Consider the following 112,959-nt stretch of genomic DNA (forward strand, 5'->3'; position numbering starts at 1 on the left):
TTCCGAACCCGGAAGCTAAGCCTCACAGCGCCGATGGTACTGCAGGGGGGACCCTGTGGGAGAGTAGGACGCCGCCGAACAATTCTTCAGAAAAGCCCCTGATCCTTACGGATCAGGGGCTTTTCGCATTTCCAGATCATCCGGATCATCCCGGGGGTCGGGTGTTGTTCCGACCACCGTCAGGTGGTCCTAGGTCTACCTCGGAATTGGGGTGCCACGGCCAGTGTCCCGCGCGGGTCGTTCGTGAACACTGATGAGGACGATCGGTACCGGCATCAGGAGCTCGCGTGACCACACAGACCCGTACGAGCGGCACGTCCGTGAGTGCGCAGACCCAGGAGGCCTTCCGGGCCGGTGGCCAGGGCCTGGGCCGACTGGCCCAGGTGGTGCTGGCGGCTGTGCCGGGGTTCGTGCTCCCGGTGGCGGCGGCCATCATCGCGGGGGTGGTGACGGCCAAGTTCCTGGAGTACTACTTCCCGGCCTCCCTGGTGGCCCTCGCGGCCGCCGCGGTCGTGGGCTCCGCGGTGGCGGCCACCTGCGTCCGTCGGACGGCGGACCGTACGCGCCGGTTCCTGGAGCGCTGGTACGACATCCGGCTGCCGGCGGTCTACCAGTCGCTGCCGGAGCTGGAGCTGGACGACCGCGGGCATTGGTGGACGGGCTACTCGTACCACCGCTCGCGGACGGTCGCGAAGTACGCGCAGCTGGTCCACTGGGGCCTGCGGGACCGGACGACCCGCGCCGAGATCCTCTGGCTGATCGTGAACCCGGTCCTCGTCACGGCCCTGGCCGGCGCGGTCGGTCTGTTGCTGGTGCTGGGCACCACGTTCGCCGTCGGTGGTGCGGTGCCGACCGTCGGATTCGGCCCGTTGAGCGAGCGGATGACGCGCGTCACGCTGAGCCTGGTGGTCGGGGTCGGCATGGTCCTCGCCGGGATACTCCTCGCCCCGTACGCGGTGCGCGGGTACGCGGAGGTCGCCCGCCGGGTGCTGGACCAGGACGGTTGGGCGACGCACGCCCAGCTGACCAAGCGGGTGGCCGTGCTGACCGAGACCCGGGCGGACGCGGCGGGCAGCCAGGCGGCCGAGCTGCGGCGGATCGAGCGTGACCTGCACGACGGAGCCCAGGCGCGGTTGGTCGCGATCGGGATGACGCTGGGCACCATCGAGCACCTGATGGAGACCGACCAGGCGGCCGCGCGGGAGCTGCTCGCCGAGGCGCGGCAGTCCTCGGCCCGGGCGCTGCAGGAACTGCGCGACCTGGTCCGCGGCATCCACCCGCCGGTGCTCGCCGAACGCGGACTCGGCGACGCGGTCCGGGCGTTGGCGCTGGACGGCGCGCTGCCGACCGAGGTGTTCGTGAGCCTGCCGGACCGCCTGCCGGCCCCGGTCGAGGCGGCGGTCTACTTCAGCATCAGTGAGCTGCTGGCCAACGCGGCCAAGCACTCGGAAGCCGACCAGGTGTGGGTGGACATCCTGTACCGGGCCGGGACCCTCCGGGTGACGGTGACGGACGACGGAGTGGGCGTGGCAGACCCTTCGCGGGGCACGGGCCTGCGCGGGATCGAACGCCGATTGGGTACCTTCGACGGTGTCCTCGCCATCGACAGCACGTCGGGCGGTCCCACCACCATCACCCTGGAGTTGCCGTGCGAGTTGTCCTCGCCGAGGACCTCTACCTCCTTCGCGAAGGCCTGATCCGGCTGCTGGAAGCGCACGGCTTCACCATCGCGGCCGCGGTGGAGACCGGCCCCGAGCTGCTGGAGGCGTTGCTGACCCACCGCCCGGACGTGGCGGTGGTGGACGTCCGGTTGCCCCCGACGCTCACCGACGAGGGGCTCCAGGCCGCTCTCCAGGCACGCCGGGAGATCCGCGGCCTGCCGGTGCTGGTGCTCTCCCAGCACGTCCAGCAGCTGTACGCGCGGGAGTTGCTGGCCGACGGGACGGGTGGGGTCGGCTACCTGCTGAAGGACCGGGTGTTCAACGCCGGACAGTTCATCGACGCGGTCCGCCGGGTGGCGGCCGGCGGGACGGCGATGGACCCGGACGTGATCGCCAAGCTGATGCAGACCACCTCGCGCCGGCCCGGTCCGCTGCTCGGGCTGTCCCCGCGCGAGCGCGAGGTGCTGGAGCTGATGGCCGAGGGCTGTTCCAACTCGGCGATCGCCGCCCGCCTCGCGGTCAGCGACGGCGCCGTGGCCAAGCACATCGCCAACATCTTCAGCAAGCTCGGACTGGCCCCCGACGAGGACGCCAACCGCCGGGTGATGGCGGTGCTGGCCTATCTCAACGGCACGGCGGGGCAGAGCCGCTGACGGTCCGACCGGCCCCGGCACGGGGGATGAGGGCCCGTACGGTGACACTCCAGGCTGCGGAAACGCTGAAACAGGCGTACGAGTAAACTCCGGTGGGCCGAGTCCGGAGGCTGCTCAGCCGTCCGGCGGCCCGATCGGCGGGAACCGGCAGCCGAGGCGCGTACGGCAGCGCCGACATCCAGGGGTTGATAGACGTAATGGCACGCCCAACGCTCACCAAGGCCCATCGCGGCCTGCTCGGCCTGGTCGCGGCCGGCGCCTGCATCATCTCGGGCATCGGGTTCGCGGGCTCGTACAACGCGGTGCGCGAGCTGGCCCTGGAGAAAGGTTTCGGTGCCTTCTCCTACGCCTTCCCGATCGGCGTCGACGCGGGCATCGTGGTGCTCCTCGCCCTCGACCTGGTGCTGACCTGGCTGCGGATCCCTTTCCCGATGCTCCGCCAGACCGCCTGGCTGCTGACCGTCGCCACCATCGCCTTCAACGCGGCCGCCTCCTGGGGCGACCCGCTCGGCATGGGGATGCACGCCGTCATCCCGGTGCTGTTCGTCGTGGTGGTCGAGGCCTCCCGGCACGCGGTCGGCCGGATCGCGGCGATCACGGCGGACCGTCACATGGAGTCGGTCCGGGTGATGCGCTGGCTGCTCTCCCCGGTGCCGACCTTCCGGCTCTGGCGGCGGATGAAGCTCTGGGAGCTCCGCTCCTACGAGGAGGTCATCCGGCTGGAGCAGAACCGGCTGGTCTACCGGGCGCAGCTGCGCTTCCGCTACGGCCGCGGCTGGCGCCGCTCGGCCCCGATCCAGGCGCTGCTGCCGCTCAAGCTGGCCAAGTTCGGCGTCCCGCTGGACCCGTCGCTGCTGGACCGGTTGGACGAGGAGGCTCGCGAGCGCGAGGCCAAGGAGACCCGGGCGGAGCAGCCGGCCCAGGAGCTCGGGACCCAGTCTCAGCCCCAGTCCCAGCCCCAGCCGGTCCGTGCCGCCGCGGCCATCGCCCCGGCGGGTCCCGAGGCCGGCCACCCGGCCGCCGCCCCCGCCGTAGCCCGGCCGCAGCAGCCGCAGGTTCACCAGCCGCCGGTCCAGCAGCCCCAGCCCGAGCCGGCCCAGGCCGAACACCCCGACCAGCCCCAGCTCCAGCCCGAGGCCCAGCCCGAGGTCCAGCCCGAGGTCCAGCCCGAGGCCCCCGCCCCCGCGCCGCTGTCGCCCGAGGTCGCGGCGCCGATGCTGGCGAAGCTGCACGCCGTCCGGCTGCGCGCCGCCCAGGAGCCGGAGGCGGAGGTGGTCGCCGCCCCGCAGCCGCGCGGCGAGGAGCTGAACGTCTGGACGGAGCGCCCGGTCCGCACCACCGGCCACTCGGTCGACCCCGCTCCGGGCGGGCGGGTGCCCGGTCAGGCCTCGCCGTGGTTCAAGCCCCCGCGCCCGGTCGACGAGGCGCCCGCTCCCGTTTCCGCCGCCCCCGTTCCGGCCCCCGTTCCGGCCCCCGTTTCCGCTGCCCCCGTCCCGGCCGCCGCCCCCGCCGGAGCCCGGCCGCAGGCCCAGCACCCGACCGCCCAGCCGCCGCACGCCGAGCCGACCGTCGAGCCGCAGCACCGTCAGCCGGCTGCCCAGAGCGAGCACCACGCCCAGGCCGAGCAGCCCGCTCCGGCCGAGGAGCCCGCCCAAGCCACCCAGCCCGGACCCCACCCGACTCCCGTGCCGCTCGACCAGGACATCGCCTACGACGCGCTGGTCTCCTACATGGACAGCCACGGCCACCAGCCCGACCCCCCGCGCCTCGCGGCCTGGCTGACCACCGAGTACGGCGTCACCGGCAAGGGCCAGGACGGCTCGGTCCACCCCAAGGAGGTCGCCGAGCTCTACCCGCTGCTGCGCGACCGCTACCTGGCCGCCGGGAGGGACTGAGCCCGCGCCGCCACGCCGCGTCCACCGCTCGGTCGGCCATTGACGCCCGACCCCGCCGGAGCTACCGTCGCCTCAACAATTTGTTGAAGTGCTGGTTCGGCATGGAGGAGCGCGGATGTCGCAGGTCGAGGTCGACGGAACCGGGCCGACGGGCGGGGCCTCCTTCTCCGCCGCCGCCCGCACCGCCGTGGAGGCGCTGCTCGCCCCGGTGGACGCCGACCTGGCGCGCCGCTACCCCGGCGACTCCGGTACCCGGCAGCCGGTGCACACCGTCTACGTCCCGGCCGACGCCTACCGCGCCGACACCGTACGGGAGTGGGGCTGCCAGGCCCTGGAGGCCTTCGACACCCACGCCGGCACCCCCGCCGAGCTGGCCCGCGCCCTCGGTGTGGCCGACGACGAACTGCTCGCCGACGTGCACGCCCGGGTGCGCGCCAAGCTGGAGCACGAGCCGGTCGAGGACCTGCGGATCGACTTCGAGGACGGCTACGGCCCCCGCCCGGACGCCGAGGAGGACGCCGCGGCCGTCCGGGCCGCCGAACTGGTCGCCGCCGCCGTGTCCGAGGGCGCCGCACCGCCGTACGTCGGCATCCGGATCAAGTGCATGGAGGCGCCTGTCCGCGCCCGCGGCATCCGCACCCTGGAGCTGTTCCTCGCCACCCTCCTGGCGAACGGCGGCCTGCCGGCGGGCCTGGTCCTCACCCTGCCCAAGGTCACCTACGCGGAGCAGGTCACCGCACTGGTCCGGCTGCTGGAGGACTTCGAGCGCCGGGCCGGGCTGCCCGCCGGCCGGATCGGCTTCGAGATCCAGATCGAGACCACCCAGGCGATCCTCGGCCCGGACGGCCGGGCCACCGTCTCCCGGATGATCGAGGCCGCCGAGGGCCGCGCCACCGGCCTGCACTACGGCACCTTCGACTACAGCGCCTCCTGCGGCGTCAGCGCGGCCTACCAGAGCATGGACCACCCGGTCGCCGACCACGCCAAGGCGGTCATGCAGGTGGCCGCCGCCGGCACCGGGGTCCGGCTCTCCGACGGCTCGACCAATGTGATCCCCACCGGCTCCACCGGGCAGGTGCACGCCGCCTGGAAGCTCCACCACGGCCTGGTCCGCCGCTCGCTGGCGCGCGCCTACTACCAGGGCTGGGACATGCACCCGGCACACCTGCCGACCCGCTACGTCGCCGTGTACTCCTTCTACCGGGAGGGCCTGGCGGCCGCCGCCGCCCGGCTGGCCGCCTACGTCGCCAAGGCGGGCGGCGACGTGATGGACGAGCCGGCCACCGCCCGGGCGCTCAGCGGCTACCTGCTGCGCGGCCTGGACTGCGGCGCCGTCGACCCGGCCGAGGTCACCGCCCTGACCGGCCTGGACCGTGCCCAGCTGGACGCCCTGGCCGGCCGCTGAACCCCCGGCCGCGCGCCAACTAGGCTGGCGGTGCCGCACCCGACAGCGGGCGCGCGCCGCCAGCCGTCGCCGTCCCCGGGAGAACCACCGCGCATGTCCGCCACGCCGGAACCGACCGCCAGGCCGTACCTCACCATCCGGCGGGCCGGCAGCCACGAGACCGAGATCAAGAAGTCCCGCTTCATCTGCCACCTCGCCCGGGTCCGCGACGAGGACGAGGCGCAGGCCTTCATCGCCGGCATCCGCAAGCAGTACTGGGACGCCCGGCACAACTGCACCGCCTTCGTAGTCGGCGACGACCAGCGCCGCGAGCGCTCCAGCGACGACGGCGAGCCCGGCGGCACGGCCGGGGTGCCGATGCTGGAGGTGCTGCGCCGGCGCGGCCTCACCGACACCGTCGCGGTGGTGACCAGGTACTTCGGCGGGATCAAGCTCGGCGCGGGCGGCCTGGTGCGGGCGTACGGGAACGCGGTGTCGGCGGCGGTCGACGAGGTCGGCCTGCTGGAGCGGCGGCCGGTCGCGCTGCTCGCGGTGTCGGCGGACCACGTGCGCGCCGGGCGGGTGGAGAATGACCTGCGGGCCGCCGGGTACGCGGTGAGCGACCTCGCCTACGAGGCGGCGGGGGTGCGGATCGAGGTGGGCGTGCCGGAGCCGGAGGTGGCCGGGTTCCACACCTGGCTGGCCGAGGCGACCGGCGGTACCGCGGTGGCGGTGCCGGCCGGCCGGACCTACGTCGAGGTGCCGGTCTGAGCCACGGGCCGCACGGGCCGCACGGGCTCCGCGCTCCCCGCCGGGGCGCGGTTTTCGGCCACACATCCGGCCAGAACGCGACCGGTCCGTTTCGGTCTCCGACGGGCCCGCCTAGCCTGATCCGACCGTCGAGCAGGAAGCCGCCCCCGATGCCCGTCGTCCGGACCATCACCCTGGCCCCAGGGGCCACCACCGGCTGGCACTACCACCCGGGCCGGGTCGAGGTGGTGGTGCTCGCCGGGACGCTCACCCGCACCCTGCACGACGGCCGGGTCGAGGTCAGCCGGGCCGGGGACTCGCTGGTCGAGGAGGCCGGACCGGTCCACGTCCACGTGGGCCGCAACCTCGGGACCGAGCCCGTGGTGCTGATCGCCCACTACGCCGCCCCGGAGGGCCGCCCGCTGGCCGTAGCCGTCCCGGAACCCGCCTGGAGCCGCAGCGGCGGCGGGACCGCCGGGGCCTGACCGGACCCGCGCGGCCCCGCCCGCTGGGTCGCGCCCCGTAGCCGAGCGGCGCCGCCACGCGGAAGACGGCTTGAACAGATTCACTCGAACGTAGTGTCGTGGCCCGGAGTTGGAACTTCCGCTCCCGGCTGTGGCGTTTCCTGGGCAAGGATCCGGCGGAACCGGACGAAAACCATCGATGGAGGACAACGGACCCCACCCCGCACCACGGAGGTATGCGCATGACCTCAGACCACTCGCCGTCGCTCGCCGGTGCCGATCTACCCGGCCCCCGAGCCCTCGCGACGCCCTACCGGATGACCGTCACCACCGCCCTCCCGCATGCCGAGGCCGTCGCCCTGGCCGACGAGCAGCTCGCCTCCTGGCTGAAGCAGGAGGGCTGCGAGGAACCCCCGCCCACCCCCGGCGCCGCCGCGGGGACGCCCCCCGCCGCCGAGCGCCTGCGCCTGGGCGAGCGCGTCCTGCTGGACCGGGACCACGGACCGCTGCGCGGCGGCCCGGGCGCCGGTCGCTACAACCGCCGCCGCCTGCGCACCCCGGCCCCGCACGGCACCCGACAGCTGACCCTCACCGTCGCCACCGGCGCCGGCGGCCCCACCTGGGTCCGGCTGGAGGCCGAGACCCACAACACCGGCAGCGGCGTGCGCACCCCCTGCCGGGTGCCGGTGCCGGAACTCGCCCGCACCCTGCTCCCGCTGCTCGACGCCGCCGACGGCCCGGCCGCCGTCCACCCCGCCCCCCGGGTGATCACGGCCGACGAGGTCGACGACCTGATCGACGAGCTGTGCGACCCGGAGCGCCGGCTGCCCACGGTGGTCGCCAGCGTGCCGGTGAACCTCCCGGTCGACCACTGGGTCGAGGAGGTCGTCCGCCCGCTCTGCCGTCAGCTGCCCGGCCTCGCCACCGCCTACGTGCTGGATCCGGGCGCCCGCACCGGGTTCAACGTCGCGCTGGAGTACCACACCGTGTACGGCGGCGCGGTGCGCACCTACCTGCCCGAGGTCGACCCGGCCTCCCGGCAGGACGGCGCCCGACATCCGGTGCTCGCCCGGGGCCGAATAGAACAGGACCTCCGCCGCGCCGCCGGGCTGCTCGCCCGCGAACCGCGCCGCCTCGCCGCCGACCAGCCGCTCCCGGCCCCGCTGGCCGCCGTCCCGGTGCTGCGCATCCCGCCGCCGCAGCTGCGCCCGGCCGCGGACCGGGCCGGGGAGACGGAGACCCGCGCCGAAGCGACCGCGAGCGCAGGCCCGGCCCCCGCTCGGCTGACCGCCGGTCCGGCCGCCGGCCCCGCCACTGACCCTGCCGCAGACCCGGCCGCCGAACTGGCCGCGCTCGCCCGCGAGGAGCAGCAGGACCGCGCCGAGCAGCAGGCCAGGGCCGACGAACTGGAGCGGGTCCGGCGCACCCTCCGCCTCGACCGCCGGGACCGCGGCCAGCCCAGGGACGGCCACGAGGGCCGCCTCCGCACCAGCACCCGTAGCGCCCTGACCGGCCGTCACTGCAGCGGACCGGGCGGCACCCCGGCCGCTGCCGGCCGCCTCGCCGCCGCTCCGCCCTCCGGGTGCCCCGGCAGACCCGAGACCTTCACCGAACTCCTCACCAGGCTCGGCGAGTTCCCCCTGCTCACCTTCACCGGCGACCAGAAGAACGCGCTCGCCCTGGACGGACTCCAGTGCGCCGGCGCCGGCTGGGCCCGGCTCGCCTGGGACGGCCTGACGGCCCTGCAGGAGTACGCGGAGGCGGCCGTGCGCGGCGCGGCCGGCGGGGACTTCAAACAGTGGTGCGAGCACACCCCGGACGGCTGTCACCGCTTCCCGCCGCGCAAGGCGGTGCGCGGGGAGTCCCGGACGGTGTTCAGCCACACCAAGTGGAAGCGCGAACGGATGCTGCCGGTGCCGGAATGCGTCGACGCCTCCCGGCGCGCGTTCATGGGCGCGCACCTGCGGATCGGCGGCGGCCGCACCGCCCCCCGGCTGCACTACCTCGACGACTGCTCCGGCAGTGGCCGGATCTACGTCGGCTACATCGGTCTGCACCTCACCAACACCCGGACCAACTGACGGGCTTGGCTGACCGCTGCGCCCGTTCGGTGGACAATGTCCGGCAGGGGCGGGGCCGCGGTCCGGTCTGCCGCCCCGGGCAGGTGCCGGACGAGCATGGGGGAACGACGACCGATGCAGTACTCAGCAGACGGCCAGTCCGACGGCACCGCCACCGTCCAGTTCCCCCGGCCGGGCTTCCTCGCCTCGGTCTTCCGCGACCTCGGCGCCGACCAGGGCCCGGAGCCGGACGGCGCCTCGGGCGGGGGCGCGCCCGACGGCACCGGCCCGGAGACGACCGGGGCCGGCCCCGCCGCGCCCGTCGGCCCGTCGGCCCCGGGCAGTGCCGACCCGGGCAGCGCCGGCCCGGGCCCCGGCTTCGCCGACCCCGACGAGGCCGTCGCGGCCCACGCCCGAGCCGCCGCCCTCACCCACCACCGAACGCTCACCGTCCAGGCCGAACACGACCGGCTGGCCGACCTGCTGCGGCGGGCCGCCCTGCCCGTCTCGGCGATGGACTTCGAGAGCCAGCTGCGCCACTACGAGCCCCGCCCCTACCCGGCCGACGGCCCGGACGGCGCCGAGGGGACCGAGCCCCGCTGGGAGGACTTCGCCCCCGCCGGGCCGGCCGCCGCCGACCCGGAGAGCGGCCCGTCCCGCCGCCTGCTGGACTCCGGCTACCAGCGCGAACTCGCCCAGGCCCGGCTCACCCACCAGCGCGCCCTGCGCGAGTGGCGCACCCGCCGGGCCGAGGCCGGCAGCCCGGCCGCCGGGGAGTCCCGGCGCGCCCACGAGGCGGCCGAGGAGGCCCGGGCCCGCGCCGTGCGCGAGTACAACGAGAGCCTGGAGGAGTGCCGGCGCGCCTACCAGCTGGCCGAGCCGGCCGCCGTGGAGTCGCTGCTGGAACGGGCGCTGGCCGCCGCCGAGACGGCGACCCAGGACCTGCCGGCCCCCTGCCGGGCGATCTTCCGCCCGCTCACCCGCACCGCCGTGCTGGACCTCGACCTGCCCCCGCTCGACCTGGTGCCCTCGCTCACCGGCTACCGGCTGGCCCCCGAGGGCGACATCCACCCGGTGCCGCGCCCGCCCGCGGACCGGGCCACCGACTACCTGCGGCTGGTCGCCCGGCTCGCCCTGCGCTCCCTGCAGGCCGCCGACGCCGTGGACACCGACGAGATACTTGCCGGTGTCGTCCTCAACGGCTGGCTGCGCGATCCCGGGGCGGCTGAGCCGCTCTGCCTGCTCAGCGTGGACGCCGACCGCGACGCGCTGGCCCGCACCCGACTGCTGCCGCCGGAGACCCCGTACGAGGAACGCGACGACGAGGGCGTCTACGCCGACGCCGAGCGGGACGAGGCCCTGGTCCGCCTGCGCCAGCTCGGTGCCGCCGTCACCCCGGACCCGTACGCCCGGGCCGCCGTCCAGCCGTTCGCCCGGTCGGGCGCCACCGTCCCGGCCGCGCCCGACCTGTCCGCCAACGAGTTCGCCCAGCTGGTGCGCGACCTGCTCACCCGGGGCGGGCTCGCCGAGTGGAGCGTACGGCTGCGCGGTCCGGCCGGGCTGGTCGCCACCGGGGAGGGCGGACCGGGTAGCGCGCTGCCGGGCCGCTGGGTGGTCTGGGCCTCCCGGGACACTGCGGAGGTCACCGTGGAGCAGATCGAGACCCTGGCCGAGGCGGTCCGCGAGGAGTCCGCCGAGCGCGGCCTGCGGCTGACCACCGGCTGCTTCGCCGAGGAGGCGCTGGACCTCACCGCCGAGGAGAGCCACCGGCACATCCACCTGATCGACGGCGACGGCGTCCGCGAACTCGCCCGCACCCACCTCGGCCTGCCGCTCGCCGCCGGCCGCTGACCGGCCCCGACCCGCTGAGGCCTGCTCCGATCCACGCCGATCGACTCCGATCGACTCCGATCGACTCCCATCCACTCCGACCACGGAGTTCACCCCGACGGCCCACCCGGCGGGCGTCCCTCCGTACCCGGACCAAGGCTGAGGGGACCGGGTCGGCGGGACGGCGGCCGAGGAACGGTCCGGTCAGCGGCACCCCCGGGCGATCAGCATCGAACGGGCGTCCGGTACGGTCGGCGGTCGGCCCGGCCACGGGCGGACCCCAGGGGGAGAGGAATGGGCAGAGCGCTCGGCAGACCACACGGCGGCCCCGGCCGTCCGGCCGGACCGGCAGACCCGACCGGACCGGCCGGCCCGACGGCGGAGGCGGCCCGATGACTGCCGTCCTGGTCGCCGCCGGGGCGTTCCTGATGACGCTGATCGGCGGCTTCGTCGCCCAGCGCACCGGCGACCGCCGCCACCTGGTACTCGGCTTCGCCGCCGGACTGATGCTCGGAGTGGTCGCCTTCGACCTGCTGCCCGAGGCCATCCACCAGGCGCCCGGCGAGGTGCACGGCGTGCCCCAGGCGCTGCTGATGTTCGCGGGCGGCTTCCTCGCCATCCACGTGATCGAGCGCGCCGTCGCCATCCACCGCGGCCACGAGGGCGAGTACGCCGAGCACACCCACGGCCACCAGCACGGCCACGCCCACGGCTCCGGACGCCAGGGCGTCGGCCTGACCGCCGCGCTGGCCCTGGTCGGGCACAGCGTGATGGACGGCTTCGCGATCGGCGCCGCCTTCCAGGCCGGCAGCACCGTCGGCACCGTGGTGGCCATCGCGGTGGTCGCACACGACTTCGCCGACGGCTTCAACACGTACACGATCACCCGGCTGTACGGGAACAACCGGCGCCGGGCGCTGACCCTGCTCGCGGCCGACGCGCTGGCCCCGATCTCCGGCGCCGCGATCACCCTGGCCTTCACCATCCCGGAGCACCTGCTCGGCCTCTACCTGGGCTTCTTCTCCGGGTTCCTGCTCTACCTGGCGACCTCGGACATCCTCCCCGAGGCGCACAGCCCGCACCCTTCGCGCAGCACCCTGCTGTGCACCCTCGCCGGGGTCGGCTTCATGTGGCTGGTCATCGGCCTGGCCAACTAGGCCCTGTCCGGCAGATCGGCCGACCAGGGCCTAGACCGGCAGGGAGCTCCAGCAGCCCCGCATCGCCGCCAGTGCCTCGGTGATCGCCGGCCGCCGGGAGGCCTGGGAGCGCCAGAGTGCGAACACCCGCCGGCTCGGCTGCGAGGCGACCGGGCGGGCCGCCACCCCGGCCGGCAGCGGGCCCCGGCCGAGCCGGGGCACCACGGCCATCCCCAGTCCGGCCGCGACCAGGGCGATCTGGGTCTCGAAGTCGCCGACCTGGTAGAGCACGTCCGGCTCCTCACCGGCCTCGCGCAGGGTGCGGACCAGCCAGTCGTGGCAGATGTTGCCCGGCGGGACGCTGATCCAGCGCTGTCCGCACAGCCGCTCCACCGGCACCGCGTCCAGCGCCGCCAGCTCGTCCCCGGCGGGCAGCACCAGGTCCACCGGGTCCGTCCCGAGGTCCAGCCGGGAGACCCCCTCCTGTACCGGCAGCGGTACGGTCGGCCAGTCCTGGACCAGCGCCAGGTCCACTGCACCGCGCGCGACCAGCTCCGCCGCCGGGTACGGGTCGCTCTCCAGCAGCCGTACGTCCAGCTCCGGGCAGCGCTGCCGCAGTTCGGCCAGTACCCCGGGCATCAGCCCGCGCGCCCCGGTCGCGAAGGAGGCCACCAGCAGCCGCCCGACCGCCCGGCCGCGCTGTTCCTCCAGCCGCACCTCGGCCTGCTCCACCAGCCCCAGGACGGTCCGCGCGGTGGCGGCCAGCTCCCGCGCCGCGTCGGTCAGCACCACACCCCGGCCCTGGCGCTCCAGCAGCACCGTGCGGGTCTCCCGCTCCAGCTTGGCGATCTGCTGGGAGACCGCCGAAGGCGTGAACCCGAGCGCGATCGCCGCCCCGCCGACCGAGCCGTGCACCGCCACCGCGTGCAGCGCCCGCAGGCGCCCGAGATCCATCATGCAGTGATACTAAAGTGTCCGCTTCAGTAATCATCGCTGGTGCTACACGTTCCCGCGCCGCCATGCTCGACCCATGACCGCGACACCCGCCGCTCCGGCCGGCTCGACCATGCGCCCCCGTCACATCGCCCTGGCCGTCCTGGTGGCCGCCGTCTGGGGCCTCAACTTCGTCCTCATCCACGTCGGCCTGGACAGCTTCCCGCCACTGCTCTTCTGCGCCCTGCGGTTCGCTGTGGTCGCCGTGCCGGCGGTCTTCTTCGTCGGCCCGCCCAAGGTGGCCTGGCGCTGGGTGCTGGCGGTCGGCCTGGTCCTCGGGGTGGTCAAGTTCGGGCTGCTCTTCCTCGGCATGCACGCCGGGATGCCGGCCGGCCTCTCCTCCCTGGTGCTCCAGGGCCAGGCCGGCTTCACCGCGGTGTTCGCCGCCGTCCTGCTGCGCGAGCGCCCCGGCCGGCGGCGACTGCTCGGCCTGGCGCTGGCCTTCGCGGGCATCGCCCTGAGCGCCGCCGACCAGGGCCTGGGCGGCCCGGTCGAGGCCTTCGTGCTGGTGGTGCTGGCGGCCGTCGCCTGGGGCCTGTCCAACGTGCTCACCCGCAAGGCCGCACCGCCGGACGCGCTGCGCTGGATGGTCTGGGTCAGCGCCGTCCCGCCGCTGCCGCTGCTGGGCCTGTCCCTGCTGGTCGAGGGCCCGGACGCGGACCTGCGCGCGCTGCGCGGGATGACCCTCGGCGGGCTCGGCGTGATCGGCTACGTCGGGCTGCTCTCCACCCTGTTCGGCTTCGTCGCCTGGAGCTACCTGCTGCGCCGCTACGACGCCACCGCCGTCGCCCCCTACTCGCTGCTGGTGCCGGTGTTCGGGATGTCCTCGGCCTGGCTGCTGCTCGGCGAGCGGGTCACCCCGGCGGCCGCCGCGGCGGCCCTGCTGGTGATCGCCGGGATCGGGATCACCGCGCTGCGCCCGGGGGCGCCGTCCGCGCCGGCGGCCCGGCCGCGAGGAAGCGGGCCTCGGCCGCGCGGAGCACTCGCAGCAGCACCTCCTCGTCCCCGGGGCTGACCTCGCCGAAGTACTCCTGCGCCACCTCGTCCCGGACCTGCCCGATCCGCTCCACCGCCGCGCGCCCGGCCTCGGTCAGCAGGATCCGTACGGCCCGCCGGTCCGCCGGGTCGGGGCGGCGCTCGACCAGCCCGGCCTCCTCCAGCGCGTCGACCACCGTGGTGGCCGAGCGCGGGGCGATGTGCAGCTGGTCGGCGAGGTCGCTCAGCCGCATCGCGTGGTCCGGCGTCTCGCAGCCGGGCACATGGGCGAGCGTGCGCAGGGCCCGGGCCTGGCCGGGGGTGATGCCGTACGGCTCCAGCCGCCAGCCGGTCTGCCGGCGGATCCGCTTGATCGCCCTGGTCATCGCGTCCGCGAGTTCGGCGGCGGTGCCGGGGGCGTCGGGCCGGGGACCGGGGGAGGAGTCAGCCGGATCGTCGGTCGGCGTGGTGGTCATCGGAGGTCTCCTCGGCTGGCGTCGGCCCAAGCGTATCGGCCGTTCCGGGCGGGCGGCCGACCGTGGGAAGTGCTCGGAGAAATATGTTGAGCTTAGCTCAGCATCTACGTTACGGTGCTCCCAGGTGAGGGCACCCTAAGTCCCCTCCGCGTCCTTGGAGCACCCATGCCCGTTTCCACCGCCCGCGTCGCCACCGACCGCCCCGCCCGCTACGCCAAGCAGCTCGCCGCCCACATGAGCCGACGGATCGAGACCTCCTTCTCCCCGGAGACCGGCCGCGGCACCCTGGTCTTCCGCGCCGGCACCGCCACCCTGGAGGCCCAGCCGGACGCGCTGCTGCTCACCGTCGAGGGCGAGCGCGAGGACCTGCCCACCCTGGAGGACGTCGTCGGCCGCCACCTCGTCCGCTTCGGCGCCCGCGACGAACTCGTCGTCGCGTGGCACCGCGACAACGGCGAGGCCGGCCTCGTCCACCGCAACGAGGAGGACGCCCCCGAGGGGGACGCCACCGGGGAGGGCACCAACGGGGAAACCGCCACCGAGGCCTGAAGCCCTCAGGCGCCCGGCCGGGGCAGCCACCGGTCGAGCGCCCACAGCACCAGGGCGGCCAGGCACCAGCTGGCCACCACGTCCAGCACCCAGTGGTAGTCGCTCCACACCAGCCCCGCGCCCACCCCGAGCGCCAGCACCACCGCGCCCGCGGCCAGCCCCCGGGCCGTCCACCGCCCCGCCGCCCGCGTCAGCAGCAGCGCCGCCACACCGTAGGAGAACGTCGCCGTCGCGGTGTGCCCGGACGGGTACCAACCCCACTGCCCCGGTGCCAGCGGGTCCCCGAGCGGGCCCGGCCGGGCGAACGCCGCCTTCGCCGGGACCACCAGCAGCGGGATCAGCACCGCGGTCGCCGCGGCCACCGGCAACGGCAGCCACCAGCGCGCCGCCCCCGCCCGGCGCCACCACCAGGCGGCCAGGCCCCCGGCCGCCAGCAGCACCGGCACGGCCGGCACCCCGCCGCCCAGGTCCGACAACAGCCGGCCCAGCTGGTCGAGCAGGGCGCTCGGATGCTCGTGGTGGAAGGACCGGACGGCCGCGCGGACCGAACGGTCCAAGCCGAGCAGCGGCCCGTCCACCGCCACCTGCCAGGACACCACCAGCAGCAGCACCGCCGCCACCACCGGCACCACCACCGACCGGGCCACCCGGCCCGGGACAGCGGACAGCCGCCCCGGAGCAGGGGGGAGAGCTCCGGGGCGGCTCTGATGATCGCCGTTCCGTGCGCCCCGGGGGGTGTGGGTCGGACGGTCGGTCGATCGGCCTTCGGTGTGTGCCAGCCCTTGCGGGACGGCCTGGTTGTCCTCGCGACGCCCGCGCGGACCCACCCCTCGGGGAGGCTCCGCGGACGGCTCCGCCAATGGCTGGGGCTCGCTGTCCATCTGTGATGACACTACGTCAACCACCCTTCCGCGCCGAGCGCCTTCAGCGATTCCGCACATCATCTTCACCCCGCCCGGGACCGCCTCCGGACGCCCCGGACGGCCGTGCGAACGGGCCCCGGAGGGCCCCGGCGAAACCGAACGGCCCGCGAGGACCAGAGGTCCCCACGGGCCGTTCAGCGCTGTCCGGACATCCCTCCGGAGGGGGTTTCACGACCTGGTGGACGACACCGCTCAGACGGCGGCGAACGCGGCCTCCAGGATGTCCAGGCCCTCGGTCAGCAGGTGCTCCGGCATGACCAGCGGCGGCAGGAAGCGCAGCACGTTGCCGTAGGTGCCGGCGGTCAGCACGACCAGGCCCTCGGCGTGGCACGCCTTGGCGATCGCCGCGGTGGCCTCCGCGTTCGCCTCCTTGCCACCCGCCTTCACCAGCTCGACGGCGACCATCGCGCCGCGGCCGCGGACCTCACCGATGATGTCGAACTTCTCCTGCATCGAGCGCAGCCGGCCCAGCATGATCTCGCCGATCCGCTGCGCCTTGCCGACGAGGTCCTGCTCCTTCATGGTCTCGATGGCGCCCAGCGCGGCGGCGCACGCCACCGGGTTGCCGCCGTAGGTGCCGCCCAGGCCGCCCGCGTGCGCGGCGTCCATGATCTCGGCGCGACCGGTCACCGCGGCCAGCGGCAGGCCGCCGGCGATGCCCTTGGCGGTGGTGATCAGGTCCGGGACGATGCCCTCGTCCTCACACGCGAACCACTGGCCGGTCCGGCAGAAACCGGTCTGGATCTCGTCGGCGACGAACACGATCCCGTTCGCCTTCGCGTACTCCACGATGGCCGGCAGGAAGCCCTTGGCCGGCTCGATGAAGCCGCCCTCGCCCTGGATCGGCTCGATGATGATCGCGGCGACGTTCTCCGCGCCGATCTGCTTGTTGATCATGTCGATCGCCTGCGCGGCGGCCTCGGCGGCGCAGTTCTCCGCGCCGGTCAGCCAGCGGTACGGGTAGGCGACCGGCACCCGGTGGATCTCCGGGGCGAACGGACCGAAGCCCTGCTTGTACGGCATGTTCTTCGCCGTCAGGCCCATGGTCAGGTTGGTGCGGCCGTGGTAGCCGTGGTCGAACACCACGACGGCGGTGCGCTTGGTGTAGGCACGGGCGATCTTCACCGCGTTCTCGACCGCCTCGGCGCCCGAGTTGAACAGCGCCGTGCGCTTCTCGTGGTCACCCGGGGTCAGCTCGTTCAGCTGCTCGGCGACGGCCACGTAACCCTCGTACGGGGTCACCATGAAGCAGGTGTGGGTGAAGGCGGCCAGCTGCTCGCTGGCCTTGGCCACCACGGCCTCGGCGCTGTTGCCGACGTTGGTCACGGCGATGCCGGAACCGAAGTCGATCAGCGAGTTGCCGTCCACGTCCTCCAGGACGCCGCCGTTGGCACGGGTGATGTACACCGGCAGGGTGGTGCCGACGCCGGCCGCCACCGCACCCAGCTTGCGGGCCTGCAGCTCCTGCGACTTCGGACCCGGGATCGCGGTGACCAGACGGCGCTCCTGCGGGAGCGGCGTTACGGCGCTCATGGGGTATCTCCAGACTTCTCGGCTCGGTGCTTCGCAGGCTACGGCCGCCCTCCCCGACCGGGCATGCGCCACTCGGTAGCACTGCGCCGTCCGACTTGTCCGGCACGGCCAGCACGGGCGCCACGACTACCCGCAGACCCCGCTCCACTACCCTGAGCGCGGGCGTGTCGCCGGTACGGCGGCATGGGTATGGCGGCACCGACGGCGGTCGGGCCGGGCGGGCGAGGGAGCGGGGCCGTACATGGCACAGGACGGGTCACACCACCACGTCGAACACACCACCACCAGACCCCCGACCCCCCCGACCCCCCTGCCCCACCAACGGCCCGCCACAGCACCCGGCGGGGCCTTCGACCTCGCCGCCTGGGCCACCGCCCCGCGCCCCGAGGCCGAACCTGGCGTCTACCGGCTCGGCTACCGCCGCATCGACCCGGAACGTGCGGAGGCGGCCCGGGTCCCGACCTGGCCGCTGCTGCTGCGGGCGGCGCTCAACGCGGTGGTGGGGTGGTTCGCGTACCTCTACGGCACGCAGCTCCTGATGTACGTGCTCGTCTGGTTCGGCGGACAGACGGGCATCGGACCGCTCGCCTCGCCCTCCGAGTCCGAGGCCATGTTCACTCTGCTGGTGGCCAACGCCCTGGTGATCGGCGTGGTCATCAAGATCTTCGGCCGGATGGGCCGCTGGCCCGAGGTCTGGCGCCGCTACGTCGCCCCGCTGCTGTCGCGGACGGTGACTCAGGAGGACCCCGTCGAGGAGGCCGGGCCGGTGGCGGAGGCGGCCCGCGGGGTGGACCCGTGGGACGGGCTGCGCCGGGGCGGGGCGGTCGAGGCGGCGGCGCGGCTGGACGCGGAGGCGGTCGGCGACGTCGACTACGTGCGGATCCAGCGGGCCTGGGAGTCCGCGCAGGCGGACCCGGCGTTCGTGCCCGCCTTCACCGAGCAGGTGGCCGCCCGTGGCGCGGCGGCCTTCGCCCATCCGTCCGAGGTGCGTGAGCTGCCCGGGCGGGTGCGGCGGCACGATCTGCTGCTCGGCCAGGTCTGCCTCGGTGTGGCGCAGGACGTGCCGAAGAACCCGTTGAGCCACCGGGCGGCGGACTTCGCGCTGGACCCGGCGGTGCTGGGCACCTCGCTGCTGGCGGTGGGCCCGGCCGGGACGGGGAAGACGGCGCGGCTGGCCCGGCCGGTGGCGGAGGCGCTGTGCCTGCAGGCGCTGGCCGGTACCGCGTGCGCGGTGGTGGTCGGCGCCTCGGACGCCGACCTCGGCCCGGACGCCTGGTACGACGTGGTGATCGCGCCCGGCGACCCGGCCTCGGTGTACGGGCTGGACCTCTACGGTGCGGCGCGGGACCCGGACGAGGCCGCGGCCCGGCTGGCCGACGCGCTGCTGCCGGACGAGCTGACCGCGCGGGCGGAGAACGCGCGGACGGCGCTGCAGCAGGTGGTGGGCCCGTTCCACGCCGCGTTCGGCCGCTACCCGGGGGTGCGCGAGCTGCGGGCGCTGCTGGGTGGTGACCCGGACGCGCTGGCGGCGTTGGTGAAGGCGCTGGGGGTGGCGGGCCGGCTGGCCGCGTACGAGCGGGACCTGGAGTACCGGGAGCGGCAGCGCGGCCGGGCGGACGATCCGGGGTCGCTGTTGGCGGACCGGCTGGGGCTGTTGGAGCGGCCCGCCTTCGAGGGGGCCTTCGCGACGGACGGGACGGGCCGTCCGCCGTTCGCGATGCGGGTGCTGGACCACCCGTTGCGGGTGCGGGTGAAGCTGCCGGAGCGCAGTCACCCGGAGGTGGCCCGGATGCTGTCGCGGCTGGTGGTGGGGCAGTTCGTGCAGGCGGCCGGGGCGCGTGCGGACCGCTCGCTGTTCGCGGGACTGGTGGTGGATGACGCCTCGGCCGCACTGGACGCCGGTTCCGTCCGGGGCCTGCAGCGGATGCGCGGGGCGAACGCGGGTGCGGTGCTGCTGCTGCGCACCCTGGTGGACCTGCCGGAGGCGTTGCGGGCACCGCTGTTCGGCGCGGTCGGCTGCCGGGTGGCCTTCCCCGGGATCGCGCCGTGGGACGGACGGCTGTTCTCGGAGGCCTGGGGGACGCACCTGGTGCAGGAGACCGCGGTGACCCACACCCCCGACACCTCCGGCGGGGTGATGCGGCGGGCCGGGCGGTTGGGGCGGAAGGCGTTGTCGGGGACGACGGCGCAGACGGAGTCGGTGACGACGCGGGATGTGGAGCGGCTGCGGTGGTCGCCGTCGGATCTGGCGCACGCGTTGCCGGCCGGGCACGCGGTGGTGTCGTTGACGGCGGTGTCGGGGGAGCAGGTGCCGCCGTTGCTGGTGGACCTGCGGGGGTGAGCCGGCGGGGCGGGAGGGAAGTCGCCTCCGAGGTGGATTCGGCAGTGCCGGTTGTCCGGGGCGTCCATAATGAAGGGGAGTGACCCTCACCAGTCCCACTGCCCTCTCCTCGCCCGGCCGCAACGGCGCGGTCAGGTCGACCCCCCGAAGGTGCCATGCCCCCCACACTCGCCTCCGTCGTCCGCAACAGTTCGCTCCACTTGACGGTGCTCGCCGGTGCGGACCACCTGGAGCGGCCGGTCCGCTGGGTGCACACCAGTGAGCTGGACGACCCGACGCCGTTCCTGGAGGGTGGTGAGCTGTTGCTCACCACCGGTATCAAGCTGGGCCGTACGGCGGCGCAGCTGCAGGCGTACGTGCACCGGCTGGCCGATGCGGGGGTGGTCGGGCTGGGTCTGGGGGTGGGGTTGTCGCACACCGAGGTGCCGCAGCCGCTGGTGGACGCGGCGCAGCAGCGGGGGCTGCCGTTGCTGCGGGTGCCGGAGCCGACGCCGTTCATCGCGATCAGCAAGGTGGTGTCGGCGGCGCTGGCCGCGGAGCAGTACGAGGCGGTGACGACCAGTTTCGAGGCGCAGGAGGAGCTGACCCGGGCGGCGCTGGGCAAGGACGGCACGACGGCGGTGGTGCGTCGGCTGGCGGCCCGGCTGGGGGGCTGGGCGGCGCTGTACGACGGGTCGGGCGCGCTGTCGGTGGTGGCGCCGGACTGGGCGGCGCGCCGGGCGGGGCGGCTGGCGGCGGAGGTGGACCGGCTGCGGCGGCGGCCGGCGCCGTCGAGTGCGGCCTTGCAGGGGCGGTCGCCGGGGATAGACACGGCGGACGAGGACTACGTGGTGGTCCAGTCGCTGGGGGCGGACCGGCGGGCCCGGGGTTTCCTGGCGGTCGGGACCGAGGACCGGATCACGCCGACCGAGCGGTACGTGCTGAACGCGGCGGTGGCGTTGCTGACGCTCACCCTGGAGCGGTCGCGCGAGCTGCGGCAGGCCGAGGAGCGGATGGGCGCGGCGCTGCTGCGGATGGTGCTGGCGGGTGAGGTGGCGACGGCCCGGCAGGTGGCGCTGGGGCTGTTCGGCGGGATGCCGGAGGGGACGATACGGGTTCTGGTGGCCGGGGCGGGGCCGAACGCGGACGCCGCGGAGGCGCTGGTGGAGCTGGGGGACCGGGCCGAGCAGGCGGGTGCCCGGGTGGGCGAGAAGCTGCTGGTGGCGCGGGAGGAGGGGGCGCACGGGCCGCGGCTGATGGTGTTGGCGCTGGACAACGGCGCGGTGCACCGGGCCTGTCTGGGCGTGGTGGAGGAGCACGAGGGACTGTCGCTGGGTGTTTCGGCGCCGGCCGCGCTGGAGGAGGCCGGTACGGCGTACGCCCAGGCGGAGCGGGCGCTGGCGGTGGCGCTGCGGGGTGGCCGCCGTTCGGTGGACCACGAGGAGGTCGGCGCGGGTTCGCTGCTGCCGCTGCTCGGGGAGGAGGCGGTGACGGCGTTCGCGGAGGGGCTGCTGCGGCCGTTGCGTGAGCACGACCGGACGGCCCGCGGTGACCTGGTGGCCTCGTTGCGGGCGTGGTTGTCCCGGCACGGGCAGTGGGACGCGGCGGCGGCGGACCTGGGGGTGCACCGGCACACGCTGCGGTACCGGATGCGGCGGGTCGAGGAGCTGCTGGGCCGTTCGCTGGACGACACGGACGTGCGGATGGAGCTGTGGCTGGCGCTGCGCTCGGGCGAGGAGTAGGACGGCCGGCTGGACGCGGTGGAGTGGCCCCGGGGCGGAACACTCCTGGGCGGCCAATCCGGTCGGCCCGCCGTCGCCCCTACTCTCGGGTTTCGGGTCCCACGCCCGTGGGCCGTACGACGACGAGGAGAGGGCCGGTACCACCGTGACCACCACGTACGATTTCTGGCTTGCCGGCCGCCGGGCGAGCGGTGACGCCGACTTCGAGGTGCACAACAGCTGGGACGGCCGTCTGGTCGGCAAGGTCAGCGTTCCGACCGAGGCGCAGGTCGAGGAGGCGCTGGACGCCGCCGTGGCCGCGCTGCCGGTGTTCGCCGCCACTCCGGCGCACCAGCGGGCCGCCGCCCTGGACCACGTGGCCAAGCGGCTGACCGAGCGCACCGAGGAGCTCGCCCAGCTGATCACCGCCGAGAACGGCAAGCCGATCAAGTGGGCCCGCGGTGAGGTCGGCCGGGCGGTGTCGGTCTTCCGCTGGGCCGCCGAGGAGGCGCGCCGCACCAACGGCGAGACGATGCGGCTGGACACCGACCCGGGCGGCGTGGGCCGTTTCGCGGTGGTGCGCCGCTTCCCGCGCGGTGTGGTGCTGGGGATCGCCCCGTTCAACTTCCCGCTGAACCTGGTCGCCCACAAGGTCGCCCCGGCGATCGCGGTCGGTGCCCCGATCATCCTCAAGCCGGCGCCGGCGACCCCGCTGTCGGCGATGGTGCTGGGCGAGATCCTGGCCGAGACGGACCTGCCGGTCGGTTCCTGGTCGATCCTGACCGTGCCGAACGACCGGATGCCGGCCCTGGTGCAGGACGCCCGGGTGCCGGTGATCTCCTTCACCGGTTCGGACAAGGTCGGCTACCAGATCATGGACTCGGTGCCGCGCAAGCACACCACCCTGGAGCTGGGCGGCAACGCCGCGGCCGTGGTGCTCGCCGACTGGTCCTCGGAGGCCGACCTGGACTGGGCGGCGACCCGGATCGCGATGTTCGCCAACTACCAGGGCGGCCAGTCCTGCATCTCGGTGCAGCGGGTGATCGCCGACGCGTCGGTGTACGACGCGCTGGTGGAGAAGGTCGTGGCCAAGGTCGGGGCGCAGGTCACCGGTGACCCGAACGACGACGCGACGGACGTCGGCCCGCTGGTCGACGAGAACGCCGCGAAGCGGGTGGAGTCCTGGGTGGACGACGCGGTCGCCAAGGGCGCCAAGGTGCTCGCCGGTGGGACCCGCGAGGGCGCGACCTACGCGCCGACCGTGCTGGCGGAGCTGCCGGCCGACGCGATCCTGGCCAAGGCCGAGGTGTTCGGCCCGGTGCTGTCGCTGCACCGGGTGGAGGGCGTCGAGGAGGCCTTCGCGGCCGTCAACGACTCGCCGTTCGGCCTCCAGGCGGGCGTGTTCACCCACGACCTGCAGACCGCCTTCCGGGCCCACCGGGAGCTGGAGGTCGGCGGTGTGATCATCGGCGACGCGCCGTCCTACCGGGCCGACCAGATGCCGTACGGCGGCGTCAAGGACTCCGGTGTCGGCCGTGAGGGCGTCAAGTACGCGATGGGCGACTACACCGTCGAGAAGGTCATGGTCCTGACCGGCCTCGACCTCTGAGTGCCTGACCGACGGAGGGCCCGGTCCGTGCTGGACCGGGCCCTCCGGCGTGTGGTCAGCCGTCGTGCCCGGCCGCGACGGCGACGGCCTCCGTGATGGTGGCGTTCCCGGCGATCAGCTCCAGGGTCTGCCCGGCGGTGCCGGGCTCGTGCAGCAGCGCGGCCAGCACGGCGGCCACGTCGGCCCGGTCGACCGTGCCGCGGCCGACCGAGGGGGCGAGCCGGACCAGGCCGCCGCCGGGGCCGTCGGTGAGCTGCCCGGGGCGCAGCACCGTCCATTCGAGTGAGGTGCGGGCGCGGATGGCGTCGTCGGCGGCGCCCTTGGCTCGCAGGTAGGTCTCGAAGACCTGGTCGGCGGGGTAGTGGGCGGCCGCGTCGGCGCCCATCGAGGAGACCATCAGGTAGCGCCGGACCCCGGCGAGTTCGGCGGCGTCGGCGAGCAGGACGGCCGCGTCGCGGTCGACGGTGATCTTGCGGGCGGCGCCGCTGCCCGGGCCGGCGCCGGCCGCGAAGACCACGGCGTCGGTGTCGGCGAGCAGGGCGGCGAGCTGCGGGGCGGTGGCGGACTCCAGGTCGAGCAGCAGCGGCTCGGCGCCGGCGTCGACGAGGTCCTGGGCCTGTTCGGGGCGGCGGATGATCCCGGCCGGTCGGTCGCCGCGGTCGGCGAGCAGCCGTTCGAGCTTCAGCGCGATCTGTCCGTGGCCTCCGGCGATGACGGTACGCATGGCTTCGACGGTAGCCCGGGCGGTGCCCGGTCGTCCTGGGCGAGGTCTCGGACAGGACACAATGGGCGCATGACTTCGCTCGCCCACCCGCAGCTGCGCTTCACGCCCACCGTGGCGGACCCTTCCGGCCCCCGGGAGCTGGTGATCCTCGGTTCCACCGGTTCGATCGGCACCCAGGCCATCGACGTCGTGCTCCGCAACCCGGACCGGTTCCGGGTGGTCGCCCTGTCGGCGGCCGGCGGCCGGGTGGAGCTGCTGGCGGAGCAGGCGCTGCGGCTGGGCGTGCACACCGTGGCGGTGGCCGATCCGGCGGCCGGGCCGGCGCTGCGCGAGGCGCTGGCGGCGAAGGCGGCGGGGCGTGCGCTGCCGGCCGTGCTGGTGGGCCCGGACGCGGCGACCGAGCTGGCCGCGCTGGAGTGCCACTCGGTGCTGAACGGCATCACCGGTTCGATCGGCCTGCGGCCGACGCTGGCCGCGCTGCGGGCGGGCCGGGTGCTGGTGCTGGCCAACAAGGAGTCGCTGATCGTCGGCGGTCCGCTGGTGAAGGCGGTGGCGAAGCCGGGCCAGATCGTGCCGGTGGACTCCGAGCACGCGGCGCTGTTCCAGGCGCTGGCCGGCGGCACCCGGGCGGAGGTCCGCAAGCTGGTGGTGACGGCGAGCGGCGGCCCGTTCCGGACCCGGACCCGGGAGCAGCTGGCCGGGGTGACCCCGCAGGAGGCGCTGGCGCACCCGACCTGGGCGATGGGCCCGGTCGTCACGATCAACTCGGCGACGCTGGTCAACAAGGGCCTGGAGGTGATCGAGGCGCACCTGCTGTACGACGTGCCCTTCGACCGGATCGAGGTCGTGGTCCATCCGCAGTCGGTGGTGCACTCGATGGTGGAGTTCACCGACGGTTCGACGCTGGCGCAGGCCAGCCCGCCGGACATGCGGATGCCGATCGCGCTGGGTCTGGGCTGGCCGGACCGGGTGCCGGAGGCCGCTCCCGGCTGTGACTGGACCAAGGCGGCGACCTGGGAGTTCTTCCCGCTGGACGACGAGGCGTTCCCGGCCGTGGAGCTGGCCCGTGAGGTGGGCACTCTGGGCGGAACGGCTCCGGCGGTGTTCAATGCCGCGAACGAGGAGTGCGTGGAGGCCTTCCTGAAGGGCCGCCTCGCCTTCACCGGGATCGTGGACACTGTTGCCAAGGTCGTGGCGGAGCACGGGACTCCTGGTTCGGGAACTTCCCTGACCGTCGAGGACGTCCTGCACGCGGAGGACTGGGCGCGCGCCCGGGCCCGCGAGCTGGCGGCGGGCTGACGGCCCGCGATTGCGGCGGCGGTGCCCGGTACGACGGGGATCGCGGCACGACACGGCGTGCGGTACGACGAGACGATGAGCGGAGCGGCATGACGGAGGACCAGCGGTGGCAACGGTTTTGACGGTGGTCGGCATCCTGGTCTTCGTGGTCGGGCTGCTCGTCTCGATCGCCTGGCACGAGCTCGGCCACCTCTCCACGGCCAAACTGTTCGGCATCCGGGTGCCGCAGTACATGGTCGGCTTCGGCCCGACCATCTGGTCGCGCCGGAAGGGTGAGACCGAGTACGGCATCAAGGCGATCCCGTTCGGCGGGTACATCCGGATGATCGGGATGTTCCCGCCGGGCGAGGACGGCCGGATCACCAAGCGCAGCAGTTCGCCCTGGCGGACCATGATCGAGGATGCCCGTGAGGCCTCCTACGAAGAGCTCCAGGAGGGCGACGAGAACCGGCTGTTCTACACCCGCAAGCCCTGGAAGCGGGTCATCGTCATGTTCGCCGGGCCGTTCATGAACCTGGTCCTGGCATTCGGGCTGTTCCTGACGGTGATGATGGGCTTCGGCGTCTCCATGGCGGTGCCGACCATCGGCTCGGTCGCCCAGTGCGTGGTCAAGGCCGGGCAGCCCACCGACACCTGCCCCACGGACGCGCCCCCGACCCCGGCCAACGAGGTGGGCCTGCGCCAGGGCGACAAGGTGCTCTCCTTCGACGGCGACCGGATCCGCGACTACGACCAGCTCCAGGCGGACATCCGGAAGTCGGCCGGCAAGCAGGTGGCGATCGTCGTGGAGCGCGGCGGTCAGCGGCTCACCTTCACGCCCACCATCGCCGTCAACGACGTGCAGAAGTACGACGGAAACGGCGTGCCGGTGAAGGGCCAGACCGTCCAGGCCGGGTTCCTCGGCTTCACTCCGAAGAGCGACACCGTCCAGCTCGGCTTCGGGCAGTCGGTCGACCGGATGTACGACATGGCCGAGAACGGGGTGAAGTCGCTGGCCGCCCTGCCGGGCAAGATCCCCGGTCTGTGGGACGCCGTCGTGGGCAACGCCCCGCGCGACCCGGACTCGCCGATCGGCATGGTCGGCGCCGCCCGGGTCAGCGGCGAGGTGTTCTCGCTGCACGAGTCGGCCACCCAGCGGGTCGCGATCTTCGTGAACCTGCTGGCCGGCATCAACCTGTCGCTCTTCCTGTTCAACATGCTGCCGCTGCTGCCGCTGGACGGCGGCCACATCGCCGGCGCGGTCTGGGAGTCGGTCCGGCGCCGCTTCGCACAGCTGTTCCGGCGGCCCGATCCGGGCCCGTTCGACGTCGCCAAGCTGATGCCGGTCGCGTACGTCGTGGCCAGCATCTTCATCGGCTTCACCCTGCTGGTGATGGTGGCCGACCTGGTGAACCCGGTGAAGATCGGCTAGGGCGTTCGGGTACGGCGGGTGTGCTGGGCGCCCGGACCGTGCCGTACCGTGGAGGCCGGGTGCGCGATAGTCCGCGCGCCCGGCCTCGGCCGTCCCAACGGCCGGGCGGTCGACCCACACCTCAACCCCGGGGAACCCTGCGCACATGACCGCGATCTCGCTCGGTATTCCGTCCCTGCCGCTCAAGCCGCTCGCCAAGCGCCGCTACTCCCGGCAGATCATGGTCGGCAACGTGCCGGTCGGCGGCGACGCCCCCGTCTCGGTCCAGTCCATGACCACCACGGTCACCTCGGACATCAACGCCACGCTGCAGCAGATCGCCCAGCTCACCGCGTCCGGCTGCCAGATCGTCCGCGTCGCCGTCCCCTCCCAGGACGACGCCGACGCGCTGCCGATCATCGCCAAGAAGTCGCAGATCCCGGTCATCGCCGACATCCACTTCCAGCCGAAGTACGTCTTCGCCGCGATCGACGCCGGCTGTGCGGCGGTGCGCGTCAACCCCGGCAACATCAAGGCCTTCGACGACAAGGTCGGCGAGATCGCCAAGGCCGCCAAGGACGCCGGGGTGCCGATCCGGATCGGCGTCAACGCCGGCTCGCTCGACAAGCGGCTGCTGGAGAAGTACGGCAAGGCCACCCCGGAGGCGCTGGTCGAGTCCGCGCTGTGGGAGTGCTCGCTGTTCGAGGAGCACGACTTCCGCGACATCAAGATCTCGGTCAAGCACAACGACCCGGTCGTGATGATCCAGGCCTACCGTCAGCTCGCCGCCGCCTGCGACTACCCGCTGCACCTGGGCGTCACCGAGGCCGGACCGGCCTTCCAGGGCACCATCAAGTCCGCGGTCGCCTTCGGTGCGCTGCTCGCCGAGGGCATCGGCGACACCATCCGGGTCTCGCTGTCGGCCCCGCCGGCCGAGGAGATCAAGGTCGGCAACCAGATCCTGGAGTCGCTCGGGCTGCGCCAGCGCGGGCTGGAGATCGTCTCCTGCCCGTCCTGCGGCCGCGCCCAGGTCGACGTCTACAAGCTCGCGGAGGAGGTCACCGCCGGGCTGGAGGGCATGGAGGTGCCGCTGCGGGTCGCCGTCATGGGCTGCGTGGTGAACGGGCCGGGCGAGGCCCGCGAGGCCGACCTCGGGGTCGCCTCCGGCAACGGCAAGGGGCAGATCTTCGTCAAGGGGCAGGTGATCAAGACCGTCCCCGAGTCGAAGATCGTCGAGACCCTGATCGAGGAGGCGCTCAAGCTCGCCGAGCAGATGCAGGAAGAGGGCGTCGAGGCCGGTTCGCCGACCGTCGTCGCCGCGGACTGACCACGGGGCGGTCACGGCGCGGGGCGACCGCGGGTGACCGCCGGGCGGTCCGGACGCGACCGCAGTGAGTCTTCCGGAGGCGGGGCCGTCCGTTCGCGGGCGGCCCCGCGGCCGTAGCCGGGTGGGGCCGCGGAGTAGGGTGCGGCCAGAGTCGTCTCAGTGAGGTGCTGTCTCGATGATCGATCGAGGTGTGATGCTCCCCAGCTCCTTCCAGGCCGCCCGGGCGCTGGCCACCACCCGTGTGCTGGAGCCGCCGGACCTCGCGGACGCGCTGGAGATCCTCCACCGCGACCCGGTCGCCAACGCCTTCGTCGCCACCCGGGTCGAGGCCGTCGGGCTGGACCCGTGGCGGCTCGGCGGGGAGATGTGGGGCTGGTACGGCGGGGACGGCGTCCTCGACGCCCTCTGCTACGCCGGGGCGAACCTCGTCCTGGTCAACGCCGGGCCGCAGGCCGTCGCGGCCTTCGCGGAGCGGGCCCGGCGGCAGGGCCGGCGCTGCTCCTCGATCGTCGGACCGGCCGGGGCGACCGCCGCCTTCTGGGCACTGCTGGAGCGGAGTTGGGGACCGGCACGTGAAGTCCGGGGCCACCAGCCGCTGTTGGCGACCTCCTCGCCGTCGGCGGAGATCGCGCCCGACCCGCTGGTGCGGAGGGTGCGGCACAGCGAGGTGGAGGCGCTGATGCCCGCCTGCGTGGCGATGTTCACCGAGGAGGTCGGAGTCTCGCCGCTGGCGGGGGACGGCGGGCTGCTCTACCAGGCCCGGGTGGCCGAACTCGTCACCGGCGGGCGGTCGTTCGCGCGCTTCGCCGAGGACGGACAGGTGGTCTTCAAGGCCGAGGTCGGGGCGGTGACCGAGGGGGCCTGCCAGATCCAGGGGGTCTGGGTGGCGCCGGAGTACCGGGGCCAGGGACTGTCCGAGACCGGGATGGCGGCGGTGCTGGAGGTCGCGCTGCGGGAGGTGGCGCCGGTGGTCTCGCTGTACGTCAACGACTACAACCTGCGGGCGCGGGCGGCTTACCGGCGGGTGGGGTTCCGGGAGGTCGGGGCGTTCATGAGCGTGCTGTTCTGAGCGTGTTCGGGGGCAGGGCGGCGTTGTGGCGCGGTTCGCCGCTCTTCCGCCGGTTGTCGGGTTGGGATCTTCGGCCGCGCCGCGGGGCGGCTGGTAGTAACGTCCGGAGCATGGATCAGCTGACCGGGGTGACGATCGAGGCCATCGACCTTGAGGCCTGGGCGCCCCAGGCGCTGGAGGTCCAGGCGGTGGCGTTCGGGCTCACGCCCGAGGAGGTCGCGGTACGGCTGCACATCGTGGGGCGGCACGCCCGCCAGCCCGGGGTGATCGCGTTCGGGGCGATGAGCGAGGGGCGGCTGGTCGGGTTCGGGTACGGGATGCCGAACCAGCGGGAGCACTGGTGGAGCACCGTCATCGAGCCGTACCTGACCTCCCGGGGGTACGGGGACTGGCTGGACGGGGTGTTCGCGATCACCGAACTGCACGTGCTGCCGGAGTTCCAGGGGCAGGGCGTGGGCTCGCGGTTGATCCGGCTGCTGTGCGAGGGGTCGGGGCTGGAGCGCAGCATCCTGTCGGCGATCGACGCGGAGACGCCGGCCCGGCGGCTCTACCGGGCGCTGGGGTACCAGGACCTGGCCCGTGCGGTGCGCTTCCCGGCGACGGACCGGTTGTACGCGGTGATGGGGGCGGGGCTGCCGTTGCGGCGGCTCTAGCCGCGCTCGGGTTCCGGGTCTTTCTGTTCCGGGTTCCGGGCTCTGTTCAGAGGTGGCCGGCGAACTCCAGGTGGAGTTCGGCGTCTTCGCGGCGGCCCGTGGTCAGGGCGCGCAGAGCCAGGTCGACGGCGCGGAAGAGGGTCCAGCCGCGCAGGCGGTCCCGGTCGACGTCGACGGCCTCGGCGAGTTGGTGGAGCCGGCGGCGGACGGCGGCGGGGGCGCCGGGGGAGCCGATCAGGGTGTCCGCGCGGTCCAGGGCGAGCCGGGCCAGGTCGTAGGCGCGTTCGCCGGTCAGTGGGCGGGGGTCGATCGCCAGCCAGGGGGCGCGGTCGGCGGCGAGGACGTTGCCGTGGTGGAAGTCGCCGTGCAGCAGGAAGGTTTCGGCCGCGTCGCCGGCCAGGGCTTCGGCGGTGGCCAGCGCCTCGTCGGCGAGGGGCTGCGCGGCGGCCGCGACGGGGTGGGCGCGGTGGCCTTCGAGACGGGCGGCGGTGTCCGCGACCCGGTCGGCGAGCGTGGGCAGGACGGCCCCGGCGGGCGGCTCCACCCAGAGGCGGTGCAGCAGGCTGGTGGCCTCCAGCATGGCCTTGGGCTCGGCGAGGGAACGCAGCGGGATCGAGCCGTGCAGGCGCTCCAGCAGCAGGACGCCCTCGGCGGGGTCGGCGTCCAGGAGGAGCACGGCGCCGCGGCCGGCCCAGTGGGTGAGGGCGGTGTGCTCGTGGGCGGTCTCGGGGGTGACCAGGCCGGCCTTGAGGACGGCGGGGGAGAGGTCGTCGCGGTGGACGTAGACGATCAGGCTGAGGCTGCCGCCAGGGTCCAGGGTGCGTTCGAGGGTGAGGTTCCAGCGGGTCAGGTGGGAGGTGGCCGTGGCCGGCAGGGCGGCGAGCCACTGGCGGCCCTTTTCGCCGTGGGTGGCGGTGACGGTGGTGGTGAGCCAGGTGGGGGCGGTGAGGGTTGGTGCGGATCCCGACATGGGTCCATTGTCGGCGAGGTGGGGGGTTCTGGGGTGGTCGGGGGGCTCTCGGGAGGGTGGGTGGGTGCCGGGGGCGGCTCCGGGGGTGGCCGCTCCGGGGGCTGGGTGATTTTCCGACTGCCGACTCTGTGGGTGGGGTGTTGGGACCGTTGGCAGTCTGAAAATCACCCGTCACGCCCCTCTCCGCAGCCACCCCCTGCGCCGCCCCCTTCCGCAGCGCGTCCCTCTCGCCTGGTGGGGAGGGGGTGGGTGGGGGAGGTAGGTGGGGGTGCTGGGGGTGGGTGGGTGTGGGGGGTGAGGGGTGTTGTGGGCGCGCGGGCTTTCGCCCTGCGCGTCCGTGCTGGGGTAGAGGGGTGAGGGGGATATGCGGCTCGGGGGAGACGGGCGGTGGGGTGGGAGAGTGAGCGGCATGGACGACGAGCTGGTGCGGGCGTGGCGGGTGGCCGAGCGGGAGTCGGGGGTGGTGCTGTTGGACGGGTTCCATCCGTTGAAGCACGCGCTGCGGTTCGGGGGTGAGGTGCGGCGGGTGCTGACGGCGGACCGGGGGGCGTTGCTGGCGTTGGCGGGTGAGTTGGCGCCGGATGTGGTCGCGGCGCTGGAGGCGTTGGCGGTGGAGGTGGCGGAGGAGCGGCTGCGGGCCCTGGCGCCCCGGCTGCACCCGACCGGGGTGGTCGCGCTGGCGGTGCGGCCGTCGGTGGCGGCCAACCGGGCGGTGTTGGCGGAGCGGCCGCGCCGGGCGCCGGTGGTGGTGCTGGAGAACCCGCGGAACCTGGGGAACGTCGGGGCGGTGATCCGGCTGGCGGCCGGGTTCGGGGCGACCGGGGTGGTGACCACGGGCGAGCTGGATCCCTGGCACCCGACGGTGCTGCGCGGCAGTGCGGGGCTGCACTTCGCCACCGCGGTGGAGCGGGTGGGTCTGCCGGAGCTGCCCGCCGGGCCGCTGTACGTGCTGGACCCGGAGGGGGTGGACATCCGGGACCTGCCGTTCCCGGACGACGCGCTGCTCGCCTTCGGGACGGAGCGGCACGGGGTGTCCGCGGAGCTCAAGGCGCGGGCCGACCGGTTGGTGGCGGTGCCGATGCAGCCGGGGGTGTCCAGTTTCAACCTGGCGACGAGTGTCGCGATGGGGCTGTTCCACTGGATGTCGGGGCGGCGCTGAGGCGCGGCACCGGGGTGGTGCCGCGCCGTGCGGGGCGTCAGGAGAAGAGCGTGCGCCAGGTGTCCGGGCCCGGGTAGCCGTCGGCCTCGCCGCCGCGCCGGCCCTGGGCCTGTTGGAAGGCCTGGACGGCGCGTCGGTCGCTCTCCGTCCAGCGCGGGCCGGGGCCGACGCTGTACGAGCCGCCGTAGCCCTTGCGGACCAGCTGTTCGCCGAGTCGGCGGACGTGGTCGTTGCTCTGGCCGGGGCCGAAGTACCGGGCGCCGGGGAAGGCGGGGGCGCCGGTGGGCGGTGGGGGTGGCAGCGGGGTGCCGGCGTCGATGTCGCGGCCCTTGTCGTTGACCAGGAAGTCCCAGGTGTGCTTGCCCGGGAGGCCGTCGGCCTCGCCGCCGCGCCAGCCCTGGGCGAGTTGGAAGGCCTGGGTGGCCTTGCGGTCGGCCTCGCCCCACCGGGGCCCGGGGCCCTCGGAGTAGAAGCGGGCGCCGCCGCGCCGCACCAGCATCCGGCCGAGCTCGGTGACGTACCCGTTGTTCGCGCCGGGGCCGAACTTGTCCGCGCCCGGGAAGGCGTCGGCGGAGGTGCCGTCGTTGCTGCCGCCGGAGAGGCCGGTGTAGCGGTAGGGGACGTAGGAGCCGGAGTTGTTCCAGTAGGCGTACGGGGTGGCGCGTTTCTTGGCGCCGGGGGAGGTCTGCTCGTAGGCGACGTACGTGGTGCGGGTGGAGTCCGTCCAGCCGCCGAAGATCGTCACGTGCGAACCGGCCTGGGGGTTGGCCGGGTTGTTGTAGATCAGCACGTCGCCGGGCTGGAGGTCGTTCCGGTTGATCCGTTCGGCGAAGTTCGGCAGGGTCCAGGTGGTCTGGCTGCTGCCGAGCTCCCAGGCCATCGAGACGAAGCCGGAGCAGTCCTGGCGGTAGCCGTCCGACCAGTAGCGGCCCATGCCGTACGGCACGGCCTGGTCGACCCAGCCCTGGGCGCGCTGGATGATCCGGGCCCGGGTGGGGGGCTGGGCGGCGTAGGCACGGGCGCCGGGGGCGTCGCCGTAGAGGGCGTTGACCTCGCCCTGGGGGGTCCGCGGGGGCTGGCTGGTGCTGCTGCCGCCCGGGGTGGGGCTGGGTGCGGGGGCCGCGGCGGCGGTGCCGCCGGCTACCGCGGTGCCCACGGCGGCCATCAGGACGGCGGCCCGGCGGCGGACGGAGCGGGCCGCGGCGTGACCGCCTTCGTGGACCGGGGCGGCGTGCAGCCGGGCGCGGCGGCGGGCGCGACAGCCCCCGCATATGCAGTCCTCCTCCGGTTCGACCTCGTCGAACTCCATCAGCGGGGACAGCGGGTCGGTCAGGGTCATGCTCCGCCTCTTTCCTGCGGTCCGTCCCGGTCGGCGCCTGACGGCGGGACAGGAGTGGCCTTCCCGGACAGACCGCGTGTCATGGGGCCAAAGTCCCAGTGCGGGCGGGCTGCGGCGCGGCGGATTGCGCCGGACGGGTGAGGACCCTCCCCCAGCCTTCGGCCGGGAGGTGCCTCCGGGCCGCAGGGCCCGACTGGGGGAGTTCGACGACGGACCCTGGGGCGGGTGCGGACGCTGAGTTGGGGTCAGTGCGGATTGGCGGGTGAGTACTCGGGATCGGTCCAGGTGAGCGGGGTGGCGTCGGCGAGTTCACGGACGCCGGTGACGGTCAGTTCGACCATCCGCTCGGCGCCGGGAGCGGACCGTCGGGCCTCCTCGGACCAGTCGGTGCGGGCCTCGCCGGTGACCAGCAGGGCCCCGCCGGTCTCCCAGTCGGGCAGCAGCAGCCCGGCCCGTGGGTCCAGCTCCAGGTTCCCGAGGGTCAGGAACATGCTGTTGCCCCGGTACTCGGGCCAGCGCAGCCGGTCCGGCGCCACCGCCTCCAGGAAGCCGGGGAAGCCGCCGCGGTGCGAGGCGTCCACCCGGCCGTCCGGGCCGGCGGTGGCGATGAAGAAGGTGTCGGCGGTGGCCGCGGCCAGCCGCTGCGCGGTGGAGAGCACCGGGCCCGAGGCGACCGTGCGGGGCGCACCGGCGCCCGGGCGGTCCAACGGGGTACGGCGCTGGATGTACTTCGGGCAGTTGGACACCACCTCCTCGGCGTGGACCACCAGCCCGCCCCGGCCGTCCGGGGTCGAGCGGCCGTTGAGCCGCATCCGGCGGCGGCCGGCCGGGTCCAGGGCGATGGTGCCGAGCTGGGCCGGGCGGGCCAGCGCCTCGGCCAGCGGATCGGCCTCGGCCGGGTGGGCGGCGACCGTCATGGTGCGCTCGTCGGGGGCCTGGAGGAAGCCGGCCGGGCCGGAGAGCTGGGTGGCCCAGACCCGGCCGTCCCGGTCGGCGGCGCCGGCCACCAGCATCCGCCGCTCGGTCAGGAAGCGGGCGGCCACCGCCGGGACGGTGTCGCGGATCGACCGGCCGGCGTGGTCGGCGCGGTCGGTCACTCCGGCGCGGGCCTGGGCGGTCCGCTCGCCGGGGTGGTAGGGGGTGCGGGTGGTGATCATGGTGTGCTCCGGGTCGGTCTGGGGCGTGTCGGACACGTCCTAGAAGAAGCCGCAGGTCGGGGCATCGGGGTGGGGGGCTTCGGTGTCGGTCGCGTCCACTCCAGTGCGGGTGTAGACCTCCAGCCGGATGCCGTCCGGGTCGCTGAAGAAGATGCCGCCGGAGGCGGAGCCCTCGCCGTGCGGGACGACGCCGTCGTAGGCGAACTCGGCGCCCAGTCCGCGCAGCAGCTCCTCGGTGGCGCGGACCTCGTCGAGGCTCTCCACCTCGAAGGAGAGGTGGTGCAGGCCGGGGGTGGCGGTGGAGAAGGTGCCGGCGCTCTGCTGCCAGAGGGTGAGCACCAGGCGGCCGTCGCGGCCGAGCATGGCGTAGCGGCGCTCGGGGTCGGTGCCCTGGTGGGTGAGCTGGAGGCCGAGGACGGCGCGGTAGAAGTCGGTCGAGCGGCTGAGGTCGGTGACGTTCAGGCCCACGTGGCCGGTCTGCAGGGCGCGGAGCGCGGTGGTGCTGGACATGCCTGGTCACTCCCGGGGCTGGGGCTTCCGGCGAGGCTGCTGCCTAACCGATGCTCACGAGATTAGGGGTTAGGTGATGAAGCGTCAACCAGTACTCTGGACCGTAGGGGTTAGGTAAACGCGGGAGCCCCGCCGGACCTGGTGGTCCGACGGGGCTCCTGGAGCTTCGGGGGGAGGGGTGGCGTTACGGCCATTCCCAGCGGATGCCGATGTGGCCCGGCTGCTGGTCCGGGGCCAGGACGTGGGCGCTCGCCGAGGCGCCGATCCACAGCTGCTCGCGGCGGTGGTCGACGTCGGCGCCCGGCTCGCGGTCGTAGCGCTCGCAGTGCACCGGGACGGCCGCCGGGTCGAAGTGCACCTGGAGCACGTACTCGCGCACCGTGGTGGCGAAGCGGCGGCTGTACTCCATGGTCGGGCCGCCCGGCGGGATCTCCACCTCGTACTCGAAGACCGTGCTGTCGCCGAGTCCGAGCGGGCGGTCCAGCATCAGCTCGGCGACGGTCAGCCCGACCTCCGGGCGGCGGCGGACCCGGCCGAGCCGGCCGTGCCGCACCGAGGTGATCTCCGGGCAGCCGGTGGCCTCCTCGTCGGCCTTGTGCACGACCAGGCAGCGGCCGACGCCGCCGACCGTGGCGCGCACCACCTGGCGCATCCGCAGCAGGTTGGCGCGCCGCTCGGCATCCACGTAGTACGAGTCGTGGATGCTGAGCCGCTCCAGCTCGCCGGCCGGCGGGGCGTCCAGCTCGGCGAAGATCGAGGCGATCTCCAGCTCGCCCGGCCAGACGTCCTCCAGCCCGAGGTGGAGGGTGTTGGCGGCGGCGGCCCAGCGGCCGCGCGGGCGGGGCGGGCCGAGCAGCGAGGAGAGCGCGCTGTGCGGCAGGCCGAGCAGTTCCTCCAGCAGGTGGACGGCGCGCAGCGAGCTGGCCCGCTCGGGCTGGCTGCGGCCGCGGCGCCAGTAACTCAGCGTCGTGACACTGACCCTGACGCCACGTTGGGCGAGGGCGGCGCGGATCCGGTCCAGGCTGAGGCCGCTGGCCTCGATCGCCTGGTGCAGGGCGTCCGCGAAGCCTCCGGCCGAGGTGGGGCGGCCGGCGGAGGGTGCGGGGGCCGCCGGGCCCGGAAGAGGGTTCGAGGTGGGCGTCGGGACGGGCGGGTCGGGGCGCTCCGTACGCGATCCGACCAGCCGCAGCCGCGCGGGGTCCTGAGGTTGCTGTGCGGCCATGCGGTGACCCTCCCCGCCAGGTGACTTCGGTGGCGCCGCTCCGGCGCCGGGGCGCGCCGCCAGCGGCTTCACCGAGCTTTGGGGAACCCTATGCACGGTCGAGAGGCTACGTCATCAGTCGCGCGTATGACAGTGGTCACGACAGGTGAACCGGATGGTTATCGATCTTGAAACAGTCCGGAAACACGGCCGGAACGCGCCCCTCGGGGGAGGGGTGCGAACCGGGCGGAACGGACACCGCCGGGGCGGGCCTTCGCGGCGCCGCCCCGGCGGGGGACTGGGTGGTGCTACCGGCCGGTGATCACTTGACGTTCAGCGCGACGTCGTCGATCACGAAGCTGGTCTGGTTGGAGCCGTCCTCGGTGCCGGTGAACGTGAGCGTCACGCTCTGGCCGGCGAAGGAGGTCAGGTCCAGGGTCTGCTGCACGTAGCCGGCGGCCGCGTCCGCGTTGGACCAGGTCTTCAGCGTGGTGCTGCCGGCCTTCAGGGTCAGCTTGTCGTACGCGGTGCCACCGGTCTCCGCGGTGTCGATGTGCAGCGCGAAGGTGAGGGTCGCGGAGGCGCAGCCGGCCGGGACCGAGACGGTCTGCGACAGGGTGTCGGTGTGGGTGCTGCCGTAGCCGTCCAGGTAGGCCTTCCAGCTGCCGCTGTGGGCGGGCTCGGAGGTGCCGTTGTCGATCACGCCGGAGCTGGCCGTCCAGGGCGCGGCCGTGCCGGTCTCGAAGCCGCCGTTGCCGATCAGCTGGGCGGCGGTGCAGCCGGTGGCGGGCGGCGGGGTGGTGCCGCCGCCGGTGCCGGTGCTGCCGCCGAGCAGGGCGGTGGTCAGGGCGTCGGCGACCGGGCTGCCCCAGCCGGTGACCTGGTCGTAGCCGGTCTTGGCGGAGTAGTCCTGGTTGGCGCCGCTGGTCACGTCGTGGAAGGCGCTGCCGTAGCCGGCGCCGTTCGCGACCGCGTACAGCCGCGGGCTCGCCTCGCCGAGGGCGGGCTGCCCGGCGGCCTTGGCCTTCTGGTTGAACTGGGCGGCGTAGCCGGCCCACAGCGGCGCGGCCGCGCTGGTGCCGCCGTAGACGTCCCAGGCGCCGCCGCTGTAGATCGCGAAGCCGCTCTGCGGGTCGGCGTTGGAGGCGACGTCCGGGACGGTGCGCATGGTGCCGCTGATGCCGGTGCCGGTCTGCCAGCTCGGCTTGCCGAACACGGTGGAGACGCCGCCGCCGGCGGTGCTCCAGGCGCTCTCCGAGGAGTAGCCGTTGCCGCCGGTGACCTGGAGCTTGGTGCCGCCGACCCCGGTCTGGTGCGGGCTGGAGGCCGGGAAGTCGACCGAGGTGACGCTCGCACCGCTGGCCGAGCGGGTGCAGTCCTTCGAGCCGTCGTCGCCGGAGGCGGAGAAGACGGAGATGCCCTCGGCGGCGGCCTGCTTGAAGGCGTTGTCGACGGCCGTCATCGAGGAGGCGGTGGTGTCCGGCTCGCAGGTGCCCCAGGAGATCGAGATGACCGAGACCTTGTCGTCGGCCACGATCTTGTTGGCCATGTCGATCTCGCCCTGGTCGCTGTTGGGCGCCTCGTAGAGCAGCTGGGTGGCCTTGGGGGCCGCGCCGCGGACGATCTCGCTGTCCAGCTCGACCTCGCCCTCGCCCTGGCCGGGCGAGGAGTCGTAGCCGGCGCCGTCCACCGAGACGGTGGAGACGGCCGGGCCGGTCAGGCCGTACTGGGCGTCGTAGGTGGTCAGGTCCGAGGACTTGTAGCCGTCGAACTCCCAGAGGGCGACCGTGGTGCCGGTGCCGTCGGCGCCGGTCTTGTCCAGGTTGTAGGCGCCCTGGTACTGGGCCGGGGTCATGCCGTTCGGGGTGGCGGTGGCGGCGTTCGGCGCCACCGAGTTCGGCTTGGCGATCCGGCCCTTGCGCACCGCGTGGTTGTCAAGACCGCTCAGGCCCTGGACCACGGAGGCCAGTTCGGCGGGGATCGAGGCGGCGGCGTCGTTGGCGAAGAACGCGCGGTTCAGCTGCGGGTCCAGGTAGGAGCTCTCGTGGGTGCCGAAGGCCTGCGAGATCTGCGCGGCGGTGCCGTGGGCGTTGACCACCTGGCGGTTGGCGCTGACGTCGCCGACGGTCAGGCCCTGGGCGGCCAGGTAGGCCTTGACCTGGTCGACGGACTGCTGGGTGGGCGCGAACCGGGCGCTGAACTGCTCCGGCGTCAGGTACTTGCCGAACTCCGGCGTGCCGGGCGTGGTGACGGCGGTGAGGAAGCGGTCCAGCTGGTCGGTGTTGCGCAGCTTCAGGCTGACGGCCACCGAGATCTGCTGCTCGGCCGGGACGTCACCCTTCTTCTCCGAGTGGGCCACCGCGGGGTTCACGGTGTTCGGCAGGGCGACGCGCGGGGCCGCGTGGGGGGTGGCGGCCTGCGCGGTGGAGACGCCGAGCGAGACGGCGGTCAGCGGCAGGACGGCTATCGCCGCGGCGAGGGCGAGGGAACGGGGGCGCAACGGATCCTCCTCCGGCCGGCTGTGGGGAGCCGGCAAGGGGCAAGGCGCTCCGAGGGGTTCGGGAACGCTGGCTAGAACATGTCAGAGCGGATCGGCGCGGTGGATCATGGTCGGGTAATTCGTTGCTAAAAAACAGTCAACTGTGGAGGCGTGGAAAGCCGGGGATTCCATACAGTGAATGGCCGGAATTACGGCGACGGTCCATACCAATTCGCCGTGCCGGGGCCGGACGTAGAATCGGACCGAGCCGAGGGAGGGCCATGACTGACGTGACACCGGACCCGAGGGACCACCGGCCGCTGCTCGGCGAGCCGACGGCGCTCGACCTGCTGAACACCCGCTGGTCCGGCACGCCCGTCAACGACGCGCTCACCGACGTCGAGCAGTACGGGATCTGGCTCTCCTCCAACGGGCTGAGCGGCCGCTGCACGGCCGACGAGGCCGGGCTGGCGGCGATCCGGCAGACCCGTGAGGCGATCCTGCTGGCCGCCCAGGAGGCCCGCGAGCATGGCGAGTTGAGCGAGGCCGGGCGGGCCGGGCTGGACGCGGTCCTGGCGCACGGGCGGATCCGGCGGACGGCCGGGCCGGGCGGGGCCGAGGACCGGATCGAGGCCGACCGGCCGGAGTGGCTGGCGCCCTGGCTGGCGGCGGACGACTTCCTCGGGCTGCTCGGGCAAGGCGCCCACCGGGTGAAGCAGTGCGCACACGAGGCGTGCATTCTGCATTTCTTCGACGCCTCGCAGAACGGTCGCCGGCGGTGGTGCCGGATGGCGGTCTGCGGGAATCGGGCGAAGGCGGCGCGGCACTACGTGAAGGCGCGGGGTTAACCGATGACCGAACGAAAGGTCGGCGGACGGGCCGTCCCCGCGCCCCTTCCGGAGCGCGGGGACGGGCGGGCCGGTCAGCCCTCGGCGGGGGCGCCCAGCCAGTTGGTGAGGGCCTCGCGCAGTTCGCCCTGGCCGGGGTCGACGGCGCCCCAGGCGACGTAGCCGTCCGGGCGGATCAGCAGCACGGTGTCGGCCAGCTTGCCGTGCGGGTCGGCCGGGGCGGCCGAGACCAGGCGGTCCGCCCAGGGCGCGGTGGCGGTCAGCTCGTCATTGCTGACCAGCACGAACTTCCCGGCGCGTAGCGCCTCGTAGAGCCGCTCGGGGCCGGCCGTCTCGCCGTCCGCGGGCTTGCTGAGGGCGGTCAGCCGCAGGTCCGGGACGCGCTTGCCGACCTGCGGGTGGGCGCCCTTGGGGGCCGGGTAGGAGATCTCGATGCCGGAGACCATCCGGGCGCCGCGCTCGGTGAGCAGGTCCAGGTGGCCGCCGATCGCGGTGAGCGCCCCGCGCAGGGCGCGGGTGGGGGCGGACTCGGCGAGGGCGATCCGGATCAGGGCGCCGGAGGTGCGCAGCACCGCCTTGCCGACCGGGTGCCGCTCGGTCTGGTAGGTGTCCAGCAGCGCGTCGGTGGCCCGGCCCCGGAGGGCGGCGGCGAGCTTCCAGGAGAGGTTGGCGGCGTCCTGGAGGCCGGTGTTCATGCCCTGGCCGCCGGCCGGGGAGTGGCAGTGGGCGGCGTCGCCGGCCAGGAAGACCCGGCCGGAGCGGTAGTTGGGGGCCTGGCGCTCGTCGCTGTGGAAGGTGGAGCTCCACCGCACGTCGTGCAGGCCGTAGTCCTCGCCCTGGGTGGCCCGGACGATCGCGGTGAGCTGCTCGGGGGTGGGGGTGGCGCCGTCCGGGTACTGCTCGTTGCGGTCCCAGGCGATCACCCGGTACCAGCCGTCGCCGAACGGGGCGACGAAGGAGAAGCCGCTCTTGTTGGCGCCCACGGCGATCGCGTCGGCGGGCTCCCGCTCCAGCCGGACGTCGGCCAGGATCACCGAGTCGACCACGGACTCGCCGGGGAAGGGGATGCCGAGCAGCTCGCGGACGGCGGAGCGGACGCCGTCGGTGCCGACCGCGTAGCGGGCCCGGTGCTCCTGCCCGTCGCCGGTCTCCAGGGTGACGCCCTCGGCGTCCTGGCGCAGCCCGGTGACCTCGGCGCCGCGCAGGACGGTGGCGCCGGCCCGCTCGGCGCGCTCCTGGAGCACCCGTTCGACGTTGTACTGCGGGGTGATCAGCACGAACGGGAAGCGGCTGGGCAGGGTGCTGAGGTCGATGCCGACCTTGTTCAGCATCCTCAGCCCGCTGAGCGGGCGGCCGGTGGCGATGAGTTCCTCGGCCAGGCCCCGGGCGTCCAGCAGTTCCAGGGTGCGGGCGTGCACGGCGAAGGCCCGGGTCAGATTGGACTCGGTGGTGCGCTTCTCCAGGACGGTGACGCCGACCCCGGCGGCGGCGAGGTCGCCGGCCAGCAGCAGTCCGGTCGGTCCGGCGCCGACGATGATCACGTCGGTTTCGGTCGTCGGCTTCACGGCCATGTATCAGCTCCCGTTGTTCGGAGGGCGGTTGGACGCCGTTTCCGGCGCTCTCCCAGCCTCCATCATCGCGGGCGCGGGTGGAGCTGTGAACCGCCGGTCCCCCGGTGGCCGTCGGCCGCCGGGGGACACGGGGGTTTCGGGGGGCTGGCGGGCCCGGTCGGGCCGGCTCAGCCGTGGCGGCGGATCTCCACCGTGCGGAACCGGTTGGCGACGAAGGCGCCGTCGCAGTAGGCCGAGTTGGCGGCCGGGTTGGCGCCGGTGCCGTGCAGGTCGGAGAAGGCGGCGGTCTGGTTGGGGTAGACGCCGCCGGTGAGGTTGAGCGACAGCGAGACGCCGGAGTCCAGCGCGGCCTCGACCAGCAGGGCCTCCACCTCGGGGGAGGTGGTGTAGCCGGAGGCCGTCATGGCGCCCTTCTCGCGGACCGTGGTGCGCAGCAGCTCCACGGCGGCGGCGGCGGACTCGACGGCGACGGCGAAGGAGACCGGGCCGAAGCACTCGGTGCGGAACACCGAGCGGTCGTCCGGCTTGTCGGCGTCCAGCTTGACCAGCGCCGGGGTGCGGAGCGTGGCGCCGGGGAAGTCCGGCGAGACCACCGCGCGCGGGGCGAGGGCGAGTTCGCCGTACTCGCCGCCGGCCGCGGCGGCCGAGCGCTGCAGCACGCCCGGGTTGACCACGGCGCCGAGGATGGCGGCGGCCCGGGCGTCGTCGGAGAGCAGGCCCTCGATGGCGGCGGCGAGGTCGGCGACCACCTGGTCGAAGGACTTGTCGCCCTGGTCGGTGCCGATGCCGCCGCGCGGGATCAGCAGGTTCTGCGGGGTGGTGCACATCTGGCCGGTGTAGAGGGAGAGTGCGAAGGCCAGGTTGCCCAGCATGCCCTTGTAGTCGTCGGTGGAGTCGATCACCACCGCGTTCACGCCGGCCTTCTCGGTGTAGACCTGGGCCTGCTTCGCGTGCTCCTCCAGCCAGTCGCCGAAGGTGGTGGAGCCGGTGTAGTCGATCATCTTGATCTCGGGCCGTACGGCGAGCGTCTGGGCGACGGTGCCGCCCTCGTGCTCGGCGGCCAGGCAGACCAGGTTGGCGTCGAAGCCGGCTTCGGCGAGCACCTCGCGGGCGATCGCGACGGTCAGCGCGAGCGGCAGCACGGCCCTCGGGTGCGGCTTGACCAGCACCGGGTTGCCGGTGGCCAGCGAGGCGAACAGGCCGGGGTAGCCGTTCCAGGTGGGGAAGGTGTTGCAGCCGATCAGCAGGGCGAGGCCGCGCGGGACGACGGTGAACTGCTTGGTCATGACCAGCGGCTCGCGCTTGCCCTGGGGCTTGGTCCAGCCGGCCTGCTCGGGCAGCCGGGTCTGCTCGGCGTACGCGTAGGTGACGGCCTCCAGGCCGCGGTCCTGGGCGTGCGGGCCGCCGGCTTGGAAGGCCATGCCGTAGGCCTGGCCGGTGGTGTGCATGACGGCCTGGGCGAACTCGTGCGAGCGGGCGTTGATCCGGTGCAGGATCTCCAGGCAGACGGCGGCGCGCTGCAGCGGCGAGGCGGCGGCCCAGCCGGGCCGGGCGGCGCTCAGCGCGGCGATCAGCGCGTCCGGCGCGGCGTGCGGGTACGTGATGCCCAGCTCGATGCCGTACGGGGAGGCCTCGCCGCCGACCTGGTCGCCGTCGCCGGGGTGGCCGTCGAGGACGAAGGGCTTGCCGAGCAGCGCGTCGAACGCGGCCTTGCCGTCCGCCGGGCCGCTCTCGCCGTAGGCCTTCGGGAACTCGGGGTACGGGGACCAGTAGTCGCGCTTCGCGGCGGCGGCGAGCGCGGCGTCCAGGGTGGCCTGGTGGCGCTCGACCAGCTCGCCGACGAAGGGGTGGGTGACCGCTGCGGACATCTGTGCGCTCCTCAGGGGGGAGGACGGGACACGTCACAGGGTAACCGAACGATCGGTCGGCTCAAGAGGGTGCAGGGAACGGATTCCGGCCGGGGCGAGGGGGCGCGGAAAACGAAAGGGGGCGCGTCCTCGGTGGACGCGCCCCTCTGCGGGCTTCGGAGTGCCGGTCTACGGCACGCCGAGCTCGAAGATCACGTACCCGGCGTACCAGCCCGAGGCGATCGCGCCCGTCCCCAGTACCGTCGCCAGCACCGGCCAGCTGAGCTTGCGCATCCCCACCGCCAGCGCGATGAACAGCGGGAACGCCGGCAGCAGGTAGCGCGAGACGTTGCCGAAGATGCCCAGGCTGCCGAGCACCGAGACGATCGTGGCCAGGGTGTAGGCGGTCAGCACCAGCGGCGGGCGCAGCCGCACCAGCAGCACGATCAGCACCGGCAGGCTGAACACGATCAGGGTGGCCAGCAGATCCGGCACCGGGAAGGCGAACGGGTAGTCGCTGCGGCCCAGCAGTACCCCGCGGATCGCCTGCCAGGTGCCCTGGCCCCCGTCGAAGTAGTGCAGCCAGGCGTCGTGCTGGATCCGGAAGTAGCCGCCCCACTCGCCGGTCCGCCAGCCCACCCAGGCCACGTAGCCGAGCAGGCCCAGCGGGGCCAGCAGCATCGCGGCCAGCGGGCGCAGCACGCCGCTCTCCCGGCGGTACAGCTCGACCAGCGCGGCCAGGCCGACGGCGCCGATCAGCGCCGCCGCGGTCGGCCGGTTGAGCCCGGCGACCAGGGTGACCGCCCCGGCCGCGACCCACTGCTTGGTCATCACGAAGTAGCAGGCCCAGGCGGCCAGCGCGACGAACAGCGAGTCCGAGTAGATCGCCCACTCGGCGCCCGAACCCGGGGCGATCGCCCAGATCCCGGCCGCGATCACGCCCGCCTTCGCGTGGCCGGACAGCTTCTCCACCACGGCGTAGATCCCGGCGGCGGCGAACAGCGAGGCCAGCACCGAGACCAGCATCCCGGCGCCGTACAGGCCGAGGCCGGTGACGTCCGAGGTCAGCCGCATCATGCCGGGGTAGAGCGGGAAGAAGGCGGCCGAGTTCTGCTCGATGGTGAAGCCGGGCTGGCCGCCCGGGATCGGGATCAGCGCCGGGTGGTAGCCGAACTGGGCGACCTGCTGGTACCACCAGCCGTCCCAGCTGGCCGGCACGTCCCAGGGGTTGGCGCCGCCGCCGAACCGGGCCGGCTTCTTGGCGTAGTCGCCGGCGAAGGAGAGCAGCTTCATGAAGACGGTGAAGCCGACCAGCTTGAGCACCGCGTAGCACCACACGGCCGGGCCGAACCGCACCACCAGTGCCCGGGCGCGCTCCTGCCAGGTGCGCGGGGCGCCCGCCGGCTCCCCGCTGCGCTGGTCGGGCACGTCGGAGGAGACTGCCGGTATTGCGTTCATCAGCTGCGAACCCCAGGCTGCTGGACGTGGACGATCGTCCGCCGAGTCTAGGGCCTGGCCTCCGCGGCTGGTGTGGACCAGCTGGACCCGATCGCGTACGCCGTGGGCGGGCGGACCCGATCGCGTATGCCGTGGGGCGGCCGGGGATACTCGGAGGATGGCCGATCACACCACGCGCACCGCCTACACCGTCGAGTCACTGCTCGCGGTGACCGTCGACGTGTTCAACGAGCGCGGATACGACGGCACCTCGATGGAGGACCTCTCCCGGGCGGCGGGGATCTCCAAGTCCTCGATCTACCACCACGTCCGCGGCAAGGAGGAGCTGCTGCGGCTGGCCGTCGGACGGGCGCTGGACGGGCTGTTCGCGATCCTGGCCGAGCCGGCCGCGGTGACCGGCCCGGCGGTGGAGCGGCTGGAGCACGTGGTGCGGCGCACCGCGGAGGTGCTGCTGGCGGAGCTGCCGTACGTGACGCTGCTGCTGCGGGTGCGCGGCAACACGGCCACCGAGCTGTGGGCGCTGGAGCGTCGGCGGGACTTCGACCACCAGGTGGCGGAGCTGGTGCGGGCGGCCGTCGCGGACGGCGCGCTGCGCGGGGACGTGGAGCCGCGGCTGGCCACCCGGCTGCTGTTCGGGATGATCAACTCGATCGTGGAGTGGTACCGGCCGGGGCTGAAGGCGGCCGACGGGGTCGCGGACGCCGTGGTGCACCTGGCCTTCGACGGGTTGCGGGCCCGGTAGGCGGTCGGTCCGGCGGGCGGGCGGCCGGGCCGGGGGCGGCTAGTCCGGGGGGACCTGGTCGGTCTCCTCGAACACCAGCATGGTCTGGGTGCCGAGCACCTGCGGGATGGACTGGATGCGGTTGAGCACCAGCTCCCGCAGGGCGTGGTTGTCGGCTGTGTGCACCAGCAGCAGGACGTCGAAGTCCCCGCCGACCAGGGCGATGTGGGCGACCCCGGGCAGTGCCAGCAACTGCTCCCGCACGGTGCGCCAGGAGTTCTGCACGATCTTCAGCGTGATGTACGCGGACGCGCCCTGACCTGCCCGTTCGTGGTCCACCCGGGCGGTGAAGCCGCGGATGATGCCGTCCTCGACCATCCTGGAGATCCGGGCGTACGCATTGGCCCGGGACACGTGCACCCGCTCGGCCACCGAGCGGATCGAGGCGCGGCCGTCCTGCTGCAGCAGCCGCAGGATCGACCGGTCGACCCGATCGAGTCTGGACATCTGTTCAGCCGACATGACCCCCCACCCTCGCCGATTGGACACACTGCCACCAGTCGACCGCCACCCGGGCCGAATGTCCACCACCTTGTCACGCTTCTGGTCAAGATGAACAGACGACCGAACAATCGGTAGGGAGCCCCCGCCACCCATGGAGGTGCCCCGAGATGACCGTTCTCGACCACAGACACCACACCGGAGTGCCCGGCTGGATGCCCGGGGCGACCGCCCCGCGCACCGATCCGGCCCCGCTCCTCCCGGACGTCTCCCCCGTCCGGGTGCTCGGCACCCCCGCGCTGGAGAAGTACGACCCGGCGCTGCTGCGCGAGCTCTACCGGCGACTCGTCGTCGGCCGCCGCTACAACCAGCAGGCCACCACCCTGACCAAGCAGGGCCGGCTCGCCGTCTACCCGGCCTCCACCGGGCAGGAGGCCTGCCAGGTCGCCGCCGCCCTGGTGCTCGGCGAGGACGACTGGCTGTTCCCCAGCTACCGCGACACCCTCGCGGTGGTCTCCCGCGGCGTCGACCCGCTGGAGGCGCTGACCCTGCTGCGCGGCGACGCCCACACCGGCTACGACCCCCGCGCCAGCCGGACCGCCCCGCTCTGCACCCCGCTCGGCACCCAGGCCCCGCACGCCGTCGGACTGGCCCACGCCGCCCGGCTGCGCGGCGAGCCGGTGGTCGCCCTCGCCCTGCTCGGCGACGGCGGCACCAGCGAGGGCGACTTCCACGAGGCGCTGAACTTCGCCGCCGTGCTGCGGGCGCCGGTCGTCTTCCTGGTGCAGAACAACGGCTACGCGATCTCCGTCCCGCTCAGCGCGCAGTCCGCCGCGCCCAGCCTCGCCCACAAGGCCGTCGGCTACGGCATGCCGGGCCGGCTGGTCGACGGCAACGACGCGCCCGCCGTGCACTCGGTGCTCACCGAGGCGGTCGAGCGCGCCCGCGGCGGCGACGGCCCGACCCTGGTCGAGGCGCTGACCTACCGGATCGAGGCCCACACCAACGCCGACGACGCCACCCGTTACCGCACCGAGCCCGAGGTGGACGCCTGGCGGGAGCACGACCCGATCCTGCTGATGGACCGTGCCCTGCGCGAACTGGGCATCCTGGACGACGAGTCGGTCCAGCGGGCGGCCGACGAGGCCGAGGCACTGGCAGCCCGGATGCGGGCCGAGTTCCACGCCGACCCGGAGCTGGACCCGATGGCCCTGTTCGCCCATGTCTACGCCGAGCCGACCCCGCAACTGCGGGAACAGGCAGCCCAGTTGGCAGCCGAGCTGGCCGCCGAAGCCGAGGTGCAGCACTGATGTCCACCGCCTCCCACCCGTCGCCCACCCCCACCCTTGGCGGCGCTGCTGCGCGGCACACCTCTGCTGTCCGTACCGCGTCGATGGCGCAGGCACTCAACTCCGCGCTGCGGGACGCCCTGCGGGAGGACCCGACCGTCCATGTGCTCGGCGAGGACGTCGGCGCGCTCGGCGGCGTCTTCCGGATCACCGACGGGCTCACCGCCGAGTTCGGCCCCGACCGCTGCCTGGACACCCCGCTCGCCGAGGCCGGCATCCTCGGCACCGCGATCGGCATGGCGATGTACGGGCTGCGCCCGGTGGTCGAGATGCAGTTCGACGCCTTCGCCTACCCGGCGCTGGAGCAGCTGTTCTCGCACGTCGCCAAGATGCGCAACCGCACGGCCGGCAAGCTCCCGCTGCCGATCACCGTGCGCATCCCGTACGGCGGCGGCATCGGCGGCGTCGAGCACCACAGCGACGCCTCCGAGGCCTACTACGCCAGCACCCCCGGCCTGCACGTGGTCACCCCCGGGACGGTCGCCGACGCCTACGGGCTGCTGCGCGCCTCGATCGCCTCCGACGACCCGGTGGTCTTCCTGGAGCCCAAGCGGCTCTACTGGGGCAAGGCCGGGTTCGACCCGACGGCGCCGGTCGAGCCGATCGGGAAGGCCGTCCTGCGGCGCACCGGCACCTCCGCCGTGCTGATCACCTACGGCCCCTCGCTGCCGGTCTGCCTGGAGGCGGCCGAGGCGGCGCAGGCCGAGGGCTGGGACCTCGCGGTGCTCGACCTGCGCACCCTGGTGCCCTTCGACGACGAGACCGTCACCCGGGTGGTGCGCTCGCTCGGGCGGGCCGTGGTGGTGCACGAGGCGAGCGGCTTCGGCGGCACCGGCGCGGAGATCGCCGCCCGGATCACCGAGCGCTGCTTCCACCACCTGGCCGCGCCCGTCCTGCGGGTCACCGGCTTCGACATCCCGTACCCGCCGCCGATGCTGGAGCACCACCACCTGCCCGGAGTGGACCGGATCCTGGACGCGGTCGCCCGGCTGCAGTGGGAGGACTGAGGATGATGCCCGTCGTACGGGAGTTCCGGCTGCCCGACCTCGGTGAGGGACTCACCGGGGCGGAGGTGGTGCGCTGGATGGTCGAGGTCGGCGAGGTGATCGCGGTCGACCAGCCGGTGGTGGAGGTGGAGACGGCCAAGGCCGTGGTGGAGGTGCCCTGCCCGTACGGCGGGGTGGTCACCGCGCGGTACGGCGCGGAGGGCGAGGAGATCGCCGTGGGCGCGCCGTTGGTGACGGTCGCGGTGGCTTCGGAGGGTTCCTCGGGGGGTGCTGCCGAGGTTCCGACCGCGCTGTCGGCGGAGGTCGAGCGGCCGTTGGTCGGATACGGGGTCGCCGAGAGCAAGGGCGGGCGGCGGCGTCGGGTGGGTGTTTCCGCTCCGGCTGCCGCTCCGGCGGCGGTCGCTGTCGCTCCTGCTGTGCCTGTCGTGCCTGCTGTGCCTGTCGCGCCTGCTGAGCCCGTCGCTCCTGCGGCTCCGGTCGTGGTGCCGGTGATCTCGCCGTTGGTGCGGCGGCTGGCCCGGGAGCAGGGGGTCGACCTGACCGCGCTCGCCGGGAGCGGGCCGGACGGGCTGATCATGCGGGCGGACGTCGAACGGGCGGTCGCGGCCAAGGTGGCCGCTCCGGTGGGTGCGGCTACGGTTCCGGGTGATGTCGCGGGTGCTGTCCCGGGTCTTGTGCCGGCCGGGGAGGACGGCGTCGTCCCGCTGCGCGGGCTGCGCAAGGCGGTGGCCGAGAAGCTCAGCCGCAGCCATCGGGAGATTCCCGCCGCGACCTGCTGGGTGGACGCGGACGCCACCGAACTGATGGCACTGCGGCGGCAGTTGAACGCCTCGCCGGGGCCGAAGGTGAGCGTGCTGGCGCTGCTCGCCCGGATCTGCACGGTGGCGCTGGCGCGCTTCCCCGAGCTCAACTCCAGTGTGACCGAGGACGGTTCGGGCATCATCCGGCATTCGGCGGTGCACCTGGGCTTCGCGGCGCAGGGGGAACGCGGACTGGTCGTCCCGGTGGTCCGGGACGCCCACACCCGCAGCACCGAGCAACTCGGCGAGGAGCTGGGCCGGTTGACCGAGGCGGCGCGCAGTGGATCGCTCACCCTGTCCGAACTGACCGGCGGCACCTTCACGTTGAACAACTACGGGGTGTTCGGCGTGGACGGCTCCACCCCGATCCTCAACCACCCCGAGGCGGCGATGCTCGGGGTCGGCCGGATCGTGGCCAAACCCTGGGTACACGGTGGGGAGTTGGCGGTGCGCGAGGTGACCCAGCTGTCGTTCACCTTCGACCACCGGGTCTGCGACGGCGGGACGGCGGGCGGGTTCCTGCGGTTCGTGGCGGACTGCGTCGAACAGCCGGGAATGCTGCTGCGGCAGCTGTGAGCGGGCCGGAGCGGGACCGCTCCGAGCAGGGCGGGGTCGCCCTGGGTGTGCTGCTCGGCACTCAGGGCGACCACCGATCGAGTGAGAGTAGCGCGTTCCCGGGCCGGCCGTCCGGGCTTCGCGTGATTTGTCGGATGAGCAGTTCGGGCGTGCCACGCTGCCTAGGCATCAGCAGAGACCAGCCAGGTGGTGGCGCAGGTCGGCCGGAGGCGAAACGATTCTCTTGGGTACTCGAAACGCTGCGGTGAAGTCCCGCAGAACACTCCTGATCCGCACCGGGCACGGCTCGGCGCAGGCCGCCTCCGTGCCGGGCCTGCCGGCGGCCCCGCCGGTGCCGGCGGCGGACGACTTCCCGACCGGTCCGGTCCGGCCGGCCGCGCCTGACGCGCCGGTCGGGTCCGTTGCGGCGGTCGTGGCCGCGCCGGTCGTGACGGCCGGCGCGGAGCCCGTACGGCCGCCGATGCCGCTGGACCCGCCCGACCTGCCGCCGGTTCTCTCGCCGGTCGTGCCACCGGGCCTGCCGCCGGTCGTGCCGCCCCCGCCCACCGAGCCGCCGGCCGTCCCCGCGCCCAGCTACCCGGCGCCGCCCTCGACCACCGGCACCGCGCCCTCCTTCCAGCCGCTGTTCGCCGATGCCCCGAGCCTCAACTGGGCTGGCCCCGGCGACAGTTGGAGCGACGCCTGGGCGGCGCAGCCGGCCGCCCGGCCGCACCCGGCGCTACCGTCCGCCGCGCCGGTCCCCGGCCCGCAGCCGACCGTGGTGCCGATCGCCGCCGCATCCGGAGTCGAACTCCCGCTCACCGCACGGGACATCGAGCTGATCCGGGCCAGCCTCGCGGTGGTCGAGCCGGTCGCCGACCGGGCCACCGCGCACTTCTACGCCCTGCTCTTCCTGCACCACCCCGAGGTCCGCTCGCTCTTCCCCGCCGCCATGGACGTCCAGCGCGACCGGCTGTTCCGCGCCCTGCTGGCCGCGGCCCGCGGCGCCGAGGACCCGGCGGCGCTGCGCACCCGGCTGAGCGCGCTCGGCCGCGGCCACCGCCGCTACGGCACCCTGACCGGCCACTACGCCCCGGTGGGGGAGTGCCTGGTGCAGGCGCTGGCCCGGTACGCGGGCGGCCGCTGGGACGCCGAGACCGAACTGGCCTGGCGCCGCGCCTACCGGCTGATCTCCACCCTCATGATCGAGGCTGCCGAGGAGGCCGCCCGCACCTCGCCGCCCTGGTGGCAGGGCGAGGTGGTCGGGCACGAGCACCGCACCCGGGACGTCGCGGTGCTCACCGTCCGCCCGGACCAGGCCTACCCGTTCCGGGCCGGGCAGTACTGCAGCCTGGAGACGCCCTGGTGGCCGCGGGTCTGGCGGCACTACTCCTTCGCCTCCGCGCCCCGCCCGGACGGGCTGCTGTCCTTCCACGTCAAGGCCGTCCAGGCGGGCTGGGTGAGCAACGCGCTGGTGCACCGGGCCGCCCCCGGGGACGTGCTGCGGCTGGGCCCGGCGACCGGCTCGATGACCGTCGACCACACCGCCGGCACCGACCTGCTCTGCCTCGGCGGCGGCACCGGCATCGCGCCGATCCGTGCCCTGGTCGAGGAGGCGGCCGAGCACGGCCCGTCCGGGGGCAGCGTCGAGGTGTTCTACGGGGCCCGCCGCGCCGACGGCCTGTACGAGCTGGACGCGCTGCGCGAGCTGGCCGGGCGGCTGCCCTGGCTGACCGTACGGCCCGTGCTGTCCGGCACCGGTCCGGCCGAGGGCGTGCTGACCGGTGAACTGCCCGAGGTGGTGGGCCGGTTCGGCCCGTGGGATGGGCGGGAGGCGGTGCTCAGCGGCCCGCCCGCGATGGTCCGGCGCGGGGTCGGGGTGCTGCTGCGGGCGGGCCTGCCGGCCGAGCGGATCCGGCACGACCTGGTCGGCGAACTGGCGGCGGGATAGCGGCCGGGCCAGGGGCGGGGGAATCAGCCGAGGTCGGGCGCGAGGAGCGCGCGGATGCCCTCGATGTTGGCCGCGAGGTACGCCCGCAGCCGGGGCGGGACGACGTTCACCGAGGTCACGCCCTCGCGGGTGAACGGCAGCCGGACCACCTCGTACTCGCCGTTCGGGTCCGTCACCTCGGGCCCGTGCCGCCGGCTGAGGTCCATCGAGGCCAGCCGGCAGACGAAGAAGTGCTGCACCTTGACCCCGTGCGGGTGCAGCAGGGTGCCGTCGTCCATGGGGGTCCCCCCGCCCGGAGGGTGGGGGAGGTTGTGGCTGATGGTGTCGACGAAGGCGGGCACCACGTCCACCACCTTGCCGCCGAGTTCCTCGTCCACCTCGCGGTGCAGCGCCTCGACCACCGTGCGGTCCTCGCGCTCGACCCCGCCGCCCGGGGTGATCCAGTACGGGTGCGGTGCCCCGGGCCGGACCCGCCGGATCAGCACGATCGAGGCCGGGCCGTGCGGGTCGTCCGGGTCCAGCTCCAGCAGGATCGCCCGCGCGGTCCGTTTGACCACCGGGCGCGGCGGCGGGGTTCGGTTGTCGGGGCCCATGGCGACCTCCGGGGCTGGAGCGTTGTGCGGGAGTCTCCCGCGCGGGGCCGGGGTCGAAACGCCGACCCGGTCGGTGCGTCCGTTCGGGGCCTCGCTGTGCTTCCATGGTCGACCATCGGGCGCAGACCGACCGGCCGGCCGGTCGCCCGCCAACTCCGCCAGGAGGTGGGGGCGATGGGCCGGTCGTTCGCGCTCCGACGTTCACCGTTCGGCTTCTGAACCCCCCGTTCCGTCTCCGCGCTCTCCTTGCCGGGCCTGATGATCCCCCTCGTTCACCCTTTGAAAAAGCACCCCTTGTCCACCACACGCCCAAACGTGGACGATGAGGAGCGAACGTGGATTGCTTGCATAAAACCGTCGAAAGCATGCCCGGCCGCCGGTGGAACCCTCATCTCCACACCGAGGCCGGACAGAAGAGAGGCACAGGCGCCATGCAGCACAGCACAGTCCAGGGACACCTGGTGATGAACCTCGTGGTCTCGCCCGACCTGTCCTTCAGCATCGTGGTGGACCTGGCGTACGAGGTCGGCGATCCGTACGCGATCCGGTGCACCTTCCACCTGCCCGGCGACGCCCCGGTCACCTGGGTGTTCGCGCGCGAGCTGCTGCTGGACGGCCTCAGCGGCCCGTCCGGCGAGGGCGACGTGCACATCCACCCGGTCGGCGAGGAGCTCTCGGAGGTCCGCATCGCGCTGCACTCCCCCCACGGGGACGCGCTGCTGAGCGCCCCGACGCCCCCGCTGCTCGCCTTCCTGGCGCGCACCGACCGGCTGGTCCCGATGGGCCAGGAACTCATCGGCCGGGAGCTCGACGCCCAACTCGCGGACATCCTGCGAGGGTGCGACGCGGGGTGAGCGCCCGGGGTACGACGAAGGGGCCCGTACCCGGTGGACCACCCGGGTACGGACCCCTTTCGCGTCCGCGTGCGACACCGCGCACGACGGTGTCAGTCGTCGTCCAGGGCCAGGTGCAGGCCCCAGGAGACCAGGCTGATGATCAGCGAACCGACCAGCGCGGAACCGAAGTTGACCACGTGGAAGTCCAGTTCCAGCCTGGTCGACGCCCAGGAGGTGAGCAGCAGCATCAGGGCGTTGATCACGAAGGTGATCAGGCCCAGCGTGAGGATGAACAACGGGAACGAGAACAGCTTGACCACCGGCTTGATCAGCCAGTTGATGAGCCCGAAGACGACGGCGACGCCGAGCACCGTCAGCGTCTTGTGCTGCCAGTCGGCCTTGCCCTCGGCGAGTTGGATGCCGCTGACGATCCAGGCGGCGACCCAGATGGCCGCCGCGTTGATCAGTGTTTTGATGACGAAACCCTTCATGCCGCCCAAGCCTGACAGGCGCCCCGGCCCGGGGGAAGCTCCCCTAGGAGGAGCTGGTGTTGAATGCCCCTGGTCCGGGAGGTGGACGGAACGGGCCCGAAGGACGGGTGCGGCGGGTCCGGCCCGTGTGACGGGTCCGGCCCGTGTGACGGGTGCGGCGAGTGTGACGGGTGCGGCGGGTTCGCCGGGCGTGACGGGTGAAGGAGGACGGCAGCGATGAAGATGTTCCGGCTGGACGAACTGGACGCCGAGCGGGCGGCCAACGACGGCGCGTACCTGCGGTTCCTGCGCGAACCCCGGATGTCCGCCGGCCTGTACGCGCTCTCCCCCGGCGACACCGACACCCAGACCGCCCACGACCAGGACGAGATCTACCAGGTGATCAGCGGCCGCGCCGAGCTGACCGTCGGCGCCGAGACCACCACCGTCGCACGCGGCACCGTGGTGTACGTCCCGGCCGGCACCCCGCACCGCTTCCACCACATCACCGAGGACCTGCGAGTCCTGGTGGTGTTCTCCCCGCCGGAGGACTGAGCGCGCCGCACGCGTCGTAGGGTCGGTCGCATGACCCGCAGCCTCACCGACGAGCTCTGGACGTCGATCGAGCCGATCTACGCCGAGATCCTCGCCCACCCCTTCATCGGCGGCCTCACCGACGGCACCCTGCCGCGCGAGGCCTTCCGCCACTTCGTCGTCCAGGACTCCCACTACCTGCGCGACTACGCCCGCGCGCTCGCCGTCTGCGCCGCCAAGGCGCCCGGCGAGGCCGACGTCCGGGCCTTCGCCGACGACGCGGTCGGCGCGCTCGCCGCCGAGCAGGGCATGCACGCCGAGTTCCTGACCGCCTTCGGCGGCACCGCCGAACAGGCCGCCGCCGAACCGGTGCTGCCCACCACCCGGGCCTACACCAGCTACCTGCTGGCCACCGTCTACGGCGGGTCCTTCGCCGAGGCGCTCGGCGCGGTGCTGCCCTGCTACTGGATCTACGCCCGGGTCGGCGAGGCGCTGCTCGCCCAGGGCTCCCCCGACCCGCTGTACGCCAAGTGGATCGCCACCTACGGCGACGAGGCCTTCCAGGCCGTGGTGCGCCGGGTGCTGGCGCTCACCGACCGGCTCGGCGAGGAGCTGTCGGCGGCCGAACGGCGCCGGGTGGTCGAGCACTTCGGGACCACCTCGCGCTACGAGTGGATGTTCTGGGACGCCGCCTGGCGCGGGGAGCGCTGGCCGGTCTGACCCCGCCCCCCGCCGTTTCTCGGGGGTCTTCCCGGGGGTGCGGATCGGGGTGATCTAGGGGTTCTCTCCGGGCCGCCGGCCCTCGTTCCGGCGCCTGCGCCCCCGTACGATCGAAGCATCGGAAGCAAGCGGGATGCGGCCACCGGACGGCAGCCGGCCCGAGGGGAGAAGAGGAACCGACATGGCTGAGCTCTGGAAGTCGCTGCCCTCCTGGGTGCGCAACATCGTCATCCCGGTGCTGGTCCTGGTACTGGCCTGGAACATCATCGCCTTCGTGTTCGGTGTGGTCGGCGCCCTGCTGAGCATCGTGATCAAGCTGCTGGTGGTCGTCGGCATCGCCGCCGCCGTGGTGATCCTGGTCAAGAAGGCCGCCAAGAGCTGACCCCGCTCCGCCCGCCGCGCGGAGCACTTCCGAAGGCCCGGCACCCCGTCCGCGGGGGCCGGGCCTCGGCGTATCCGCGGCCCGTTCCCCGACGGTTCCGTCCGGAGAGCGTCTGGACCTGCGGCGATCGGCTCGCTACCGTGTTGGGCGTCATGTGCAGGCAACACCGCCTGCGACGCGGGAGCTCGGAGCACCGGGCTGAGAGGACGCTGACCGGGACCGTCGACGGACGGACCGACGGCTGCGTCGACCGCAGGAACCTGGACCGGGTAATGCCGGCGTAGGGAGTAGAGGTCAGATGACCACGTTCGAAGCACAGCCGCAGCCTGCCCAGAGCGCCCCCAGCAGCGAGCGCACCGGGTACCCCACCCCGGCCTGGCGCAAGGCCTACCGCGACGGATCCCGCCCCGACCTGCGGGTCCCGTACCGCGAGGTGCAGCTCACCAACGGCCGGACCGTCCCGCTGTACGACACCTCCGGCCCGTACACCGACCCGGCGTACGAGCCCGACGTGCGGCGCGGCCTGCCCGCCCTGCGCGACGCCTGGATCCGCCAGCGCGGCGACGTCGAGGAGTACGACGGCCGCGAGGCGCGCCCCGAGGACGACGGGATCAAGCACACCTCCCCGCGCGGCGGCGACCTGCGCAACCTGGACGCCGTCTTCCCCGGCCGCCCGCGCCGCCCGCTGCGCGGCCGCGGCGGCGTCGCCGTCACCCAACTCGCCTACGCCAAGCGGGGCGTGGTCACGCCGGAGATGGAGTTCGTGGCCCTGCGCGAAGGCCTGGAGCCCGAGTTCGTGCGCGACGAGGTGGCTCGCGGCCGGGCCGTCATCCCGGTCAACGTGAACCACCCCGAGGTCGAGCCGGCCATCATCGGCACCAACTTCCTGGTGAAGATCAACGCCAACATCGGCAACTCCGCCGTCACCTCCTCGATCGAGGAGGAGGTGGAGAAGATGACCTGGGCCACCCGCTGGGGCGCCGACACCGTCATGGACCTCTCCACCGGCCGCAACATCCACACCACCCGCGAGTGGATCCTGCGCAACTCCCCCGTGCCGATCGGCACCGTGCCGCTCTACCAGGCCCTGGAGAAGGTCGACGGCAAGGCCGAGGAGCTCAGTTGGGAGGTCTACCGCGACACCGTCATCGAGCAGTGCGAGCAGGGCGTCGACTACATGACCGTCCACGCCGGCGTGCTGCTGCGGTACGTCCCGCTCACCGCGCGCCGCAAGACCGGCATCGTCTCGCGCGGCGGCTCGATCATGGCGGCCTGGTGCCTGGCACACCACCAGGAGAACTTCCTCTACACCAACTTCGAGGAACTCTGCGACATCCTCGCCACCTACGACGTCACCTTCTCGCTCGGTGACGGCCTGCGCCCCGGCTCCATCGCCGACGCCAACGACGAGGCGCAGTTCGCCGAACTGCAGACCCTCGGCGAGCTCGGCCGGATCGCCCGCGAGCGCGACGTCCAGGTGATGATCGAGGGCCCGGGCCACGTCCCGATGAACAAGATCAAGGAGAACATGGATCTCCAGAAGGAGATCTGCGACGAGGCGCCGTTCTACACCCTCGGCCCCCTCACCACCGACGTCGCCCCCGGCTACGACCACATCACCTCGGGCATCGGCGCCGCCATGATCGCCTGGTGGGGCACCGCGATGCTCTGCTACGTCACGCCCAAGGAGCACCTGGGCCTGCCCAACCGGGACGATGTCAAGACCGGCGTGATCACCTACAAGATCGCCGCCCACGCCGCCGACCTCGCCAAGGGCCACGCCGGCGCCCAGGCCTGGGACGATGCCCTCTCCGACGCCCGCTTCGAGTTCCGCTGGGAGGACCAGTTCAACCTGGCCCTCGACCCGGAGACCGCCCGCGCCTTCCACGACGAGACCCTCCCCGCCGAACCCGCCAAGACGGCCCACTTCTGCTCGATGTGCGGCCCGAAGTTCTGCTCGATGAAGATCTCGCAGAAGATCCGCGACGAGCACGGCGACGGCGCGACGGCCGTCGGCACCGAGTTCGACGCCGAGGCGCTGGCCGGCATGCAGGCCATGTCCGAGGAGTTCAAGGCCCACGGCAACAAGGTCTACCTGCCGATGGCGGACTGACCGAAGGTACCGAGGCGCTGCTCTGGGATCCCGGAAGGGGCGTCCGGCGCAGCGCCTCGAACATGCGGGTGCGCAGGTGGAGTCGGCCGGCGGACTTCTCGGGTGTGCGTCAGAGTCCGAGGATTTCGCGGATGAGGCCGAGCTTGTGCTCCGGGGAGAGGTCCTGGGGACGGCCGACGAGCAGGCCGTTCATGACGCTGGGGACGTCGGAGCCGTCGGGGGCCTGGACGGCGTCGATGACCTGGCAGCGCAGGCCGCCGTCCCGGAGGAATACCCATACGTCGTGTTCCTGCCGCGGCTCCCTGTTCTCTCCCGGGGAGAGCCGCCAGGTCGGGAACCAGCCGAGCCCCTCCTCGGTAAGACTCTCGGCCAGTTCTTCCAGGACGTACTTGCCGAGTCTTCGGTAGCCGAGTTCCTCGCGCAGTTCGCCGAGTGTGACCCTGAGCAGACCGCCTGCGGCGCGGCAGCGCCTGGCCACGGTGCTGGCGCCATTGTCGGCGGACGCGAGCACTTCGTCGTGCGAATTCGTTAGGTCGTTCATGATCGGGCCAACGATTGGGATGACGGGGCGATACGTGATTCACCGGCCTGGACGCGCCCAAGAGGAAAAACGGTACTGCTATGGCGCCGGTGGCGACCCGGGCAGCGGACGCGAAGTATGCCCGCGTCGCTCGGTCACAGGCGAACGACCAATGCCGAGGCGGGGGAATCTCCCCGATCGGCGCTGGTGCGTCACTCCGTTGCATCTTTATCAGTCTCTTCTTTCTATGTTGTTGTTGCACGGTGTAGTTAATCGGTGACTCCCCATCACTTCGCCTGGCCGGCAGCCGCTCTTCGTGGCGCCTCCGGCGCGAGTGCGAGGGGTGGGGCCGGACCGAAAGCTCACCAGCGGCGCTCCGAATCCCCCCTTCGGGTGACGGAGTTCAGCGGCGACAAGAAAGGTCTTTGTCCTATGGCAGTCGATGCCATGTTGTCCGCTCCACCAGAACGAGGGCGTAGACGATCTCGACTCGCGGGAACGTTCGTCCTGCTGTCCGGATTGACGTTGCTTGCGTCGGCCGGTCTGGCCACGATTCCCGCGAATGCCGCAACGGCACAAGTGGGGTTGGGGACCGACACCAGCTATGCGGTCCTCGCGGGCTCAACCGTCACCAACACCGGACCCAGCACCATCAACGGCGACCTGGGGCTCTTCCCGGGCACCAGCGTGACGGGCTTCCCCCCTGGAGCCGTGAACGGGGTTCAGCACGTCAACGATGCGCAGGCGGCACAGGCCCAGTCCGACCTCGTCATCGCCTACAACGACGCCGCCGGTCGGGCCCCCACGGCCATCCTGACCTCTCCCGGCGACATCGGCGGACTGACGCTGACGCCTGGCGTCTACAAGGCGAGCTCGTCGCTCAACCTCACCGGGACCGTCACTCTCGACGCCATGGGCGACCCGAACGCCGTCTTCATCTTCCAGATCGGCTCCACCCTCATCACGGCTCCGTCGAGTGTCGTCAGCCTGGTCAACGGAGCACAGCCCTGCAATGTGTTCTGGCAGGTCGGTAGCTCCGCCACCATCGACGTCAACTCCTTCTTCAAGGGCAACATCCTGGCCCTCACGTCCATCAGCGTGAACCACGCCTCGGTGATCGAAGGCCGCGCCCTGGCGCGCAACGGCGCAGTCACTCTGGACGACAACACCATCACGAGGGCGGCGTGCACTGTCGGCCCCCCCGGTCCGAGTGGCCCGGCTGGTCCGAGTGGCCCGGCTGGTCCGAGTGGCCCGGCTGGTCCGAGTGGCCCGGCTGGGCCCCCTGGTGCTGCCGGTTCTCCGGGGGCGCCTGGTCCTAACGGTGCACCTGGTCCTAACGGTGCTCCGGGTGCTCCGGGTGCTCCGGGTGCGCCTGGTCCTAACGGTGCGCCTGGTCCTAACGGTGCTCCGGGTGCTCCGGGTGCTCCCGGTCCTAACGGTGCGCCTGGTCCTAACGGTGCTCCGGGTGCTCCGGGTGCTCCCGGTCCTAACGGTTCGCCTGGTCCTAACGGTGCTCCGGGTGCTCCGGGTGCTCCCGGTCCCAATGGCGCGCCTGGTGCTCCGGGTGCCAATGGTTCGCCTGGCGCCAACGGCTTGCCCGGCGCTAACGGTTCGCCCGGTGCCAACGGCTTGCCTGGTGCCAACGGCTTGCCTGGCGCCAATGGTTCGCCCGGCGCCAACGGCTTGCCCGGCGCTAACGGCCTGCCTGGCGCCAATGGTTCGCCCGGCGCCAATGGTTCGCCCGGTCCTGCCGGTCCTGCCGGCCCTGCCGGTCCTGCCGGCCCTCCTGGCCCTGCCGGGCCAACCGGCCCCGTCGCTCCCGTTGGTCCGGCTGGGCCGCCTCATCATCCAGGTGGTAACGGCGGTCAGGAGCACGGCGGCCACGAGCAAGGTGATCACGGCAACGGCCAGGGCGGTCACGAGCAGGGTGGACCGACCGAACACCCGAAGGGGGCGGGACAAGCACTGGCCGCCACTGGCTCCGGCAAATCGATTGGCATCGCGGTTGGCTCGGCGGTCGCCATCGCCCTCGGAGGCTCGGTCCTCATCCTCGTGAGGCGTAGCGGACGAGCCGCAGCCCGCCGCCGGCACTAGCCCTCGCAGGTATCCAGGGTCAGCCCATGTTCTGCTCGATGAAGATCTCCCAGAAGATCCGCGACGAGCACGGCGACGGTTCGACGGCCGTCTCGTCGGACTTCGACGCGGACGCGCTGGCGGGCATGGCGGAGAAGTCCGCCGAGTTCGCGGCCCAGGGCAACCGGGTGTACCTGCCGCCGGCCGACTGATGTCGCACCGATGCGGGCGCTGCTCCGGGAGGACTTCCCGGAGCAGCGCTTCGGCGTGGTGGGCCGATCTTCGGTCGACTGGTCCGGCACAGCGGCCATTGCTGCGCACGAATCCACTCGTGACATGGGGCCGTGCCTGGGATGATCCATGCCACGCAGCTTTGGAACGCTTTGAGCCCGGCCGAGCAGACGCTGATGCGCCGCGGTCTGTGGCAGTCTGCCTTGGCCGCAACGGTCCAGCAGTACGGAATTGATCTCCGGTGGGCCGGGGCGCAGGATGCTCCGCCGCCGCGCAGCTACACCCGGGACGAACAGCGCGCGCTGGTACCGCAGTTGGCCGCGGTTGCTCTGGACCTCGTCGAGCGCGGCCTGCTCACCGTCCGGATGCGGCAGGGTCTCGGCGCTGCCCCGACCGATCCGGTCGTGACCGGCTGGCGGCTGCAGGACGTCCTGGCCGAGCCGGCCAACTGGCTCTGGAGCCCGAAGACGGCAGCGACGTTCGACCTGCACGCCATCGAGTCCGCGTGCGAGGCGTGGCACGCGAGCGCGCTTCCGGCTGCAGCGCCTCGGTGGGCCGCCCACGCAGCAGGAGGTCGCGGAGTAGGCCGGCGCCGACCACATGATGACCTCCAAGGTCGTGCGCACGTTGGAGGACCGGGGCCTGCTGGTCCGACAGGCTCACGAGACTGACGCCCGGGCCCTGCGCCTGGCCTTGACGCCCGTCGGCCGCGGCCTGACCCGACAGGCGATCCAGGCCGCCCAGGACGTCGACTCGCTGTTCTTCGGCGATGAAGCATCCGACCTTCGCGCCACGCTGCGCCGGATGGCCGGCAGGCGCAGCGCAGGGGCTTGGCCGCTTCTCGGGGCGGCGCTCCGTCGTTCCCGGTCCCGGGCACGGCCATAATCTGCATTTTGCAGATAGCGGAGCTACAATGCAGGCATGACTGCCCTCACGATCCGGGATGTTCCGGACGATCAGATCCAGACCCTGAAGGTTCGCGCAGCCCAGGCCGGCAAGTCGCTCCAGGCGTTCATGCAGGATCTGATTGCCAGGGAGGCTTCCAGGCCCACCATGGCGGAGATGATGGAAAGGCTGAACCGGGAGACCACTGCCAGCGTCAGCGCTGCCGATGTCCTCGCTGCCATCGATGAAGGGCGAGCTGGGCGTTGATCGTCATTGACTGCTCCGCCCTCGTCCTGGCTCTCACAGCCCACAGTTCCGACGGAGAGCTCATCCGCAACCGAGTAGCCGAGGCTGGGGACGTCTACGCTCCTACCCTCCTCGACTACGAGATCCAGTCAGCCCTCCTCGGCATGCAGCGTGGCGGCAAGCTCGCCGAGAAGGAAGTGGAGAGGGCGGTTGCCGCATACCGGATGCTTCCCATTGCCAAACGGGAGACGCTGCCGTTCTGGGACCGGGTGAGGAAACTGCACGCCAATCTCAGCGCCTACGACTCCCAGTACGTCGCCCTGGCGGAAGCCCTGGGCGTACCGCTGATCACCAGCGACGCGAGGATCAAACGCAGCGGTGCGGCGAAGTGCGAGATCGAGGTCTTCACCTCGGCCCGCCCCTGACTGACGCAGCCCTTCGCAGTGGCGCCTTTGCTGACCTTCTGCTCGATGAAGATCTCCCAGAAGATCCGCGACGAGCACGGCGACGGCTCCACGGCCGTCACCGGCGACTTCGACGCCGAGGCGCTGGCCGGCATGGCGGAGAAGTCCGCCGAGTTCGCCGCCCAGGGCAACCGGGTCTACCTCCCCCTGGCCGACTGACTCACCCGCGGCCGAGCGCCGTCCCGATCGACTCGGGACGGCGCTCCGTGGTCCGCCGTCCGGTGCCCCCCGGGCCTCCCCCGTGGGGCCGGGGCGGGCAGCGCGCCGTTTCAGCTGGTGGCGTCGGCGGCGTCCTGGGGGTACCAGCGGAGTTCGACGGTGTTGCCGTCCGGGTCCTGGACGTAGAGGGAGGTGGCGGTGCCGCGGGCGCCGTAGCGGGGGCCGGGGCCGTCGAGGACGGTGAAGACGCCCGAGTCGACGACCTCCTGCCAGTCGAGGGGTTCGACGGTGAGGCAGATGTGGTCGACGTTGGACTCGTGGCGGGGGCGGTGGAACAGGTCGATGATCGTCTCGGGGCTGACCCGGACGGAGGGGAAGGAGACCTTGCCGGCCCGCCACTCGTCGACCCGGACCGGCTCCAGGCCGAGGAGGCCGGTGTAGAAGGCGAGCGACCGCTCGATGTCGGCGACGTTGAGGACCAGGTGGTCGAGGGCGACGACGCGCATGGTGATCGGCTCCGGTGGTGTGGGTTCGCTGGTGACGGGGTCAACGATCCTCCGACCCGGAGCGATCATCAATGGCGGATCACCGTACGATCGTTGAGCAGGACTAAACGATGCGGGAACGGTGCGTGGTTCGAGGGGGCGGCATGCTGGAGCGGCTGGAGACCGAGGTCTTCCTCGCGCTCGCCGGGGAACTGCACTTCGGCCGGACCGCGGAGCGGCTGGGCCTGAGCACCGGCCGGGTCAGTCAGGTGGTCCAGCGGCTGGAACGCCGGATCGGGGCCCCGCTGTTCGAGCGCACCAGCCGGTCCGTCCGGCTCACCCCGGTCGGGCGGCAGCTGGCCGGGGACCTCGCCCCGGTGGTGGCCGCGATGGAGGAGGCGGTGCGCCGGGCGGTGGACGCCGGCCGGGGGGTGACCGGTGAGCTGCGGGTCGCGTTCCTCGGGGAGTGGACGGCGCCGGTGCTGCTCAGGGCGGTCGCGCTGTTCGGCGAGCGGCACCCGGACTGCCGGGTGGACGTCCGGGAGGTGCAGCTCTCCAACTCCCGTTCCAGCCTGGAGGACGGCTCGATCGACGTGCTGGTCGCCTCTCACCCCTTCGACGGCATGGCGCTCGGCCCGGTCCTGCTCACCGAGCAGCGCGCCCTGGCGGTGCCGGCCGGGCACCCGCTGGCCGCCGAGGAGTCGGTGTCGCTCGAAGTGCTCGGCGACCACCCGGTGGTCCAGTACCCGTCCATGACCTCGGTCGGCTTCAAGCGGGACCGCACCCCCGACCGCACCCCGTCCGGCCGCCCCGTCCCCAAGGGCCCCTCGGGCAGCACGTTCTCCGAGATGCTCAGCCTGGTCGCGATGGGCCGCGGAGTCCTTCCCGTCGGCCAGCACTGCCGCCACTACTACCCCCGCCCCGACCTCGCCTACGTCCCCATCCACGACGCCCCGCCGATCCGGCGCGGCCCGGTCTGGCTCCCGGCCAACACCACCGAGCGCGTCCGCGAGTTCATCCGCGCGGCGGCCGAGGTGGCGGCCGCGGTGGACGTCGGGCTGGACGGGGAGGAACGCGCGGCCCCGGAGGCGCCGTACACGCCCCGGCCGGCGACCGGGTTCTGAGGAGCCGGCTGCCTGGCAGCGGTCCCGGATCCGGCTGCGCGGCGGCAGTCCCGGGGCGTCGTCCCCGGGGGCGGCTCAGCCGACGTCGTCCGGGCCGGTGAAGTCGGGCGGGGTGTAGCCCGGGCCGGTGAAGTCGGGCGGGGTGAAGGCGGCGGGGCGGGAGGTGCGGCCCTCGGGGTCGGTGATGCCGTCGGGGCCGGGGCTGGTGAAGGCCGGCGGGCTGTAGCCGGGGCTGGTGAAGTCCGGGCTGGTGAAGCCGGGGGCCGGGCGGCCGGGGACGGCGGGCAGCTGGGCGTGGAGGTACGGCAGCAGGCCGCGTTCGCGCAGGGCGGTGCGCCATTCGGTGCGGGCGGCGGTGAGTTCGGCGACGAGCTCCGGGTCGGTGCCGGCCGGGACGGCGGCGGCGCCGTCGCGTATGGCGGTGAGCAGCAGGCCGATGATGCCGACGGCCATGGCGGCGACGCCGGCGGCGAGCGCGACCCAGCCGGCGGTGACCATCGAGCGGCCGAGGGTGAGGCCCGAGTCGGTGGCGCGCAGCAGGTAGCCGACCAGCAGGAGGACGAGTGCGGCGGCCCAGGCGAGGATCGGGGTGAGCACGGTGAGGACGGGGAACAGCCCGGCGCCGCCGTTGGCGGAGCGCAGCTGGCTGAGCAGTCCGGGGGCGTACGGTTCGACGTCGGCGGGCGGCGGGGGTGTGGCGCGCAGGCTCTCGCGCAGCGCGGTGTAGTGGGCGTACTCGGTGGCAGCCGCGGTGTTGATGCGGTCGGCGTCGCGCAGGGCGAGGACGCGGAGCTGGTCGGTGGTGAGCGCGCCGGGGGCGCGCAGGGCGGTGAGGACGGTGCGGTCGCGCAGGGCTTCGCCGAGGAGGCGCTCGTACTCCGGGCGGTCCTCGGCGAGCAGCGGTGGGGGGTTGGACATGGGGACCCCGTTCATGCGGACCCCGGTCGGCGGCGAGGAGGCGGGACCGCATCGGGGACGCGGGACACCCTCAGGGCGCCGGGGCGGGCGCGGAGGCGGGCCGCCGGACGGGCGGCCGGGTGTGGTGTGCCTCATGGTAGGGGCGGGTGCGGCCGTGCTGACAGTCGGTTTCCGGAATTTCGCGCCCCGGGCCGCGCGCGTGCAGGGGCGTGCGCGCCGGGAACAACTGTTCCAGTGACGGTCCCGTACTGTTCCAGTGCCGGTCCCGAACTGCTCCGGCGCCGGTCCCGAATTGACCGAAGGTCAGATCGGCAGCCGCGCGACCAGCAGCCGGCCCTCCATGGTGACCCCGCCGTCCATCGCCACCGCCAGGTCGTCCGCGTACACGTACGGCCCCGGGATGTGCGGCGGCTGCCCGTCGTCCGCGTGCACCGCGCCGGTGAGGTACGGGATCGGGCTGTGCCCGTGCACGATCCGGGAGCCGCCGAAGGTGTCGAGCAGCTCGTGGACGGCCGTCGGCCCGGCGTCGCCGCGGAAGGCGAAGCGCTTGGTGAAGCGGCGGAAGCAGTCCCACCACTCGTCCACGCTGCCGTCGGCGAGCAGGCTGTGCACCGCGTCGTTGACGTCGGGGATGGACTCGCCGTACTCCAGGTACGCGGTGGTGTCGGAGTGCAGCAGCAGGTGCCCGTCCTCCAGGCCCATGGCGGGCAGCCGGGAGAGCCAGCTGATGTGGTGGGCCTCCAGCCGGTCCAGGTCGTTCTGCTGGCCGCCGTTGAGCCGCCAGGCGGCGAGGAAGGAGGCGGTGCCCGCGGTGGACTGGACGGGCTCGTCGCCGTACCTGGCGGCGCCGAGGAAGAGCAGTTCGTGATTGCCCATCAGGGCGCGGCAGTAGCCACCGGCGGCGGCGGCCTCGGCGGCGAGCTGCATGACCAGGTCGATGACGCCGATGCCGTCCGGGCCGCGGTCGGTGAAGTCGCCGAGGAACCAGATCCGGGCGCGGCCGGCCGACCAGTGGCCGTCGGCGTCGATCAGGCCCTGGTGGTGCAGTTCGGTGCGCAGTTCCTCGAGGTAGCCGTGCACGTCGCCGACGACGTAGACCGGGCCGGGCGGCTCGCCGGGGCCGGGGGCCGGGTACGGGTAGGTCGGCGCGGCGGGGTCGGGCAGCGGCGGACCGAGTTCGATGGTCGGTGGGTCGTCGCGGTCGGCGAGCTGGTCGGTGAGCTGCCCCGGGTGCTGCTCGGTGAGCTGGAGGGCCGGGGAGGGCTGGTCGGGCAGGGTGGGCTCGTAGCCGGGGTGCTCCTGGGACTCGTACCCGGAGTGGTCCTGGGCGTCGTAGCCGGGGTGGTCCTGGGCGTCGTAGCCGCCCTCGTAACCGCCCTGTCCCTGGCCCTGTCCATGGCCCTGTCCCTGGCCCTGGGGGGAGAACAGCGGTGACTGGTCGGCCGGCCCCTGGTCGGTGCCGACCGCCTGGGCGTGCACGGTGTGTCCGTGTCCCTGGCCGTCGGGCCAGTGCTGCTCCAGGTAGCGGGCGCCGCCGTAGCCGCTGTAGGTCTCCGCTTCGTACGGGGTGTTCTGGTAGCCCGGGGCGGGCTCGGGTTCGTAGTAGGTGCCGTACGGCAGCACCTCGAGGTCCGGCTGGTGGCGGGGGCCTGAGTGGGGGTGCTCAGGTCCGGGGAAGCGGTCCTCGGGTGTCATTCGCCCATCATAGGAAGACCACTCTCCCGCCGTCGTCACCTGGTGGGTATCCAATCCTCCGGAGCGTCAGCCGGGCGGTCCCGCAAGGTCCGTTTTGTCCCGGCTCGGTAGGGTCTCGTGGGGTCTCGCCGCCGTGGTGGGGGCTTCTCAGGGGGCCTCCGGGGGCCTCTCGGGGGGTGTCCCGGGCTTCCTGGAGGGCTTCCGGGGGGGCGTGGCGCGGGCTTTCCGCGGGCTTTCCGCGCGGGGCGGGCGAGGTCCGGGCCTCACCCGCCCCCTACACCTCGCCCGGCGGCCGGGGCGGGCTGACGGTGGTGCGCGGGCTCCGTCGCTGGGAGGAGGCGCGGACGATCAGCTCGGTCGGCATCAGGGTGCCGGGCGGCGGCCCGGTGCCGGCGGTGCGGAAGCGCGGTGGGAAGAGCCGGGCGATGTCCACGCCCGTCCCGGAGTCGACTCCCTCGATGGCGTCGATGAGCAGGTTGACGACGGTGGTGCCGATCTTGCGCGGCTTGAGCGAGAGGGTGGTGATCGGCGGTTCGGTGGTCGCGTAGACGTCGCTCTCGCTGCAGCAGACCAGCAGCAGGTCGTCGGGCACCCGCAGGCCGTACCGGCGGGCGGCGGCGAGCAGGTCGGTGCCGTTGGGGTCGAACAGGCCGTACACGGCGTCCGGGCGGTCCGGGCGGGCGAGCAGCCGGTCGGCGGCGACGGCTCCGGCGGCCGGGTCGTGGGCCGGGTAGGCCTCGTACACCGGCTCCTGGCCGACCTTGGCGCACCAGCCGAGGTAGGCCTCGGTGGAGAGCCGGGTGTAGGTGTCGGTGCTGGTGCCGGTGAGCAGGCCGATCCGGCGGGCGCCCGCTTCGGAGAGGTGGTCGAGGATGCCGAGCACGGCGGCCTCGTGGTCGTTGTCGACCCAGGCGGTGACCGGGCAGTTGCCGGGCTTGCCGTCGCTGACCACCGGCACGCCGGACCGGTACAGCTCGCTGACCAGGGGGTCCTGGTCGGGCGGGTCGATCACCACGGTGCCGTCCAGGGCGATGTTGCCCCAGACGTCGTGGCGGGAGGAGGCGGGCAGCACCACCAGCGCGTAGCCGCGGCCGAGGGCGGCGCTGGTGGCGGCCCGGGCCATCTCGGCGAAGTACGCGAACTCGGTGAAGGTGAAGGGTTCTTCGCCGTACGTCGTGACGGTCAGTCCGATCAGGCCGGATCGTCCGGTGCGCAGGGTGCGGGCGGCCGCCGAGGGGCGGTAGCCGAGGCGCTCGGCGACCTCGCGCACCCGGCTGCGGGTCTCGTCGGGTAGGCGGCCCTTTCCGTTCAGCGCATCGGAGACGGTGGTGATCGACACTCCGGCGGCTGCTGCCACATCCCGGATGCCGGCCCGCTCCAGACGCCGTGAGGTGGTGGGCCGCCGACCGCTCTGGTTGGCTGCTGCTGTCATGGCGGACCGATCGTATGGCTCCTGACAAGGGTCTGTGACCGGCGCATCGGGAGCCTTCGGAGATACGTTTCTCCAAGAGCGATCCCGGGTGCGCCCCTTCGATACCCTCCTGAAACCAGCCGACTTACCTCTGACATGTGCCAAAGGAACCGGGCAGAATGGCTGATCTGCGCCTGTCACCCGTCCGGGCATCTCACTCCTACGGGTGAGGGTGGTCGGTATCGTGCAAGACACCCGACCGGGGTGGTCCGGGCGCGCCCCGCGATCCCGGGGGCACAGCCGGGTCCCGGGGTGCGGCGGCGATCCCGACCGTACGAGGGCGGGCCGACCGGCAGAGACACGAAGGAGTACGACCGTGAGCAGTGGTACCTCAGCGCAGGGCCCGCGCCTGCGCCCGAGCCTGGACGGCATCCCCACCTACAAGCCCGGCAAGCCGGCCGGCGCCGACGCCTACAAGCTGTCCTCGAACGAGAACCCGAACGACCCGCTGCCCGGCGTCCTGGAGGCGGCGGTCGCGGCGGCCGGCTCGTTCAACCGCTACCCGGACATGGGCGTCAGCGAGCTGACCGCCGTCCTCGCCGAGCGCTTCGGCGTGCCCACCGAGCACATCGCCCTCGGCACCGGCTCGGTCGGCGTCGCCCAGTCGCTGGTGCTGGCCACCGCCGGCCCGGGCGACGAGGTGATCTTCGCCTGGCGCTCCTTCGAGGCCTACCCGATCATCACCCAGATCGCCGGCGCCACGCCCGTGCCCGTCCCGCTCAAGGCCAACGGCGACCACGACCTGGACGCGATGCTCGCCGCCGTCACCCCCGACACCCGGCTGATCTTCGTCTGCAACCCCAACAACCCCACCGGCAACGTGATCCACCGCGCCGAGCTGGAGCGCTTCCTGGACGCCGTCCCCGGCGACGTCCTGATCGTCGTCGACGAGGCGTACATCGAGTTCATCCGCGACCCCGAGGTGCCCAACGGCATCGACCTCTACCGCGACCGCCCCAACGTCTGCGTGCTGCGCACCTTCTCCAAGGCGTACGGCCTGGCCGGCCTGCGGGTCGGCTTCGCGATCGCCCACGAGCCGGTCGCGGCCGCCCTGCGCAAGACCGCCGTCCCGTTCGGCGTCAGCCAGCTCGCCCAGGACGCCGCCGTCGCCTCGCTGCGCGCAGAGGAGGCGCTGCTGGTGCGGGTGGAGGCGCTGGTCGGGGAGCGCGACCGGGTCGTCTCCGGGCTGCGCGCCCAGGGCTGGGACGTCCCGGACTCGCAGGCCAACTTCGTCTGGCTCGGGCTCGGCGAGCGCTCGGCGGACTTCGCCGCGGCCTGCGGCGAGGCCGGGGTGATCGTCCGGCCGTTCCCGGAGGGCGTGCGGATCTCGATCGGCGAGGCCGAGGGCAACTCGATCTTCCTGGCGGTGGCGGAGGCCTTCCGCAAGGAGATCGAGGGCTGAGGTCCGTCGGGCTTCCCGTTCTTTCCGTTCTTCCGATTGTTCCTGTTCTTCCTGCCGTTCCCGTTCTTTCCGTTCGCAGGGGCGCCCTCCGTGAGGGGTGCGCCCCTGCGGCGTTCCGGTGCCCGGGGGCTGGGGGACGGGAGTGGTTTTCTGAGGAAACCCTCCCGGATGACCGGGGATCGCTGGGAGAGCGCTGGGAGTTCGGCCAACGTCCGCCCAGGCACCGGCCAAGCTGCCCGCGCGGGGTGGGCGGTTCGGGCGGAATGCCCGGATCCGGCCGGTCAGTCTCCTCCCAGCCGGTGCCCAGGGCAGCGCAAGAGCACCCGGCGAAGCTGTGCGCCATGAAGGTGCTCCCACGGCGGCGAGGTGCCGTCCTCGTCAACTCAGCGCTCGGCGTGGCTCTGCTGGGCGGTGCGGCCCTGGTGTACGCCACGGTCGACGGCAGCGGCGGCACGGCCGCCGCCAAGCCGGCCGCCCGTACGGCGACCGTGACCAAGGGGACGGTCCTGGCCACCGTATCCGGAACCGGCACACTGGCCTCCCCGACCGACGCGGCCCAGGACTTCGCCACCGGCGGGCGGCTCACCGCCGTCAAGGTCGCGGTGGGGGACGCCGTCAAGAAGGGCCAGGTGCTGGCGACGGTCGACACCACGGCGGCCCAGCAGCAGGTGGACGCCGCCCAGGCGGCGCTCACCACCGCGAATGCCAACCTCACCAAGGCGCAGGCCGGGGTCACCACGACGACCACCGAACCCCTGCCCGGCGCCACCACCCCTCCGTCGAACAGCGGCGGCGGGGGCGGTGGGGGTCGCGGGGCGGGCGGGAGCAGTACGCCCGCCCCGCAGACCACCACCATCACCACCACCAAGGTCGACGACGCGGCGGTGGCCCAGGCCCAGCAGCAGGTCGCGACCGCGCAGACCAACCTCACCAACGCCCAGGCGGCGCTGACCGGTACGACGCTCACCGCCTCGGTGGACGGGACGGTCGCCTCGGTCTCGGCGAAGGTCGGGGACACGGTGGGCGCCTCGGCCTCGGGCTCCTCGGCCTCCTCCGCCAAGTCCTCCGGGTCGAGCGCGGGTTCGGGCACCCCGAGCGGCTTCATCGTGCTGACCAACCCGACCGGGATGCAGGTCACCGCCAACTTCTCCGAGCTGGACTCGCTCAAGCTGAAGAAGGGCGAGGCGGCCACCGTCACGCTGAACGCCCAGTCCGACACCAAGCTCAACGCGACCGTCCTGTCGGTCAGTTCGCTGCCGTCGAGCAGCGGAAGCGGCGCGGCCGGCGCCTCCGCCGTCCAGTACGCGGCCACCCTGCAGCTCAACGGGGACACCAGCACCCTGCGCACCGGCCTCAGCGCCACCGTCCAGGTGATCACCGGCGAGGCCGACAACGCGCTCTCGCTGCCGACCTCGGCGCTGTCCGGCACCGGGGCCTCGCGCACCGCGACGGTGGTGCACGAGGACGGGACCACCGCGCGGGTCGACGTCGGCGTGGGCGTCGAGGGCGACAGCACGGTGCAGGTGGTCTCCGGACTCAACCAGGGCGACAAGGTCGAACTCCCCACCACCAGCGGCAACAACGGCTTCCCGAGCGGGTCCTTCCCGGGCCTGGGCGGCGGCGGTGGCCGGGGCGGCAACGGCGGCGCGGTCGGGATCCCCGGTGGCGGCGGTGCCGGTGGCGGCGGCCGGGGCGGTAAGGGCTGAGCATGCAGCACGTCATCGACAACCGCGTCCCCGCGCACCCCGTACCGGTGATCCGGATCAGCCGGCTCACCAAGTCGTACGGGCACGGCGACGCCACCGTGCACGCCCTGCGCGGCCCGTCCCGGCCCGGGACGGACGAACCGGCGGGCGTCGACCTGGACATCGAGCAGGGCGACTACGTTGCCGTGATGGGCAGTTCGGGCTCCGGCAAGTCCACCCTGATGAACATCCTCGGCTGCCTCGACGTCCCCACCTCCGGCCGCTACCTGCTGGACGGCACCGACGTCGGCCACCTGGACGAGCAGCAGCTCGCCCTGGTCCGCAACCGCAAGATCGGCTTCGTCTTCCAGTCCTTCAACCTCGTCCCCCGCACCACCGCCCTCGCCCAGGTCGAGCTGCCGCTCGCCTACGCGGGCGTCCGGGCGGCGGAACGCCGGCGGCGGGCGCTGGCCGCGCTGTCGCTGGTCGGCCTCGGCGAGCGGTCCGGGCACAAGCCCAACCAGCTCTCCGGTGGCCAGCAGCAGCGCGTCGCGGTGGCGCGGGCGCTGGTCACGGCCCCGGCGATGCTGCTCGCGGACGAGCCGACCGGGAACCTGGACAGCCGCTCGACGGAGGACGTGCTGGGCCTGATCGACGGGCTCAACGCCACCGGCCGTACGGTCGTGCTGATCACCCACGAGGACGAGGTCGCCCGGCACGCCAAGCGGGTGCTGCGGCTGGTCGACGGACAGATCGTCAGCGACGTCCGGCAGGCGCCGGTGGACGGGCCGCCGCCCGCGATGCCGGGGGTGCCCGCATGATCCTCTGGCAGACACTCCGCTTCGCGGTCGGCGGCCTGGCCGCCAACAAGGTGCGCTCGGCGCTCACCATGCTGGGGGTGCTGATCGGCGTCGCCTCGGTGATCCTGCTGCTGGCGGTGGGCAACGGCTCGTCCCAGGCGGTGAAGGACTCGATCACCTCGCTCGGGACCAACTCGCTGACGGTCAGCGCCGGTTCGGCGTCCGGTGGCGCGCGGGCCACGTCGTCGGTGAAGAAGCTGACGGTCGCCGACGCCAAGGCGCTGGCGAGCGACGCCGACTCCTCGGCGATCAAGTCCGTGGCGCCGGTGGTGACGACGAGCGGGACGGCGCTGTACGGGAACGTCTCGTACAGCCCCGGTTCGATCGTCGGGACGTACCCCGCCTACTTCGAGACCTCCAACCAGAAGGTCTCCCACGGCGAGTACTTCACCGATGACGACGTGCTCGGCTCCCGCAAGGTCGCGGTGCTCGGCGCCACGACCGCCAAGCAGCTGTTCGACACCGAGGACCCGGTCGGGAAGAAGATCGTGCTCGGTGGGACACCGTTCACGGTGGTGGGCGTGCTCGCCGCCAAGGGCGGCAGCGGGTTCACCGACCCCGATGACGTGGTGATCGCACCGCTGCCGACCGTGCAGAACGCGTTCACCGGATTCGGACCGGTCAACCAGATCCTGGTGCAGGCCTCCTCCGCCGACACCACGACGGCGGCGCAGTCCGACATCACCCGGGTGCTGCTCGGCACCCACGCCATCGCCGACCCGACCAAGGCCGACTTCCGGATCACCAACCAGGCGTCCCTGCTGACGGCTCGGGAGAGCACGACCAAGACCTTCACCGTGCTGCTCGGCGCGGTCGCGGCGATCTCGCTGCTCGTCGGCGGGATCGGGATCACCAACATCATGCTGGTGACGGTGACCGAGCGGACCCGCGAGATCGGCATCCGCAAGGCGCTCGGCGCCCCCCGGGCCGTGATCCTCGGGCAGTTCCTCACCGAGTCGACCCTGCTGTCGGTGATCGGCGCGGGGTTGGGCGTGGCCGCCGGGATCGTCGGCTCGCACTTCAGCATCGTCGGCATCAAGCCGGTGGTGATCCCCGCCTCGGTGCTCGGCGCGTTCGGCATCGCCGTCGCCATCGGACTGTTCTTCGGCAGCTACCCCGCCAACCGGGCCGCCTCACTGCGGCCGATCGACGCCCTCCGGCATGAGTAGGAGCACTTCTTCGATGGAGCACGACGAACAGGTCGCCCTGCTGTCCACCCCGCCGGACGCACGCGACGTGAGCGCGGAACTGGCCGCGCCGCCCCGGCGGAAGCTGCCCTGGCTCTCGCTGGTCCTCACGGGCGGAGTGATCGCGACCGTGGCGTTCGCGGGCGGGGTCTGGTACCAGCAGGGCAACGGGACCTCCTCCTCCGGCGCGAAGTCCGCCGCTCGGCCCGCGACCGCCGCAGGTGCCTCTGCGGGGGGCGGGTACGGCGGCGGGCAGGCGGGCGGCCGGCGCGGTGGTCAGGGTCAGGGCCAGGGCCAGGGGCAGGGCGGCGGCCAGGGTGGTGGACAGGCCGGCTTCACGCGCGGGACGGTCAAGGCCGTCGACGGGACGACGGTGTACCTGACCGACGCCAACGGCAACACCGTCAAGGTCACCACGGCCGACTCCACCAAGGTCCAGCTCAACAAGGAGGGCAAGGTCGCCGACCTCCAGCCCGGTCAGAGCGTCACCGTCGTCGGCACACCGGACTCCAACGGCGGCTACAACGCCAGCCAGCTCGTCGAGGGCGCCGCCGGCGGCTTCGGCGGTGGCGGTGGCTTCGGCGGTGGTGGTGGCTTCGGCGGCGGTGGCGGCGCACCCAGGAACCCGTCCGGCGGCTGACCCGAACCGTCGGACGCCCGCGAGGCCCTCGCCTTCCCAGGCGAGGGCCTCCGCGTGTTCAGTCGCCGTCGAGGGCGAAGTCCACCTCGTACCAGACCACAGCGGCAGCAGGACGGCTCAGGAGGCGGACGGCTCGATCTCCCCCGCGAAGACGATGAACTGGTCGATGAGGCTCCGTCGCAGATGGACGACGTCCGTTCCCGCCAGGCGGGGGCCTCCGTCAGGCGTGGTGAAGACCCACTGGTACCGGGCCCATTCGTCAGGCATGTCCACCGCCGAGCAGCGCACCATCGTGCCGGGCCCCGCCGGGTGGTGCCGGATGTCCAGCACGAACCGCTCGACCGCCGCGATTCCTTCGCTGCGACCCAACGGTCCCCAGAAGACCACGTCCGAGGTCAGGGCCTGGGAGAGCAGGGCCGTCACATAGCTGTCGTCCGAGGCGTTGAACGCGGAGATGAACGTGTCGATCGCGGAGCGTGCGGTCTCTTCCTGCATACCCCAGTAATACCAGCCGTTTCGCGTCCGCTCGTCCCACGAGCCGCCTTCCGGTCACGGTGAACCGTCCCGGTCACAGCACCGGCCCCGCAGGGCAGAAGTCGTCCTTCAGCAGCTCCGGCGATACCGGTGGAAAGGTGGAGCCCGGGCTCCACCGGGGCGCCAAGGCCGGCGAGTTCGACCACCTGACCGCCGCCTTCTGACGGATCGTTCCGGCGGCCTCCCGCTCCCCGCGGGGGGTGGGTCTGGCCCCACCCCAGGTGTGGGGCCAGACGGGTGTCGGGCCGACCTCCCCCTCCGTAGATTCGTTCTCACCACGACACGGAGGACAGAACAATGGCGATCACCGCGACGGAGAACCTCGGCAACTCCCGTACCAGCGAGGCCTTTGCCACGGCGAAGAGGTGCGTCACGCTCTTCGGGGCCATCGGCCTGATCACCCTCGCGACCCTCGCCGTGATGGCCGCCGCCGGCCACGACACCACCCCGTTCATGTGGATCCGCGGCGTCATCTTCCCCGCCCTCGCCCCGGTGCTCCTCCGCCTCACCACCCGCGCCGCCGGCGGCGACCACAAGGCCCTCGACCGGATCCGGACCGTCTCCACCGTGATGCCGTTCGCCGTCCTCGGCGTCGACCTGATCCCCGGCATCTGCCCGGCCTGGTACGCCGTCCTGCAGGGCCTCTCCGCCCTCGCGATCCTCCCGATCGCCATCCTCACCCGCACCAAGGCCGTGACCGCCGCCTTCCCCACGCCGTAACCCCCGGACGCCCCCCCAGCGCAGGAAGTCTGCTCCGCCGACTTCCTGCGCCAACGTTCCTCGCCCGGCGGCCCCTTGCTCCACGCAAGGGGCCGTCGGCCTACCTGCCATCGGAGGCACCGACCGGGCGGGAGATCTTTATTCCAGCTCGGGAATATGCCGCGTGCGCCGTGGACAGGGTCCATCAGCAGCCCTAGCGTCGTGGACCAGTCGGGAAGTACTGGACCTGAGAGGGGTCGGCATGACTGAGACGCCGGAACTGACGCGCCTTACCGGCAAGTTCAACGGCCCGACCTGCGACGACGACGACTGCCCGAACGTGTATGCCACCGACCGCCGAACGTTCGTGTTCCAGGGCGACCACTTCACGGCGCTGAAGGTGCCCTCCGGGGAGTCCGCCGTCGAGATTCCCGAGGACGTTCTGAAGGAGGCCGTCCGTGCTCTTGGATGGTGACCAGTGGCGTGCTCACTTCGACGGCTACCGACAAGACGCCTTCCGATACGAGGTCCAGCCCGTCTACACGATGCCCAAGGAGACCGAAAGCCTCGCTCGATTCCTGCGAGGAGAGCCGAAGCCGGCCGATCACAACACGGCGTGGCACCGGCGGGTGAACGGCTTCGTCGCCTCGGGACGCACCATCGGCCGGGTTCGAGTGGTGCGCCGGCCGCTGACGGACTACCAGCGGTACCAGTTCGCCTGGGGCATTCCGGGAAACATGGCCGCAGGGGAGGACGTCAGGATCCTGGACGCCACCGAGCTGGATCTCGGGATTCCGAGCCAGGACTGGTGGTTGTTCGATGATTCCTCGGCGGTCCACCTGAACTTCCGCCCTGATGGCACCCAGATCAATCGGGAGCTGGTCACCGGTGACATGAGCCGGTACCAGGAATGGAAGCGAATCGCCCTGGCTCATTCCGTGCCGTTCGCCGAGTATCTGAAAGAGCATGGGTGACGCTCGATCCAGACCAGCTCGGCAGATCGAAGTCGGATCTGGCTGAAACGCTGAGAAGGCTCCGCCTGGAGGCCGGTCTCACGGGAGACCGGCTTTCGGCGCGTTGTGGCATCTCGCAAAGCAAGATCAGCCTTCGGCACCGGCCGGGCCGAGATCTGGGACGGGGAGTCGTACGCCCACTGCCGCCTCGCCGACTGGGACGGAGCGCACGCCGTGTCGCAGTCGGGCCCGCGCAATCTGTGGGACGAGGTGACGGCCGCGCACGACTGGTGGGTCCGCAGTGGCAAGCCGGAACTCACCCGGCTCGGCATGACGGTGACCATGACCGGCGAACACCGCCCGTGGCTGGACGACCCCGCCAACGTCCTGTCCTGACCCGGACCGGCCCAGTCGCCGATACATCGCCCGCGAGACGGCCGGGCCACGTCTGCCACTGCCGGGGGGAAGGTGCGCGGGAGAAGCGGGGCCAGTGTCGGTTGGCTGTTCGTCATTCCGGTGAGCGACCGGCTGAGGCTCTGCCGGCGCCCGATGCGGTGGCGTGTCCTGTCCGACCTGATGGGCCGGCTCGCCCAGCGGCCCGGGCCCGAAGCCGGCTGTGCCTGGAAGGGGTCTTCTCTGCCGGCCTTGGCGTGGCGATGACGTGGCGGACGATGGATGGCTCCGTGCCCGCTCGCCGCGGCTCAGGGCATCCGGCGTGACGGAAGCCGCTGACGGCGTTGTCCGGGACAGGTAGTCTGCTGGCCATTGGGTGTTCAACTGCCCTTGTGCACAGGTCAGATGCTGCTGAGGGGGGAGCACATGGCCGGTCACTGGAGGCGTTTGCCCGAGGGGTTGTCCGCGGAGGAGCGGGAACTCGTCGAGGTGCTCCGGAGGATGAAGGACCGCAGCGGGCTGAGTCTGGTCGAGCTGGCGACGAGGACGCTCCACAGCAAGTCCTCGTGGCAGCGGTGGCTCAACGGCGAACGGCTGGTGACGGAGGAGGCGCTGTCCCGGCTGGCGGAGGTGTCGAGGACGGACCTGGAGTCGGTGCGGCCGGTGTTCGAGGCGGCGATGTCCCGGGGAGCGGGCGGTGCGGGTGATGCGCAGGAAGGAGCTGACGCGGACGATGCCGCCGACGACGCGGAGGGCGGGGAGGCCCGCGACGGCCGGGCGGGCGGATCGGCGCGCAAGCGGCGCCAACTCGGCTACCTGGCACTGGTGGTGGTGACCATCGCGGCAGCGGTGGGGCTGGGGTTCGCACTGTGGCCCGGCCGCTCGTCGGAGGCGGCGCAGGCCGGACCGACGACGGTCCCCGCAGCCACGACCGCACCGTCGGCCACGGTGGCCCCGTCCGCCGCGGGCGGCTGCATGGGGGTCTCCTGCTCCGGGCTCGATCCGAAGGCCACCGGCTGCGGCGACGACGCCGTCACGTTGATCACCGCCGATGTCCAGCGGATGACCATCCACGTGCGCTACAGCGCGCGCTGCCGGGCCGCCTGGGCGAAGCTCACCGGTGCCACCCCGGGCGACTCCGCCTCGATCACCACCGCGCGGGGCGGCCACCAGACGGCTCTGGTGCACTGGGGGTACGACGCGTACTCGCCGATGGTCGACGCCTCCGCCTCCGATGCCGGCCTGCAGGTGTGCGGTGAGCAGTCGGCGAACCGGGGGTGCACCCAGGTGATCGCCGATCCCGCGACCGCGCCGGTGGCGCCGGAGCTGCTCAGCGCGCCGCCCTCGGGCCCCGGCGCCACCGCCAGTCCGGCGGGCCCGGGGCGCTGAGCGCGGAGAGAGCCGGGCCCGGCGTACGCGGGCCTGCCCGGCATGCCGGCCCGGGCGGGGCGGCCCCGTCGGCCACGCCGCCGTCACCCCGCCCGGCGTACGCGGCTACGCCGGGTGCTCCAGGCCGATCGCGCGCAGGACGTCGGCGAGCCAGACCAGGTGGTGGCCGACGGCGCGGTCCTCGTCGGCGAGCAGGGCCCGGAGTTGCGCCCAGGACTCCGAGACCTGCCCGATCGTCAGATCATCGGCGCCGGGCTGGCGGTTCACCTCGGCCGTCGCGCCTGGCGCCACCGTCCAGAAGTAGTCCCGCTCCAGCACAACCCCGTCGCTCGCCGAGGCCTCGACGCGCCGCATCAGCACCTCGAACGACCTGCGCAACTCCTCGACCGGCACTCGCACCGGCATCTCGTTCATGGGCTCATCATCCCGCCCAAAACGGCGCGACCCGGCGGGCGGGCCGCCACTAGACTCCGGATCCCCGCCGCGGAGATCGAGAGGACGGTGTCCGGCCCATGCGTTGGTCCCAGCTGTACGTACCCACCCTCCGGGAGGACCCGGCCGACGCGGACGCGGTGAGCCACCGGCTGCTGGTGCGAGGGGGGTTCATCCGGCAGTTGATGGCCGGGCACTACTCGTTGCTGCCGCTGGCGGTGCGGGTGCGGGCCAAGATCATCGGCATCATCCGCGAGGAGATGGCCGCGATCGGCTCCCAGGAGTTCGTGCTGCCCACCATGCACCCCGCGGAGATCTGGCAGCGCAGCGGCCGGTGGGAGTCCATCGGTGAGGAGATGTTCCGGCTCAAGGACCGCAAGGGTGCCGACCTGGCGCTCGGGGTGACGCACGAGGAGATCTTCACCGTGCTGTCGCAGGAGCTGCGGTCGTACCGGGACCTGCCGCAGATGTGGTACCAGTTCCAGACCAAGTTCCGGGACGAGCCCCGCCCCAAGAGCGGGCTGCTGCGGGTGCGCGAGTTCACCATGAAGGACTCGTACAGCTTCGACGTGGACGAGGCCGGCCTCGACCGTTCGTTCCGGCTGCACCGGGCCGCGTACGAGCGGATCTTCGCCCGGCTCGGGCTGCCCGCCATCGCCGTCCAGGCGTCCAGCGGGACGATGGGCGGCAGTGAGTCGGTGGAGTTCATGGCCGCCTCGGCGGCCGGCGAGGACCTGGTGGTCCGCTGCCCCGGCTGCGACTACGCCGCGAACACCGAGAAGGCGACGTCCGCGCTGCCCGCCGTGGCGGACGGCCCCGGCCCCGACGCGCCCGAGCGGTTCGACACCCCGCGGGCCCGCACCATCGAGGAGTTGGCGCGGCTGCACGGGGTGCCGGCCGAGCGGCAGGTCAAGACGCTGGTGTACGTGGTGGACGGGCAGTTGACCCTGGTCCTGGTCCGCGGCGACCACAGCCTGGTCGAGCAGAAGCTGATCGACGCACTCGCCGCCACGGCCGTCCGCCCGGCCACCGCCGAGGAGATCCGGGCGGCGCTCGGCGCCTCCCCCGGCAGTCTGGGCGCGGTCGGCGTCCCCGCCGACCTGCCGGTGCTCGCCGACGAGGCGCTGCGCGGCCGTACCGACCTGACCACCGGCGCCAACACGGACGGGGTGCACCTGCGCGGAGTGTCCGTCGAGCGGGACGTCGCCGTGCGGCGCTGGGCCGACCTGCGGGAGGTCACCGCGGGGGAGCCCTGCCCCCGCTGCGGTGCGCCGCTGGACGTGGCGGTCACCATCGAGGTGGGCCACATCTTCAAGCTGGGCCGCAAGTACACCGAGGCCCTCGGCGTCGCCGTGTCCGGCCGGGACGGCGAGCGGGTCGTCCCGGTCATGGGCAGCTACGGGATCGGCGTGGAGCGGGCGTTGGCCGCCGTCGTGGAGACCCACCACGACGACAAGGGCATCGTCTGGCCTGTCGCGGTCGCCCCCTTCGAGGTGGCCGTCGTCGTCCTCGGGACGAAGGACGAGAGGGTGGCCGGAGCCGCCGAGGCGCTCTACCGGCAGCTGCGGGCCGAGCGGGTCGACGTGCTGCTGGACGACCGGGACGAGCGGCCCGGCGTGAAGTTCCGTGACGTCGAGCTGATCGGCATCCCGTACCGGGTCACGGTCGGCGCCCGCGGGCTGGCCGACGGTCTGGTGGAGCTGACCGCCCGGGCCACCGGCGAGACCCGGTCCGTCCCGCTGGCGGAGGCGGTCGAGCACGTCCGCGAGCTGCTGACCGCCGGCAGGTAGCCGCCCGGCCCGGCGGGCCGCGCCAGGGAACGTCGACGCCCGCGGCGCGCACGTTCCGCTCGGTCGGCGCGCTCGGTCCGGTCCGGCCGGGCCGGTGAAGGCGCCGGATTCGGGCGACCAGGTCGGGGTGGCCGGGGAGGCGTGGTCGGGGCCGGGGTGGGCGGCGCCGCGCGACTCAAACCGCCTGGTGGGCTTGGGTGTCGGCGAGTTCGCGGATGGTGGCGGCCACGGCCCGGTGGTCGTTGCGAAGGATCTTGGAGTGGTTGCTGGGGGTCTTGGCGGCGATCCGGATGTGCGGGTTGTGGGCGGCGACGTCGGCCATGACGGCGCGCAGGCCCTCCATGGTCTTCGCGTCGGCGCCGAGGTTGCCGCCGGTGGCGAGGACGTAGCGGATGGGGACGGTGACCTGGTCGAGGACGGGGAGGAAGGCGGCGGGGGCGGACAGGTCGATGAGTTCGAGGTTGACCTCGGCGTGCTGGAGCGCGCTCATCCTGGCGGCCATGCCGAGGCGCCGGCACAGCGGGAAGAGCGGGCTGAGACGGCGGAAGAGGCCGCGGACCTTCGCCTTGGCGGCGTCGTCGAGGGGCTCGACGGGCATCGCGCCGTCCACGGGGACCGCGCCCAGGACGCGCTCGGGGCGGCGGGCGGCGTAGTGCACGGAGATCATCGCGCCGTAGGACCAGCCGACCAGGACGGCCCGCTGGACGCCGCGGGCGTCGAGGACGGCGTCGAGGTCCCGTACGGCGGCCTCGAAGGAGTAGTCGGAGGAGGTGGCGGACTTGCCGCGGGCGCGCTCGTCGAAGGTGATGTGCCGGTAGCCGTCGCCGAGGTCGGCGATCACGCGCCGCCAGTGCGACTGGTCGGCGAAGCCGCCGTTGAGGTAGACCACGGCGGTGCCGGTGCCGCCGGTGTCGGTGACAGCCAGGGCGGTGTCGTCGACCCGCAGCATGCCGCTCCAGGCGGGGACGTCGCTGGCGGGGACGTCGACGGTGGGGGCGACGGCCGGGGTGACGGTGGGGGCGACGGCGGCGGTGGCGGCCGGGATGGTGGTGGTGGCGCGCGGCTTCATGGTTGCTTCTCCTTCTCGACCGGCGGGTCCCCTGTCGGCCCGCTGCTTTCTGACGAGGGAAAAGCTACGTTGCGTTCACTGATCTAGCAACGACTCTGCTGCGATGAATCCGTATAGCCGCAGGTAGATGACGAGAAATCATTGCAACGGCGCTGCAAGGAATGCAACGAACTCTGCGCTCTTCGTTGCAATGGATTGGAGGTGAACGCTATCCTGCGCGCACTGACCACGGATTCCGAAGGAGGCCGCGATGCCCGGCGGCAGGCTCACCCAGCAGGAACGCCAGCAGATCGCGCTGGGGCTGGCCGACGACCTCGCCTACGCGGAGATCGCCCGGCGCCTCGACCGGCCGACCTCGACCGTCACGCGCGAGGTGATGCGCAACGGCGGCCCCGCCGCCTACCGCGCCGACCTCGCCCACCGCGCCACCGGGCACCGGGCCCAGCGCCGGCGGCAGTCCGCGCCCCAGGGGCCGGACACCACCCCGCAGCCGCACGGCCGGGACGCCGAGGCGGTGCGCGCGTACGAGGAGGTCTTCACCAACGGCATGATGCAGTCGGGCATGCCCAAGATGGCGTCCCGGGTACTCGCCTGCCTCTACATCACCGACGCGGGCAGCCTCACCGCCGCCGAACTGGTCGAGCGCCTCCAGGTCAGCCCGGCGACCATCTCCAAGGCGATCGCCTTCCTGGAGAGCCAGGGCATGGTGACCCGGGAGCGGGACGAGCGCCGCCGCGAGCGCTACTTCGTGGACGACGACATCTGGTACCGGTCCATGATGGTCAGCGCCCAGGTCACCGCCCAGCTCGTCGACACCACCCGCCAGGGCGCCGGCGTCCTCGGCGTCGGCACCCCGGCCGGCGGGCGGCTGGAGAACATCGCCCGCTTCCTGGACTTCGTCTCCGAGTCGATCGCCCGCGCCGCCGAGCAGGGCCGCGAAGTCCTCCACGCGAAGCCGGAGACCGAGGGGATGGCGGAGGCCGAGGAGGCCGACAAGGCTGAGGAGGCTGAGGGGGGCGACAAGGCTGAGGGCACCGGCTGACGCGCGGGAAGTCGGCCCGGCCGACTTCCCGCGCATCCGTCCGCCGCTCAGTACCCGACGGCCTCCCGCAGCAGCAGCACGGTGCCCCGGGAGAAGCGGGTCGGCGCGTTGAGCACCAGCAGCTGGTTGACGGCGCTGGGCTGGCCGTAGGCGGCCCGGGAGCGGGTGTCCTCCAGCGGGAGGACGTACTCCTCCAGCCGGCGCAGGGCGGCGGGCAGGTCCGGGACCACCTTCTGGGCGCCGACGACCCAGATCGCCTCTCCGGCGCCACCGGCGTTGCCGGGCAGCTGGCTGCCGCTGGCCGAGGCGATCACCAGGGAGCCGGTCTCGGTGACGGCGGCGACGCTGCCCACGGCGACGTCGGGGGCGGCGAGCAGGCGCCGGATGTCGTCCGCCTCGGTGGTCCGGTCCAGCGCCATCACCCGGGACCTGACGGACCGGTAGCGGCTGTCGTCGTTGAGGTCCTCGTCGATGCCGGACAGCCGGAGCGTCTCGCTGGCCGCGGTGAACACGGTGGCGTCCGCCGGGACCAGCTCCCGCACCCGGGCCCGCGCGGCGGCGGCGTCGGCGAGGAGCTCGACGGTGAAGCCGCGCTCGGCCAGGGCGGCGGCCGTCCGCCCCAGGAGGTCGGCGTCGGCCGGGGCGGAGAATCCCGCCTCCGCCCGGGCGTCGAACCCGGTAGCCGTCGAGGCGGTGGACCCCGCGTCCGCCGGGGTGGTGGACGCGTCGCCGGCCCCGGTGCGCGGCGCCGAGCCGCCCAGCGGGCTGGTGTCGGCGTACCGGACCTCGTAGACCCGCGCGGCGAACCGCCAGCCGCCCGCCGTCCGCCGGTAACGGTCCTGGGAGATGGCGTAGTCGAGCCCCTCGCGGCCGTCCGGCAGCCGGGCCGGTTCGGGCAGGGGGGCGCGTCCGGTCGCGGTGTCGCCGTCGATCCGGATCGAGTCGGGGTGGGTGGTCCGCGCGAAGAAGTCCCACAGCTCCCGGAGCGTCCGGCGCCCGGTGCGGATCTGCTCCGGGCCGACCAGTTCGACCGGGACGTCGGGTATCCGCAGCACGCCGTCCTGGGTGAACAGCCCGGCGAGGCGGGCTTCGTCGCGCATCATCACCGCATCGGTGAACTCGCTCTGCAGGGCCTGGATCTCGACCAGGTCGGTGGTCGTCCGGAAGTCGTTCACGGTGGTTCCTCCATACCGTTCGGTGCCGTCTGCCGGGTACGACAGCGCGGCGCGCCGGAAGGTGAGGTGCGGGGCGGACGTCACATTCCGGCCCGCTGTCCGGTCATAGGAGTCGTAGGAGTCGTAGGAGCACGAGGGCGGCACCGGAGGCGGACGATGGACGACGACGACCTGAGCGTGATCATGAATGAGCGGCGCCAACTGACCAACGTGGCCTACCGGATGCTCGGCTCCCTCGCCGACGCCGAGGACGTCGTGCAGGAGACCTACGCCCGCTGGTACGCGATGTCGGCGGAGCAGCGGGACGCCGTCGTCTCCCCCGGCGGCTGGCTGACCACGGTCGCCAGCCGGATCTGCCTCAACCAGCTCGGCTCCGCCCGGGCCCGGCGGGAGCGCTACGTGGGCGAGTGGCTCCCCGAGCCGCTGCCCGAGCACCGGGACGGGGCCGACGGCGCGGCGGCGGACCCGGCGGACCGGATCACCCTCGACGAGTCGGTGAACATGGCCTTCCTCGTCGTCCTGGAGTCCATGACGCCGGCCGAACGCGTGGCGTTCATCCTCCACGACGTCTTCCGGTACCCGTTCGCCGAGGTGGCCGCGATCGTCGGCCGTTCGGCGGCGGCCTGCCGCCAGCTGGCCTCCTCGGCCCGCCGCCGGATCCGGGCGGCGCGGGCCCCGGTGACGCCGACCGGCGTGCAGGCCGGCCTCGTCCGGGAGTTCAAGCGGGCCTGGGAGGCGAAGGACGTCAGGTCGCTGATGGACCTCCTCGACCCCGAGGCCACCGTGATCGCCGACGGCGGTGGCCTGGCCGGCGCCCTGCTGGAGCCGCTCACGGGTGGCGAGTGGATCGCCCGCGCCTACGCCGAATCCACCCGGCTCACGCCCGGCCGGACGCTGCGGGAGTGCACCGTCAGTGGCCTGCCCGGGCTGGTCGTCGAGCAGGACGGCGTCACTGACACCGTGATCGCCTTCCGGATCGCGGAGGGCCGGATCACCCACATCTGGGTGGTGCGCAATCCCGAGAAGCTGCGTCCGTGGAACGGGTGACGCAGGTCATGCCCGGGGCTGTCACAGAACGCCCGGCCGCCCTGTCGTGGAGGGCAGTACGGCACAACGAAGCAGCCGACGCCGCCGAAGCAAACAAAGCAAACGAAGCAAACGAAGCAAACCAAGCAGAGACCCCGAAGGAGCACCCGATGGAAGCCCGACTGAACGCCTTCGCCAGCCCGGTCATGAGCCAGGTCTACAAGCACCTCATCGCCGCCCACAAGCCGCTGGCGGACTCGACGCTGCCGTACGCCACCCAGGAGCTGGTGCGGCTGCGCGCCAGCCAGATCAACGGCTGCGGTTTCTGCGTCGACATGCACTTCAAGGACGCCGTGCACGCGGGGGAGGAGGCGACCCGGCTGAACCTGGTGTCGGCCTGGCGCGAGGCCACCGTCTTCACCGACGCCGAGCGGGCCGCCCTGGAACTGGCCGAGCAGGGCAGCCGGCTGGCCGACGGGGGCGGGGTGACGGACGAGGCCTGGGCGAACGCGGCCAAGTACTACGACGAGGAGCAGCTCGCGGCGCTGGTCTGCGTGATCGCGCTGATCAACGCGTTCAACCGCGGCAACGTCATGGTCCGCCAGCCCGCCGGCGACTACCGGCCGGGGCAGTTCGCCCAGCACTGAGCGGGCCGGCCCACCCGGCCTGCGGCGCGGGAACCGCCTGGTCCGGGGCACGGGGACGGCCGGTCCGAGACGCAGGGACGGCCGGACGGAATCCCGCCGGCCGTCCCGGCGCCGCCGCGGGCGTCGAGCGGCCCGTACGCACACCACCGAGCCCCACCCCTCGGGGCTTGGCGCCCAAAAACCGACCGTTAAGGTGTTAATCCAACATTCATCCATGCCGCGTAGCCTCCGGGGGCTAGCCTCATGCTGAACGTCATCGTCCGACCGGGAGGCGAAACCCCCGTGCAAGGCACTGTCACCACACCAGGCGGCCCCGCCGTGGCCGGGGGCCAGGGCGAGGCATTCCTCCTCGTCGTGGACGACGAGCCGAACATCCGCGAACTGCTCGCCGCCTCGCTGCGGTTCTCCGGTTTCCGGGTGGCCTCCGCCGCCAGCGGCACCGAGGCGCTGGAGCTGATCGCCGTCGAGCGGCCCGACCTCGTGGTCCTCGACGTGATGCTGCCCGACCTCGACGGCTTCACCGTCGTCGAGAAGCTGCGCGAGCGCACCAGCCGGGGCCAGATCGCCGGCCCTGCGCACGGACACCCCGGCGACCACCTGCCGGTGCTGTTCCTCACCGCCAAGGACGGCGTCGGCGACAAGGTCCAGGGCCTGGCCGCGGGCGCGGACGACTACGTCACAAAGCCGTTCAGCCTGGAGGAGCTGATCGCCCGGATCCGGGCGATCCTGCGCCGGGCCGGCGGGCCCGCCGAGGACGGCCGCCTGGTGGTGGCCGACCTCAGCCTCGACCCGATCGCCCACGAGGTCACCCGGGCCGGCACCCCCGTCGCGCTCTCCCCGACCGAGTTCAAGCTGCTCCACTACCTGCTGGCCAACGTCGGCCGGGTGGTCTCCAAGGCGCAGATCCTCGACCACGTCTGGGCCTACGACTTCGGCGGCGACCTCTCCATCGTCGAGTCCTACATCTCGTACCTGCGCCGCAAGCTCGACTCCGGCCCCGCCCACGGCCCCAAGCTGATCCACACCGTGCGCGGCATCGGCTACGCGCTGCGCCGCCCCCCGCAGGGCTGACCGGACCAGCCCGTGTTCACCCGCTTCACCTCCCGGCTGTCACTGCGCGCGCGGCTCCTGGTCCTCGCGCTCGTGCTGGTGACCACCGGGCTCGTGGTCAGCGACACCTTCGTACTGGGCGCCGTACGGAACCAGCTGGTCGAGCAGCTGGACGAGCAACTCCAGCGCTACGGCGTGCCGTTGTCACGCAAGGCGCCGATGCAGGTGAGCGCGCCGGGCACCGGCAAGCCGGTCGTCTCCGGGCGCCGGATCAGCCTGCCCAGCCAGTACCTGGTGCAGTGGCTGTCCGCGGACGGCAAGGTCCAGACGGTCCTGCGCCAGCCCGTCTCGGACAGCGACCCGGCACCCCAACTGGCCGGCCTGGACCCCACCCAGACCGCCCCCGACACCCCCTTCGACCTGCCCGACCAGCGCGACAGCCACAGCTGGCGGGTCCTGGTGCTGCCGATCCAGGCGCCGCGCACCCCCACCCCCGGGACCGGCGCGTTCACCTCACCCGTCACCAACCCGACCTACGTCATGGTCGCCGTCTCCCGCGAGGACATCGACGCCACCGTCGGCCGGCTGAGCACCTCCTTCCTGGCGATCGGCGGCGGCGTCCTGCTGCTGATCGCCGCACTCGGCTTCTTCGCTGTCCGGGCCGGACTGCGGCCGCTGCGGCGGATCGAGGAAGGCGCCGCGCGGATCGCCGCCGGCGAACTGTCGCACCGGATGCCGGAACTCTCCCCCGGCACCGAGGTCGGACGGCTGTCGGTCGCGCTCAACGGCATGCTCACCCAGATCGAGGCCGCCTTCGCGGCCCGCGCCGAATCCGAGGCCCGGATGCGGCGCTTCGTCGCCGACGCCTCCCACGAACTGCGCACCCCACTGGCCGGCATCCGGGGCTTCGCCGAGCTGTACCGGATGGGCGCGCTGCCCACCGAGGCCGACGTCAAGCGGACCATGACCCGGATCGAGAGCGAGGCCGTCCGGATGGGCACCCTCGTCGAGGACCTGCTGGTGCTCGCCCGGCTCGACGAGGAACGCCCGCTCGACCTCGCCCCGATGGACCTGCGCACCCTCGCCGCCGACGCCCTGCACGACCTCACCGCCCTCGACCCGAGCCGCCCGGTCGCCCTCACCGGCCCGGCCGGCACCGGCGCACCCGGTGCGGCGCCCGTCCTGGGCGACGAGGCACGGCTGCGTCAGGTGGTCACCAACCTGGTCGGCAACGCCGTCAAGCACACCCCGCCCGGCACCCCGGTGCGGATAGGCGTCGGCGGCGGGCCCGGCGGGATCTGCCTGCTGGAGGTCGCCGACGCCGGCCCGGGCCTCACCGAGGAACAGGCCCAGCGGGTCTTCGACCGCTTCTACCGGGTCGACGCCTCCCGCAGCCGCGACAACGGCGGCGGCGGCGGACTCGGCCTCGCCATCGCCACCGCCCTCACCCGCGCCCACGGCGGCACCCTCACCCTGGACACCGCCCCGGGCGCCGGCGCCACGTTCCGGGTCGAACTGCCCACGAACGGCGACCGGGTTTCCTGAGTCTTTGTCGACTCGTCAATTCCGCAGCGAACCAAGCAATTCCGACCCCCCTTTCCCTGCCGGAAGTCGGCATGGAGGGTTAAGAATCCGTGTGCCTATGATCGGCGCTGTCGGAGCGTCAAGAGACGCCCTTGCAACGGTCTTTGCTTTCCTTTTCGACCCGAAAGGGGTCATTGTGAAACTCCGCCGCTCGCTGGTCTCGGCCGCCCTCGTCGCCGCCGTGATCTCGCCCGCAGCCCTGCTCTCCGCGGCACCCGCCTTCGCGGAGTCGGCCCCGGCGGCGCAGACCCGGAACGACACCGGATCGATCGCCGCCCTGGAGAAGGCGGCCGCCGACGCGGCCACGGCGTACCAGGAGGCCAAGGCCTACGCGGCCGAGGAGAAGGCCAGGTTCGAGGCCTACACGCCCCCGGCAGACCTCACCGCCACGTTCAAGGCGGCCCAGGCCGCTGCCGCCAAGGCCACCGAGGCGGCGACCGCCGCCGACGACGAGGTCCACAAGGCCATGACCGCGTACGACAAGGCGTCGGAGGCGGACCGCGAGAAGGCCCGCCAGCAGCTGACGAAGGCGATGGACGAGGCCAACGCCGCCCGCTCGGCGAAGACCCGGGCCGAGGAAGCGGTGAAGAAGGCCAACCGAGACCTGGACGACGCCCGGATCACCGCGCTCACCCGGGTGACCGAGGCCCAGGAGCGCGTCACGGAGCGGGCCGCCGCCAAGGCCACCGCCGACAAGGCGCTCGCCGACGCCAAGGCCGCCGCCGAGCAGCCGGCCGAGAAGCCGGCGGACAAGCCCGCGGAGAAGCCGGCGGACAAGCCCGCGGAGAAGCCGGCGGACAAGCCCGCCGAGCAGCCGGCGGACAAGCCCGCCGAGCAGCCGGTCACCGTCACCCCGGCCGCCGACACCACCGTCGCCACGACTACCACCACGGACAAGTCGGCCACCACGGCGAAGACTTCGACCACCGGAACCGCCGCGACCACCGACACCAAGGCCGCCACCACCGGCTCGGCCACCGAACTCGCCGAGACCGGCTCCAACCCGGCCACCCCCTACCTCGCCCTCGGCTCCGCCGCCGCCCTCAGCCTCGGCGCCGCCGCCCTCTACGTCTCCCGCCGCAAGCCGGGCCGCTCCACCTCCTGACCCACCCGGTTCGCGCCCGCTCGGGAGGAGGACGCGAACCCCACCGCACCCCGCCACCGCAGGGCAGGCCACCGGCCTGCCCTGCGGTTTCGCTTTCCCGGGCGGCAAACGCCCCGATCGGGTGAATCTCCAGTCGTTCACCCGGCCGACCCTCCGGTCGTGTGCGACCGTGCAGCCGCTGCTTGTGCGAGCTCGCACGGGCTGACCACACTGGACGGGAAAGAGGTGTCTCGTGAGCGCACTCGTTGCTGAGGTGACCGTCGTGGACCGTGACCAGGTGCTGTGGGAGATGTGGAAGTCCTCGGACGAGTTCGAGGGCTACCGCGTGGAGATCATCGACGAGGAGAGCCTGACGGTGTCACCCACCGGCAACAGTCGCCACGCTCGCATCAACAGGCGGCTGCTCGCGGCCCTTGTCGGCTACCTCCAAGGGTCCGGGTGGGCACCGGGAACCGACTGCAACGTCATCCACGGGCTCAAGGTGTTCATTCCGGACGTGTATGTGACACCCGAGGACGACGAGGAGATCGAACATCCGGACGGGTGGGGGCTGCTGGCATCCGGAATCCCGCTGGTCGTCGAGACCGTCTCGCCGGGCGCCAAGGCCCGTACGCGTGACCATGTCCTCAAACGCTGCGCCTACGCCGCCGCCGCCATTCCGGTGTACGTGATCATCGACGACTACGACGAGGGCGGCATCGTGACCATCCTGTCCAGCCCCGCCCCCGACCGGCGGGAGTACCTCTCCTCGGCCCGGATCCCGTACGGCAAGGAGGCCGTGATCCCGGAGGGCCCCGCCAAGGGCTTCGTGATCGGCCCCGACATCACCGGTGAGCCCCGGCTCTGACCCGCCGAGCCGTCGGTCACCGTCACCCCGGCCAACTCACCCCGCCACCGCAGGGCAAGCCCGCTCCCGGCCCGCCCTGCGGCTCGGCGTTTCCGGGCGCCAAACGCCTCGATCGGGTGAACCTGGCGCCGTTCACCCGGTCGGCCCCTCGGTCGTGTGCGACCGTGCAGCCGTTGCTTGTGCGAGCTCGCACGGGCTGATCCCACACTGGACGGGAAAGAGGTGTCTCGTGAGCGCACTCGTTGTCGAGGAGACCGTCGTGAACCTGGACCAGCAGCTGTGGCAGGCATGGAAGTCCATGGATGTGCCCGAGGGCTTCCGCGCGGAGATCATCGAGGGGACGATCACGTTGTCACCCACCGGCGGGGTTCGCCACTTCAGTGTCAACCGGCGGCTGGGCCGGGCTCTGTACGCTCATCTGAGCGGAACCGGCTACGGGCCGGCGCAGGACGGTAACGTGATCGCCGATCTCAAGGTGTTCATCCCGGACGTCTTCGTGGCTCCGGACGACGTCGACGAAATCGAGCACCCCGAAGGCGTGGGGGTGTTGGCCTCTGGGGTATCGATGGTCGTCGAGACCGTCTCACCAGGTGCCGAGGCCCGCAAGCGCGACCATGTTCTCAAGCGTCGTGCCTACGCTGCTGCCGGCATCCCGGTCTACGTGATCATCGACGACCACGACGACGGCGGCGCCGTCACCATCCTCACCAGCCCGGACCGGGAGCGCCGTGCCTATGCTTCGTCGACCCGGATCCCGTACGGCAAGGAGGCCGTGATCCCGGAAGGCCCCGCCAAGGGCTTCGTGATCGGTCCCGAGATCACCGGAGAGCCCCGTGCCTGATCGGAGCGTCTCCTTCAAGCGCGATCTCTCCGAGTGGCGCATCTCCCTGGTCGCCTGGCGGTTGCTGGTCCTCCAGGCGGCGGATCCGGCGGTGGGGGCCGGGATGCACGAGCACTCGACGTACCGGGCGCATCCGTGGCGGCGGGTCGAGCACACCCTGGGGAGCGGGCGGCGGCTGTTCTACCAGGACGGGGAGGCGCTGCGGCGCGAGGTCGCGCGGCTGGACCGGGCGCACAAGCGGATCAGCGGGACGATGCCGGACGGGAAGCCGTACGACGCCCGCGAGCCGGCGACCAGGGCGTGGGTGCTGCTGACGCTGTTCGAGTGCGTGGTCGCCATGCGGCGGCTCGGCGGGGACGGCTACGACGCCGGGCAACTGGAGCTGGCGTACCGGGAGTTCAGGGAGACGATCGCCGTCTTCGAGCTGCCGGAGGAGGAACTCCCCGAGACCGCGGCCGACGTGCCGGGCTACTTCGCCCGGTACGCCCGGAAGCTGGAGTTCAACGACGCGGCCCGCTACCTGCTGAACGACATCCTGCGCGAGGCTCCCCGGCCGCGTCGGCTGTGGTTCCTCGGGGACGCCGGCTGGCTGGTCGTCCGGGCGCTGGTCGCCCGGGTGATCCGGGAACTGACGGTGGCGGACCTGCCGCCGGTGGTGCGGGAACGGTTCGGGCTGGCCCGGACGAGGTGGGGCGCGCTGCTGTCCGTCGTGCTGCACCGGGGTGCCGGACTGGTCGTGCCGCGGCTGCCGGAGCGGATGCGCTACCGCTCCCCGGAGGAGCGGGCCCGGCCGTCCCGGCTGCGCCCGCAGCGCCGGGACGCCCGCGGTTCCCGGGTGGACCGGTTCTTCCGCGAGGTGCTGGACCAGACCGGGGACGGCTTCATCACCGTGCACGACCTGCGGGCGATGGCGCACAACGTGTGCTGGCAGCTGGAGTTGGACGAGGCCGCCGAGGCCCGGGTGTACGGGGCCTTCGACGGCTGGTGGGAGCAGCTGCGCGCGGTGATGGATGCCAACGGGGACGGCAAGGTCAGCCGGGAGGAGTTCACGGCGGCGACCCTGGCGGGCTGTGACCGGGACGAGGCGTACCTGGAGCGGGGGCTGCTGCCCGCGCTGCGGGCGGTGTTCACCGCGGCGGACACCGACGGCAGCGGCTTCCTGGAGTTCGACGAGTACCGCGCGGTGTTCGGCGGTCCGCGGGTGCACCCGGTGGAACTGTCTGACGGGTTCCGCCAGTTGGACACGGACGGGGACGGGCGGATCACGCTGGAGGAGTTCCTGCGCGGCTTCACCGAGTTCTTCACGGCCCGCGCCGACTCCACCTCGGGCGCCCAGTTGCTCGGCCGGCCGTAGCCGACCGGAGGAGCACCGGCTCGTCGCCAACCGGCCCAACCGGCTCGTCGCCAACCGGCCCGTAGCCAACCGGCCGCGGCGCCTGTCAAGCGCCGCTTCGGCCAAGATCCCGGCCCCCGTCGCCCGGCCGGGATCTTTGTCGTGCCCCCGTGCGCCCCGCAGACTGTGCGCACCGTCACCCCATGTCAACACGACCCCACCTGCGGTTCCCCCGTAAGGATGGTGGATACTGTGCTTGTGAACGTGTTCACGTTCACAAGCGGACAAGCTTGCGTGGTTGAGCAACGGTCTACGGCTACAGATGAAGTTTGTCCGGAAGAGCCCCGTCGAGGGGCCGGGTTGGAGAGAGGGCGACGTGGAACTGGCAATCGCTCACGAGACGATCGCGCGATGGCAATTCGGAGTCACCACCGTCTACCACTTCCTCTTCGTACCGCTCACCATCAGCCTGGCCGCGATCGTGGCCGGGCTGGAGACCGCCTGGGTGCGTACGAACAAGGAGAAGTACTTCCACGCGACGAAGTTCTGGGGAAAGCTCTTCCTCATCAACATCGCGATGGGTGTCGTCACCGGAATCGTGCAGGAATTCCAGTTCGGCATGAACTGGTCCGACTACTCCCGCTTCGTCGGTGACGTCTTCGGCGCCCCGCTCGCGATGGAGGCGCTGATCGCCTTCTTCTTCGAGTCCACCTTCATCGGCCTGTGGATCTTCGGCTGGGACAAGCTGCCGAAGAAGATCCACTGCGCCTGCATGTGGATGGTCTCGCTGGGCACCGTGCTCTCCGCCTACTTCATCCTGGCCGCCAACTCCTGGATGCAGCACCCGACCGGCTATGCGATCGACCCGGCCACCGGCAAGGCGCAGCTCACCGACATCGCCGAGGTGCTGTTCCAGAACACCACCCTCACCGTCGTCTTCCACACCCTGACCGCGGCCTTCCTCACCGGCGCCGCCTTCATGGTCGGCATCGCCTCCTTCCACCTCTGGAAGGCCAAGCGCCGGCCCGAGACCGCCGACCCCGCGAAGACCGCCGTGATGCGCACCTCGCTGCGGCTCGGCCTGGTGCTCGCCGTGGTCTTCGGCGCCGGCACCGCGCTCAGCGGCGACACCCTCGGCAAGGTCATGTTCGAGCAGCAGCCGATGAAGATGGCCGCCGCCGAAGCACTGTGGGACACCCAGTCGCCCGCGCCGTTCTCGATCTTCGCGGTCGGCGACGTCAGCAAGGGCCACAACTCGGTCGAGCTGGAGGTCCCCGGGATACTCTCCTTCCTCGCCCACAGCGACTTCAGCTCGTCCGTCCCCGGCATCAACGACACCGCGGCCGCCGAGGCCGCCGCCCACGGCGGCGACCCCAAGGACTACATCCCGAGCGTCTTCGTGACCTACTGGGGCTTCCGCTTCATGATCGGCTTCGGGATGACCTCCTTCGTCGCCGCCCTGATCGGCCTCTGGACCACCCGCCGGAAGTTCCTCCTGCGCCCCGAGTTCCGCACCGGCGAGACCGAGGTGCCCCGGCTGATGCTCACCCCGACCCGGGAGATGGGCCCGCTGCTCACCAAATGGAGCTGGCGGATCGGCATCCTGACCATGGGCTTCCCGCTGATCGCCAACAGCTTCGGCTGGATCTTCACCGAGATGGGCCGCCAGCCCTGGGCCGTCTTCGGCCTGATGACCACCGCCAGCGCCGTCTCCCCCAACGTCGGCGTCGGCACCCAGATCGGCGCCCTGGCCACCTTCACCACGCTGTACGCGATCCTCGCCGTCGTCGAGGTCCGGCTGCTGGTCAAGTACGCCAAGGCCGGCCCGGTGGTGACCGAGCGGCCCCCGGCCAAGGACCCCTCGCTGCGCGGCCCGTCCGAGGACGAGGACGCCGACAAACCGCTCGCCTTCGCGTACTGAGCCACGGAAAGGAGACCAAGGGTCATGCAACTCCACGACGTCTGGTTCGTACTGATCGCGGTCCTGTGGATCGGCTACTTCTTCCTGGAGGGCTTCGACTTCGGGATCGGCATCCTCACCAAGCCGCTCGCCCGGAACACCGCCGAGCGCCGGGTGCTGATCAACACCATCGGCCCGGTCTGGGACGGCAACGAGGTCTGGCTGCTCACCGCCGGCGGCGCCACCTTCGCCGCCTTCCCGGACTGGTACGCGACCCTCTTCAGCGGCTTCTACATCCCGCTGCTGGTCATCCTGGTCTGCCTGATCGTGCGCGGCGTGGCCTTCGAGTACCGGGCCAAGCGCGACGGCGCCCGCTGGCAGCGCAACTGGGAGGAGGCCATCTTCTGGACCTCCCTGCTCCCGGCCTTCCTGTGGGGCGTGGCCTTCGCCAACATCGTCCGCGGCGTGGACATCGACGCGCAGAAGAACTACGTCGGCGGCCTCGCCGACCTGCTCAACCCGTACGCGCTGCTCGGCGGCCTGGTGACGCTCAGCCTGTTCACCTTCCACGGCGCGGTGTTCGCGGCACTCAAGACCGTCGGCGAGATCCGCCAACGGGCCCGCCGGGCCGCCCTCCAGGCCGGACTGGCCGCCGCCGTCCTCGCCCTCGCCTTCCTGGCCTGGACCCAGGCGGACAGCGGCAACGGCCGCAGCCTGGCCGCCCTGGTGATCGCGGTGCTGGCCCTGGCCGGCGCCCTGGTGGCCAACCAACTCGGCCGCGAGGGCTGGGCGTTCATCCTCTCCGGGGCGACCATTGTGGCCGCGGTCGCGATGCTCTTCCTGGCGCTCTTCCCGAACGTCATGCCGTCCACGCTCAACCCGGACTGGAGCCTGACCGTCACCAACGCGGCGTCCTCGCCGTACACGCTCAAGCTGATGACCATCGTGGCCGCCGTGTTCACCCCGCTGGTGCTGCTCTACCAGGGCTGGACGTACTGGGTGTTCCGCAAGCGGATCGGGGTGCAGCACATCCCCGGGCACACCCCCGGCCACCAGCCCGCCGCCCCGGCCGACCAGGCCTGACGCCGTGAAGCCGGTCGACCCCCGACTCCTCGGACACGCCCGCACCACCCGTGCCTTCCTCGCCGGATCCGTCCTGCTCGGCGGGGCGGGCGCGGCCCTGGTGGTCGCCCAGGCGAGCCTGATCGCCGAGATCGTGGTCCGCGCCTTCCAGCGCGGCGCCGGACTCGGCGAACTGACCACCCCGCTGGTGCTGATCGCCCTGACCGCCGTCGGCCGCGGGCTGGTCGGCTGGCTCACCGAACTCACCGCGCACCGGTCCGTCGCCCGGGTGAAGTCCACCCTGCGGCGCCGGCTGCTCGACCACGCCACCGCGCTCGGCCCGTCCTACCTGGCGGGCCGGCGCACCGGCGAACTCACCACCCTCGCCACCCGCGGCGTCGACGCCCTCGACGACTACTTCGCCCGCTACCTGCCGCAACTCGCCCTCGCCGTGGTCGTCCCGGTGATCGTGCTGCTGCGGATCGTCGGCGCCGACCTCACCTCCGCCGCGATCATCGCCGGGACGCTGCCGCTGATCCCGCTGTTCATGGTGCTGATCGGGATGGCCACCCAGTCCCGGATGGACCGGCAGTGGAACACCCTCTCCCGGCTCTCCCACCACTTCCTGGACGTCGTCGCCGGCCTGCCCACCCTCAAGGTGTTCAACCGGGCCCGCGCCCAGGCCGCCACCATCGCCCGGATCACCGCCGACTACCGCAAGGCCACCCTGCGCACCCTGCGGATCGCCTTCATCTCCTCCTTCGCCCTGGAACTGCTCTCCACCCTGTCCGTCGCCCTGGTCGCGGTCACCATCGGCTTCCGGCTGGTCGACGGCACCCTCGACCTGGAGACCGGGCTGCTGATCCTGATCCTCGCCCCCGAGGTGTACGTCCCGATCCGCCAGGTCGGCGCGCTCTACCACTCCAGCGTCGAGGGCCTCACCGCCGCCGACGAGATCTTCCAGGTGCTGGAGACCCCGCTGCCCGCCGCCGGGACGCTCCCGGCCCCCGACCTCACCGGCGCCGTGATCACCGCCGAAGGCCTGACCGTCCGCCACCCCGGCCGGGCCCGGCCCGCCCTGGACGGCGCCGCGCTCACCCTGCGCCCCGGCTCCAGCACCGCCCTCACCGGCCCGAGCGGGGCCGGCAAGTCCACCCTGCTGTCCGTCCTGCTCGGCCTCACCGCCCCCGAGGCCGGCACCGTCCGGATCACCGCCGCCGACGGGCGCGGGTACGACCTCGCCGAACTGGAGCCGGACAGCTGGCGGCGGCAGATCGCCTGGGTGCCCCAGCACCCCCACCTGTTCGCCGGGACGATCGGCGACAACCTGCGGCTGCACCGGCCCGACGCCACCGACGACCGGCTGTGGACGGCGCTGCGGGCCGCCCACGCGCTCGACTTCGTCACCGACCTGGACACCGAACTGGGCGAGGACGGCGCCGGACTCTCGGCCGGCCAGCGCCAACGGCTCGCCCTCGCCCGGGTGCTGCTCGCCGACGACCGCCCGCTGGTGCTGCTGGACGAACCCACCGCCAACCTGGACGGCGACTCGGAGGCGGCCGTCGTGGACGCCGTCCGGACCCTCGCCGAGGACCCGGCGCGCACCGTGCTGGTGGTCGCCCACCGGCCGGCGCTGCTGGCGGTCGCGCAGGAACGGGTCCGGCTGGCGGGGGCCGTCTCCGTCGACCTCCCGGAGCCGGTCACCCCGCTCTCCCCCAGCGCGCGTGTCATCTCCCGGGCCACCCCCGCCCCCGCCGTGCCCGAGGAGCCGGAGAGCGAGCCCGCCGGCCCGAAGTTGGCCCTGTCGGTGCTGCTCGGCGCACTCGCCCTCGGCAGCGCCGTCGCCCTGATGGCCACCTCCGGCTACCTCATCTCCCGGGCCTCCCAGATGCCCCCGGTGCTCTACCTGATGATGGCCGTCACCTCCGTCCGGGCCTTCGGCATCGGCCGCAGCGTCTTCCGCTACGCCGAGCGGCTGGTCTCCCACGACGCGGTGCTGCGCACTCTCGGCACCCTGCGGGCCGCCGTGTACCGCCGGCTCACCGTGCTCGCCCCGGCCGCCCTGCCCGCCTACCGGCGCGGCGACCTGCTCTCCCGGCTGGTCGCCGACGTCGACGCGATCCAGGACCACCACCTGCGCTGGCGGCTGCCCGCCGCCGTCGCGGCCGTGGTCGCCCTCGCCTCGGCCGTCGCGATGGGCGCCTTCCTGCCCGCCGCCGGGCTGGTGCTCGGCCTCGGACTGCTGCTCGCCGGGGTGCTGGTGCCCGCACTCGCCGCCCGCTGGTCGGCCGGCGCCGAGCGGCGCCAGGCCCCCGCCCGGGGCCGCCTCGCCACCTCCGTGGTCGACGCCCTCACCGGCACCGCCGAGCTCACCGTGGCCGGGGCGCTGCCCGGCCGGCTGGCCGCCGTCCGCAACGCCGACGCCGCGCTGACCGGCCTCGCCGCCCGCTCGGCCGCCACCACCGCGCTCGGCACCGGGCTGATCGCGCTGCTCACCGGGCTCACGGTGGTCGCCGCGGCCGCCGTCGGCATCCAGGGGGTGCACGACGGCGCGCTCGCCCCGGTCTGCCTGGCCGTCGTGGTGCTGACCCCGCTGGCCGCCTTCGAGGCCGTCACCGGGATGCCGCTCGCCGTCCAGGCCCGTCAGCGCAGCCGCGCCGCCCGGGCCCGGCTGGACGAGGTGCTGACCGCCCCCGCCCCGGTCGAGGAGCCCGCCGCCCCGGCCGCGCTGCCCGAGCGGCCACTGCCGGTCGCGGTGCGCGGGCTGACCGTACGGCACCCGGGACAGGCCGCGGACGCGCTCACCGGGGTCGACCTCGACCTCGCGCCCGGCCGCCGGATCGCCGTGGTCGGGCCCTCCGGCTCCGGCAAGACCACCCTCGCCCAGGCGCTGCTGCGCTTCCTGGAGCCGGGCGCCGGGTCCGTCACCTTCGCCGCCGGCCGTCCACAGGCGGTGGACAGCCGGGCGCTCGCGGGCGAGGACGTCCGCCGGGTGATCGGCCTCTGCGCCCAGGACGCCCATGTCTTCGACAGCTCGCTGCGGGAGAACCTGCGGCTCGCCCGCCCCGACGCCGACGAGGACCGGCTGCGCGCCGCCCTCGCCGCCGCCCGCCTGCTGGACTGGACGGACACCCTGCCCGAGGGCCTGGACACCATGGTCGGCGAGCACGGCGCCCGCCTCTCCGGCGGCCAGCGCCAGCGCCTCGCGCTGGCCCGGGCCCTGCTCGCCGACTTCCCGGTGCTGGTCCTGGACGAGCCCGCCGAGCACCTCGACCTGCCCACCGCCGACGCCCTCACCGCCGACCTGCTGGCCGCCACCGTGGGCCGCACCACCGTGCTGATCACCCACCGGCTCGCCGGACTGGACGACACCACCGTGGACGAGGTGCTGGTGCTGGACGCCGGCCGGGTCGCCGAGCGCGGCCGCTGGTCCGAGCTGGTCGCCGACCCGGACGGGCGGCTGCACGCGCTGTGGCGCCGGGAGCGGGAGGCGGACGGGGCGGCGGACGGGCCGGTGGACGGGGCGGTGGCGGGCAGACCGGCGGAGTCGGACGGGCTGCTGGAGCCGGCCGGTCTCTGATGGCCGCATCGGCCTTCGGCTGAAAACCGTACAAACTAGGCTTTCTCCATGGACCCCACGCCAGACCTCCCCGAGGCCGCCCCCGAGCCGACACCCTATCGGGTGCCCGAGATCGCCTCGCTCGGGCTGGACACCCTGGTCACCGAGGTCGCGGAACGCCTGCAGTCCGCCGCCGCCGTCACCGACCGGATGCAGCGGCTGCTGGAGGCGGTGGTCTCCATCGGCGCCGGACTCGACCTGCACGCCACCCTGCACCGGATCGCCACCGGCGCCGCCGAACTCGTCGACGCCCGGTACGCCGCCCTCGGCGTGATCGCCCCCGGCGGGCACGGCCTGGCCGACTTCATCCACGTCGGCATCGACGACGACACCGCCGCCGGGATCGGCGAACTGCCCGCCGGCCGCGGCATCCTCGGCGCGCTCATCGACCGCCCCGAACCGCTGCGGCTGACCGACCTCGGCGCCGACCCGCGCTCCTCCGGCTTCCCGCCCCACCACCCGCAGATGAACACCTTCCTGGGCGTGCCGATCAGGGTCCGCGAAGAGGTCTTCGGCAACCTCTACCTCACCGAGAAGAAGGGCGGCGGCGCCTTCACCCCCGAGGACGAACAGGTGGTGCACGCGCTCGCCGCGGCCGCCGGCGTCGCCATCGAGAACTCCCGGCTGTACGAGGAGGGGCGCCGCCGCGAACGCTGGATCGCCGGCGCCTCCGCCGTCACCACCGCACTGCTCTCCACCGAGCAGGCCGAGGGCGCGCTCACCGTCGCCGCCGAACAGGTCCGGGAGCTGGCGGGCGCGGCGCTCGGAATGATCCTGCTGCCCACCGGCACGGTGGGGGAGGGCGACTGCCAGATGCGGGTCGCCCACGCCTCCGGCGAGGCCGCCGAGTTCGTCCGCGGCGAACTGCTGCCGAAGGAGAGCTTCGCCGCCCAGCTGCTGGAGGGCGACAGTGTCTACCTGGACGACATGTCCGGCGACCCGACCGTGGTGATGCGGCTCGCCCGCAGCTTCGGCCCGTCGATGGCCGTGCCGATGGTCGCCGCCGGGCGGGTGCTCGGCGGACTCTGCGTCTGGCGCTCGCGCGGCGCCCTGCCGTTCACCGACTCCGAGAAGCAGCTCGCCGAGACCTTCGCCTCCCAGGCCGCCCTCGCCCTGCGGCTCGCCGAGGGCCAGCGCGACCAGCAGCGCCTGGCCGTCTTCCAGGACCGCGACCGGATCGCCCGCGACCTCCACGACCTGGTCATCCAACGGCTGTTCGCCACCGGGATGATGCTGGAGAGCGCCGCCCGCCGGGCCGTCGTCCCCGAGGTCAGGGTCGGCATCGGCAAGGCCGTCGACGAACTGGACGCCACCATCCAGGAGGTCCGCACCACCATCTACGCCCTGCAGCACGACAACCACGGCGACGCCCCCGACACCCTGCGCACCCGCGTCCTGCGCGAGGCCAGCCAGGCCGCCGCGGCGCTCGGCTTCAAGCCCTCGGTCAGCTTCGTCGGCCCCGTCGAGAGCCTGGTCGGCGAGAACACCGGCCGCCAACTCCTCGCCGCACTGCGCGAGATGCTCTCCAACACGGCCCGGCACGCGCGCGCCTCCCGGGTCGGCGTTGAGATCGACGCCACCGTCCACCTGGGCGACGGCGGCCGGCCCGTCGGCGGCGACCCCGAGTCGCTGGACCGGGGCGGCCGGCCCGGCGTGCTGCTCACCGTCACCGACGACGGCGTCGGCATCCCGCACGGCGGCCGGCGCAGCGGCCTGCTCAACCTGACCCGGCGTGCGGAGGCCCTCGGCGGCGCCGCCTGGCACGAGCGCGGACCGTACCGGAAGGGGGCCGTGGTGCGCTGGACGGCCAGGCTCTGAAGGCACCCGGCAGGCCCGGTGGGTACACCGATAGGTGAAAGCTGAACAAGGGAGAACTTCCCGACCAACGGCGCAAGTTGTGAACGTTCTGGGCTTTCGGCGGTTCCGTGTGCACACATAGCTTGACTCCCGTATCGGAGGGGACGGCGCTGATCAGAACCACTGGACGGAGGGGGCAGTGGACGCTTCCGGCCGCGGTCACACCGCAGCAGGGGCAAGCCGAGGGGGGTTCCGGACCGAGCGCGCACCGGACGGGCGCTACCGCTGGCAGCTGAAGGCATCCAACGGCCGGGTGGTGGCGATCACCTCCGCGCTGTTCGAGACGCCCGGCGAGGCCGAGCGGGGCTTCGACGGTCTGCGCGCCGGCGCTGCCGAACTGACCGCGCGGATCACCCATGTCCGCGACGGCATCGGCTGGATCTGGGTCATCCCCGGCTCGCGCACCCTGCCCGAAGTGCGCTCCAGCCGCGTGTACGAGCGGTACGCGACGTGCCAGAACGCCTTCCGCCGCTTCGTCGTGCTGCTCGCCAACCACCCCGCGCGCGAGCCGTCGGCACGCGAGCAGCCGGTGCGGGACGTCTCGGCCCGCGACGCCTCGGCCCGTGGCGTGCCGGCCCCCGAACCCGGCCGAAGAGCAGTGTCGTTGAGACGCCCCGATGGCCGCTGAGCGGCGCGGGCCGCGGCTGCTGATCGTGCCCGCGGCCGACCGCTGCGTGGGCTGGGCGCTGCGCGCCGCCAACGGGCGGCCGCTGGGCGTCGGCGTGCGGACGTACCGCAGCGAGGAGGAACTCGCCGAAGCGGTCCGCGAACTGATCATCGAACGGGCCGCGCTGCGCTGCTCGACGGCGCAGTCCGAGGGCCGCCAGTGGGTCTGGTCCGCCCACCTGCCGCTGCGCAGCACCCGGCCGGGCGCGGCCGACGGCGTCCCGGTCGCCCGCAGCGCGCGCGGCTACCTGCGGCGCGACCAGTGCCAGGCGGGCGTCGAGGGCTTCCTGGCCGGACTGCGATGGGTGGGGCAGGAGTTGCGGCGGTCCGGCCGGGACGGCCGCTGGCCGCTGTAGGTCCTGAAGACGGGCCCCGGTTCGTGCTGTCCCGGTGAAGCGCAGGTTTCCGGCAACACCCCGAGCCGTCTCCTGGAGAAGAACGTCGACCGGTTTCGGAGGCTCTGTTCCGCCCCTGTCACGTCCACCGTGACCAGTGGCTAAACCTCGTCGAACCGATGAGTCGACAATCCCGGGCCGGGCCCGACCACCCTTCCGACGCAACCTCCCGGCCGGACAGGATCTGCACTGCCGGAGCGGCCGCAGCAGACACGGCCGGCCGGTCCCGAACTCCCCCCGGAGTACGGGTTTCACGCGATGTACGTCCCTTCTTCGGAGGAACAGGAACATGCGTAAGACCGCTGCCAAGCTGCTCGCCGCCGCCGCGCTGGCGACCTCCCTCGCCACCGTCGCCACCGGCACCGCCGTGGCCGACCCGGCCGCCGGCGTCACCCCGGCCGCGCAGGACATCGTCGGCGTCGGCTCGGACACCACCCAGGCCGTGCTGGACCAGTTCTCCACCGACTACAACGCCTCGCTGGGCTCCGGCTCCACCGCCCCGCGCCTGTACAGCTACGACGCGACCGGCACCTCGCCGATCACCACCAAGACGGGTGCCACCTCCATCACCCGTCCGAACGGCTCCGGCGCCGGCATCTCCGCGCTGGCCGCCAACACCAGCGCCACCGTGGACTTCGCCCGCTCCTCCCGCGACCCGCAGTCCTCGGACCCGAACACCTTCGACTTCGTCGCCTACGCGACGGACGCGGTGTCCTGGGCGGCCCAGAACGGCGGCCACGCGCCGGCCAACCTGACGACGCAGAACCTGAAGGACATCTTCAACTGCAACGTCACCACCTGGAACCAGATCGACCCGAGCCTGTCGACCAACACCATCAAGCCCTTCCTGCCGCAGGCCAACTCCGGCACCCGCGCGTTCTTCCTGAAGACGCTCGGCATCACCACCATCAACTCCTGCGTCACCCAGGGCGTCCAGGAGAACCAGGGCAGCGCCCTCGCGCTGCAGGACCCCGACGCGGTGGTCCCCTACTCCGTCGCCCACTTCATCGGCCAGGCGTACTACGGCAAGGGCAGCGGCAGCGACGTCCAGGGCCCGCTGACCGTCCGCAGCATCGACGGCGTCGCCCCGATCGACACCACCAACAAGGTGATCACCGACGCCTTCGCGAGCACCAACTACGCCCGCTCGGTCTACAACGTCCTGCGCCACGCCGAGTTCGTCGCCACCGACACCCACGGCACCGCGCTGCAGGCGATCTTCGGCACCAACGGCTGGATCTGCAACAACGCCACCGCGACCGCCGACCTCCAGAGCTTCGGCTTCCTGCCGCTGCCGGCCGGCGCCTGCGGCAGCACCCTGCACTCCTGATCGACCCCGCACCCCGCACGACCCGGCGGCCACGGACCTCGCGCCTGTGGCCGCCGGCCGCCACCGTCCCGGCCGCCTCCGGCCGCCCCGGCCGTGGCGGACCCGGGAGGGCCGACGCTGCCGGTCGCGCGGGACCCGGCGGGAGCGGGGGCGCCACCTTCGCGGGTGGTGCCGAACCGGCTCCCGGCCGACGACAACGCGACCCTCCCGAGTCCGGACACGACCACGCCGCGCCCGTGCGCCGCTCGCCGAGCGGTGAACGGTGCGGCCACCACAGCTCTCTGACCGGTCGTCATCTCTGCACCACCTCACCTCTCCCAGGGAGTACACCATGGCAAGAATCGGCGCCCGTCTCGCTGCCACCGGGGCAGCCGTGGTCCTCGGGATCACCGGCTTCAGCAGCGTGGCCGTGGCCGACAGCACCGTCGCCGCCACCACCGCGCCCACCGGCAGCGCGGTGATCACCGTCGATCAGCAGTTCCTGGCCGGCACCGCGCTCAACGGCATCATCGTCGTCCCGCTGCCGTCGGCCACGGCGGACGACACCGACAACGTCCTCACCACGACCTTCCCGGTCACCGGCGGCGTCGCCAACATCCCGGCGTTCAACGGCCACGTGCAGTTCGGCGGCGGCCTGCTGTTCGTGAACCTCGACAACGGCAAGAACGTGGCCTTCAAGCAGCTGGACTTCGGCGTCCGGGCCTGGAACATCCCGGCCGTTCCGGCCGGCGGCACCGCGCCGGTGGCGCTGCTGGACCCGCGTGGCTACACCCAGCGGGGCGTCACGGGCACCACCCAGACGGTGTCGGCCACCAGCCTCCAGGTGGACGCGGCCGGGGCGCAGTACCTGGACTCCGCGCTCGGCACCACGTACTTCACGGGCGGCCAGTTGGTGGGCTCGCTCGCGCTGTCGTACACCCCCGGCAGCTGATCCGGCGCTCGGCCCGGACACCCGGTGAACGGCGGGCCCGCGTTTCGGCGCGGGCCCGCCGGTGTGCCAAGGGGAGCCCCCAACTCCGTTCCAGGGTAGCCGCGTTGTGTTCTCGTACACCCTGTCGACCGGATTCGGACACATCCGGCTGGCCGAATGGTGGGTACTGGGGGTGCCCGGCCGTCGGCATGCCCGATCCCTTTGCGCCGTGTGCTGGGCGGCGCGGATTCGCACGGAGGTGCCCGCCATGAGAGTCCGACTGCCCGACCGGAGACACCCGGGATGGTGGCGCCGCCGGCTTCCGGCGGCCGCGTTGGTGTGGTCGGTGGTGGTGGCACTCGGGGTGGTGCCGATCGGCCTGGGCGTCGGGCCGCAGGCGGTGGCGGAGTCCTCCACCGTGACCGTCCCGGGGCCGAACCTGTTCGACCCGAAGAACCCGGGGGTGCCCGGCAAGCCCGGGAGCATCACCGTCTCGCAGACGAAGGACCTCACCAACCAGGTGGTCCAGGTCTCCTGGAGCGGTTTCACGCCGACCGTCGACGGCGTCGGGAACCCGCGGCCGACCGCGCACCGGTCGGACGCCACCACCTTCTACGCCGTCCGCATCTACGAGTGCCGCGGCGAGAAGCCGAGCATCACCGACTGCTACGACAGTTCGCTGTACGGCGGGGATCCGGCGGCGGGCTTCCAGCAGGCGGCCCCCAAGGTGACGGCTCCGGACTTCCCGAGCAACCTGGTGATCGCCCCGACCGGCCCGGACGGCTCCGGAGCCGCGGACGTCCAGCTGTACACCTCGGACCAGAGCCCGACCCTGGGCTGCGACGCCACCCACGCCTGCTCCCTGGTGGTGGAGGCGAACTACGGCGGGGACAGCCTCGGGGCGACCACCGCGGACCGTTCGGTGGACTGCCGGAACCACGCCATGGACAAGCTGCGCTCCCGCACCACCGCGGCCGACGTGGTGTTCAACCGCGTCGCCATGAACGGGATGGCGAGCGGCGAGCAGTGCGCCTGGGAGAACGCCAAGGTGATCCCGCTGTCCTTCGCGCCGACGCCCGCCGCCTGCGACTCGCAGACGCCGGCGTTCGTGTCCGAGGGGCTGGAGATGGCCAACCGGGCCGTGCAGAAGTGGCGGGCCGGCCTGTGCATCGGGGACTCGCCGCTCTCCTTCCAGTACCTGTCCGCCAGCGGTGAGCCGCAGGCCCGCACCCGCTTCCTCGCCGGGACGACGGACGTGGCCCTGACGGCGCTCCCGGACACGGCGGCCCCGGCGCGCCCGTACGTCTACGCGCCGCTGGCCACCTCGGGGGTGTCGGTGGTGTTCCTGGTCGACGACCCGACGACGGGCCGGCAGATCAGGGACATGAAGCTCAACGCCCGGCTGATGGCGAAGCTGCTCACCCAGTCCTACTCGCCGAAGGGCGCCGTGAAGTCGGTGCAGGGGAACCCGACCTGTGTCTTCGCGGACCCGGAGTTCCTGAAGCTGAACCCGCTGCCCGACGCGTCGGGGCTCAAGTGGCCGCAGTTCTGCAACGTCAACGAGTTCGCCCCGACCGTCGTGGGCGGGACGACGGACCTGGTCCACCGGCTGACCTCGTGGATCGCCGCCGACCCGGACGCCGCACGGTTCCTGGACGGCGAGCCCGACCCGTGGGGCATGCACGTCGACACCTACTACCTGCGGCCCGCGTTCTCCGGGTACCCGGTCGACACCTTCATCCGGCAGGACTCGTCCGGGATGGACAAGCCCACCAGCGACGAGCAGAAGCACTGGCGCGAGTTCGAGTGGAACCCGGTCACCTCCGGGCTGGGCGACCTGGTCCGCAGGACCCTGCAGAACAAGCCCAACTGCATCCAGGCGAGCGTCAACGGTGCGGGCGGCCACGACGCGTGCGTGCCCATGGAGCCCGGCACCCGGACACTGTTCTCGGTCATGGACACCGGCCAGGCCAAGGCCTACTCGCTCCCCGAGGCCCAACTGCTCAACCCGGCCGGCTCGTTCGTCTCCCCCAGCACCACCGGCTTCCAGGCCGCGGTGGCCGACATGACCGTCGACGCCGCCACCGGCGTGCAGTCGCTGCCCTACGGGAGCGCCGACACCGCCTTCTCCCGCGACCAGCGGGCGTACCCGCTGACCCTCGTGCAGTACGCGATGGTGCCGACCCAGGGCGTTCCGGCCGACAAGGCGGCCGCGATCACCAGGTTCCTGCGGACCACCACGACGAGCGGCCAGGTCTACGGCAACGAGCCGGGCCACCTGGCGCCCGGCTTCCTCGCGCTCACCGGAGCCCAGCGGGCCCAGGCGGCCGACGCCGCCTCGCACGTGGAGACCCAGGACGCCAAGCTGCCCGGCAACCAGGCCGCGCCGTCGAACCCGCCGGCTGTCGGCCCGGGTGACGGGGGCACCGGCGGGGGCACCCCGGCGGAGGGCTCGGGCGCCGCGGCCGGCACCACCCCCGTCAGTGCCGGCGCCGACGGCGGTACGGCCGGCGGCGGTTCCGGGGAGGCCTCGACCGGCGGCCTCGGGGCCGGCTCCGCGACGGCCGGTGGCGCCGCCGCCGGGGCTCCGGCGCCCGGCGGGAAGAGCCCGGGGTCTCCCCCGAGCGCGCCCGGCAAGTCGCTGAGCGCCGCGCCCGTCGCGGCCGGGACACCGGCGGCGGACCGCTCCGGCGCCGCCCGGCTGCTCCTGCCGATCGCGCTGATCGGCGGCCTGGTGCTGCTGGTCGGCGGGCCGGCGGCGCTGATCCTGGGCGGGACACCGGCCGGGGAGCGGACGCTGACGGGGCTGAGGAACGGCTGGTCGCGACTGCGCCGGCGGTTCTGACGGCTGCTGCCGTACGGCTGACCGGCCGTGCCTGACGGCTCGTGCTTGACGGCTCGTGCCTGAGGCCCGACGTTTCACAGCCGCCGTCGTTCCCCGCTCCCGACGGCTCGGCGAGGCCGCCGTTCCGGTCTCGCCGAGCCGTCCGGCAGCTTCCTCAACTCTGCCATACCTCAACGCAGTCGGCCGACACCGGCCCGGGTGGCCGGATCCTTTCCGGCCCCCGCTGGCACACCGGTCGCGATCGTCACCGTGGCCAACTCCGCCACCGAACTGGCTCGTTGGGGCCTCGTACACACGCGCGACCCGGTGCGGCCACCTCCGGATGGCCGAATGGGTACGCGCCGGCACCGCCGCCCGGCCCCAACCGGCCTCGCCCCCCAACGACTTCGCGCCACCGTCCAGTCCGGGCGCCGCCCGGTCATCCGCACCCGAGCACGGAGAGCAGAGCATGACAGCCGCCGCCGAGCCCGCGGCCTCGTCCGCCGGGGCCCCGGGCACACCCGACCGCGGAGCCGCCGCCGACGTCCCGCGCACCATCACCGCCCCCGCGACCCCCGGCGACCGGGTGTTCCGCGGGGTGCTGCGGACGGCCGGGCTCTCGGTGTTCGCGATCATGGGCCTGATCGCCTTCTTCCTGCTCCTGCGCGGCTCGGACGCGCTGCGCGCCGTGGGCTGGTCGTTCCTGACCGAGCGGAAGTGGCAGACCGCGGCGCACACCTTCGGCATCGCCGCCGTCCTGCCGAACGGCCTGCTGATCGCCGTGATCGCGCTGGTCATCGCCGTTCCGGTGGCGCTCGCCACGGCGATCTTCATCTCCGAGTACGCGCCCGTCCGGCTGCGCGCCTCGCTGGTCTCGCTGATCGACCTGATGGCGGCGATCCCGAGCATCATCTACGGCCTGTGGGGGCTGTTCTTCCTCCAGCCGCGGATCATCGGCTTCTCCCGCTGGCTCTCCAACCACCTGGGCGACGCGATCCCCTTCCTCAAGGTGCGCACCGGCGACATCGGGACCTCCTACACCTCCTCCACCTTCATCGCGGGCGTCGTCGTCTCGCTGATGATCGTCCCGATCGTCACCTCGCTCAGCCGGGAGGTCTTCTCCCAGGCCCCGCAGGGCGAGCGGGAGGGCGCCTACGCGCTCGGCTCGACCCGCTGGGGGATGGTGCGCACGGTGGTGCTGCCGTTCGGCCGGGGCGGTGTGATCGGCGCGGTCATGCTGGGCTTCGGCCGGGCGATGGGCGAGACCATCGCGGTCGCGCTGATCATCTCGCCGAACTTCAAGACCATCACCCACATCCTGGAGAACGGCGCCAACTCGATCTCGGCGCTCATCGCGCTGCGCTTCGGCGAGTCGGACGCCCTCTCGCTCTCCGCGCTGATGGCGGCCGGCCTGGTGCTGTTCGCGCTGACCCTGCTGGTCAACGTGGCGGCCGGCTTCGTGATCAACCGGTCCCGCTCCGGGGCCTCCACCGCCGACTGAGCCGGCGGTACGGACATGACCGGTCCCGCTGCGACCGCTGCTGCGACCCCTGCTGAGACCTCGTCTGAGACCTCGTCTGAGACCCCGTCGAAGGGAACGACCCGATGACCACGCTCGACCTGCCGCCGGCCGCGGCTCCGGGTGCCGCCGTTCCGGGCTCCGCCGTTCCGGGGCCCGCGGCCGGCCCGGCGGAGCCGCGCCCGGAGAAGCGCGTGAAGCTCGGCGGCGGCACCCGCGAGGACGTGTTCACCGTGGCCGGCGCGGCGGTCGGCTCGCTGGCGCTGGACTGGATGCTGTACGAGCGGGTGCTGCCGTTCAGCGGCGCCTTCGGCTTCCTGGTCTGCTGGTACCTGCTCTTCCTGGGCGCCTACGGCACGCTCGGCCGGCTCCAGTGGGGCCCGCTGCTGGTGCGCGAGCGCCTGGTCTCGGTCGTGGCGTGGAGCGCAGGCCTGCTGGTGCTGGCGCTGATCGTCGACCAGGTCGGCTACCTCGCGGTGCGCGGGTACGAGGCGGCCCAGCACCTCAACTTCTTCACCGAGTCGATGGAGCGGACCGCCGCGCTCTCCCCGATCACCTCCGGCGGCGCGCTGAACGCGATCGTCGGCTCGCTCGAACAGGTCGGCCTGGCCACGCTGTTCGCGGTACCGCTGGGCATCGCCGCGGCGATCTTCATGTCCGAGGTCGGCGGCCGGATGGCCAAGCCGGTGCGGACCCTCGTCGAGGCGATGACGGCGCTGCCGTCGATCGTCGCGGGCCTGTTCGTGCTCGGCATCGTGATCCTGACGCTCGGCTTCGACAAGAGCGGCTTCGCGGCCTCGCTCGCCCTCACGGTGATGATGATGCCGATCGTCACCCGGGCCTCCGAGGTGGTCATCCGGTTGGTGCCGGGCACCCTGCGCGAGGCCTCGTACGCGCTCGGCGGCAGCCAGTGGCGGACGGTGTGGAACGTCGTGCTGCCGACCGCCCGGCCCGGTCTGGTCACGGCGGTGGTGCTCGGTGTGGCGCGCGGCATCGGGGAGACCTCGCCGGTGCTGCTGACCTCGGGCTTCACCCCGCAGTTCAATGCCGACCCGTTCCACGAGCACCAGGTGTCTCTGCCGCTGTACATCTGGAACTACGTCAAGCAGCCCTACCCCGAGATGGTCGCGCGCGCCTTCGCGGCGGGGCTGACCCTGATGGCCCTGGTGCTGATCCTGTTCGTCACCGCGCGGGTGCTCGGCGGCCGTCGCCCCGGCGAGCTGACGCGTGCCCAGCGGCGCCGGATCGACCGGGAGGCGCGGCGGGCCGAGGGCGCCGCGCGGTCCGCCGCCGCCCTTCCGGCCGTCGCCCAGTCCACCGCCGCGCTGCCCGGGAACAGCTGATGACTCACCCAACCACCCTCCGTAGCAGAGGAGTTCTCATGTCGTGGGAGGCCGCAAGGCGCTCCGTGGCCCGCGTCCTGGCGGGAGGGCCGGCGTTGCTGCTCGCCGCGGCCTTCCTGCTGTTCGGACAGGCCGCACCGGCCTTCGCCGCATCGGTCGCGCTGAGTGCCGACGGTTCCAGCTGGGCCGGCCCGGCCATCGACCAGTGGCGCCAGGACGTCGGGCCGCAGGGCATCCAGATCAGCTTCAACCCGGTCGGCTCGGCCGCGGGCCGGACGGCCTGGAGCAACGGGCAGGACGACTTCACCGCCTCGGACGTGCCGTTCCGCAGCTCCGAGGACACCGGCCTCAACTCCGGTGCCCGCACCAGCGGTCAGGGCACCAGGGAGAACCCGGTCTACGGCTTCTCCTACGTGCCGATCACCGCGGGCGGCACGACCTTCATGTACAACCTCGTGGTCGGCGGCAAGCAGGTCCGCGACCTGCGGCTGTCCCCGCAGACCGTCGTGGACATCTTCACCAACAAGATCACCAACTGGAACGACGCGAAGATCACCGCCGACTACGGCAAGCCCCTGCCCAACCTGCCGATCACCCCGGTGGTCCGCTCGGACGGCTCCGGCGCCACCGCCCAGTTCACCCGCTGGATGGAGCACACCCACCAGAGCCAGTGGGACGACTACTGCAAGTCCGTCAACGGCACCACCTGCGGTGACTACACCGAGTTCTTCCCGCCGTCCGGCCGGATGGTCGCCCAGAACGGCTCCGACGTGGTGGCCGGCTACATCAAGGCGGCGGCCGGCCTCGGCACCATCGGCTACGACGAGTACGCCTTCGCCAAGCGCAGCAACTGGCCGGTCGTGAAGGTGCTCAACCAGGCCGGCTACTACGCGCTGCCGACCGCCTCCAACGTCGCCATCGCGCTCACCGCCGCCAAGATCCGCGGCGTGGACGACAACACCCCGCCGTCCGACCCGAACTACCTGCAGCAGAACCTCGACGGCGTCTACACCATGGACGACCCGCGCTCGTACCCGATCTCCAGCTACAGCTACGTGATCGTGCCGCGGGCCGGCGCCGCGCTGCCCCCGCCGGGCCGCTTCAACAACGACAAGGGCGCCGCGCTCAGCAAGTTCCTCGCCTACGTGCTCTGCGAGGGCCAGGGCGAGGCCGACGGCCTCGGCTACTCGCCGATCCCGCGCGGCCTGGTGCGCGGCGGGCTGCTGCAGGCCAAGTCGATCCCCGGCAACGCCAGCCCGGTCGACCCCGACACCCTGTCCAACTGCGCCAACCCGACCTTCAACTCGGCCGGTGAGCTGACCGTCCTCAAGAACGCCCCGCAGCCCAGCCCCTGCGACAAGCAGGGCGCCCCGCTGGACTGCACCGTGCAGAACGGCCAGGCGGTGAAGACCGGTTCGGGCGGCACCGGCGGCGGCTCCGGCGGGGCCGGCGGCGGCGCGGCCGGTGGTTCCGGCGGCACCGGCGGTGGTTCCGGCGGGTCCGGCGGCGCCGGCTCCGGTGGGGCGGCCGGCAACGGCGACGCGGGCGGTGCCGCCGGCGGCGCCGCGGCCGGCGGCGACCCGAACGCCGCGGGCGCCGCGGCCGGCGACCCGAACGGCGGCGACGGCTCCGCCGACGCCATCGACCCGCAGACCGGCCAGGTGGTCGCGCGCGGCCGGGGCGGCTCCACCGAGGTCGCGGCCAACGTGGTCGAGGTGAGCGGCAAGCCCGAGGACTGGATGCTGTCCTCGCTCACCGCCGTGGAACTGCTCGCCGTCGTCCTCGTCCCGCCGCTGCTCGGCCGCCGGCTGCTGCGCCGGCGCAAGGGCTCGGGCGGTGGCTCGTGACCGCACCGGTCCTGGAGAAGCCGCCCGCCCCGACCCGGCCCGCCGAGACCCGGCCGGCCACCGCGCCGGCGGCGGCCCGCCCGGCCGTCAGCCCCGCCCGGCGCCGCTTCCTCCAGGGCGCCTGGGCGGTCAGCCTGCTGGCCGCGCTGGTGCTGGGCTTCGTCGGCTACCTGTTCACGCTCTCGGACGTCCAGGAGCGGCACTACCAGTCGACGGCGTACAGGACCTTCCAGGACCAGCTCGCCCGCGCCGTCGCCCCGACCGGCGCGGCCGCCGACGGCGACCCGGTGGCGCTGCTGGACATCCCGGCGATCGGCCTGCACCAGGCCGTGGTGGTCGAGGGCACCACCGGCCGGGACCTGATGCGCGGCCCCGGCCACCGCCGGGACACCGCGCTGCCCGGCCAGGGCGGGGTGGCGGTGCTGTTCGGCCGGGGCGCCACCTTCGGCGCGCCGTTCGCGGAGCTGTCCAAGCTCCGGGTCGGCGACCGGATCGAGACCACCACCGGGCAGGGCAAGGCCACCTACGTGGTCAACGTGTACGGCGACGGCGACCACCCGATCACCGACCCGGTCCGCAACCGGCTGGTCCTGGTCACCGGCGACTCCGACTGGATCGCCGGCTCCACCGTGATGATCGGCGCCCGGCTGGAGGACGACCCGCAGCAGAACCCCGGCGGCCGCCCGGCCACCGTCGCGTACGACAAGGCGCTGGCCGCGGACAAGGGCGCGCTGGCCACGCTGCAGCTGTGGTCGCTCGCGCTGCTGGGCGCGGTGGCCGGCGCGCTGCTGCTGGCCCGGTACTGGCGGCGCTCGACCGCCTACCTGAGTGCGGCGCCGGTGGTCGGCGCCCTGCTCTGGGCGGTCTACGAGAACGCCGCCGCCCTGCTGCCCAACCTCTACTGACGCGCGCCCGGAGGGCCGTACCGATGACCGACACCACGCACCAGCCGCACGACGCGGCGGTCGACCCGGCCGCCGCCGACACCCTCACCCTCCCGCCGGTGCCCCCGCCGCCCGGCCCCCCCGCCGGGGTGCTGGCCGGGCTGGAGACCCGGGACGTCTCCGCCTGGTTCGGCAGCCGCAAGGTGCTGGAGCGGGTCTCGCTGGCGATGCCGGCCGGCGAGGTCACCGCGCTGATCGGCCCGTCCGGCTGCGGCAAGTCCACCTACCTGCGGATCCTCAACCGGATGCACGAGATGGTGCGCGGCGCCGCCCTGGCCGGCGAGGTGCTGCTGGACGGGGAGGACGTCTACCGGCCCGGTCGGCGCCCCGCCGAGGTGCGGCGCCGGATCGGCATGGTGTTCCAGCGGCCCAACCCGTTCCCGGCGATGTCCATCCAGGACAACGTCTCCAGCGGGCTCAAGCTGGCCGGGATCAAGGTGTCCAAGGAGGAGCGCCGGCACCTGGTGGAGACCAGCCTGCGCCGGGCCGGGCTCTGGGAGGAGGTGGCCACCCGGCTGCACACCCCGGGCGGCTCCCTCTCCGGTGGTCAGCAGCAACGCCTGTGCATCGCACGGTCGTTGGCCGTCTCGCCGGACATCCTGCTGATGGACGAGCCGTGCTCCGCGCTCGACCCGACCTCCACCCGCCGGGTCGAGGAGACCATCGCCGAACTGCGCGGGCGGCTCACCATCGTGATCGTCACCCACAACATGCAGCAGGCCCAGCGGGTCTCCCAGACCTGCGCGTTCTTCCTGGCCACCCATGACACCCCGGGCCGGATCGTCGAGGCCGGGCCGACCGAGCGGGTCTTCGGCAGCCCGCGCGACCAGCGGACCTCCGACTACGTCAACGGCCGCTTCGGATAACGCGGTTACGCCGCGGGGAAGCTGCCGAGGAGTTCCTCCAGCACCGCCGCGACGCCGTCCTCCTCGTTGCTCACCGTGTGCAGCGGCACCGCCGCCAGCACCTGCGGGTGCGCGTTGGCGACGGCGTACGCGGTGCCGGCCCAGGCCAGCATCTCCAGGTCGTTCGGCATGTCGCCGAAGGCCACCACCTCGGCGCGGTCGATCCCGTGCTCGGCGCACCAGCGGGCCAGCGTGCTGGCCTTGGTGACGCCGGGCGCGCTGATCTCCAGCAGGGAGATCGGCGCGGAGCGGGTGATCTCCGCCAGGTGCCCGGCGGCCGTACGGGCCTCGGCGAGGAAGGTGTCCGGGTCCAGCTCCGGGTGCTTGGCCAGCAGCTTGAACAGGCCCCGCACCGGGCCGCCCGCCGCCAGCAGCTCCTCGGCCGGGCCGACCGCGCGGACCTCGTCGTCGCCCCACATCAGCACCTCGTACCCGGGCTCGCGGGCCCAGCCGTCCGCGTACTCGAACGCGAACGCGGTGCCGGGCAGTTTGGCCCGCAGCGTCTCGACCACGGCCAGCGAGGTCTCCGCCGCCATCGGGAAGTACTCGATCAGCTCGCCGCCGCGCCGCACGTCCACGATCGCGCCGCCGTTGGAGCAGATCGCCACCCCGTGACCGCCGATGTGCGGGCTCACCTGCTGCATCCAGCGCGGCGGCCGGCCGGTCACGAACACCACCTGCACGCCGGCCGCCTCGGCCGCGGCCAGGGCGGCGGCGGTGCGGTCGCTGACGGTGCCGCCGGAGCACAGCAGGGTGCCGTCCAGGTCGGTGGCGATGAGGCGGGGGGCGGTGCGGGGTTCGGTCACCGGTCCATCTTCGCCCATCGCCGCCGCCCGGTCACCGGCGCCGTCACCGGCGCGGGCCGGGCCCGCGGGCCTGACCGTACGGACGGGTTCCGGCCCTTCGGGCGCCGTTTCCGGCCGATCCGCGCCCGCCCGGGGTGTCACTGCGGGCCCGGCGGGCAGGACTCCCCGCGGTCACCGCCGTCGGCAGGAAGAGCCATGCCCACTCGCCAGCTTCGTGACGAGCCGCCCCCGACCCTCCCGTCCCCGGCCACCACCGAGTGCCCGGACCGTGCCGAGCTCCATGAGCCCCCGGGCGTCCCGGCCGCCTCCCGCGAACCGGTCCTGCTCGGCGAGGTCCTCTTCCACACCCTCGCCGAGCTCGCCCGCCGCACCCCGGACCAGGCCCCCGCCCTCCCGGCCCAGCGCACCCGCCCGCACCCGTGACGCCGGGCCTCAGCCCAGCTGGGCGAGGCCCTCGGCGGCGATCTCCTCGAACACGGTGAGGTCGTTCTCGAAGATCGAGTCCGGCACCGGCCAGTGGATCACCAACTCGGTGATGCCCAGCTCCCGGTAGGTGCCGGCCCAGTCCACGAAGGCGTCCACCGACTCCAGCGGCTTCTCCGCCGTCGAGCCC

Annotated in this window: 100 protein-coding genes and 1 rRNA gene (1 of these 101 only partly in view); 73 read left to right on the forward strand and 28 right to left on the reverse strand. The window is 73.0% G+C overall.

Translation table 11 applies throughout. From position 1 onward, the window contains the following. The 10 genes from rrf to ACZ3YL_RS25775 all read left to right on the forward strand — a co-directional run. A 5S ribosomal RNA gene (gene rrf, locus ACZ3YL_RS25730) occupies positions 1-80 on the forward strand; the annotation flags it as partial. Between the two features lie 207 nt (positions 81-287). Beyond that, the gene (locus ACZ3YL_RS25735) at positions 288-1,697 is read left to right on the forward strand and encodes a sensor histidine kinase (protein WP_317621214.1); all 1,410 of its coding nucleotides are present in this window, start codon (positions 288-290) and stop codon (positions 1,695-1,697) included. Further along, on the forward strand, positions 1,649-2,314 hold the full coding sequence (locus ACZ3YL_RS25740; protein ID WP_188306603.1) for a response regulator transcription factor: 666 nt from the start codon (positions 1,649-1,651) through the stop codon (positions 2,312-2,314). Before ACZ3YL_RS25735 ends, ACZ3YL_RS25740 begins: the two co-directional genes overlap by 49 nt. A gap of 197 nt (positions 2,315-2,511) precedes the next feature. After that, positions 2,512-4,209 (forward strand): DUF2637 domain-containing protein, encoded by a 1,698-nt coding sequence (locus ACZ3YL_RS25745; RefSeq protein WP_465659991.1) that lies wholly within the window; start codon positions 2,512-2,514, stop codon positions 4,207-4,209. A gap of 115 nt (positions 4,210-4,324) precedes the next feature. Continuing rightward, positions 4,325-5,614, forward strand: a complete 1,290-nt coding sequence (locus ACZ3YL_RS25750) for a DUF6986 family protein (protein WP_465659992.1) — start codon at positions 4,325-4,327, stop codon at positions 5,612-5,614. Between the two features lie 93 nt (positions 5,615-5,707). Then, on the forward strand, positions 5,708-6,364 hold the full coding sequence (locus tag ACZ3YL_RS25755; protein ID WP_188306601.1) for a YigZ family protein: 657 nt from the start codon (positions 5,708-5,710) through the stop codon (positions 6,362-6,364). 149 nt (positions 6,365-6,513) lie between these two features. After that, the gene (locus ACZ3YL_RS25760) at positions 6,514-6,828 is read left to right on the forward strand and encodes a cupin domain-containing protein (RefSeq protein WP_188306600.1); all 315 of its coding nucleotides are present in this window, start codon (positions 6,514-6,516) and stop codon (positions 6,826-6,828) included. 221 nt (positions 6,829-7,049) lie between these two features. Then, positions 7,050-8,888, forward strand: a complete 1,839-nt coding sequence (locus ACZ3YL_RS25765) for a hypothetical protein (RefSeq protein ID WP_465659993.1) — start codon at positions 7,050-7,052, stop codon at positions 8,886-8,888. Between the two features lie 114 nt (positions 8,889-9,002). Then, positions 9,003-10,718 carry a restriction endonuclease gene (locus tag ACZ3YL_RS25770; protein ID WP_465659994.1) on the forward strand — a complete coding sequence of 572 codons (1,716 nt, stop codon included), beginning with the start codon at positions 9,003-9,005 and terminating at the stop codon, positions 10,716-10,718. A gap of 371 nt (positions 10,719-11,089) precedes the next feature. Then, entirely contained in the window at positions 11,090-11,854 is a 765-nt protein-coding gene (locus ACZ3YL_RS25775) for a ZIP family metal transporter (RefSeq protein ID WP_188303825.1), read from the forward strand. A 30-nt stretch (positions 11,855-11,884) separates the two neighbouring features. Here the strand turns inward: ACZ3YL_RS25775 and ACZ3YL_RS25780 are convergent, their stop codons facing one another. Further along, entirely contained in the window at positions 11,885-12,790 is a 906-nt protein-coding gene (locus ACZ3YL_RS25780) for a LysR family transcriptional regulator (protein WP_465659995.1), read from the reverse strand. A gap of 109 nt (positions 12,791-12,899) precedes the next feature. Here ACZ3YL_RS25780 and ACZ3YL_RS25785 point away from each other — a divergent pair, with 109 nt between their 5' ends. Next, entirely contained in the window at positions 12,900-13,841 is a 942-nt protein-coding gene (locus tag ACZ3YL_RS25785; protein ID WP_465660069.1) for an EamA family transporter, read from the forward strand. Here the strand turns inward: ACZ3YL_RS25785 and ACZ3YL_RS25790 are convergent. Beyond that, positions 13,732-14,277 (reverse strand): MarR family winged helix-turn-helix transcriptional regulator, encoded by a 546-nt coding sequence (locus ACZ3YL_RS25790; protein WP_223241996.1) that lies wholly within the window; start codon positions 14,275-14,277, stop codon positions 13,732-13,734. The two genes, ACZ3YL_RS25785 and ACZ3YL_RS25790, sit on opposite strands and share 110 nt — an antisense overlap. A 165-nt stretch (positions 14,278-14,442) precedes the next feature. On the opposite strand from ACZ3YL_RS25790, the gene ACZ3YL_RS25795 reads away from it, so the two are divergent. After that, complete coding sequence (locus ACZ3YL_RS25795; protein WP_188303827.1) at positions 14,443-14,826, forward strand: DUF2218 domain-containing protein; 384 nt, start codon at positions 14,443-14,445, stop codon at positions 14,824-14,826. Between the two features lie 5 nt (positions 14,827-14,831). On the opposite strand, the gene ACZ3YL_RS25800 is transcribed toward ACZ3YL_RS25795, so the two are convergent. Further along, complete coding sequence (locus ACZ3YL_RS25800) at positions 14,832-15,473, reverse strand: phosphatase PAP2 family protein (protein ID WP_465659996.1); 642 nt, start codon at positions 15,471-15,473, stop codon at positions 14,832-14,834. 468 nt (positions 15,474-15,941) lie between these two features. Continuing rightward, a complete protein-coding gene (gene gabT / locus ACZ3YL_RS25805; RefSeq protein WP_188303829.1) occupies positions 15,942-17,282 on the reverse strand; it encodes a 4-aminobutyrate--2-oxoglutarate transaminase in 1,341 nt (446 codons plus the stop codon). Positions 17,283-17,523: 241 nt separating this feature from the next. On the opposite strand from gabT, the gene ACZ3YL_RS25810 reads away from it, so the two are divergent. From ACZ3YL_RS25810 to ACZ3YL_RS25820, 3 genes are all read left to right on the forward strand, one after another. Then, on the forward strand, positions 17,524-19,623 hold the full coding sequence (locus ACZ3YL_RS25810; protein ID WP_465659997.1) for a type IV secretory system conjugative DNA transfer family protein: 2,100 nt from the start codon (positions 17,524-17,526) through the stop codon (positions 19,621-19,623). Positions 19,624-19,778: 155 nt separating this feature from the next. Next, positions 19,779-21,344 (forward strand): PucR family transcriptional regulator, encoded by a 1,566-nt coding sequence (locus ACZ3YL_RS25815; RefSeq protein ID WP_188303831.1) that lies wholly within the window; start codon positions 19,779-19,781, stop codon positions 21,342-21,344. 145 nt (positions 21,345-21,489) lie between these two features. Then, positions 21,490-22,932, forward strand: coding sequence for an aldehyde dehydrogenase family protein (locus tag ACZ3YL_RS25820; protein ID WP_188303832.1), 1,443 nt, complete (start codon positions 21,490-21,492; stop codon positions 22,930-22,932). Positions 22,933-22,987: 55 nt separating this feature from the next. On the opposite strand, the gene ACZ3YL_RS25825 is transcribed toward ACZ3YL_RS25820, so the two are convergent. Beyond that, a complete protein-coding gene (locus tag ACZ3YL_RS25825) occupies positions 22,988-23,656 on the reverse strand; it encodes an NAD(P)-binding oxidoreductase (protein WP_188303833.1) in 669 nt (222 codons plus the stop codon). Between the two features lie 69 nt (positions 23,657-23,725). Here ACZ3YL_RS25825 and dxr point away from each other — a divergent pair, with 69 nt between their 5' ends. From dxr to ACZ3YL_RS25850, 5 genes are all read left to right on the forward strand, one after another. After that, positions 23,726-24,955, forward strand: a complete 1,230-nt coding sequence (dxr, locus tag ACZ3YL_RS25830) for a 1-deoxy-D-xylulose-5-phosphate reductoisomerase (RefSeq protein ID WP_188303834.1) — start codon at positions 23,726-23,728, stop codon at positions 24,953-24,955. A 106-nt stretch (positions 24,956-25,061) separates the two neighbouring features. Further along, the gene (locus tag ACZ3YL_RS25835; RefSeq protein ID WP_465659998.1) at positions 25,062-26,366 is read left to right on the forward strand and encodes a M50 family metallopeptidase; all 1,305 of its coding nucleotides are present in this window, start codon (positions 25,062-25,064) and stop codon (positions 26,364-26,366) included. 145 nt (positions 26,367-26,511) lie between these two features. Continuing rightward, positions 26,512-27,672: a flavodoxin-dependent (E)-4-hydroxy-3-methylbut-2-enyl-diphosphate synthase gene (gene ispG / locus ACZ3YL_RS25840; RefSeq protein WP_188303836.1), complete on the forward strand. Its 1,161-nt coding sequence runs from the start codon at positions 26,512-26,514 to the stop codon at positions 27,670-27,672. Positions 27,673-27,865: 193 nt separating this feature from the next. Then, positions 27,866-28,741 carry a GNAT family N-acetyltransferase gene (locus ACZ3YL_RS25845; protein ID WP_188303841.1) on the forward strand — a complete coding sequence of 292 codons (876 nt, stop codon included), beginning with the start codon at positions 27,866-27,868 and terminating at the stop codon, positions 28,739-28,741. A gap of 110 nt (positions 28,742-28,851) precedes the next feature. Further along, positions 28,852-29,394 carry a GNAT family N-acetyltransferase gene (locus tag ACZ3YL_RS25850; RefSeq protein WP_188303837.1) on the forward strand — a complete coding sequence of 181 codons (543 nt, stop codon included), beginning with the start codon at positions 28,852-28,854 and terminating at the stop codon, positions 29,392-29,394. Between the two features lie 46 nt (positions 29,395-29,440). Here ACZ3YL_RS25850 and ACZ3YL_RS25855 read toward each other — a convergent pair whose 3' ends face one another. After that, positions 29,441-30,364 (reverse strand): aminoglycoside phosphotransferase family protein, encoded by a 924-nt coding sequence (locus ACZ3YL_RS25855; RefSeq protein ID WP_188303838.1) that lies wholly within the window; start codon positions 30,362-30,364, stop codon positions 29,441-29,443. Positions 30,365-30,773: 409 nt separating this feature from the next. Between ACZ3YL_RS25855 and ACZ3YL_RS25860 the strand changes: the two genes are divergently transcribed. After that, positions 30,774-31,523 carry a TrmH family RNA methyltransferase gene (locus ACZ3YL_RS25860; protein ID WP_188308024.1) on the forward strand — a complete coding sequence of 250 codons (750 nt, stop codon included), beginning with the start codon at positions 30,774-30,776 and terminating at the stop codon, positions 31,521-31,523. 37 nt (positions 31,524-31,560) lie between these two features. Here the strand turns inward: ACZ3YL_RS25860 and ACZ3YL_RS25865 are convergent, their stop codons facing one another. The 5 genes from ACZ3YL_RS25865 to ACZ3YL_RS25885 all read right to left on the reverse strand — a co-directional run bounded on the left by ACZ3YL_RS25865 (position 31,561) and on the right by ACZ3YL_RS25885 (position 38,230). Then, positions 31,561-32,862: a peptidoglycan-binding protein gene (locus ACZ3YL_RS25865; RefSeq protein WP_465659999.1), complete on the reverse strand. Its 1,302-nt coding sequence runs from the start codon at positions 32,860-32,862 to the stop codon at positions 31,561-31,563. Positions 32,863-33,107: 245 nt separating this feature from the next. After that, positions 33,108-34,055: a pyridoxamine 5'-phosphate oxidase family protein gene (locus ACZ3YL_RS25870; protein ID WP_465660000.1), complete on the reverse strand. Its 948-nt coding sequence runs from the start codon at positions 34,053-34,055 to the stop codon at positions 33,108-33,110. 3 nt (positions 34,056-34,058) lie between these two features. After that, positions 34,059-34,529, reverse strand: a complete 471-nt coding sequence (locus tag ACZ3YL_RS25875) for a VOC family protein (RefSeq protein WP_465660001.1) — start codon at positions 34,527-34,529, stop codon at positions 34,059-34,061. 184 nt (positions 34,530-34,713) lie between these two features. Beyond that, the gene (locus ACZ3YL_RS25880) at positions 34,714-35,751 is read right to left on the reverse strand and encodes an XRE family transcriptional regulator (protein WP_465660002.1); all 1,038 of its coding nucleotides are present in this window, start codon (positions 35,749-35,751) and stop codon (positions 34,714-34,716) included. A gap of 301 nt (positions 35,752-36,052) precedes the next feature. After that, positions 36,053-38,230, reverse strand: coding sequence for a S53 family peptidase (locus ACZ3YL_RS25885; RefSeq protein WP_465660003.1), 2,178 nt, complete (start codon positions 38,228-38,230; stop codon positions 36,053-36,055). 260 nt (positions 38,231-38,490) lie between these two features. Between ACZ3YL_RS25885 and ACZ3YL_RS25890 the strand changes: the two genes are divergently transcribed. After that, positions 38,491-39,057 carry a CGNR zinc finger domain-containing protein gene (locus tag ACZ3YL_RS25890; RefSeq protein ID WP_465660004.1) on the forward strand — a complete coding sequence of 189 codons (567 nt, stop codon included), beginning with the start codon at positions 38,491-38,493 and terminating at the stop codon, positions 39,055-39,057. Between the two features lie 74 nt (positions 39,058-39,131). Here ACZ3YL_RS25890 and ACZ3YL_RS25895 read toward each other — a convergent pair whose 3' ends face one another. The 3 genes from ACZ3YL_RS25895 to ACZ3YL_RS25905 all read right to left on the reverse strand — a co-directional run bounded on the left by ACZ3YL_RS25895 (position 39,132) and on the right by ACZ3YL_RS25905 (position 43,933). Then, a complete protein-coding gene (locus tag ACZ3YL_RS25895) occupies positions 39,132-40,628 on the reverse strand; it encodes an FAD-dependent monooxygenase (protein ID WP_188305813.1) in 1,497 nt (498 codons plus the stop codon). Positions 40,629-40,795: 167 nt separating this feature from the next. After that, positions 40,796-42,496, reverse strand: coding sequence for a phenylacetic acid degradation protein PaaN (gene paaN, locus ACZ3YL_RS25900; protein WP_188305814.1), 1,701 nt, complete (start codon positions 42,494-42,496; stop codon positions 40,796-40,798). A 168-nt stretch (positions 42,497-42,664) separates the two neighbouring features. Continuing rightward, positions 42,665-43,933: a glycosyltransferase family 39 protein gene (locus ACZ3YL_RS25905; protein ID WP_188305815.1), complete on the reverse strand. Its 1,269-nt coding sequence runs from the start codon at positions 43,931-43,933 to the stop codon at positions 42,665-42,667. 157 nt (positions 43,934-44,090) lie between these two features. Between ACZ3YL_RS25905 and ACZ3YL_RS25910 the strand changes: the two genes are divergently transcribed. Next, a complete protein-coding gene (locus tag ACZ3YL_RS25910) occupies positions 44,091-44,675 on the forward strand; it encodes a TetR/AcrR family transcriptional regulator (RefSeq protein WP_188305816.1) in 585 nt (194 codons plus the stop codon). 39 nt (positions 44,676-44,714) lie between these two features. Here the strand turns inward: ACZ3YL_RS25910 and ACZ3YL_RS25915 are convergent, their stop codons facing one another. Continuing rightward, positions 44,715-45,161 carry an Lrp/AsnC family transcriptional regulator gene (locus ACZ3YL_RS25915; protein ID WP_188305817.1) on the reverse strand — a complete coding sequence of 149 codons (447 nt, stop codon included), beginning with the start codon at positions 45,159-45,161 and terminating at the stop codon, positions 44,715-44,717. 164 nt (positions 45,162-45,325) lie between these two features. Here ACZ3YL_RS25915 and pdhA point away from each other — a divergent pair, with 164 nt between their 5' ends. The 4 genes from pdhA to ACZ3YL_RS25935 all read left to right on the forward strand — a co-directional run bounded on the left by pdhA (position 45,326) and on the right by ACZ3YL_RS25935 (position 50,817). Beyond that, positions 45,326-46,465, forward strand: coding sequence for a pyruvate dehydrogenase (acetyl-transferring) E1 component subunit alpha (pdhA, locus tag ACZ3YL_RS25920; RefSeq protein WP_411292980.1), 1,140 nt, complete (start codon positions 45,326-45,328; stop codon positions 46,463-46,465). Then, the gene (locus tag ACZ3YL_RS25925) at positions 46,465-47,511 is read left to right on the forward strand and encodes an alpha-ketoacid dehydrogenase subunit beta (protein ID WP_465660005.1); all 1,047 of its coding nucleotides are present in this window, start codon (positions 46,465-46,467) and stop codon (positions 47,509-47,511) included. Before pdhA ends, ACZ3YL_RS25925 begins: the two co-directional genes overlap by 1 nt. Before the next feature lie 5 nt (positions 47,512-47,516). Then, the gene (locus ACZ3YL_RS25930) at positions 47,517-48,887 is read left to right on the forward strand and encodes a dihydrolipoamide acetyltransferase family protein (protein ID WP_465660070.1); all 1,371 of its coding nucleotides are present in this window, start codon (positions 47,517-47,519) and stop codon (positions 48,885-48,887) included. A gap of 244 nt (positions 48,888-49,131) precedes the next feature. Further along, entirely contained in the window at positions 49,132-50,817 is a 1,686-nt protein-coding gene (locus tag ACZ3YL_RS25935) for a globin domain-containing protein (protein WP_317621149.1), read from the forward strand. A 23-nt stretch (positions 50,818-50,840) separates the two neighbouring features. Here ACZ3YL_RS25935 and ACZ3YL_RS25940 read toward each other — a convergent pair whose 3' ends face one another. Beyond that, entirely contained in the window at positions 50,841-51,410 is a 570-nt protein-coding gene (locus tag ACZ3YL_RS25940) for an NUDIX domain-containing protein (protein WP_188305819.1), read from the reverse strand. 464 nt (positions 51,411-51,874) lie between these two features. On the opposite strand from ACZ3YL_RS25940, the gene ACZ3YL_RS25945 reads away from it, so the two are divergent. Beyond that, the gene (locus tag ACZ3YL_RS25945) at positions 51,875-52,264 is read left to right on the forward strand and encodes an SsgA family sporulation/cell division regulator (protein ID WP_465660071.1); all 390 of its coding nucleotides are present in this window, start codon (positions 51,875-51,877) and stop codon (positions 52,262-52,264) included. A 92-nt stretch (positions 52,265-52,356) separates the two neighbouring features. Here the strand turns inward: ACZ3YL_RS25945 and ACZ3YL_RS25950 are convergent, their stop codons facing one another. Further along, a complete protein-coding gene (locus ACZ3YL_RS25950) occupies positions 52,357-52,737 on the reverse strand; it encodes a phage holin family protein (protein ID WP_188305820.1) in 381 nt (126 codons plus the stop codon). A gap of 216 nt (positions 52,738-52,953) precedes the next feature. Here ACZ3YL_RS25950 and ACZ3YL_RS25955 point away from each other — a divergent pair, with 216 nt between their 5' ends. From ACZ3YL_RS25955 to thiC, 4 genes are all read left to right on the forward strand, one after another. Then, on the forward strand, positions 52,954-53,271 hold the full coding sequence (locus ACZ3YL_RS25955) for a cupin domain-containing protein (RefSeq protein ID WP_188305821.1): 318 nt from the start codon (positions 52,954-52,956) through the stop codon (positions 53,269-53,271). A 30-nt stretch (positions 53,272-53,301) separates the two neighbouring features. Then, a complete protein-coding gene (gene tenA / locus ACZ3YL_RS25960) occupies positions 53,302-53,970 on the forward strand; it encodes a thiaminase II (RefSeq protein WP_188305822.1) in 669 nt (222 codons plus the stop codon). 181 nt (positions 53,971-54,151) lie between these two features. Beyond that, positions 54,152-54,352, forward strand: coding sequence for a DUF5326 family protein (locus tag ACZ3YL_RS25965; RefSeq protein ID WP_188305823.1), 201 nt, complete (start codon positions 54,152-54,154; stop codon positions 54,350-54,352). Positions 54,353-54,650: 298 nt separating this feature from the next. Beyond that, the gene (gene thiC / locus ACZ3YL_RS25970) at positions 54,651-56,465 is read left to right on the forward strand and encodes a phosphomethylpyrimidine synthase ThiC (RefSeq protein ID WP_465660006.1); all 1,815 of its coding nucleotides are present in this window, start codon (positions 54,651-54,653) and stop codon (positions 56,463-56,465) included. 109 nt (positions 56,466-56,574) lie between these two features. On the opposite strand, the gene ACZ3YL_RS25975 is transcribed toward thiC, so the two are convergent. After that, positions 56,575-57,006, reverse strand: a complete 432-nt coding sequence (locus tag ACZ3YL_RS25975; RefSeq protein WP_465660007.1) for a hypothetical protein — start codon at positions 57,004-57,006, stop codon at positions 56,575-56,577. A gap of 426 nt (positions 57,007-57,432) precedes the next feature. Between ACZ3YL_RS25975 and ACZ3YL_RS25980 the strand changes: the two genes are divergently transcribed. From ACZ3YL_RS25980 to ACZ3YL_RS26000, 5 genes are all read left to right on the forward strand, one after another. Continuing rightward, a complete protein-coding gene (locus ACZ3YL_RS25980; protein WP_465660072.1) occupies positions 57,433-59,079 on the forward strand; it encodes an ice-binding family protein in 1,647 nt (548 codons plus the stop codon). A gap of 38 nt (positions 59,080-59,117) precedes the next feature. After that, the gene (locus tag ACZ3YL_RS25985) at positions 59,118-59,270 is read left to right on the forward strand and encodes a hypothetical protein (RefSeq protein ID WP_465660008.1); all 153 of its coding nucleotides are present in this window, start codon (positions 59,118-59,120) and stop codon (positions 59,268-59,270) included. 940 nt (positions 59,271-60,210) lie between these two features. Continuing rightward, a complete protein-coding gene (locus ACZ3YL_RS25990) occupies positions 60,211-60,441 on the forward strand; it encodes a FitA-like ribbon-helix-helix domain-containing protein (protein WP_465660009.1) in 231 nt (76 codons plus the stop codon). Continuing rightward, entirely contained in the window at positions 60,438-60,845 is a 408-nt protein-coding gene (locus ACZ3YL_RS25995; protein ID WP_465660010.1) for a type II toxin-antitoxin system VapC family toxin, read from the forward strand. The genes ACZ3YL_RS25990 and ACZ3YL_RS25995 overlap by 4 nt, the downstream gene beginning before the upstream one ends. A gap of 45 nt (positions 60,846-60,890) precedes the next feature. Continuing rightward, positions 60,891-61,043 carry a hypothetical protein gene (locus ACZ3YL_RS26000; protein ID WP_465660074.1) on the forward strand — a complete coding sequence of 51 codons (153 nt, stop codon included), beginning with the start codon at positions 60,891-60,893 and terminating at the stop codon, positions 61,041-61,043. Positions 61,044-61,153: 110 nt separating this feature from the next. On the opposite strand, the gene ACZ3YL_RS26005 is transcribed toward ACZ3YL_RS26000, so the two are convergent. Further along, a complete protein-coding gene (locus ACZ3YL_RS26005; RefSeq protein ID WP_188305825.1) occupies positions 61,154-61,549 on the reverse strand; it encodes a VOC family protein in 396 nt (131 codons plus the stop codon). A 143-nt stretch (positions 61,550-61,692) separates the two neighbouring features. Here ACZ3YL_RS26005 and ACZ3YL_RS26010 point away from each other — a divergent pair, with 143 nt between their 5' ends. Next, the gene (locus tag ACZ3YL_RS26010; RefSeq protein WP_465660011.1) at positions 61,693-62,652 is read left to right on the forward strand and encodes a LysR family transcriptional regulator; all 960 of its coding nucleotides are present in this window, start codon (positions 61,693-61,695) and stop codon (positions 62,650-62,652) included. A gap of 75 nt (positions 62,653-62,727) precedes the next feature. On the opposite strand, the gene ACZ3YL_RS26015 is transcribed toward ACZ3YL_RS26010, so the two are convergent. From ACZ3YL_RS26015 to ACZ3YL_RS26025, 3 genes are all read right to left on the reverse strand, one after another. After that, a complete protein-coding gene (locus tag ACZ3YL_RS26015; RefSeq protein ID WP_188305827.1) occupies positions 62,728-63,570 on the reverse strand; it encodes a hypothetical protein in 843 nt (280 codons plus the stop codon). 303 nt (positions 63,571-63,873) lie between these two features. After that, on the reverse strand, positions 63,874-65,265 hold the full coding sequence (locus ACZ3YL_RS26020) for a metallophosphoesterase (RefSeq protein WP_465660012.1): 1,392 nt from the start codon (positions 65,263-65,265) through the stop codon (positions 63,874-63,876). Between the two features lie 274 nt (positions 65,266-65,539). Beyond that, a complete protein-coding gene (locus ACZ3YL_RS26025) occupies positions 65,540-66,697 on the reverse strand; it encodes a LacI family DNA-binding transcriptional regulator (RefSeq protein ID WP_188305828.1) in 1,158 nt (385 codons plus the stop codon). Positions 66,698-67,052: 355 nt separating this feature from the next. Here ACZ3YL_RS26025 and hisC point away from each other — a divergent pair, with 355 nt between their 5' ends. The 5 genes from hisC to ACZ3YL_RS26050 all read left to right on the forward strand — a co-directional run bounded on the left by hisC (position 67,053) and on the right by ACZ3YL_RS26050 (position 72,510). Continuing rightward, positions 67,053-68,138 carry a histidinol-phosphate transaminase gene (gene hisC, locus ACZ3YL_RS26030; RefSeq protein ID WP_188305829.1) on the forward strand — a complete coding sequence of 362 codons (1,086 nt, stop codon included), beginning with the start codon at positions 67,053-67,055 and terminating at the stop codon, positions 68,136-68,138. Positions 68,139-68,479: 341 nt separating this feature from the next. Next, positions 68,480-69,844: an efflux RND transporter periplasmic adaptor subunit gene (locus ACZ3YL_RS26035; protein WP_465660013.1), complete on the forward strand. Its 1,365-nt coding sequence runs from the start codon at positions 68,480-68,482 to the stop codon at positions 69,842-69,844. Between the two features lie 2 nt (positions 69,845-69,846). Beyond that, a complete protein-coding gene (locus ACZ3YL_RS26040) occupies positions 69,847-70,644 on the forward strand; it encodes an ABC transporter ATP-binding protein (protein ID WP_188305831.1) in 798 nt (265 codons plus the stop codon). After that, positions 70,641-71,852: an ABC transporter permease gene (locus ACZ3YL_RS26045; RefSeq protein WP_188305832.1), complete on the forward strand. Its 1,212-nt coding sequence runs from the start codon at positions 70,641-70,643 to the stop codon at positions 71,850-71,852. Before ACZ3YL_RS26040 ends, ACZ3YL_RS26045 begins: the two co-directional genes overlap by 4 nt. 13 nt (positions 71,853-71,865) lie before the next feature. Continuing rightward, the gene (locus tag ACZ3YL_RS26050; protein WP_465660014.1) at positions 71,866-72,510 is read left to right on the forward strand and encodes a hypothetical protein; all 645 of its coding nucleotides are present in this window, start codon (positions 71,866-71,868) and stop codon (positions 72,508-72,510) included. A gap of 117 nt (positions 72,511-72,627) precedes the next feature. Here ACZ3YL_RS26050 and ACZ3YL_RS26055 read toward each other — a convergent pair whose 3' ends face one another. After that, positions 72,628-73,005, reverse strand: coding sequence for a nuclear transport factor 2 family protein (locus ACZ3YL_RS26055; protein WP_188305834.1), 378 nt, complete (start codon positions 73,003-73,005; stop codon positions 72,628-72,630). Between the two features lie 336 nt (positions 73,006-73,341). On the opposite strand from ACZ3YL_RS26055, the gene ACZ3YL_RS26060 reads away from it, so the two are divergent. From ACZ3YL_RS26060 to ACZ3YL_RS26080, 5 genes are all read left to right on the forward strand, one after another. After that, the gene (locus ACZ3YL_RS26060; protein WP_465660015.1) at positions 73,342-73,764 is read left to right on the forward strand and encodes a hypothetical protein; all 423 of its coding nucleotides are present in this window, start codon (positions 73,342-73,344) and stop codon (positions 73,762-73,764) included. A gap of 241 nt (positions 73,765-74,005) precedes the next feature. Next, the gene (locus ACZ3YL_RS26065; RefSeq protein ID WP_465660016.1) at positions 74,006-74,218 is read left to right on the forward strand and encodes a hypothetical protein; all 213 of its coding nucleotides are present in this window, start codon (positions 74,006-74,008) and stop codon (positions 74,216-74,218) included. Next, positions 74,202-74,717 carry a DUF6879 family protein gene (locus ACZ3YL_RS26070; protein ID WP_465660017.1) on the forward strand — a complete coding sequence of 172 codons (516 nt, stop codon included), beginning with the start codon at positions 74,202-74,204 and terminating at the stop codon, positions 74,715-74,717. Before ACZ3YL_RS26065 ends, ACZ3YL_RS26070 begins: the two co-directional genes overlap by 17 nt. A gap of 105 nt (positions 74,718-74,822) precedes the next feature. Further along, positions 74,823-75,092: a hypothetical protein gene (locus ACZ3YL_RS26075; RefSeq protein WP_465660018.1), complete on the forward strand. Its 270-nt coding sequence runs from the start codon at positions 74,823-74,825 to the stop codon at positions 75,090-75,092. Between the two features lie 423 nt (positions 75,093-75,515). Then, a complete protein-coding gene (locus ACZ3YL_RS26080) occupies positions 75,516-76,478 on the forward strand; it encodes a DUF2690 domain-containing protein (protein ID WP_223242500.1) in 963 nt (320 codons plus the stop codon). A 105-nt stretch (positions 76,479-76,583) separates the two neighbouring features. Here the strand turns inward: ACZ3YL_RS26080 and ACZ3YL_RS26085 are convergent, their stop codons facing one another. Then, a complete protein-coding gene (locus tag ACZ3YL_RS26085; RefSeq protein ID WP_465660019.1) occupies positions 76,584-76,892 on the reverse strand; it encodes a hypothetical protein in 309 nt (102 codons plus the stop codon). Between the two features lie 98 nt (positions 76,893-76,990). Here ACZ3YL_RS26085 and ACZ3YL_RS26090 point away from each other — a divergent pair, with 98 nt between their 5' ends. Next, positions 76,991-78,700 (forward strand): proline--tRNA ligase, encoded by a 1,710-nt coding sequence (locus ACZ3YL_RS26090; RefSeq protein WP_465660020.1) that lies wholly within the window; start codon positions 76,991-76,993, stop codon positions 78,698-78,700. Between the two features lie 175 nt (positions 78,701-78,875). On the opposite strand, the gene ACZ3YL_RS26095 is transcribed toward ACZ3YL_RS26090, so the two are convergent. Further along, positions 78,876-79,769, reverse strand: coding sequence for an alpha/beta fold hydrolase (locus ACZ3YL_RS26095; RefSeq protein ID WP_465660021.1), 894 nt, complete (start codon positions 79,767-79,769; stop codon positions 78,876-78,878). 250 nt (positions 79,770-80,019) lie between these two features. On the opposite strand from ACZ3YL_RS26095, the gene ACZ3YL_RS26100 reads away from it, so the two are divergent. Further along, the gene (locus tag ACZ3YL_RS26100) at positions 80,020-80,811 is read left to right on the forward strand and encodes a GbsR/MarR family transcriptional regulator (RefSeq protein WP_465660022.1); all 792 of its coding nucleotides are present in this window, start codon (positions 80,020-80,022) and stop codon (positions 80,809-80,811) included. 47 nt (positions 80,812-80,858) lie between these two features. On the opposite strand, the gene ACZ3YL_RS26105 is transcribed toward ACZ3YL_RS26100, so the two are convergent. Further along, on the reverse strand, positions 80,859-81,986 hold the full coding sequence (locus ACZ3YL_RS26105) for a nuclear transport factor 2 family protein (RefSeq protein ID WP_465660023.1): 1,128 nt from the start codon (positions 81,984-81,986) through the stop codon (positions 80,859-80,861). Positions 81,987-82,142: 156 nt separating this feature from the next. Between ACZ3YL_RS26105 and sigJ the strand changes: the two genes are divergently transcribed. The 22 genes from sigJ (at position 82,143) to ACZ3YL_RS26215 (ending at position 111,501) form a co-directional block, all read left to right on the forward strand. After that, complete coding sequence (sigJ, locus tag ACZ3YL_RS26110; RefSeq protein ID WP_465660024.1) at positions 82,143-83,033, forward strand: RNA polymerase sigma factor SigJ; 891 nt, start codon at positions 82,143-82,145, stop codon at positions 83,031-83,033. Between the two features lie 149 nt (positions 83,034-83,182). Continuing rightward, a complete protein-coding gene (locus ACZ3YL_RS26115; protein WP_188305843.1) occupies positions 83,183-83,659 on the forward strand; it encodes a carboxymuconolactone decarboxylase family protein in 477 nt (158 codons plus the stop codon). A 282-nt stretch (positions 83,660-83,941) separates the two neighbouring features. Further along, complete coding sequence (locus ACZ3YL_RS26120) at positions 83,942-84,730, forward strand: response regulator transcription factor (RefSeq protein ID WP_411292983.1); 789 nt, start codon at positions 83,942-83,944, stop codon at positions 84,728-84,730. 12 nt (positions 84,731-84,742) lie between these two features. After that, complete coding sequence (locus tag ACZ3YL_RS26125) at positions 84,743-86,254, forward strand: sensor histidine kinase (protein ID WP_317621150.1); 1,512 nt, start codon at positions 84,743-84,745, stop codon at positions 86,252-86,254. Between the two features lie 175 nt (positions 86,255-86,429). Beyond that, positions 86,430-87,398, forward strand: coding sequence for an LAETG motif-containing sortase-dependent surface protein (locus ACZ3YL_RS26130; RefSeq protein WP_465660025.1), 969 nt, complete (start codon positions 86,430-86,432; stop codon positions 87,396-87,398). Between the two features lie 232 nt (positions 87,399-87,630). Beyond that, a complete protein-coding gene (locus tag ACZ3YL_RS26135) occupies positions 87,631-88,245 on the forward strand; it encodes a Uma2 family endonuclease (protein ID WP_317621151.1) in 615 nt (204 codons plus the stop codon). A gap of 259 nt (positions 88,246-88,504) precedes the next feature. Next, entirely contained in the window at positions 88,505-89,086 is a 582-nt protein-coding gene (locus tag ACZ3YL_RS26140) for a Uma2 family endonuclease (protein WP_465660026.1), read from the forward strand. Further along, entirely contained in the window at positions 89,079-90,440 is a 1,362-nt protein-coding gene (locus ACZ3YL_RS26145) for an oxygenase MpaB family protein (protein ID WP_465660027.1), read from the forward strand. The genes ACZ3YL_RS26140 and ACZ3YL_RS26145 overlap by 8 nt, the downstream gene beginning before the upstream one ends. Positions 90,441-90,795: 355 nt before the next feature. Then, positions 90,796-92,340: a cytochrome ubiquinol oxidase subunit I gene (locus ACZ3YL_RS26150; RefSeq protein WP_465660028.1), complete on the forward strand. Its 1,545-nt coding sequence runs from the start codon at positions 90,796-90,798 to the stop codon at positions 92,338-92,340. Between the two features lie 24 nt (positions 92,341-92,364). Beyond that, positions 92,365-93,402, forward strand: a complete 1,038-nt coding sequence (gene cydB / locus ACZ3YL_RS26155; RefSeq protein WP_465660029.1) for a cytochrome d ubiquinol oxidase subunit II — start codon at positions 92,365-92,367, stop codon at positions 93,400-93,402. Positions 93,403-93,406: 4 nt separating this feature from the next. Beyond that, entirely contained in the window at positions 93,407-96,961 is a 3,555-nt protein-coding gene (gene cydD / locus ACZ3YL_RS26160) for a thiol reductant ABC exporter subunit CydD (RefSeq protein WP_465660030.1), read from the forward strand. 48 nt (positions 96,962-97,009) lie between these two features. Beyond that, a complete protein-coding gene (locus ACZ3YL_RS26165) occupies positions 97,010-98,818 on the forward strand; it encodes a sensor histidine kinase (protein ID WP_465660031.1) in 1,809 nt (602 codons plus the stop codon). Between the two features lie 178 nt (positions 98,819-98,996). After that, on the forward strand, positions 98,997-99,485 hold the full coding sequence (locus ACZ3YL_RS26170; RefSeq protein WP_465660032.1) for a DUF1508 domain-containing protein: 489 nt from the start codon (positions 98,997-98,999) through the stop codon (positions 99,483-99,485). Next, complete coding sequence (locus ACZ3YL_RS26175) at positions 99,475-99,879, forward strand: hypothetical protein (protein WP_188306293.1); 405 nt, start codon at positions 99,475-99,477, stop codon at positions 99,877-99,879. The genes ACZ3YL_RS26170 and ACZ3YL_RS26175 overlap by 11 nt, the downstream gene beginning before the upstream one ends. A 328-nt stretch (positions 99,880-100,207) precedes the next feature. After that, positions 100,208-101,248 carry a PstS family phosphate ABC transporter substrate-binding protein gene (locus tag ACZ3YL_RS26180; protein ID WP_188306292.1) on the forward strand — a complete coding sequence of 347 codons (1,041 nt, stop codon included), beginning with the start codon at positions 100,208-100,210 and terminating at the stop codon, positions 101,246-101,248. A 331-nt stretch (positions 101,249-101,579) separates the two neighbouring features. After that, on the forward strand, positions 101,580-102,179 hold the full coding sequence (locus tag ACZ3YL_RS26185; RefSeq protein ID WP_465660033.1) for a hypothetical protein: 600 nt from the start codon (positions 101,580-101,582) through the stop codon (positions 102,177-102,179). Between the two features lie 247 nt (positions 102,180-102,426). Continuing rightward, on the forward strand, positions 102,427-105,003 hold the full coding sequence (locus tag ACZ3YL_RS26190; protein ID WP_465660034.1) for a hypothetical protein: 2,577 nt from the start codon (positions 102,427-102,429) through the stop codon (positions 105,001-105,003). Positions 105,004-105,451: 448 nt separating this feature from the next. Beyond that, the gene (pstC, locus tag ACZ3YL_RS26195) at positions 105,452-106,483 is read left to right on the forward strand and encodes a phosphate ABC transporter permease subunit PstC (protein ID WP_188306268.1); all 1,032 of its coding nucleotides are present in this window, start codon (positions 105,452-105,454) and stop codon (positions 106,481-106,483) included. A gap of 104 nt (positions 106,484-106,587) precedes the next feature. Continuing rightward, entirely contained in the window at positions 106,588-107,844 is a 1,257-nt protein-coding gene (gene pstA / locus ACZ3YL_RS26200) for a phosphate ABC transporter permease PstA (protein WP_465660035.1), read from the forward strand. A gap of 38 nt (positions 107,845-107,882) precedes the next feature. After that, a complete protein-coding gene (locus ACZ3YL_RS26205; RefSeq protein WP_465660036.1) occupies positions 107,883-109,691 on the forward strand; it encodes a substrate-binding domain-containing protein in 1,809 nt (602 codons plus the stop codon). Then, positions 109,688-110,596 (forward strand): sortase, encoded by a 909-nt coding sequence (locus ACZ3YL_RS26210; protein ID WP_465660037.1) that lies wholly within the window; start codon positions 109,688-109,690, stop codon positions 110,594-110,596. Before ACZ3YL_RS26205 ends, ACZ3YL_RS26210 begins: the two co-directional genes overlap by 4 nt. Before the next feature lie 128 nt (positions 110,597-110,724). Then, positions 110,725-111,501, forward strand: coding sequence for a phosphate ABC transporter ATP-binding protein (locus ACZ3YL_RS26215; RefSeq protein ID WP_465660073.1), 777 nt, complete (start codon positions 110,725-110,727; stop codon positions 111,499-111,501). 5 nt (positions 111,502-111,506) lie between these two features. On the opposite strand, the gene ACZ3YL_RS26220 is transcribed toward ACZ3YL_RS26215, so the two are convergent. After that, positions 111,507-112,364, reverse strand: coding sequence for an HAD family hydrolase (locus ACZ3YL_RS26220; RefSeq protein ID WP_188302680.1), 858 nt, complete (start codon positions 112,362-112,364; stop codon positions 111,507-111,509). A 177-nt stretch (positions 112,365-112,541) separates the two neighbouring features. Between ACZ3YL_RS26220 and ACZ3YL_RS26225 the strand changes: the two genes are divergently transcribed. Beyond that, a complete protein-coding gene (locus tag ACZ3YL_RS26225; protein ID WP_465660038.1) occupies positions 112,542-112,769 on the forward strand; it encodes a hypothetical protein in 228 nt (75 codons plus the stop codon). 9 nt (positions 112,770-112,778) lie between these two features. On the opposite strand, the gene ACZ3YL_RS26230 is transcribed toward ACZ3YL_RS26225, so the two are convergent. Further along, a protein-coding gene (locus ACZ3YL_RS26230) for an LLM class flavin-dependent oxidoreductase (RefSeq protein ID WP_188302682.1) crosses the window boundary here: on the reverse strand, positions 112,779-112,959 show its 3' portion. Its footprint extends 707 nt past the window's final position; only the last 181 of its 888 coding nucleotides appear in the window; the start codon falls outside the window, past its right edge; the stop codon is at positions 112,779-112,781.

This window comes from Kitasatospora sp. NPDC023176 (assembly GCF_055560495.1).

Bases quoted from the DNA above. Each gene is read 5' to 3' on its own strand.
- ACZ3YL_RS25745 (WP_465659991.1), top strand. From the start codon at position 2,512: ATGGCACGCCCAACGCTCACCAAGGCCCATCGCGGCCTGCTCGGCCTG.
- ACZ3YL_RS25750 (WP_465659992.1), top strand. From the start codon at position 4,325: ATGTCGCAGGTCGAGGTCGACGGAACCGGGCCGACGGGCGGGGCCTCC.
- ACZ3YL_RS25755 (WP_188306601.1), top strand. From the start codon at position 5,708: ATGTCCGCCACGCCGGAACCGACCGCCAGGCCGTACCTCACCATCCGG.
- ACZ3YL_RS25760 (WP_188306600.1), top strand. From the start codon at position 6,514: ATGCCCGTCGTCCGGACCATCACCCTGGCCCCAGGGGCCACCACCGGC.
- ACZ3YL_RS25765 (WP_465659993.1), top strand. From the start codon at position 7,050: ATGACCTCAGACCACTCGCCGTCGCTCGCCGGTGCCGATCTACCCGGC.
- ACZ3YL_RS25770 (WP_465659994.1), top strand. From the start codon at position 9,003: ATGCAGTACTCAGCAGACGGCCAGTCCGACGGCACCGCCACCGTCCAG.
- ACZ3YL_RS25775 (WP_188303825.1), top strand. From the start codon at position 11,090: ATGACTGCCGTCCTGGTCGCCGCCGGGGCGTTCCTGATGACGCTGATC.
- ACZ3YL_RS25780 (WP_465659995.1), bottom strand. From the start codon at position 12,790: ATGATGGATCTCGGGCGCCTGCGGGCGCTGCACGCGGTGGCGGTGCAC.
- ACZ3YL_RS25785 (WP_465660069.1), top strand. From the start codon at position 12,900: ATGCGCCCCCGTCACATCGCCCTGGCCGTCCTGGTGGCCGCCGTCTGG.
- ACZ3YL_RS25790 (WP_223241996.1), bottom strand. From the start codon at position 14,277: ATGACCACCACGCCGACCGACGATCCGGCTGACTCCTCCCCCGGTCCC.
- ACZ3YL_RS25795 (WP_188303827.1), top strand. From the start codon at position 14,443: ATGCCCGTTTCCACCGCCCGCGTCGCCACCGACCGCCCCGCCCGCTAC.
- gabT (WP_188303829.1), bottom strand. From the start codon at position 17,282: ATGAGCGCCGTAACGCCGCTCCCGCAGGAGCGCCGTCTGGTCACCGCG.
- ACZ3YL_RS25810 (WP_465659997.1), top strand. From the start codon at position 17,524: ATGGCACAGGACGGGTCACACCACCACGTCGAACACACCACCACCAGA.
- ACZ3YL_RS25815 (WP_188303831.1), top strand. From the start codon at position 19,779: ATGCCCCCCACACTCGCCTCCGTCGTCCGCAACAGTTCGCTCCACTTG.
- ACZ3YL_RS25825 (WP_188303833.1), bottom strand. From the start codon at position 23,656: ATGCGTACCGTCATCGCCGGAGGCCACGGACAGATCGCGCTGAAGCTC.
- dxr (WP_188303834.1), top strand. From the start codon at position 23,726: ATGACTTCGCTCGCCCACCCGCAGCTGCGCTTCACGCCCACCGTGGCG.
- ispG (WP_188303836.1), top strand. From the start codon at position 26,512: ATGACCGCGATCTCGCTCGGTATTCCGTCCCTGCCGCTCAAGCCGCTC.
- ACZ3YL_RS25845 (WP_188303841.1), top strand. From the start codon at position 27,866: ATGCTCCCCAGCTCCTTCCAGGCCGCCCGGGCGCTGGCCACCACCCGT.
- ACZ3YL_RS25850 (WP_188303837.1), top strand. From the start codon at position 28,852: ATGGATCAGCTGACCGGGGTGACGATCGAGGCCATCGACCTTGAGGCC.
- ACZ3YL_RS25855 (WP_188303838.1), bottom strand. From the start codon at position 30,364: ATGTCGGGATCCGCACCAACCCTCACCGCCCCCACCTGGCTCACCACC.
- ACZ3YL_RS25860 (WP_188308024.1), top strand. From the start codon at position 30,774: ATGGACGACGAGCTGGTGCGGGCGTGGCGGGTGGCCGAGCGGGAGTCG.
- ACZ3YL_RS25865 (WP_465659999.1), bottom strand. From the start codon at position 32,862: ATGACCCTGACCGACCCGCTGTCCCCGCTGATGGAGTTCGACGAGGTC.
- ACZ3YL_RS25875 (WP_465660001.1), bottom strand. From the start codon at position 34,529: ATGTCCAGCACCACCGCGCTCCGCGCCCTGCAGACCGGCCACGTGGGC.
- ACZ3YL_RS25880 (WP_465660002.1), bottom strand. From the start codon at position 35,751: ATGGCCGCACAGCAACCTCAGGACCCCGCGCGGCTGCGGCTGGTCGGA.
- ACZ3YL_RS25890 (WP_465660004.1), top strand. From the start codon at position 38,491: ATGACTGACGTGACACCGGACCCGAGGGACCACCGGCCGCTGCTCGGC.
- ACZ3YL_RS25895 (WP_188305813.1), bottom strand. From the start codon at position 40,628: ATGGCCGTGAAGCCGACGACCGAAACCGACGTGATCATCGTCGGCGCC.
- paaN (WP_188305814.1), bottom strand. From the start codon at position 42,496: ATGTCCGCAGCGGTCACCCACCCCTTCGTCGGCGAGCTGGTCGAGCGC.
- ACZ3YL_RS25905 (WP_188305815.1), bottom strand. From the start codon at position 43,933: ATGAACGCAATACCGGCAGTCTCCTCCGACGTGCCCGACCAGCGCAGC.
- ACZ3YL_RS25910 (WP_188305816.1), top strand. From the start codon at position 44,091: ATGGCCGATCACACCACGCGCACCGCCTACACCGTCGAGTCACTGCTC.
- ACZ3YL_RS25915 (WP_188305817.1), bottom strand. From the start codon at position 45,161: ATGTCCAGACTCGATCGGGTCGACCGGTCGATCCTGCGGCTGCTGCAG.
- pdhA (WP_411292980.1), top strand. From the start codon at position 45,326: ATGACCGTTCTCGACCACAGACACCACACCGGAGTGCCCGGCTGGATG.
- ACZ3YL_RS25925 (WP_465660005.1), top strand. From the start codon at position 46,465: ATGTCCACCGCCTCCCACCCGTCGCCCACCCCCACCCTTGGCGGCGCT.
- ACZ3YL_RS25930 (WP_465660070.1), top strand. From the start codon at position 47,517: ATGCCCGTCGTACGGGAGTTCCGGCTGCCCGACCTCGGTGAGGGACTC.
- ACZ3YL_RS25940 (WP_188305819.1), bottom strand. From the start codon at position 51,410: ATGGGCCCCGACAACCGAACCCCGCCGCCGCGCCCGGTGGTCAAACGG.
- ACZ3YL_RS25945 (WP_465660071.1), top strand. From the start codon at position 51,875: ATGAACCTCGTGGTCTCGCCCGACCTGTCCTTCAGCATCGTGGTGGAC.
- ACZ3YL_RS25950 (WP_188305820.1), bottom strand. From the start codon at position 52,737: ATGAAGGGTTTCGTCATCAAAACACTGATCAACGCGGCGGCCATCTGG.
- ACZ3YL_RS25955 (WP_188305821.1), top strand. From the start codon at position 52,954: ATGAAGATGTTCCGGCTGGACGAACTGGACGCCGAGCGGGCGGCCAAC.
- tenA (WP_188305822.1), top strand. From the start codon at position 53,302: ATGACCCGCAGCCTCACCGACGAGCTCTGGACGTCGATCGAGCCGATC.
- ACZ3YL_RS25965 (WP_188305823.1), top strand. From the start codon at position 54,152: ATGGCTGAGCTCTGGAAGTCGCTGCCCTCCTGGGTGCGCAACATCGTC.
- thiC (WP_465660006.1), top strand. From the start codon at position 54,651: ATGACCACGTTCGAAGCACAGCCGCAGCCTGCCCAGAGCGCCCCCAGC.
- ACZ3YL_RS25975 (WP_465660007.1), bottom strand. From the start codon at position 57,006: ATGAACGACCTAACGAATTCGCACGACGAAGTGCTCGCGTCCGCCGAC.
- ACZ3YL_RS25980 (WP_465660072.1), top strand. From the start codon at position 57,433: ATGTTGTCCGCTCCACCAGAACGAGGGCGTAGACGATCTCGACTCGCG.
- ACZ3YL_RS25985 (WP_465660008.1), top strand. From the start codon at position 59,118: ATGAAGATCTCCCAGAAGATCCGCGACGAGCACGGCGACGGTTCGACG.
- ACZ3YL_RS25990 (WP_465660009.1), top strand. From the start codon at position 60,211: ATGACTGCCCTCACGATCCGGGATGTTCCGGACGATCAGATCCAGACC.
- ACZ3YL_RS26000 (WP_465660074.1), top strand. From the start codon at position 60,891: ATGAAGATCTCCCAGAAGATCCGCGACGAGCACGGCGACGGCTCCACG.
- ACZ3YL_RS26005 (WP_188305825.1), bottom strand. From the start codon at position 61,549: ATGCGCGTCGTCGCCCTCGACCACCTGGTCCTCAACGTCGCCGACATC.
- ACZ3YL_RS26010 (WP_465660011.1), top strand. From the start codon at position 61,693: ATGCTGGAGCGGCTGGAGACCGAGGTCTTCCTCGCGCTCGCCGGGGAA.
- ACZ3YL_RS26015 (WP_188305827.1), bottom strand. From the start codon at position 63,570: ATGTCCAACCCCCCACCGCTGCTCGCCGAGGACCGCCCGGAGTACGAG.
- ACZ3YL_RS26020 (WP_465660012.1), bottom strand. From the start codon at position 65,265: ATGACACCCGAGGACCGCTTCCCCGGACCTGAGCACCCCCACTCAGGC.
- ACZ3YL_RS26025 (WP_188305828.1), bottom strand. From the start codon at position 66,697: ATGACAGCAGCAGCCAACCAGAGCGGTCGGCGGCCCACCACCTCACGG.
- ACZ3YL_RS26035 (WP_465660013.1), top strand. From the start codon at position 68,480: ATGAAGGTGCTCCCACGGCGGCGAGGTGCCGTCCTCGTCAACTCAGCG.
- ACZ3YL_RS26040 (WP_188305831.1), top strand. From the start codon at position 69,847: ATGCAGCACGTCATCGACAACCGCGTCCCCGCGCACCCCGTACCGGTG.
- ACZ3YL_RS26045 (WP_188305832.1), top strand. From the start codon at position 70,641: ATGATCCTCTGGCAGACACTCCGCTTCGCGGTCGGCGGCCTGGCCGCC.
- ACZ3YL_RS26050 (WP_465660014.1), top strand. From the start codon at position 71,866: ATGGAGCACGACGAACAGGTCGCCCTGCTGTCCACCCCGCCGGACGCA.
- ACZ3YL_RS26055 (WP_188305834.1), bottom strand. From the start codon at position 73,005: ATGCAGGAAGAGACCGCACGCTCCGCGATCGACACGTTCATCTCCGCG.
- ACZ3YL_RS26060 (WP_465660015.1), top strand. From the start codon at position 73,342: ATGGCGATCACCGCGACGGAGAACCTCGGCAACTCCCGTACCAGCGAG.
- ACZ3YL_RS26065 (WP_465660016.1), top strand. From the start codon at position 74,006: ATGACTGAGACGCCGGAACTGACGCGCCTTACCGGCAAGTTCAACGGC.
- ACZ3YL_RS26080 (WP_223242500.1), top strand. From the start codon at position 75,516: ATGGCCGGTCACTGGAGGCGTTTGCCCGAGGGGTTGTCCGCGGAGGAG.
- ACZ3YL_RS26085 (WP_465660019.1), bottom strand. From the start codon at position 76,892: ATGAACGAGATGCCGGTGCGAGTGCCGGTCGAGGAGTTGCGCAGGTCG.
- ACZ3YL_RS26090 (WP_465660020.1), top strand. From the start codon at position 76,991: ATGCGTTGGTCCCAGCTGTACGTACCCACCCTCCGGGAGGACCCGGCC.
- ACZ3YL_RS26095 (WP_465660021.1), bottom strand. From the start codon at position 79,769: ATGAAGCCGCGCGCCACCACCACCATCCCGGCCGCCACCGCCGCCGTC.
- ACZ3YL_RS26100 (WP_465660022.1), top strand. From the start codon at position 80,020: ATGCCCGGCGGCAGGCTCACCCAGCAGGAACGCCAGCAGATCGCGCTG.
- sigJ (WP_465660024.1), top strand. From the start codon at position 82,143: ATGGACGACGACGACCTGAGCGTGATCATGAATGAGCGGCGCCAACTG.
- ACZ3YL_RS26115 (WP_188305843.1), top strand. From the start codon at position 83,183: ATGGAAGCCCGACTGAACGCCTTCGCCAGCCCGGTCATGAGCCAGGTC.
- cydB (WP_465660029.1), top strand. From the start codon at position 92,365: ATGCAACTCCACGACGTCTGGTTCGTACTGATCGCGGTCCTGTGGATC.
- ACZ3YL_RS26165 (WP_465660031.1), top strand. From the start codon at position 97,010: ATGGACCCCACGCCAGACCTCCCCGAGGCCGCCCCCGAGCCGACACCC.
- ACZ3YL_RS26175 (WP_188306293.1), top strand. From the start codon at position 99,475: ATGGCCGCTGAGCGGCGCGGGCCGCGGCTGCTGATCGTGCCCGCGGCC.
- ACZ3YL_RS26180 (WP_188306292.1), top strand. From the start codon at position 100,208: ATGCGTAAGACCGCTGCCAAGCTGCTCGCCGCCGCCGCGCTGGCGACC.
- ACZ3YL_RS26185 (WP_465660033.1), top strand. From the start codon at position 101,580: ATGGCAAGAATCGGCGCCCGTCTCGCTGCCACCGGGGCAGCCGTGGTC.
- ACZ3YL_RS26190 (WP_465660034.1), top strand. From the start codon at position 102,427: ATGAGAGTCCGACTGCCCGACCGGAGACACCCGGGATGGTGGCGCCGC.
- pstC (WP_188306268.1), top strand. From the start codon at position 105,452: ATGACAGCCGCCGCCGAGCCCGCGGCCTCGTCCGCCGGGGCCCCGGGC.
- pstA (WP_465660035.1), top strand. From the start codon at position 106,588: ATGACCACGCTCGACCTGCCGCCGGCCGCGGCTCCGGGTGCCGCCGTT.
- ACZ3YL_RS26205 (WP_465660036.1), top strand. From the start codon at position 107,883: ATGTCGTGGGAGGCCGCAAGGCGCTCCGTGGCCCGCGTCCTGGCGGGA.
- ACZ3YL_RS26220 (WP_188302680.1), bottom strand. From the start codon at position 112,364: ATGGGCGAAGATGGACCGGTGACCGAACCCCGCACCGCCCCCCGCCTC.
- ACZ3YL_RS26225 (WP_465660038.1), top strand. From the start codon at position 112,542: ATGCCCACTCGCCAGCTTCGTGACGAGCCGCCCCCGACCCTCCCGTCC.